Origin of the sequence: Paenibacillus piscarius (genome assembly GCF_022234545.1) — a bacterium.
GTDB classification, from domain to species: Bacteria; Bacillota; Bacilli; order Paenibacillales; family Paenibacillaceae; genus Paenibacillus_AQ; species Paenibacillus_AQ piscarius.
The window spans coordinates 115343-230685 of sequence record NZ_JAIEUI010000005.1 but is presented as its reverse complement, the minus strand read 5'-3'; the positions used below and the strand labels follow the sequence as shown (position 1 = coordinate 230685).

The window sequence follows — 115343 nt, the reverse complement described above, 5'->3', positions numbered from 1 at the left end:
TCCGACATGACACTCAGCACCTCAATGCTCAGCTGGTCCGGGGCGGATGTCAGACAGCGGACCAGCTCCAGCTCCGCCAAGTCTCCGGCCAGTCCGCGCGAGCGGGCCACAATCTCCGAGAGCGGCATATCCAGCTTATGTACAAAAGAGAAATCCGCCAGCCACCCGCCAAGATACTGATCCAGACGCTTGTAGTTGTCCCGGTAGGCTTCCCAGAGGAGGCTGAGCTGCCGGTATCCATCCAGCGGCTCATCCCAGCCGACACCGTTAATCAACTCATACGTATGCAGGAAAATATAAGACAGATCCGTCTTCGGGTATCTCCCCTGCCGCACCTCATCCCGCCAGAAAAAGTACCAGCGGCTCTGCGCCCCTGTCATATGCCCGTAGGTCGGCCAATAGCTCTTGAACGGGACGAACAAAGCCGCAGGCTCCTTATAGTCCGCAAGCTCCCGGGCCCGCAGGACGAACTGGCTCTCCGTAGTCGTTACCGGCTCAGTACTCTCCTCCATATCCCATAGCTGAAGCTGAACCGCTGACTTCTCTGCTTTCTTCTGCGCTGCGGCTGCCTTAGGCTTCGGCTGATCCGCTCCGGCTGATCCGCGCGGCGGTACCGCCATATTCTGCTCCGTGCTCTCCCAGACCAGCTCCGTGAAATGCAGCCCCTGCTTGTCCTTAGCCATGCTTCATCGCCCCACCCGTCAGTCTTCGTAATTCCCACATTATATCATATACCCCAGGCAGCAGATGCAGCCGTTCCAGTCCTAATCTCAACCCCGCCGCTGCTGTGCCGGACCGAGATTCCGTTATTCGCACCAAATCAAGCCAATACGCTGACCAAACGGACTCAGAATCGCTTAATTACACACTGACGCCTCATTTCAGATACCAACGCCGCATATAAGCGCTTCTCAGTCCGCCCACACTCCAGGAAGCTGCTTTTTGAACAAATAACGGCCTTTTAGTCCGCATAACCAATTAGCATCCTAACCGCCCCTTGCGTTACGCCCTACAAGCCAACATCCGCCCGCACGCCACCCGGGATCCATCCACAAAAAAAGACCTTGAGAGACTGGCCCCTCAAGATCCTGCATAAGAACGTCCGTTTGCGTCTCCATAAGAATATACTATATTCACGCTGCGGGCTGCAATAGCGGAGATCGCACATAACTTGTCTGTACACCCTCTACTCCAGCTCCAGCCCCTTCGTCTCCTTGCCCAGGAACAGCACCGCAAGCGCGCCGATGACAATTGTCACGAAGAATAACATGAAGATCGTGCTGATACCAACCGAACGGCCGACCAGCACACCGACAAGCGTAGGGGCGATAATTCCCCCGATCCGTCCAAAAGAAGTCGCCAGCCCCGTCCCGGTAGAACGGATGGTTGTCGGATACAGCTCAGGTGTATAAGCGTACATGCCGCCCCATGCGCCTAAGTTGAAGAAGGACAAGCAGATTCCAGCCGCCATCAGCATCCCTTCAGTAGTAGCATTCCCGAACCAGGCCGCGCTGACCGCTGTCAGCAGCAAATAGATGACCAGCACGAACTTCCGGCCGAATTTCTCGATGAAATAAGCGGCGGTGAAGTAACCGGGAAGCTGGGCGAGCGTCATGATCAGCACATACTCGAAGCTTTTGACCAGACTGAAGCCCTTAAGCACCATGACCGTCGGCAGCCACAAGAACATCCCATAATACGAGAACACCACCGTGAACCACAGCACCCACAACATAATTGTGGAACGGCGGTGCTCTGCCGACCAGACTGCCGCCACACGCTTCTTCAGAGGCACTGGAGGAGCTTTCTTGATCTCTGCGAACTTCGGCGAGTCATCAATCGCTCTGCGCAGATAGAGCGCATAGAGTGCCGGGACCGCACCGATCGCGAAGGCCACCCGCCAGCCGTAATCCGGGATCACGAAGAAGGCGATCAGCGCCGACAGAATCCAGCCCAACGCCCAGAAGCTCTCCAGCAGCACAACCGCCCGGCCTCTCTCCTTCACCGGCATACTCTCCGACACCAGCGTTGAGGCTACCGGCAGCTCTCCGCCCAGGCCGAAGCCGGCAATGAAGCGCAGCACACATAACATTATATAACCTGCAGCGAAGGCCGACAGGCCGCTGGCAATCGAGAAGATGAGCAGTGTCCACAGCAGCACGGATTTACGGCCGAAGCGGTCGGCCAGAATCCCGGCACTAGCGGCACCCACGGCCATTCCTAACGAAGTGATACTGGTCAGATAGCCGATTCTTTCCGGTCCGAGCATCCATTCCTTGGCCAGCGCCGCCACCACAAACGAGATCATTCCAACATCCATCGCATCGAACATCCAGCTGAGACCTGCACTGAAGAGCAGCTTCCTCTGCTTCTTGCTGCGCAGCAGCGACATTTGATTAAACATTCCTAAAGGCCCCTCTCCGATTCAAAAATCAAGGAATAACACCGCATTGAAATATTGCCGGGCCATCGCCTGAAAATAACAGGTCTGCACCGAGATCGCCGCGATCAGGAGCATATTCTGCACCGCATCCCGCTGCGGCCTGGTCAGATGGCTGAGCCGCTTCATCATGCGTTCCATAGCCGCTCTGATTCCGCTGTCCGCTTTCCACAGGAATTCCTTCGGATTCCCGGCCTTAGCCATAGCCTCTGCCTGAACCGGCATCGGGGTCCGGGTCTTGATCTCCTCGAATAGCTCAGCATAACCGTGATACAGCTGCGCAGGCTCGACCAGATCATCATCATCCCGCTCGGGCGCCAGGAAGAGCACCCGGAAGAGCTGGCGGATACTCTCGAAATCGAGAGCAGCCTTGAGATCGTCAATAATAAACAGCAGTGCCGCCTGATTAAAAGAGTATTTCTTGCCTTCACGCGGCGAGCCGAGATACTCCTTGAAATCCCGCTTCACCCAATTCTGCATAGCCGTCACGGATAATGTGGAATACTCAATCAGACTGCCGAGGGAGGCTATTTCACCTAACGACAGGCCTTTGACGGTGCGGCCTTTGATCAGCTTCTGCAGAATCGGGGGAATATCGGTCGACAGAAAAGCCGGCAGGCTCGTCCCCTCCCGCACCTCGTCACGGTGGAACTTCGACCAGGCTTCCTGCAGAATATGGAGCGGCTTCTGCTCTGAGTTCGGGCTTAGGGACAGTAATAGTCCGGACATCTCTATCCGGCTGAGTGTAAAAGCTTCCATAGATGGCAACCCTCCACCATTTGATATTTCACTCAAAAGTTCGTACAATAGGTTCAAATGAACTCATAATATGAGTATAACCTATTTTAGGGACGAAAGGGATGGTAAAGATTATATGGGTATAGGACTTAGTTTGACGCTCGTGGCAATTTTGATTATTTTAACGGCATTTTTTGTAGCGACGGAGTTTGCAGTAGTGAGATTGCGGGGCAGCCAGGTCAGCCAGATGGTGCTGGACGGCAAGAAGAATGCACTGGCGGTACAGCGGGTAGCCGCTAACCTGGACGGATATTTGTCCGCCTGCCAGCTCGGCATCACCATTACTGCACTTGGAATCGGGGCATTGGCCGAGCCTGCCTTTGAACAGCTGATCATTCCGCTGTTTGATCTCTTTGGCATAGAGCACAGTGTCAGCAAGCCCATTGCTTTTGGTGTAGCCTTCATCATCGCCACCTTCCTCCACGTCGTGGTCGGAGAGCTTGCACCGAAGACCGCCGCTATTAATATTCCTGAGAAAATTGGTCAAATTACCGCACCGCTGATTATTTGGTTCTACAGAATATTGTACCCTTTGATTTGGATCATGAACGGTTCCGCCAACCTGCTCGTCCGTATCTTCGGCATGAAGCCTGCCAGTGAACACGGCGATGCGCATAGCGAAGACGAGATCCGCCTGATTCTGTCCGAGAGCTATGAGAGCGGCAAAATCAACAAAGCGGAATATGGTTATGTTAACCGGATTTTCACCTTTGATGAGATGCTGGCCAAGGAGATCATGGTGCCCCGCACCGACATGGTCTGCCTGTTCACCGATCATTCGCTGCAGGAGAATATCGCTATTATCCGCAAGGAGCAGTATACGCGATTCCCTGTCGCAGACGGCAGCAAAGACAATATCGTCGGTATGATCAATACCAAGCAGCTATACCTGCAATATGACAACAACCCGGATTTCGATTTCAAAAGCCTGATCCTGCCACTGTTGACGGTATCTGAGGTTACACCGGTGAAGACCCTGCTGACCCGTATGCAGAAGGAAGGCGTGCATATCGCCCTGCTGCTTGACGAATACGGCGGCACCTCCGGCCTTATTACCATTGAGGACATCCTGGAAGAGATCGTCGGCGAGATCCGTGACGAATTCGACGAGGATGAGCGCAGAAATGTGGAGAAGCTGAGCGACACTCACTATCTGTTCGACGGCAATGTCTCTCTGCTGGAGGTCAAGGAGCTTACCGGACTTGACTTCCATGATGAAGAAGTCACCACCATCGGCGGATGGCTGTACAGCCATATGGAAGAACCGGCTGTCGGCAAAAGCCTGACTTACGAGCATGTCACCCTCACGGCGCGTGAGATGAACCGCCACCGCATCCGCCGGGTCGAGATTAAGATTGATCTTCCGGCCGCAGAAGATTCAGCAGTTCACAGCGAGTAAGGCTTTTAGATAGTCTGCAATGAATAAGGCGCTTCCCAGGAGTTAATGGGGAGCGCCTTTGTTAATCGTTTAGGATGCGAAAAACTGAATACAAAGGGTGCTGCTGCGATAAATTAAGGCCCCCTGCTCCATAGCTAGCATCATTTATAAAGAAATCATGCAAAATGTACAACAATCACTCCCTTGTAAGGGCCGGTTGACAGAGAAAATTCTAAGGATTGGCCAGAATTAAGTGGAACGCCAGCATAAAGCGCGAACCCTTCAGAACAACGCCAGCAACCTTCACCCGCTTGGGTGATTTTGTTCTTGTCCTTTTAAAGCGATATGTATTTTTTGAAAAGCTTGCTTCCCTCCCCATCATAACCCAGACGCTCGTAAAACCGGTGAGCGTCCTTACGGGTTTTATTGCTGGACAGCATCACCTTAAGTGCGCCTCTTGCTGAGGCTGCCTCTTCTGCGAATTGCAGTATAGAAGCTCCGATTCCCTTGCCGCGATGCTCGGGGGCGATAACAACACGTTCTATCACCCCAAACGGCCGGTCGCCACTAAGCGCATCCATACACAAATGCAGATGCGCCGTACCGACTACTTCCCCATCTACTTCATAGACAAACAGCAGACTGTCCGGATTATCAGCAATTTGACTGAGTCTTTGCGGGGATACATAAATATTCTTCAAATCTGGCAATAGAATCCGGTATAATGTCTCTATCCTTGCAGCGTCCTCTGGCCGGGCTTCCCTTATCATCAGTCATCCTCCAGCATATTATTAATGTCATTAATAAATATAATTAATCCTATTAACTAAATGATTAAGCGGCAGATCATCAGCACATTGCCGTCCGGGTCTTTGAAGTTGAACCAGTGATCGTTCTCAATATCGGTCAGAATCTCAGCGCCGCTGGCTTTGACATAATCATAGGCGGCATCGATATCCTCTGTGAGCAGATGGAAGGATGGCACCTTCAGCACTGCCTCAGCTGTGAAAATTTTGCTGTCCAGCACAATGCCCGGCCCCTTCATCGGCACTTCATACAGATGACCGAATAATACTTCACCGTCATTCGGCAGCCCAAGCAGGCTGCAATACCAGCTTCTGGACCTCTCAATATCACTGACCGGAATGAAGACAGCGCCAACCTGATTGCGTATCGGACTTGTCACAGCAAGTATAGCCTCCTCTATATAGATGCGTTTGTGGGATAAGTTCAGTAACCAATTCGATACCATCCGCCAATTTCCTGCCTGTTTGGTGACGGGAATATAAGATATGCTATAATCTTGTCAGATCCTATCCCATTGTCAGGAGAATGAACTTGGCTAACCTATTCTTTGGGCATCTCCGGCTGACGCCGCCCAAAATCCTATCCCTGGGCTTCATCCTGCTGATCACGGCCGGAACCTTGCTCTTGTCCTTGCCTGCCGCTTCCACCGGTGCAAGTATCTCATTCATAGATGCGCTGTTCATGGCTACCTCAGCGACCTGTGTAACCGGACTTGCCGTCATCGACACGGGAACCCAGCTCTCCACCTTCGGCCAGATTGTGCTGCTGGTGCTGTTCCAGTTCGGTGGCCTTGGCTTCGTCACCATGGCTACGCTGATCACGCTGGTGCTGAACAAGCGGATCTCGCTGAAGGAACGGCTGCTTATGCAGGAGTCGATGAACCAGAACTCCATGCAGGGGATTGTGAAGCTGATCCGGCGCGTTCTGATCTATTCCCTCGTAATCCAGCTCAGCGGGGCCCTGCTGCTTGCCTTGCGATTCCTTGCGGATATGCCTGCAGGCAAGGCTATTTATTATGGATTGTTCCATAGTATATCGATCTTCAATAATGCGGGCTTTGACCTGTTCGGCGATGTGCATGGGCCGTTCAGCGGGCTGACCCGGTATGTTGAAGACCCGGTGGTGAATATTACCTCGATGCTGCTGATTTTCCTCGGCGGAATCGGCTTCATCGTCTTAGCGGATGTAATTGATTATCCGAAGCGCAAGCGGCTCACGCTCCACTCCAAGGTCGTGCTGTCTACTTCAGCCGCATTGATCCTGATCGGGGCTGCCGTCTTCTTCTGGCTGGAGCTGAACTCCACGCTGAAGCCGCTTCATGCCGGAGGCAAGCTTATGGCCTCGTTCCTGCAGGCGATTACGCCCCGCTCCGGCGGCGTGACAACCATCGAGATTCCGCTGCTGCGGGAATCCACCCAATTCCTGATGATCCTGCTGATGTTCATCGGGGCCGCTCCCGGCTCCACCGGCGGCGGAATCAAGATTACGACCTTCGCGATTCTGGTCAGTACCGTCTATGCCAAGCTCCGGGGCAAGGAGGATATCGTCATGTTCCGCCACCGGATCTCGAAGGAGAACGTCTACCGGGCGATTACAATGACGCTATTATCCCTGATGCTGGTCCTCATATCTACCATGCTGCTGTCCGTGACGGAGCGCGCTGATTTCCTCAGCGTTCTGTTCGAGGCGGTCTCGGCCTTCGGCACCTCCGGAATCACTATGGGCCTGACCACCGAGCTGACGACGGCCGGCAAGGTCCTGGTCATTATTCTGATGTTCGTGGGCCGGACAGGCCCGCTTACCCTGGCCTATGCGCTCAAGCCTAAGAGCAGCAAGGAGCTGTACCGCTATCCTGAAGGCAACATCACCATCGGATAAGGATATCACAGCAAAAAAGCGATCCCGCACTGCCAGGCTGCCTGCCGGTACGGGGTCGCTTTTAATTTTACTACTCTTCTTCCGGAAGCTCCTGGGTGTCCAGTGCGGCGTCCAGCAGCTGATTGTACAGATCATCGTCCTGCTCCAGCAGCGCATCGACCTCCAGGAATTGCTCCTCACTTCCCGGCTCGCCGGCGAAGCTCAGGCTGTAATCCCATTCGGTGCCGCGGGTGCTGAAGAATGTGATCTCGTAAGGAGAATGGTGCTTGTCCACTGTAAAGACCGTTCGTCCCACGAAACTTTGATCCTCCGCCCGCTTTAATTCGGCTTTGATGATTTCTAGATTCATCCTCTTTCCTTCCTTTCATCGGATCATGCCCACACCATCCAGTATAACATTGATATGTAAGCAATTCCTTTACTTTAGCGCTTTAATTGACTTTTTTCATCCGGCGGTTAATAATTTAATACAATGCTGATTCAGAGCTAAAATTATGGTAATGGAGGAAATTGAAAATGACGGAAACCGAGCATCAATCCAAGCTGGGTAAATACGCTGATTTGGCAGTTCAAATCGGTGTAAATGTTCAGCCGGGTCAAATTCTGGTCGTGAACGCCCCAATCACTGCGGCTGAATTCGTGCATCTGATTACAGCCAAAGCTTATGCCATCGGCGCCAGCCAGGTCAAGGTGAACTGGAGTGACGAATTCGTGACCCGTCAGCAGTTTGAACATGCTGCACCCGAAGTATTCACCAAAGCACCCACATGGTTCGCAGGCGAGATGACTGAGCTGGCCGAGAACGGCGCAGCCTTCCTGTCGGTCATTGCCGAGAATCCCGATGCACTCAAGGGCATTGATCCGGAACGGATTGCGAACTTCCAGAAAACCCGGGGCGCTGCGCTAACCAAATACCGTGAATTGCAAATGTCCGATAAGGTGAGCTGGAGTATTGTAGCCATTCCCTCCCAGCCATGGGCGGACAAGGTATTTCCAGAGCTTCCGGCAGAAGAGCGTGTAGGCAAGCTGTGGGAAGCCATCTTCCATACCGTCCGGCTGGACCGCGAAGACCCGGTTGCAGCGTGGCAGGAGCATCTGGACACACTTGAACAGAAGGCGGATGTCCTGAACGCTAAGAAATACCACAGCCTGCATTACATAGCGCCCGGAACCGACCTGACCATTGAGCTGCCCGAAGGTCATGTATGGGCGCAGGGCGACAGCATCAATGCGCAGGGCCATTCTTTTGTCGCCAATATGCCTACAGAGGAAGTGTTCACGGCTCCGAAGAAGACCGGCGTGAACGGAACGGTAAGAAGCACGAAGCCGCTCAGCTACGGCGGGAATATTATTGACGGCTTCTCGATTACCTTTGAGCAGGGCCGCATTACCAGCGTAAGCGCGGAGCAGGGCCAGGAAGCACTCGAATATCTAATCAGCCTGGATGAAGGCGCCAAATACCTTGGGGAAGTCGCGCTTGTTCCTCATCAGTCCCCCATCTCCGAATCGGGAATCCTCTACTTCAACACCCTGTTTGATGAGAATGCCTCCAACCATCTGGCAATTGGTACAGCCTACGCCTTCTGCCTGGAAGGCGGCAAAGAGATGAATCAGGACGAGCTGACAGCCCGCGGCCTGAACAACAGTGTAACCCATGTCGATTTCATGATCGGCTCCGCAGCGATGGATATTTACGGCATCACGGCTGACGGTACACGTGAGCCTGTATTCCTGAAGGGCAACTGGGCGTTCTGACGCTCCCTGGACGAATGTTTTTCAATAGATAACGATTGGAGCTGAACCCATGCTGAATTTCTCACAAAAGCTGGAGAATTACGCGCTGCTTGCTGTCAAGATCGGCGTAAATATTCAACCCGGCCAGACCCTCGTGGTTAATGCGGACATCGTCTCGGCGGAACTGGTACGCCTGATTGTCCGCCAAGCCTATGAAGCAGGAGCCAAGCTCGTTAAGGTGAATTACTCCGATGAATTCGTCACCCGGACCCGTTATGATCTTGCGCCGTCCGAGAGCTTCCTGGAGCCGCCGAAATGGCAGGCCGATGAGCTGGAGGATCTTGCCCGGGGCGGCGCTGCCTTCCTGACGATCATCTCCGCCGATCCTGACCTTCTTAACGGCGTTGATCCGGCCAGAATTGCGAATCAGCAAAAGACAGCCGGTCAGGCCATGGCCCCTTACCGGGAGATGCTGATGGCCAACCACGTCAGCTGGAGCGGCTTGGCCTTCCCTTCCCCATCCTGGGCCGCCAAAGTGTTCTCGGACGCCGCGCCTGAGCAGCAGGTTGACTTGCTCTGGGACGCCATCTTCAAGGCTGTCCGTGCCGACCAGGAGAATCCGTTGCAAGCCTGGAGTGTCCATCTGGCCGGCCTGAAGCAGCGCTGTGAGCTGCTGAACGCCAAGAAATACCGCATGCTGCACTACACAGCTCCGGGCACCGATCTGACGATAGAACTGCCGGAAGGCCATATCTGGTGTCAAGCAGGCGCGGTCAACAGCCGCGGCATGTCGTTCCTGGCGAACATTCCGACCGAGGAAGTGTTCACTGCTCCGCTGAAGACCGGTGCGAACGGCACGGTCCGCAGCACGAAGCCGCTCAGCTACGGCGGGAACATTATTGACCGCTTCACACTGACCCTGGAGAACGGTAAAGTCACGGACTTCACCGCAGAGGTTGGCCAGGAAGCGCTCGGCTCCCTGCTGGCGATGGACGAAGGCGCTGCCTACTTCGGTGAAGTGGCACTGGTACCGTATCACTCTCCAATCTCGGAGAGCGGTATTCTCTACTACACTACACTTTATGATGAGAATGCTTCATGCCACCTTGCCCTCGGCGCTGCCTATGCCTTCACCCTGCAGGACGGCATCAACATGACGAAGGAACAGCTCGCCGAGCGCGGGATGAACCAGAGTCTCACTCACGTGGACTTCATGATGGGCTCCCCGGAGATGAATATCGACGGGATTACCGATGACGGCTCCAGAGACCCGATCTTCCGGAATGGAGACTGGGCGTAAGCTTAATATTTGTAATATGAATAAGCCTCCGCTATTTCCTCTTGAGGAATATGGCGGGGGCTTATTAGCGCTCATCTATTGTATAAAGTGCAACAAGAGGTGAAGTCAAGCGGGTCGCAGCAACACAAACAGCCTAAATGTGAACATTTCGTCAAATAATTTTCACAATATTGTTGAAATTAGTTCACAAATATGTCACAATGCAATTAAGGATAGTATTTACAAGGAGGGGATTCAGATGAAAGAATCTTTGAACTATCGTGAGACAGATTCGACTGAACCGGAACGGCTCGATGTCGAGGCTCCCAAAGACTTAAGTATCGTGGCCTCCGACGCAATCAAATACACAGCCTACATCATGCTGCTGTTCGGATTCCTGTACTTCCTGATTGCCTACCTCGGCCCTATGTTATAATGTACTGTTTTAATAGTATCCGCTTCTGCGTAAGCGCTTACGGCTGATCTGCTCCTGCGGGAAATGGATGAGCCGTTTCTGTTTGTCCTCATCCGGACACAAAAACAGCAGCCCCCCGTTAAGACTAGGCGCTGCCGTTCCCCTTTCACTTCCAGCCTAAGGCCTTGGCGGTCCAGGCAATGGCCTCAGGTGTCCAGGCTCCTTCCATTCTTGCACGCAGCCAAGCTACTGCCTCATCCCTTGAGCCTTCGAAGAACGGGATTCCCGCCCCCTGCATCCAGTGCCCCGTCGTTTCGTAGGAGGTGCTGTTCCAGCCATTCGGCTCACCTTCTGCATTCACCCTCTGCTTCACGCCGGAGATTACAGTATCCAGAGACCCTTGCAGCTCCGTTACCGCATTGTCAAAAGCCGTCTTCTTCTCCTTGGCCTTCATATCAGCCATAGAGCGAAGCTGGCGTGTCTCTATTCCCTCATTCGCCCGGATAATCTCCAGCAAGGTAAGCGCTTCTCTCGTGGCCAGGCCGCTCTTATACCGCACTTCGAGAGACTGCTGAGGCCCGGCCGCTGCCAAGTAAGCCGGAAGCCACTCGCGGGATACGAGCACGGCTTTTTTCTTGATGAACTTTCCGTAACCGGCTAAGCCTTCTCCGGGAAATCTGACCCGCCATCCCCAAGGATCCAGCTCTGTATCGGTATGCCAATTCTCCTTCAGAGTCAGACCGTTCACCGAGGGGTGCTCCGGAATCAGGCCGGCCAGCGGCACAATCCCCAGCCTGGCGACTACCTCAGCCATCTCTTCAAACGTGGTTACGCTCTCTTGCTTATTTGCTGTGGCCACTACTCTTCATCTCCTCATCGCTTAGGCTCGTCCATTTCATTAAGCTTATCATATGAGTCTGATCCCATACAGCGGATTCCGGCAATATAGGCATTAATCAGCCGGGTAAGAGTGATATTCAGGTCCAGCGGTATTCCAAATCCGCCCTGATGCTCCAGAGTGGATAAACCGTGCAGGATACTTCTTAGTCCACGGACGGCATGAAGATTGCCTTCCTCGTCCAAGCCGAACACGGATATCATCCGGATGATGAGCGACAGGATCTTTGCACTCGCTGCCTCCAGAGCAGTGTCCCCTTGTTCGGGTGCTTTTAACGTTGTCTGGTAGAGCCCTGGGTGTGCTCTGGTGAATCCAAGGTAAGCCTGACTCATGGCATGTAACGCTGCTTCTCCGCTGAGACCCTCTGTTGCCTGCGATATGATCTCATACAGCTGCTCCAGGCCATATACGGCCATTAGTGTACGCAGTCCCGCGAGCCCGTTGATGTGATTATAGAGCGACGGGGAACGGACGCCCAGCTTCGCGGCTAATGCAGCCAGCGTCACTGCCTCGATCCCTTGTTCATCCGCCAGCTCTGCCGCTGCCAGCACCAGTGTGCGGGTATCCAGACCTGCTCTAGCCATGTACCGCTCCTCCTCCGCTTAATAGCCCTTCAGCCTCGGCAGCCGCCCTCTTCATAGCCTCAACGGGGTCCAGCAGCAGATTGCCATGGCCAACTCCCAGCAACGAAGGATTAAGCTCAATCAGCTTATATGCACTGGCCAGCGCCTGCTCCAGATTCCAGGTGGCCATAGCCGGAAAAGGAAACCAGGGCACCTTCTTGCCCGACACGGCGACCGCCCGGAAGGTCTGAAAGGCGTCTCCGGCAATCACAGCTCCGCTGCGCTGATCCTGGAACGACATGGATCCCGGCGTGTGCCCAGGCGTATTGACAGCAACAAGTGAACCGATCCGGTCGCCTTCATGGAGCAGCACATCGGGCCCCGTTACGATCTTGGACGGCACACTGCCCTTGACCGGAGACTGCGGCTCCCCGGGTCTTAGCGAACGGTCACCGGCCAGCAGCGAAGCATCCCGTTCCGAAATATAGACCTTAGCCTCCGGTACATTCTTCTTCAAGCCATCCAGCGCCCCGACATGATCCATATGACCATGAGTCAGCACGATGCGGGTTAGCGGCTTCCGAAGCTTCTCCGCCTGTATCAGAATCCCTTTCATACTATAGGACATGCCTGCATCAATAAGTGTAAGCTCCTGCTCTTCTTCAATTAAATAACAATTCACCGGAAAAATACGCGGCAACCACGTTAGCTGATACAAATTGCCTTCTTGTGTCACTCTCATTGGTTCTCCTCCTCAAAACTAATCTTATTAGTTTAAATATAAACTAACCTAATTAGTTTTGCAAGAGATATTTGCTCATTAACAAAAACACCACCCGCAATGGATGGTGTTCTGCTATAAGTATGTCAGCCAAACCGGCCCATAATATATTCCTGGGTCATCTGATTCTCCGGGTTGCTGAAGACCTTCTCGGTCTTGTCGTATTCCACCAGCGAGCCCAGATAGAAATACGCCGTGTAATCCGAGATACGCGCTGCCTGCTGCATGTTGTGCGTTACGATGACGATGCGCAGCTCCTCCTTCAACTCCTTGATCAGCTCCTCCACCTTGCCGGTTGATACCGGGTCGAGGGCCGAAGCCGGCTCATCCAGCAGCAGAATCTGCGGATTGACCGAGAGTGCCCGGGCGATGCACAGCCGCTGCTGCTGTCCGCCGGACAGGGCCAGCGCCGAATCCTTCAGGCGGTCCTTGACCTCATCCCACAGGGCGGCGCGGCGCAGGCTGCTCTCCACGATCTCATCCAGCGCCTGCTTGCCTTTGATACCGTGATATTTCGGTCCGAAGGCGATATTGTCATAGATGGATTTATAGAACGGGTTCGGCTTCTGCCAGACCATGCCGATCTTCTGGCGCAGCTTGATCACATCTGTTCCGGGTGCATTGATGTCCACCCCGTCAATCCAGATGTTGCCCTTGGTAGTTGAGCCGGAGATATCATCATTCATCCGGTTAAGGGACCGCAGGAAGGTGGACTTCCCGCAGCCCGAGGGCCCGATCAGTGCGGTTACCGTATTCTGGGCGAACGGCAGGCTGATTCCCTTCACCGCCTCATAGGTTCCATAGAATATACTCAGATCCTCCGTCTGAAATGACTCACGTACAGCTGGCTCCGCAATTCCCATTATAATTCCTCCTACAGGCTCTTTTTTGAAAATTATGCTTGTTAATGCCTTAGCTCATCCGCTTGGAGGCGGTCAGCTTCTTATAGATGAATCTGCCGAAATAACGGGCAGCCAGATTGAAGATCAGTACCGTCAGTACCAGGACGGCAGAAGCGCCTGCAGCGATCTGAATGGCATCCGGGGCCAGGCCTTCGCTGTTAACCTTCCAGATATGCACCGCCAGTGTCTCGGCCGGACGGAACGGGTTCAGCGGCGATGAAGGACTCAGCGGATTCCAGTTACTGAAGTCCAGGCGCGGGCTGCTCATTCCTGCGGTGAACATCAGGGCGGCCGCTTCGCCGAAGACACGTCCGGCTGACAGAATCGTTCCGGTAATAATGGTCGGCAGCGCAACCGGGAATAGTACAGTGGTGACAATCTTCCATTTGGATAAGCCGAGGGCGAACCCTGCTTCCTTCTGCTGCTTGGGCACCGTACGGAAGGCTTGCTCAGTGATCCGCACCATCAGCGGCAGATTGAAGACGGTCAGCGCCAGCGCACCCGAGATCAGGGAGAAGCCGAGATTGAAGGTGTTAACAATCAATAAGAGGCCGAACAGACCGACGATGATCGACGGGAAGGACGAGAGCACCTCTACGACCAGCCGGATGAAGTTCGTCAGCTTGCCGGGACGGGCATATTCCGCCATGAAGATTCCTGCGCCAAGACCGAGCGGCACTGTAATAATTAAGGTCAGCACCAGCAGGAACAGCGAGTTGAACAGCTGCGGCCCTACGCCCCCGCCTGCGCGGATCTTCTGCGGCGCCGAGGTCAGGAAGTCCCAGCTGATATGATTGAAGCCGCGGATCAGAATATAACCCAAGAGGCCGATCAGGATCGCTACAATCAGTAAAGCAAAGGTCACAATAACAGTAGTGGCTATTTTGTCGACAGTTCTCGGCTTCAAATTTTATTTCTCCTTTCGAGCATTCTCACCAGCAGGACGAAGATAAAGGTCATCAGCATCAGGACCAGCGCCATACTCCACAGCGCATTGTTCTGCGGTGAACCCATCGTCGTATTCCCCATACCCAGCGTAATTACACTGGTAAGTGTAGATGCGGACTCGAACAGGGAGTGCGGCACGAACGGTGCGTTACCGATAACCATCTGTACGGCCAGAGCCTCGCCGAAGGCGCGGGCCATACCAAGTACTACCCCTGTCATAATCGCCGGGAAGGTCGTCGGTAGAATAACCCGGGAGATCGTCTGCCAGCGTGTGGCACCGAGCGCAAAAGAAGATTCTTTCAAGTTCTGCGGCAGTGAAGCAAGCGCGTCTGCAGCCACGCTGGTGATGGTCGGAAGAATCATGACCGACAGCACTAGCGCGCCTGCAGCCACCCCGATGCCCTGGCCGGGCAGCGTATCCCGCAGGAAGGGAACAATGACGCTTAAGCCTACGAATCCGTAGACAACGGACGGGATGCCTGACAGCAGCTCGATGACCGGCTGCAGCAGCTTTTTACCCCAGCCCGGGACAATCTCTGTCATGAACAGCGCCGCACAGATACTGAGCGGACTCGCGATAAGCGCAGCCAGCAGCGTAACCAGGAAAGACCCCGAGATGAACGGGAAAGCCCCGTAGGACGGCGTATCCGCCTCTGGCGACCACTTCGTGCCGAACAGGAACTCAGATATTTTCACTTCACCGTTAACGAAGTTGGCCACGCCTTTGGAGGCTACGAAATAGACCATGGAGATAATGATAATAATTAAGAGCAGCACGCAAAAGGACATATAAATACGTCCGATTAAATTTTCTATATGATGCTTTTCCAGCCGCTTGTTTGTTGGTTGTCCCCTCAAGATGCTCCCTCTTTCTAAAGTGAAAAGAGAGGCAGAAGGTATCCGCCTCTAATCACATTAAAGTTCTGATTCATCAACCCTGTGTAAATTACTTAGGAGTTACAGTTCCTGCAACATCGCGCGTAACCTGCATCTTGGAGGCCGGGATGTAGCCAAGCTCAACAACGTCGCCGGTCTGCACATCATCAGTCATGAAATAGTCCAGGAAGGCTTTTACTGTCTCATTCGGTTCGCCGTTCGTGTACATGTGCTCGTAAGCCCATACCGGATACTTACCAGCGACTACATTGTCTACAGAAGGCTCAACGCCGTCATAGTTCAAGGTTTTGACCGTATCGTCCAGGTAGGACAGCGCCAGATAACCGATGGCTCCCGGTGTTTCGCCGATCATCTTCTTAACGGTACCGGAGGAATCCTCTTGGATCGAGCCCTTCAGGTCTTCTGTCTTGGTGCCAAGTGCGAAGCTCTCGAAGGTAGCACGTGTACCCGAGCTTGCCGGACGGTTGATGATCTGGATGGCCTGGTCAGCGCCGCCGACCTCTTTCCAGTTTGTGATTTTTCCGGTGAAAATATCAACCAGCTGCTGCTTCGTCAGGCTGTCCACGCCTGCTGCCGGGTTGCTTACTGCCGCAATCGCGACAACAGCCACCTGATGATCCTTCAGCTCCGCCGCTTTCGCTGCATCCTTCAGCTTCTCTTCAGCGAATACGTCCGAGTTCCCGATGTCTACCTGCTTCTCAGAGACCTGGGTCAGCCCGGTGCCGCTGCCGCCGCCTTGAACCTGAATGTCCACGCCGCTGTTGGTTTCCATGAATTTCTCAGCGACCTGTTCAACGAGCGGCTGGAGTGCTGTGGAGCCCGACGCCAGGATCGATCCGCTTAATTTAGCACCGCTGCTGGCTTCTGTGTTTGTTGCAGCCGGTGTGTTTCCTCCGTTATTGGATGCTGCCTTGTTTCCCCCGTTGTTACCGCCGCATGCTGAAAGTGCTACTACGCCCGTAAGCGCCAAAGCCATGAGCCACGTTTTTCTGAATTGCATTGTTTGTTTTCCTCCTAAAGGTTTTGTGAGTGTGTGCCGTGTTCCATCTGCTTCGTACAAAACGCACTCGGGAAGCATTATTGCCTATCTATCAGCGTCTCTTCTGACTCTTCTTATTCTAGGACCCGTTCGTTAGATAAAAGTACAGAGTTTGTAAAACGAAAGATAAAAGTTATAATATAAAATGTATATCACCATAGATATTATCTATACACAAACAACAATCGCCAGCAAATCGCCGCGTACCCGGAGGAATCTTCATGAACCTTGTAAAGCTGCAAATCTTGGTCCTCATTGAGAAATATAAAAAAGTGACGGATGTCGCCGCTGAGATGGGCCTGAAGCAGCCCACAGTATCGTTTCATATGAAAAGCCTGGAGAGCGAGCTGGGCGCTTCCCTGTTCCAGTACCGGAGCGGCCGGGTGCTGCTGACCGATGCCGGACGCGCCCTGCACCAGTATGCGGTCCGCATGGTATCCCTGGCCGCCGAAGCGGAGCGGGCCGTCAAGCAGTTCACTTCCCTGGCTGCGGGCAATCTGGAGCTTGCCGCCAGCAGTATCCCCGGTAGTTATGTTGTGCCCAAACTGCTGTCCCGATTCATGCAGCAGCATGAAGGAATTGATACCTACTTATCCGTACTGCCGGATGAGGTGCTCCGGGAACAGCTGCGGAGCCGGGAGATTCAGCTGGCGGTGCTGCATAGCGCGGCAGGCCAAGACGATTCCTTCCAGACGCAGGTGATTTCAGCGGATGAGATGGTACTTGCCTTTGCGCCGGACCACCCGTTCGCAGGGCAGGCGGAGCTTACAGTGGAAGCGGCGGCACGGGAGCCATGGGTTCAGCATGAGGCCGCTTCCTTCCTGCGCGGGACGGCGGATCAGTGGGCGCAGCTTAATAAAGTGAGGGTATGGAACCATGCCGTCGCCGGCTCGCCCGAGGCGGTCAAGGGTATGCTGGCTGAAGGCGGGGCTGTCGGGGTCTTCTCTATGGCCGGAATTGCAGCCGAGGTAGCGGCCGGACGGCTGGCTTATGCACGGCTGCCGGGAATTCAGCCAGGGGGTGGAGCCTTTGTGCTGGCCTGGCGGAAGGACTATACGCTGTCTCCGTTGCAGGAAGCTTTTGTAAGAATGGCGGGGACGTCCGGGTGAAGTAAAAAAACGGTACCCCCAGGCGCATGAATTACTGCGCTCTTTGGAGATACCGTTTATCTGTTTAAGTCTATTCAGGTGAGACAGCGACCAGTGTGAAGGTCTTGGGGATTCCCTTATCGTATACATCTGACGACAGGTTCGGCTCCTCTACCAGCTGCTGAATGACCAGCCCGCCGCCAGCGGCAGCGGTAACGATCTCACCCAGCGTCCAGCGCCGCCAGTAGACCGTATTCGGCTTGACAGCTTCCGCAGCTGCGCCTGAATCCGGCATATACTTGGAGTAAGATACCCGCTTCTCTTCAAGCGCGGTGTCGAAGTAATCCCCGCTTACCTTGTGCTTGCGCACCTTGGCCGTCGAGCCCTTGGAGGAGATCAGTTTGGTCGTCACCGGATGGAAATCGCGCAGGACAAACGTTCCGCCTGGTGCCAGCAGGCGCCGGGCAACGGCCATGAACTGGTCAAGGTCCGTAAAGTAATGGACAATCCCCATCTCAGCAAATACCAGATCATAACGGCTCCCTTGCAGGATCTCCGGCAGTGCCAGTACATCCGACACGATATAGTTCAGCGGCACACCGGCTGCCTGAGCCAGCTCACGGGCATAACGGGCATTGGCCTCCGAGAAATCCGCTACCGTCACCTCCGCCCCAAGCAGGGCCAGCGCTACAGCCTTCATGCCGTTGGAGCCCATCAGATTGATAATCCGGCGTCCCTCCACTTCCCCGAAATAAGCATTCAGCGGGAACAGCTTCCCGGCCGGATCTTTGGCCAGCTTCCCGGCTGCTTCAGCAGGCGTACCGAACCGGCTGGTCCAGGCTGAATACGTATCTTCGTTCCACAGCTCTTCACTGGTTGGTGCTCCTTGATGGCCCGACTGGTCCGCGTCTTCCGGCAGACTGTAATCATGTTCATTCATTTCTGTCGTTCTCCCTTACTATATATATGTTTCTATCCGAGCTATGAAGCACTGGGCAGTGCTTCCTCCAGCTTCAGCGTCTTCTTGCGGCCTGAATACAGATAGACGCCAAGCCCGGCGAGCACCAGCACACCGCCTGCCCACTGCAGCCCGCTGAGGTGTTCACCCAGCAGCAGGAAGGCGAGAATACTTGCCCCCACCGGCTCGCCCAGAATATTCATGGACACAGTAGTTGCCGATACATATTGCAGCAGCCAGTTAAACAGAATGTGGCCGAAGACCGTCGGCACTACCGCCAGCAGCACGAAGATTCCCCATTCGCGGGCCGGATAAGCGAAGAACGCTGTCCCGGTGATCAGATTGTACACAGCGAAGACAAGAGCTGCGGCGACAAAAACAATCAGGCTGTACAGGTACGAAGGCATACGCACCACCAGCCGCTGACCGAGCAGCAGATGTCCGGCCACCGCGATAGTCCCGCCCACCGACAGCAGATCTCCCTTCAAATTCTCGGCCGACAGCCCGATGTCCCCCCAGCCGATGAAGACGACCCCGAAGATGGCGACCGCCATCCCGAGCATGGCAAGAAGACTGTTGCGCTCTTTAAACAGAATGTACGCACCGATCATAATGAATAACGGCTCCAATGCCATAATCATCGTCGAGCTGGCAACGGAGGTGTAATTAAGCGAGCCCATCCAGAGCAGGAAATGCAGTGCGAGCAGCGCACCTGAGGCGACCAGCAGCAGCCAGTCCTTCAGCCCGAGCTGCGCGGCAGCACCCGTGTATGGCCGGGCGAACGGCAGCATCAGCAGTGAGGTGAACAGCAGCCGGTACATGCCTTGAACCGATACAGGGGCGGCGGACCATTTAATGAAGATTGAGGAGAACGAGACCGCCACAATGCCGATGACCATCAGCAGAGGAACGGGAACAGGCGGTTTACTGGAATTCATAACAAAAATGCCCCTTTATATGTGGTAAGACTCATTATGTTAATTTAACGCAAATTGCCGAAAAAAGCAGCCTTTTTCAAAATATTCTCTGTCCACACAAGTGGAAACGGCGATACCGTCCTTTTTAAGGACGGCACCCGTTTCAGCGAGAAATATAAGGATAAGTTATCGTGTACAACATATAAATTCTTATATTTGCAAAAAGACACGGAATCCGTCTCCAGACGGTTTCCATGCCTTTGCAGGAAATTGTAAATCAGCCGGCTCTATCCATGCAGCAACGGAGAATACATCATCAGTGCGTGGTTCTCGGCTACGGCTTCGTCCCCTGCTACCTCTCCGGTATGCGTAAGCACCCTGCGGCGGATTGCATTACGGCGGATATACCCGCCCCACGGCTCCAGACTGATGCGGTGACCCTCCTCGTAGACCTCATAATGATAGAGCTGTTGTCCGTCACAGCGCCACTCACCATGCAGATGGGTCTCATCCAGAGACAGCTTCAGCTGATAGACCTGCTGCGTTTCATTCCGGAGCTGGAGATCCAGATAGTTATACGCACAGGTGGCTCCGCTGCCGAAAGGCTGGGTGCGCTGCTCATCGGGGAACACATCATAGCTGTGCCGGTGCCGTTCGGTTACGGTCAGCGGAGTGTGGAGGGTCATCCAGTAGATTAGATTGGACAATTGGCATAATCCGCCGCCGGTTCCCGTGCGGAAACCGCCATAATGCAGGACCATTCCGTCCAGATAGCCTTTCCGGCGGGTCGGCTTGCCGATCGTACGCCAATAGGAGAAGGTCTCGCCCGGACGGATCACCAGCCCGTCAAGCTTCGCTATGGCCAGCTTCAGATTCGTGATTTTGTTATATTGGAGCTGCATATCAACATTGCGCAATTTGCGCAGCAGCGGAGTGGCGTGACTGGAGGCCTCATACGGCAGTGCGGCGGACAGCTGCTCACTGGCGAGCTTTTCCCGTGACATCATCCATCTCCAGTATCTCTTCCAGGTAAAATAACGCTTGCCGGCAAACAATCTCAGTCTGGAGCGGCGAATCGGCTTCATGGCATTTATCATCTGGTTCATTGTAAGATACCTCCTGCTTCGGAATCTATTACAAATGATTATACCAGACTGTAAGAGAATTACTTCCCCCGCTTGTTATGCCAGACCAAGGCGTGAAGCTGCGGCAGCACCCGCGCCCGGTTCATCTGCGGATCAGCGATCACCTGCTGGAACAGCCACTCCAGCCGGGCCAGCAGGCGGCCCGAGATATTGCCCTCCTCCGTTACGTTATCATTCCCCGGCTGCAGGAACAGCGGAACTCCGGGATACCTGAAGTGCACCTTACGCGCATAATCATAATCCGTCAGATCGAACACAACCACCTTCAGGCTATAATTAGCCCTGCCGTCTTTGCGGACTCTATCCATAATCTCATCCAGCCTGTCCCAGTCGGTCTCCATCCCGGAGCTGGGCGGCTTAGGGCTGATTGTCAGCACATCCACCTCGCTGAACCACTCCTGCCACCAGCTGCCCTGCGTCTCAATAGCAGCCTGGATACCGCGTTCGTGGAGCAGGCGGATGAACTCTCCCATCGCCTCCCCGATCAGTGCCGGATTGCCGCCCGAGATCGTGACACAATCGAAATTCTCTCCCGCCAGCGCAAGTAAGCCTGAGAGCACCTCCTGCGGCGTAAGCATCTTCACTTTATCCTTAGCCGATCCGTCCCAGGTGAAGGCAGAATCACACCAGCTGCAGCGGTAGTCGCAGCCGTAGGTGCGGACGAACATGGTTTTGACGCCGATGACCGCCCCTTCGCCCTGGATGGTCGGTCCGAACATTTCAATAACCGGAATTCTACTCATAATCGCAGCCTCCGTACAGGCGGTAGGACGGTCCTTCCTCCGGGATGTCCGCAGCCAGCACCTCGGCCCAGGAGGTCGGGGTCTCCCATAACTTCACAGAATACACCGGCAGCGAAGCCTGTTTCAATTCATAGGCAATGTAAGCCGACAGATTCTCGGCGGTTGTGCGGAAGGACAGCAGCGCCACCTTGGAGCGGGTCGCCATCAGCGTCTCCAGCACAGGCTCATTGCCCATCGCCAGGAAGGCGTGATCCAGCCTGTCCACTACCGCTCCTTGTACAACCTGCTTGATATCGCTGAAATCAATGACGAATCCCTCATCCGACTGGCCTTCTTCCACGGACGGCACACCCTTCAGCACCACCTCAAGCTTGTAAGTGTGCCCGTGCAGATTGCTGCATTTCCCTTTATGCCCGATGAGCTGGTGGGCTGCGTCAAAGGTGAAGATTTTGCATACCGATACTTCGCCCTGCATTACAACTCCGCCTTTCGCCGCTCTGCCTCATACTGCTCCAGCCCCCGCTGACGGAGAAGACAGGCCGGGCAGGTTCCGCAGCCGCTGCCGGGGATCCCGTTGTAGCAGGTTAAGGTCCGCTCCCGGACATAGTCGAACTGGCCCAGCTCGTCGGCGAGCTTCCAGGTCTCCTTCTTGTCCAGCCACATCAGCGGAGTATGAATCACGAATTCGTAATCCATCGCCAGATTAAGTGTCACATTCAGAGACTTGACGAACACATCCCGGCAGTCCGGGTATCCGCTGAAGTCCGTCTGGCAGACTCCCGTAATGATGTTGGCATACCCGAGCTGCTTCGCCAGAATAGCCGCGAACGACAGGAACAGCAGGTTCCGCCCGTCCACGAACGTGCTGGGCAGCTCTTCGCCTTCCCCGGCGGTAATCGCAATATCCTCGCGGGTCAATGCGTTCGGAGCCAGCTGGTTCAGCAGGCCCAGATCCAGAATATGCTGCTTCACGCCGAAGTCGGCAGCAATGCTCTGGGCCACCTCAATCTCTGCTGCGTGGCGCTGGTTATAATTGAAGGTAACTGCCTGGACCTCCTCGAATTGCTGCAAGGCCCAGGCCAGGCAGGTGGTGCTGTCTTGGCCGCCGCTGAAGACGACCAGTGCTTGTCTATTCATCTCTTCATCTCCTCCTTATTGCTCTGTGAGCATGGCTTGCCGGATTAGCGGTTATCCACTTTCTCGGGATACAGGTCATGATTCATCAGCCGGTGTCCGGCCATGGCCTCATACTTGGTTCCCGGACGGCCCCAGTTGCAGTAAGGATCGATCGAGATGCCGCCGCGCGGCGTGAACTTGCCCCAGACCTCAATATAACGGGGCTCCATCAGTGCGATTAGGTCATTCATGATAATGTTGACACAATCTTCATGGAAATCCCCATGATTGCGGAAGCTGAACAGATAGAGCTTCAGCGACTTGGATTCTACCATCTTAATGTCGGGGATATACGAGATGTACATCACCCCGAAATCCGGCTGTCCGGTCACGGGGCACAGACTGGTGAACTCCGGGCAATTGAACTTGACGAAGTAATCGCGCCCGGGATGCTTGTTGTCGAACGCCTCCAGAATCTGCGGATCATAACCGAACTTGTACTGTGTACCTTGGTTGCCCAGCAGGGTAACCTCCTGCATTTCCTCTTTCAATCTGCCTTCTGACATGACAAAAAACCCCTCTCTTTTCCCCAGGCTCCTGGCCTGAATTGGAAAGAAGAACGAGATTCCCGTAAACCTGGCTCTACGAAGTTTGAGACACGCCGAACGCCAAGACAGAAGTACGGCGCTGCCGTACCTCTTAAGCTTCCTGACTATTCCCTTAAGCGGTCTTAGTTTTTTATAGAGGGAGTTTGCGAACCTCTCCTGCGCCGTGGCGCAGATTCCTTCTTTATGCACATAGATGCTGCCTTATGGTGCGTCTTGAACTATATCATGATTGCCTCAGCCTTGACAAGCCTCATAGCTGATCCAGAATCAATGAGCACATCAGCCCCATGGCAGCGATGAACCCGGTTAGCGGCCCGCTGTCTTGATAAGCCTCCGGCATCATGCTGGAAGAGACCATCGCAATAATTCCGCCCCCGGCAAAAGAAGCAATCAGCGCTTTGGTGAATCCGCCTGCGTGATCCATGAACAAATAGCCTCCTCCTGAAGCGAGGGTGGAGATCACGAGCACCCCCAGCCATAGCAGCATAATCTTGCTTTTGCCATAGCCATCCTCCTTCAGCCCGGCCGTACTCGACAGTCCCTCAGGAATATTACTGATGAAGATAGCGATCACCAGCAGCACGCTTACCCCTTGTCCGGCAATCAGACTGGCGCCGATCATAATCGATTCAGGGATGGCGTCCAGGACCGTACCGGCAAAAATAGCCAGTCCGCCGCCATTCTCCTCTTTGCGGGAGATCAGCCAGTCAAATACGGTGAACACCAGTGCCCCGGCAGTGAAGCCGATAATCGTTGGCGTCAGCCCGCCGTCAGCGGCAGAATCCTCCAGCAGTTCATAAGCAGCCGCTCCAATCAGTACCCCAGTCCCGAAGGCCATCACGAAGCCCGTCAGCTTGCCCGGAATCCGCAGAAACAGAGCCAGCAGAGCCCCAATCAGTACAGCTGACCCGGACACTGCGCCCCACAACAAAGCGTTCCACATTTCATTCACCTTCTCAGCTGATGTTGATTGGATTCCAAGAGTGTAACGATGTACAGAAGTAGTTTACACAGGAATCAGCAGCCGCAAACACCTGACAGGATGAAGCCGGGCCACAGAGACAATGGATTCAATTACTAAGAAAGGGGTAACTTAAAAATAATAATCATACCTTAACTAAAGGATGGGATCACCGATGGAAGCAAATGTTGAGAAGCTAATGGATTGGCTGAATGCGCACAAGGAAGCTACCCTTGTCATTCAGAAGCAAGAGCTGGAGGATCTGGACACGGTCCATTTCACTGTGGAAACTGTGGACTACCGCAATGCTGAGGATGTGATCGATGATTATCTGGACAGTGCCGTGATTCTGCGGGGATCGGGCAGCACCTTGAATGATGACGCTGAACTGGTGCCTCTGCCCCAGCCGGGGTATGAGATTGCCGTAGCCGGGCTGAAGCTCCAGAACATGGCTGAAGACCAGGTGGAGCTGCAGACCGACCGGGCAAAATATACGCTGTCCTTACCTGACTCTAGCGGGAATATCCTATAACTCTTCGCCGAGAATCTCGACTTCCGTCTCCAGCTCCACATCGAAATGTTGCTTCACAGCAGAACGCACATGCTGAATTAATCCGATATAATCGCTGGCGGTCGCATTGTCGGCATTAATGATGAAACCGGCGTGCTTGCGGGACACCTCTGCACCGCCGATGCGTGTGCCCTGAAGTCCGCTCTCCTGAATCAGCTGGCCGGCATACCGGCCCGGCGGCCGCTTGAATACACTTCCGCACGAAGGGTACTCCAGCGGCTGCTTCGATTCACGCAGATAGGTTAACTCATCCATCTTCGCCTTGATGGCCGCCGGTTCGCCCGGGAGCAGCGCAAATCTGGCTTCCAGCACAATATAGTGTCCGCTGGCAAAAACACTTTTGCGGTATCCCCATTCAAACTGGTCGCCCTCCAGAGTTAAGAGCTGTCCGTTACGGTCAATTACCAGCGCACTGTGCAGCACATCCTTCACTTCACCGCCGTACGCTCCGGCATTCATATAGAGCGCCCCGCCTACCGTTCCGGGAATGCCGCACGCGAATTCCAGACCTGTCAGCCCTTGCTCCAGCGCATAACCTGAGACCTCGATAATCTTCGCCCCGCACTGTGCATACAGCAATCCGTCCCGGATGCCCATTCCGGTGAGATCGGAAGTCTGCAGCACAATGCCGCGGATGCCGCCGTCGCGGATAATCACATTCGAGCCGTTGCCAAGCACCGTCAGCGGAATCTGATGCTCGCGGGCATAAGCAGAGATAGTCTGTATTTCTTCATATGTAACAGGAGCCGCCCAAATATCCGCTTCCCCGCCCATGCGGGTATAGACCAGATCTTTAAGCGCCTCATGGCGTTTCAGTGAACCTGCAGTGATTAGCGGCTGCAGCTCTTCATATATGTGATCAATGTTCATTGTTCATGCTCCTAACCTCATATGGATATGAATTGCGTGCCTCTCTGTTCCGTGCATCATTGGCTTTCGCAACCACAACTGTAACAACGAACAGGCTCCGTTGTCAATGACAATGACCGGAGCCGATTAGTTACATCCATATTATTCCACGCAGCTTCTGTTTATACCCGTACCGGCGGAACTATAGCCCTGCTGCCTTGTATGCCGCAAGCTCATAGGGCAGACACAGCGGCACCCCTGTACGGGGATCAGGTACAATATCGGCCTCAATGCCGAACACCTGACGCAGCACACCAGGTGTCATGACCTCCTGCGGCGAACCCTCACTGATAACATTGCCGGACTTAATCGCCACCATATGATGTGCATAACGGGAGGCATGGTTCAAGTCATGCACCACCATAATAACGGTCCGCCCTTCTGTATCATTCAGCTTCTGCAGCAGCTGCAGCACCTCCAGCTGATGAGCCATATCGAGGAAGGTCGTCGGTTCATCCAGGAACAGAATATCCGTCTGCTGGGCCAGCGCCATCGCAATCCAGGCCCGCTGCCGCTGTCCGCCGGAGAGACGGTCAATCGGACGGTCACGGAATTCGTTCATCCCTGTTACGCTAATGGCCTCCGCGATAATGCTGCGGTCCTCCGGAGTCAGGTTGCCGAACCCCTTCTGATGCGGATACCGGCCATAGCTGACCAGCTCGGAGACAGTTAAGCCGTCCGGTGCAGTAGGGTTCTGCGGCAGGATCGCCAGCTGGCGGGCCACCTCTTTGGTGGACAGATTATGAATGGATTTCCCGTCCAGCATGACACTTCCGCTCTGCGGCTTCATGATCCGGGCCATCGTCTTCAGAATTGTTGATTTCCCCGAGCCGTTCGCCCCGACGAGCGCCGTAATCTTCCCTGTCGGAATCGACAGATTCAGCTCCTTAACAATCATAGTCTCCGCATATCCGATGCTCAGCTGCTTTGTATTTAGACGTTCCGACATCCTATACACTCCTTAGAATTCAATTTGGAATTTAGTTTATTAATACCTGTTTCAAGCCTTCGATTTGGCCAAAAGATATAGAAAGTACGGGGCTCCGATAATCGCTACCACGATCCCTGTAGGCACCTCTGCCGGCTGCAATATCCATCGCCCGACAGTATCTGCCGTAAGCAACAGCAGCGCTCCAATCAGCGCAGCCGCAGGAAGCATGATCTGATGGCGCGGGCCCACCAGCCTGCGGGCCAGATGCGGTGCGATCAGTCCGACGAAGCCAATGCTTCCGCTGACTGATACACAGGCTCCCGCAAGTGCAACCGCCGCCGCCAGCAGCCACCGCCGTTCCCGCTCAAGCGGCAGGCCCAATCCCTTGGAGATTTCATCGCCCAGGTTCAGTACGTTGAGCACCCGTGCCTTATAGAAAGCGAACGGCAGCAGGATCAATATCCAGGGCAGCAGGGCCAGCACGAACCGCCAGTCTCCGCCCCAGATTTTGCCGGCCAGCCAGATGGCTACGAACTGATAATTCTGCGGGTCCAGTCTTAACGACAAAATGAGCTGAACCGCATAGATCCCGGCACCTACGGCAATCCCGATCAGAATCATCCGGGTCGGCGAGAGCCCGTCCTCACTCCTGTAAGCCAGGAAATAGATCAGCGTTGCGGTGAGTGAGGCCCCTGCCAGCGCCAGCAGCGGAAGCACGAAGATCGGAGCTGCTGCAGTGGCCGGCACGAAGGAGATGAAGATTAATACGGCGAATCCGGCTCCGGCATTGATCCCCAGAGTGGACGGCTCGGCGAGAGCATTACGCGACAAGCCTTGCAGAATAGACCCGGATACCGCGAAGCCCGCACCGATCAGCAGTGATATCACGATCCGCGGCAGCCGGAAATCAAACAGAATCAGCTCCTGCTGCCTGGTGCCGCTGCCGGACAGGGTATGTAGAACTTCGAGCGGCGATAACCGCATAAATCCGGTATTCATGCTGACCAGGAACAGAATGAAGATAAGCGCAGCAAGCAGAGTCAGAATACTGATATCTCTGGAACGGCGATGTTTGGCCGGGGGGAATGACAAAGTCCTGTTCATTGCAGCTCCCCCTTGCGTTTGCTGGCCAGATAGATGAAGAACGGTACGCCGAATACGGCAATCAAGGCACCGATCGGTGTCTCGTAAGGCGCATTAATCATTCTGGCACCAATATCGGCCACCAGGACCAGAATACTTCCCAGAACCGCAGAGCAGGGAATAATCCAGCGGTAGTCCACCCCAACCAGATAACGCGTGATATGCGGAACCATTAATCCGACAAAAGCGATCGGACCCACCGTGGACACCGCTGCTCCGGCGAGGATGACCACGATAACCATCCCTGCGGCCTGTACCAGACGGGTGCGCTGGCCGAGGCCTGCGGCAACGTCCCGGCCAAGGCTCAGCAGCGTAATCGAACGCGAGAGCAGCAGAGAACCGGTCAGGGCTGCCGCGACCCAAGGAAACATAATCTGCAGCTGCTTCCAGTTCGCTCCGCCGATCCCGCCGGCCATCCAGAAGGCGATATCCCGGGAGAGGCTGAACAGAATGGCGATGCCCTGGCTGACCGCCAGCAGCAAGGCGCTGACCGCTGCTCCGGCCAGCGTAAGCCGCAGCGGGGTTAATCCGCTATGGGAGAGTGATCCGATCCCGAACACCAGCAGCGAGGCCACAGCCGCTCCAATGAAGCAATACATCATGATGTACGTGAAGGATAACGAAGGCGCGAAGGCAAAGGCAAGTGCCAGGCCGACGCCCGCTCCGGCATTAAGCCCGAGCAGCCCGGAATCCGCCAGCGGATTGCGGGTCATCCCCTGCATTATCGCCCCGGCAACGGCAAAGCAAGCGCCGACCAGTGCGCCCGCAGCGGCCCGCGGAATCCGCAGCTCCCGGATCACCTGATGCTGCGGCAGCTCCGGATTGAACCGGAAGACTGCCTCCCATACGGTAGCCAGCCGGATATCCGCTGCGCCAACCGATACCGATACCATCAGGCCGAAGAGGATTGCGGCTATTCCCAGCACAAGAATCACAGCTGCGGCAACCGGCCGCGACCGGACAAGAGTGTGTCCCTCATCAGAAGGAGCTTTCAGAGCAGAATCTGTAGATGAAGCCATTAGCCGTCTCCTTATAGATGATTATGATTCTCATTATCGCAAAGATATGAATATTGTTCAACTTAAAAAAGAAGCAGACTTCTATATCCTGAGGATATAAAAGCCTGCACAGTTTTGGGCCGTTAAAGAACTTATTTCACAAAACTGCTCAGAATGTCATCGATGGTCTTGGAATTGGCTATCGGGCCGCTGTACAGCCAGCTGGAATCTTTGCTGAATTCATGAACATTCCCTGCCTTGACGGCCGGAATTCCCTTCCAGACCGCGCCCTCTGTAATCTCTGCTCCGTCTGCCTTGTCACTGTTCACCAGAATGATATGCTCTGCAGTCAGCTCGGACAATTTCTCCAGTGAAATCGGATTCCACGGTGCCCTCGACTCCGCAGGGATATCGGTCACGAGATTCGGGAGCTTCACGCCAAGATCGCCATACAATACCGCACCGCTGCTGCGGGTCTCGTCTACAATGAAGAAATTCTTGGACACCAGCCACAGAACAGCTACTGAATCATCACCGATTGCCGCAGAGACAGCAGCTTTGGCCGAAGCCGCTTTCTGATCATAATCTTCGATGGCCTTCTTAGCTTCCGGGGTCTTATTCAGCAGTTCACCGATCTTGAGCAAGGATGCTCTCCAGTCACTGCTGACTTTGTCGCCGAGGACATAGGTTGGCGCGATTTTGTTCAGCTGGTCATAGAGACCATTCTGAACCGAGCCTTCCGACTGGACGATATGGAAGTCCGGCGTGAAGCTGGTGACGGCTTCAAGCGGCAGATCATAGCTGATCGGCGGAACATCCTTAAGCTCAGCAGCGAGGTATTTCTGAGTACCGTTCTTCGTAGACCACTGGGCAACCGGAGTCACGCCGAGCGCTACCAGATAATCCTCCAGATAAGAAGCAATGACACGCTGCGGATTAGCGGGAACAGTCACCTCATGCCCCATGGCATCCGTTACCGTCTTCTCTACAGCAGGTGCGGCAGTTGCTGCAGAAGCCTCCGCAGTGGCTTCCGCTGTTGCCGCAGGGTTGGTGGCTGCTGCACCGTTACTGCCTTCGTTGCTACTATTATTTCCGCAAGCGGACAGCAGCAGTGATGTGGTCATCAGTCCGGCCACCGCCAGCTTCACACTTCTTGATCCTTGCAGGTTGAACGAAAACATTAAATACCCCTCCTGTATGTTACCCTCATGATTGGCCAAAGTCCTGTTACCTTCACCTTGTCTATACTGATGATATTGATTCTCATTCTCCTTGTCAAACAATAACGTATAACAACGTCAAAACGGCCGCCTCCGCATCAAGCAGAAACAGCCGTTTTCCTGTAAGCTTCTATATTATTTGTGCAGATGATAGGGTACGGTCGCGATGACAATGTCCTTCTGATTCATGAGATATGAGCGGATGAACAAGCTGGTCTGATTATGCAGCACCGCCTGCCACCAGTGCTTCGTTACGAATTGCGGAATGAGTACGGTAATATGGTCGGTGGCAGCGGTCTTCCACTCTACAGTATCGATGAACTTCACCAGCGGGCGGATAATGCTGCGGTACCGTGAGCGCAGAACGATCAGGCGCACGCCGGGGTTCCACTCCTCCCACTTCTGCTCCATCTTATGAATCTCCTCCTCATCGAAGCCTACATATACAGCGACCACATTATCCGTGAGCGACTTCGCGTAGCTGATCGAATGCAGCACGGCCCGGGTAACACCGGCTACCGGCACGACTACGGTACTTCCCTTAATGCAGGGCTTATCAGTAGCCGGACAGATCCGCAGCTGGTCGGCAATGTTCATATAGTGGCTATGAATCCGGTGGAACACGATGATGACAACCGGCAGGAAGATGAAGGCCATCCACACGCTGGAGAACTTGGTGATGACGAAGATCAGCGTAATCGTTAACGTAGTGAGCATCCCGACCGTATTGACGGCGAACTTGCTCTGCCAGCCTTGCGGTTTTGTCCGGTACCACTGGACCATCATCCCCAGCTGTGACAGGGTGAACGGAATGAATACTCCGACTGCATATAACGGAATCAGGCCTTCTGTATTCCCGTGAAAGGCAGCTACCAGTACTGCAGACATGACGCCGAGGAAAATGATACCATTCGAGAAGCCCAGCCGGTCGCCGCGCACCATGAACGCATGGGGCAGATATTTATCCTTGGCGAACATGAACGCCAGCAGCGGGAAGGCCGAATACGCCGTATTGGCCGCCAGGAACAGGATGACCGCTGTAATCCCCTGAATGAAGAAATATAACCCGCCGCGCCCGAACGTGGACTCAGCAATCTGCGATACTACCGTTGCCTTCTCATCCGGTACAATTCCGTACCAGTAAGCCAGCAGCGTAATACCTGTGAACATGATCCCGAGGATCAGGCCCATCAGCATCAGCGTTTTTGCTGCGTTTTTCTCTGCCGGGGCCTTGAAGTTAGGAATCGCATTGGAGACCGCCTCCACCCCGGTGAGCGCCGAACAGCCGGAGCTGAATGCCTTCAGCAGCAGGAACATACTCACGTTCGACACGGCCGAGCCGATCTCAGGAACATTGGCATGAGCGCCGCCGGCCATGTATTTGAAGACACCCGAGAGAATCAGCACGAAGATTGATGCTACGAACAGGTAGACCGGGATGGCGATGAAGGATGCCGATTCCGTAACCCCGCGCAGATTGATGATCGTTAAGAGCAGAATGACAGATACCGCTATAAGTACACTATGACCATGAAGGCTTGGAAAAGCCGAGGTAATCGCATCCGTGCCCGCTGAGGCACTTACCGCCACCGTCAGAATGTAATCGACCAGCAGCGAGCCGCCGGCCAGGAGGCCGGTATGAACCCCAAGATTGCTTTTGGCGACAATGTACGCTCCCCCGCCCTGGGAATAAGCGAAGATGGTCTGCCGGTAAGACAGAATCAGAATAGCCAGCAGGCCCAATACGGCTAATGCAATTGGCAGGGAGTACCAGATCGCGGTGAATCCGGCGGCGACCAGTACAATTAAGATTTGTTCTGTTCCGTAGGCTACCGACGAGAGCGCATCAGAAGACAGGACAGCCAGTGCTTTCACCTTGGATAACTTTTCATGATCGAGTTCGTTCGACTTCATCGGACGCCCGATCAATAGTCGTTTTACCTTGCTTACCATTGTAGTAACAGTTCCTCTCTTGGTTAAGTTGAATCGGGGTTCCGTGCGCTGTTTTCATAAGTGGATTTCATAAATGCAGGCACCAAAATAAGCATACGGAAATGATCCGCATGCCTACGGGTGCATGGTCATTATCCCACTGTTGCTTACGAGGTTAGCTGGCGGATTCGGGCTGTGGCAGCCCTACGGTTACAGGTCACAAGACCTTCCCCGATTCACCCCTTTTGGCCTCTCGCCAAAGTGTGGTTCCCCCGTTCTTCCTTCCGGAAAATTCAGCGCATATTCAACTTCTCACAAGGACTAATATTAAGCTACAATGCCCCTTCCGTAAAGCGTTGAAACAAATGAAAAAAGAATGAAAAGCATCCAAAACCACCAAATCAATGATCCGGTAAGTCTTGATCTTTCATTCTCTTTCATTATCCCTGCAAGACGTGTGTTTACAGGGTTTTTGCAACTATTTTTTGCGATAAAATTCTTATTCTGCAGGCTCCTCTTTGCGGCCTGTCCACAGAAGTATGGCCATTAGTGCAAATGCGATCAGCGCCAGCAGAGGAATCGTGATGAACCCGAACCAATTAAGATAATCCTGGTTACACGGAACGCCGATGGTGCAGGGAATCACCTTGCTGAGGGCAGGAATCTTCTGCTCGGCATAATGGTAGATCGAGATACTGCCGCCGATCAGACTGAGAGGAAGCACATACGGTATGATCCGCTTGTCCGCCCGGTAGGTCGCAATGCCCAGCAGGAACAGCTGCGGGTACATGAAGATCCGCTGGAACCAGCAGAGCTTGCACGGCTCATAATGCAGCACCTCACTGAGATACAGGCTTCCGGCTACAGCCACTATACACACAAACCAGGCAAGATAGAGACAATTCCGGCGGCAAAAGGCGGCGAAGCCACTCATGGGGTCGCTGCAGCTCCCGCTGCTTCCTGAATCTGTGCATCAATCATTTCCATGTTGAACGGCTCCTTCACCTTGACTCCATTCACGTACAAAGAAGGCGTATTCGTTACCCCGGCATCGGTCCCTACCTGAATATCCCGGTCCAGCTCCTTCTCATAGGTGCGTTCGTCAATATCCTTGCGGAGCAAATCGTAGTCTACCGGCAGCTCCAGCTGCTTGGCAAGGCTTACCAGGAAGTCAGGGGTCGCCCATTCCTTATCCTCGGCGCCCTGGTTGGCATAGATGGCATCGAAGTATTTCCAGAAGGCTTCCTGGTTCTGGTGATAGACCGACAATGCAGCGAGTGAAGCTGTTCTGGAGTCCGGTCCAATGAAGGCGAGATTCACGAAGTAAAAGGAGGCCTGATTCTGGTCCACATACTGCTGCACGATCTGCGGCTTAATCACCCCTGTAAACTGGGCACAGGCCGGACATTTGTAATCGCCGAACTCGACTATCTTCACCGGAGCGTCCTCCTTGCCAAGCCGCATCATTTCGCTGTAGTTAAACGAGACCGGGGCAGCATTGGAATCCGATTTAGCGTCCTTGGAAGCCAGCAGGTATAGTCCGACAAAGATGATGACGACGATGGCAATCGTGCTCACGATCACTATTCTTGTTTTATGCTTCTGCTGCTCCAGCTCGGCCCTGCGCTTCTCCTGTTTGCTCATTTGGGGAATCGTGGCATTATTTTTTTTCGGTTTGCTCAAAGAGAGTTCCTTTCCGTCCTCAGGACTGTCATGATTAATATTTAGTTACTTTTTAATAGTATATAATTAAAGCTCTCCTGTTGGCAAACCCGATTATCCGGCTTCTGTAGCCCCCGGCGCAGAGGTTCCGTCATCCCCCCTGGTGCTTCCGAAGAATACCTCCGGGGAGTGCTCCAGCGATTGCAGCACAATCCGGACAATGAACTGCGTACCGCCGCCTTCTGCCGGCTCTGCCCAGATCTCTCCCTGCATCAGATCCACCAGCTTCTTGCAGATCGCCAGGCCCAGCCCTGTGCCCTGGTATTTGCGTTTGTGCGAACCGTCCACCTGGGTGAAGGATTGGAAGAGCAGCTTCAGCTTATCCGGCGCAATGCCGATCCCGGTATCCCGCACCGTGAACTGGAGCGCCTGGGCACTGCCTCGGACACCATAGGACCCGGCCTTAACCGTAACTGTCCCCGAAGGGGTGAACTTTACGGCATTGCCGACCAGATTAATCAGAATCTGACGGATTCTCGCTTTGTCGCCGGCATAATGATCAGGCAGGCCCTCCTCGATCTCCAGCTCAAGGGATAACGGCTTGTCTTTGGTGCTCACCACGAACAGGTCGACACACTCCTGCAGCAGGCTCTTCAGCTGAAAAGGCTCCTTCGCCAGACTCATCCCTTCTGCCTCCAGACGGGAGATATCCAGGATGTCACTCATTACATGCAGCAGCGCATGGCTGCTAGTGCTCTGCAGCTGCAGCAGCTCCTGCTGCTCAGGATCAGTCAGTTCCTCAGCCAACAGCTGGTTGATGCCGATAATCCCGTTCAGCGGAGTACGGATTTCGTGGCTCATGGTGGCCAGGAACTCGCTTTTCATCGTAACCGCGCTCTCTGCGGCATCCCGGGCCTGGATCAGCTCCTGCTGATACTTCATCAGGGCGGTAACGTCCTCGGCAACGATGTAGACCAGCTGCTCCTCATGATGGTGCAAGGGGAAGACGGTGACGCTGCAGACCATTTGTTCATCGCCCTTCGTACGGATCCTCAGCTCCAGCTTGGACGACTGGCCCCGCGAAGCACGGAGTACTGCCTCTCGGACTGCACTCTCATCTCTGTCACTGTACAAGACACGCTTATAGTCCCCCAGCTCCTCCTTCCCATACCCTGTCATGCTGCGCAAGGAAGGATTGGCACTGATAATTTTTTTGCGGGCCGGATCGATGCACATGACCATGTCGGGGCTATACTCGAACAATGCGGTATACCGCTGCTCGTGAAAGGCAGCCGACTGAAGAATCCGCTGGCGGTCTCTATATAGAAGTCCGAGGACCACCGATACGATGAACAGGAATGATCCGCCCAGGATCATCCCAAGTACCGAGTCATTCAGCTGCGGAGCTTGCCCCCTGTACAGAAGTGATTCATCGGCCTTGAAGACCAGTCCGGCCATCGCTGCATAATGAATCCCTGCGAATGAGCCGGTGAGCGTCATGACGAGCAGCAGCTTTTTGACACTGAACATATTGTACGGACTCTCCAGCCACTTACTGTCGTAAGAAGCAGTGACAACCGGAATCAGCAGGGCGAACAGGACAGACAGAATGATGGAGAATGTACCCTGCTCATAGCTGGCAGCCATCCGCATGGACCAGATCCCGCTGAAATGCATGATTAGAATGCCGCTGCTGAACAACAGCCCTCCGAGCCCGAGATAAGTCCGGCTGCGGGTCCGGGGATTATTCAGCATTACCAGCAGCATATAAGAGGCAGCCACAGGAATGACCAGGGAGAACGCCAGCAGCAGCAGATCATAGGACACTGGAACGCCCATATGCATTGCACGCATTCCCAGGAAATGCATACTCCACAGGCCTGTGCCAAGCACTGCGGATATCAATAGAATATAACGGGACCCCCGCCGGCCGCGGAGCATCCGTTCAGTCAGGTCCAGAGCGGTGAAGCAGGTCAAGAAAGCAATGACCACAGAAAAAAGGACAAGCAGATCATTGTACGTATTCAGTGTATGCTCCAAGCGCTCCCGCCCCTTTCCCGTAGTTTGATGTAAGGTACTCATTTACACATCCTTACCCGCCGCTTATCCCGCCGAATCGCTGAAAGCTGCTTTTGGGCAGGAAGATTATGTAAAACACCCCCCCGCAAAGTGGGGCTTTAGCGTAGGTGGTGACTCAGGTACTTTGCGGGGAGCCCAAAACATATAAATTACGCTTATCTATTAAGGAAATCGGGGCGGAACGTTTCGCTCCGCATGACAAAAAAGCACAGCGCCATTATAGCGCCATGCTTACAGGATATGCAGGTTATGCTCCGGCTTCCTCCGTCAGAAACTGCACCTTCAGCAGTTTAATCCGCGAAATCCGCTTATTGTCTGTCTCCTCTACCACAAATAAATGATTGTCGAACTCCACCGTCTGGCCCTTCTGCGGAGGATTGACCTCCAGCTTGGAATACAGCCAGCCGCCAATCGTATCGTAATCATCGGTCTCCATATGAATGCCCAGCTTGTCGTTGATTTCCTCAATCAGCATCAGGCCGTCTACAGAGTACTCATCCTCCCCCAGCTGCTCGATGCCGGGGCGCTCTTCGTCGAATTCATCCTGAATCTCGCCGACAATCTCTTCCATGATGTCCTCCAGCGTGACCATTCCTGAGGTACCGCCGTATTCATCAATAAGAATGGCAATCTGGGTCTTGGCGCGCTGCATTACCTTCAGCAGGCTGCTGATCTGGATCGATTCCGGTACAGTCAGGATGGGACGGATCAGTTCGTTATACTTCGGGGCCTGGTCACGGATCATATCCTTGATGTGGATGAAGCCGAGAATATGGTCCTTGTCGCCGTCACAGACCGGATACCGGGTTCTCATGCCGCCGAAGGCAATCTCCAGATTCTCCTCCGTCGACAGATGCGTGTTCAGACAGATCATTTCGGTACGCGGAATCATAATCTCCCTGGCCATCGTATCGGCAAATTCAAAGATATTGTCGACCAGCGCCATCTCCGTGTTGTCGATCAGACCGCTCTTGTTGCTCTCCTGCATCAGAATGCGGATCTCTTCCTCGGTGTGGGCCGTGGCCAGCTCTGAAGCCGGCGTCAGACGGAAGATCCGCAGCAGGCCTAGCGCTAATCCGTTAACTACCCATATGAAGGGATACATGATGCGGTAGAACACATTCATCGGCCCGGCCGTCAGCAGAAGCACCGCCTCCGCCTTGTTCACGGCAATGGTCTTCGGTGCCAGCTCACCAAGCACAATATGCAGAACGGTGATGAACATGAAGGCAATAATCAGGGAGATGACGAATACTGATGTCTCGCCAAAGCCCAGGCTGGTAATCAGCGGCCCCACAATCGTGGCTACTGCCGGTTCTCCCAGCCAGCCCAGCGCCAGAGAGGCCAGAGTAATTCCCAGCTGGCACGCCGACAGGAAGCCGTCCAGATTATTCACAATATACCTTGCCGCCGGCGCTCTCTTACTGCCTTCCTCGATCAGGGAATCAATGCGCCCGCTGCGCACCTTCACCATCGCATACTCAACCGATACAAAGAAACCGTTAAGCAGCACAAGCAAAATAATAAGTCCTACATGTAATATACCGGGTAAAGGGTCGCTCAAATTATACTCCTATCCGCCGTAGTCTTTACGGCCGGATAGGCCCACCTCCTTCGTTTACACAAAATGTTAGACTGGATCTTACCGCCAGCTATTCCTTTCCGGATCAATTTCCCAAGTTCCTCAGCTCCTGACTGAATCACGAATTATAAATAATACTTTCATTATATAAATATATTAGGTGAAACAGCAACCATGCGTGTCCCCTCGAAAAATACAGCATATGTAAGTACGCAGGCAAAAGAAACGGCTGACCGCCTTAAACCAAGGGGTACAGCCGTTTTTGGGCTATTCTATGGATAAACGGCGGAAAATACGGGATCTGAGGCGTTTAGCCTTTGCGTCCGCCTACCGGATTTCCGATAACTCCCGGATACTGATACACCAGCGGCTCATCAAAGGTCGCGTAGTCGAAGTTCACCATTAGCAGTACAATCCGCTGTCCGGTAGCGCGGTCGCTGATAATGAGATGGTCCCGGCCGGCCGCTTCCAGCACGCCTGTATAGACTTTGGCATTCCAATCCTTATTGTTCTCGTAGGTGAAATAGAAGGTACCCACCTTGCCGAGATTAAGGCGGAAGATGTTCTCCACGTACGACTGTTCATATACCGGAGCGGCTGTAGAGACTACGGTTCCGCCGGGCATCATCGGGCTGCCGCTGGATACCTGCGGCGGCATGGCGCTCATGGAGCCCATGGTGCCCATGCCTGGCATCATACCCATTTTACCCATATTTCCGATATGTCCCATGTTGTTCATGTTCATGTTATTCATGTTGTTCATGCTGTTCATGCTGTCAGCAGGGTTACTGCCCATCATATATGCTGCGGGGCGGTACGGTTGAGTGATCATGATTCAAATTCCCTCCTAATAGTAAGTAAAGGTCGTTCTTCTAATATACTGCCGGACAATCTCCCTGCGTCGGGGTGAAGAAGCAATGCGCCTTGAAGCGGCCGGTGTTCTGCTGATTGTACCAGGTCGCCGGGCAGTCCCCTACCGGACGGAAGAACCACAGCGCATTCGAGGCCGGCCAGGTCCGTTCCCCGTTGATCGCACGTTTGGCCAGCCGGATATCGGCTTCCCGGGCCCGCTGGTAGAAGTAGCTCTTCTGCGGCGCTTCGAATCCTCCAGGACTCTGGTACACCATGTCATTCACACTGCGGATGTTGTTGAAATCCAGGCAGTTGCCCAGGATCCGGTTCACACCGACATTTCCGACCATGAGCATCCCCAGATCCCCATCCTCTTCAGCCTCTGCCCGCATCAGCCGGGCAAGCACTCTTACATCCTCCGAGTTTGCTTTGATAACGGCCACGCGTTCTCCTCCTTACGTTCATTTCATTGGCAGTCCTGGAACCTAGCCCGTTTCGCAAGCCTGCGCCCTGTTTCCTGCACGCTGTATTGTATGTGCATCCGCCCAAGTGGTGACTGTCCCCGCCCAAATTTATCCATGCTGCTTCAAACCAAATACCCCCGCTCCTAACGGAGCAGAGGTATTTGTAACTTAATCAGGATGCTTGATGCCATGATTACTCTGCCGTGGAATAATGATGCGGACGCCGCTGAAAGCCGCGGTACCGTGTCCCCTGGTAGGTCAGCAGCCCCCGGTCACCCTCTGCACTGAGGCCATATTCCTGGCCGTCCACCTTGAACTCCCTCCGCACCCCATCCTCTGCCTCATACGTCAGATAATAGGTTGTGCTGGTCCGGCTGGAGAGATTGTCTTCCTGTGACTGCTGCTGGCGCACTTCGGTCCGCTTGCTTACGATCCGGGCGGGGATGGACTGCAGGGGGGCACTGTTGTTGCGGCTCCACTGCAGCAGTCCCTTGCCAGCCGACACGGCGATGATCCCCAGGACCACGACAAGAAAGACCGGCAGCACCGTTCCTGTAAAATCAAACATCCAGGATGGATCACTTCCCATAGGTCTCTTCCCCCTTTTTCCCAAGTAATGGCTTCCCTGCCCTTAGGCAGGTGTCACTAATATATATGCCTCTTAATTGCAAGACAGTCTACATACTAAAAAGACCACTCAGATTCCGGAATGAACGGAGTCCTAAGTGGTCTTCAGTGCTGCCTGCGCGGCGTATAGGTTACGCATGTACAAGGTCTAACAATTGCTTGGTTTCATTGGCTTCTTCCGGCATCATTCCATTGTCTGCCCAGCAGGCTCTGCATTGTTCTTCGGTCTGGCACAGGTGGGCGTCCTCGCAGTTATAGCACAATTGCAGCAGGTTTCTTGTCATATAATCCGTTTCAAAAGTTGTCATTGTAATCTCTCCTATTCGGGATGAAAGTTTGTGAAAAAATGAACTTGTTTTCTATGTGTTAAATATATCACAGGATTCAAAGTTTGTCATGTGATTTTTTTCACATTTTTAAAGAAAATTTTAAATAAGATTTTTCTTTATTATTTGACCATAAGAAACATGAAAACCGCCTTCGTTAAAAAGGCGGTTTATTACGTGTCCCGTTAGTGCCGGTAGCCATAGCCGCAACGAAATAATGAGCCTAGTCCGACAGTGCCCGCATGATGTTGGATTTCGCCTCTGCCGCAATCGCTTCATTCCCCTCACCGGCCGCTTGCATTAAGATCAGCATGGGGATGTATACCGCGATCAGCCGGGCCAGCAGCTTCGTTTCTTCGTCCGCTCCTCCGTATGTTTCGAAAAATACGCTGCGGGCGTAAGGTGGTAAAAAGCTATAGGCAACGCTCAAATCGCAAGCCGGATGGCCTACGCTCAGATCGCCCCAATCAATGATGCCGGAAACGATCCCGTTCTCATTCACAAGCATATTTTTGAAATGAAGATCGCCATGCAGCAGTGCATTCACCGCCTCGACCCGGTCCTTTTGCAGACTGCTAATATACGCTTCGATCATACCGGACTCCTCCGGCGATAAGTGTTCAGCCATCTTCGATAGAAAGCCCTCCAACTTCACTTTGCGCAATGCGATGTCCGTTAAGTTCCGGTGATCTTGATGAACTCCGCACTTCAGCGCCGACTGCACCGGAAACTCATGCAATCTCCGCAAAAATGTGGCCAGCGTCTCTGCCGATAAAGCACGGCGTTCTTCCGTCAACCCGATTGGGAACTCTCCCGGCACGTGGGCGTAGCCAAGAAATGGTGCCGGGTATTCATCACTTGCTTCGCCATAAAACAACGGCTTCGGATAGGGGATAGTCAAGTAGGCCTCCAGCTCCGGCAGCAGCCTCCCTTCCATACGAATCGCGTCAACTGCAAACGTTCTTCTTGGAAACCGGAACACGTACTCGTCACCGATAAGAAAAACCGTATTGTCCCAGCCCCAGCCCAATCGCTTCACTTGCTTCGATGACAGCTCTGGGAATTGCCGGCCGATCAGCGTCCGCGCCTGCTCTTCGTTAACCTCCCACTCCGCATCCCAAACATTCGTTCCTCCCATGAATTGTAAGCCTCCCCGTTTCTTATGTATTAGCATTTATAAATAGAGACTGCCTGTATACACAGACAGCCTCCAATGGCTACATGACACGCCAGCTTACGCCGCCGCTGGTGGTCTGCAGCAGAATCGATTTGCGCTCTTCTTCCTTGGCAATCAGCAGCCAGCCGACATCGTCGGTGATGAACTGGAGCTTCACAATCTCCGGGTACTCCAGCAGCTTAGACTGCAGTACGCTGCTCGGAGGAAGTGCTGTCCAGCTCTGTCCTTGATTCACGGTCTTATACAGAACATTGCCTTCAAGCGACCAGCCCACCCGGGAGTTCAGGAAGTCGGGGGTCAAGTGCCGGTTCACACCCGATTGTGCCGGACGCCCGAACGCGGTGAACTTCCAGTTCTCCCCTCCGTTAGCGGTGAAATACCCATTGTAGATCATGCTGCCTTCCTTCTCCTTCTGGCACCCGACCGGCATCCATCCCCCGGTAGCATTCTCATTGAAGAATTCCGGTATCCCGGTCACTACCCGGTCACACCCGGCGAAGCTGTCATTGACCAGAAATTCAGGACCGGGCACCCAGCTTGCCCCGCCGTCCCGGGTCATAAAGATCTTGGGCAAGGCTCCGGTCTGCAGGGTTACAAAACCACGGTCCGCATCATTGAAGATCATCCCGGTGGTCACGCCCGCAAGCGGAATGGAGGTATTCGGAAGGTTCGGATTATACTGCTCGTTCTGCATGACCTGATTCCAGGTGGCCCCGCCATCCTTCGTTGCATACAGTGCCTTGTTCTCCTTGTTACTGCTGGCACCCCATCTGGTCATCAGCCAGCCATCGGCGGGCGAGCTGAAATAGATGGCGGACAGTTCATTGGAATCGGGGAACGCAGAGATCTGCCAGGAATGGCCGCCGTCCCTGGTTCGCAGCACCACAGTCTCGGTGGTACCGAACGAGCTTCTTATAATCCAGCCGTTGCCGGGATCCGTGAAGAAGATCTCTTTGCCGTATACCGGATTCGTCAGAAACTGCACATTGGTGGCCGGAGAGATATTCGCCCAGGTCTTCCCGTTGTCCAGCGTCATGTACATGCGCAGCTCGTTCCGGGTAACCCCCCAGGCCAGTCCCGCCGAAGAATTGAGCAGTCTGAAATCCGTAAGACGGGTCTGAATCTGATATTTCGGTGCATCCTCGTTCGTTACATTCTTGTTGTCCGGGGTGATAACTGTAATCATCTGCCCTTCCTCCGGCGTCTCTGTCGGCTGCGGAGGCCGTGTTGGCTCCGGCGGAGGGGAAGATGAACAAGCTGAGAGAACAAACAGCGCCATAAGCAGCATCAACACCGTCCGCAGTAATATGGAACCTGAAGCTTTGAATGACAATGCGCTCTCTCCTCTTCTTCAATAATTCATTAAAATTCATTATTCCTTCAAATTCAATTTACTGCGCTTGTACCCGTACAGGAAGTAGATGACCAGACCGATTGCCACCCAGATCACGAAGCCGATCCAGGTCTCCCGTCCCAGGTTGTACATCAGGTAGCCGCAGGTTGCGGCACTGAGGAGTGGAATGAGTGGAACCCAGGGAACCCGGAAGCCTCTCCTAAGATCGGTGTTCGTCCGGCGGAGCGTAATGACACCAAGTGATACGACCAGGAAGGCAAACAGCGTTCCGATACTAGTCAAGTTCGCCAACCGGTCCAGCGGGACGAAGCCGGTAAGCACAGCAATGATGCCGCCGACCATCCATGTGCTGCGCACCGGGGTATGCGTCTTGGGGCTGACCTTGGACAAGCTCTGCGGCAGAAGACCGTCACGCGAGATGGCAAACAGCAGCCGGGTCTGGCCGAACAGCAAGACCAGCAGGACGGTGGTCATCCCTGCAATAGCCCCTATCGAGATTAATCCCGCAATCATATTCTGGTTCACGAAACGCAGCGCATACGACACCGGATCACTGACATTCAGGCTCTGATACGGCACAATTCCCGTCAGCACCAGGGAGACAGCAATATACAGCACAGTACATATGGCAAGCGATGAGATAATTCCGATCGGCAGGTCACGCTGCGGGCGCTTCACTTCCTCGGCGGCAGTCGAGAGTGCATCGAATCCAATATAAGCAAAGAACACTGTCGCCGCACCGTTCATGACACCATGAAATCCAAACGGCAGAAAAGGCGTCCAGTTCTCCGGCTTCACATAGAAAATGCCCGTGAAGATGAACAGCAGCACCACAGAAATCTTGATCACTACCATCACTGTGTTGAAGCGGGCGGTCTCCTTGACTCCCCGTGTCAGCAGCCAGGAAATCAGCAGAATAATAATGACGGCAGGCAAGTTAATAAAGGTTCCCTTCTCCGCATTATACGCTCCAGACAAAGCCGCGGGCAAATGGATGCCGAAGCCTTCCAATAAACCCTGGAAATAACCGGACCAGCCGCTGCTGACCGCGGCTGCCGCAACCCCGTACTCCAGCACAAGATCCCAGCCCAGCACCCAGGCCAGCAATTCACCGAATGCTACATAGCTATAGGCGTATGCACTGCCGGATACAGGCAGTGTCGATGCAAATTCAGAATAACACAGTGCAGAGAGCACGCAGGCAAAGCCGGCAATGATGAAGGACAGAATAAGTCCGGGGCCGGCGTGCTGCGCAGCGGCCACTCCTGTCATGACAAAGATCCCGGTGCCGATAATGGCCCCGACCCCGAGCATGGTTAAGTCAAATGCGCCGAGAGTCTTGCTAAGCTTCTCCGCTCCGGCATTCTGGGGAATGGCCAGCGGTTTTTTGCGGAATAAATCCATACTTCAGTTCGCTCCTGTCAAATGGTTGAGTAGACAACATAAATACCTTAGTTAGCTTGTCCATTTTGGGGTAATGGATTAAATGCGGACAGCTTGAAAACACTATCCCTAGAGCTTATGATGGATAAGATTGGACCGCAAGTGGAATGGCTCTGCCTTCCTAAATCACCCAAATAAATTACAAATGCTGGAGGAGATTCAACCATGGCCCCATTTAAGCCCAATCGTGTCGTAGTAATCGGCACCGGCGCTGTCGGAACCACAACCGCCTACACCTTGCTGCTGCGCAAACGGATGCCCGAGCTTGTGCTGATCGATGTCAATCATCAGAAAGCGCTTGGCGAAGCACTGGATATGAACCATGGCCTGCCCTTCGTCGGGGGTGTGAAGCTATGGGCGGGAACCTATGAGGATTGCCGCGAAGCCGATATCATTATTGTCACAGCCGGTGCCTCCCAGAAGCCCGGTGAGACCCGTATCGACCTGCTCCGCAAGAACATCTCGATCTTCAAAGATATCATCCAGAAAATTACGAAATACAATCATCATGCCATCCTGCTGATTGCTACCAATCCGGTCGATATTCTGGCCTATGCCACCCTGAAGATCAGCGGCTTCGACCGCAGACGTGTCATCGGGTCCGGAACAGTACTCGACAGCGCCCGCTTCCGTTATCTGATCGGGAAGCACAAGGAAATTGATCCCCGGAGCATCCATGGACAGATCATCGGCGAGCATGGCGATTCCGAGCTGCCGGTCTGGAGTCTGGCCAACGTCGCAGGCATTGATCTCGGATTCGATGAAGAGGAACGCAAAGAGATCTTCGAGGACACAAAGAATGCCGCCTACGAGATCATCGATGCCAAAGGTTCAACCTCTTACGCCATCGCATTGGCCCTGGACCGGATTGTTGCCTCCATTCTGAATAATGAAGGCTCCGTGCTGAATGTATCCACCCTGCTGAACAACTATAATGGGGTATCCGATGTCTTCCTCGGTGCACCCTGTGTCGTTGACCGCACCGGCGTGCGCGAGGTGCTGGATCTTCCGCTCAGCCCGGAAGAGCAGAGCCTCTTCCAGCAGTCGGCTGATAAGCTCAAGAGCGAGATTGCCAAGCTGGAGCTCTAGTCTCCGGCAGGACAGACCAGCCGCCAATCTGAACGGATTGGCGGCTATTGTTGTGCTCACGAACGTCTCCCTTCAATCATACGCGAAGACGCGTTAACCCATTAAAGCAAAAAACGGTAAATCCCCCATGTGTATCCTGCATTTATCCTGCATTTTCGGTCATGATTTTGGCCCTTTCTCATGTTAGCAATTCAGAAGAACGTTGTCATCATAAAAAAGCACACTGGATACAGTTTATGTAGAGGTTATGAACAAAAGTTCATAGTTAAGCCAGGGGGCTTGCCCCTGGGAACTGGTTACTAACTGCTGCCGGTGTGATCGGCAATGCTGATCTGCAGCCTGGACATCGCCTCTTCCTTCTCCCGGCTGGTAATATGAGTGTAGACGGTAGTTGTCTGAATGGAGGAGTGACCCAGCAGCTCCTGAACGGTGCGCAGGTCCGCCCCCTTGCGCAGCAGCATGGTGGCGAAGGAATGCCGCAGCTTATGGCTGGAATAAGCGCGCTGCTGGGACGGCGGCACCTCCCGCTGGAAGCGGCTGAAGGTATCCGCAGCGATGCCCTGGATTCCGCGGATCGACAGCCGGCGGCCTTTTTGCGAGATGAACATGGCTTCTTCCTTGCTGCGCCAGGGCGTCAGCCGCTCAGCCAGCGCCTGGTCCAGATAAGGGGCAATATCCTCCGGGACCGGAACATTCCGCCATTTCCGCCCTTTGCCGAAGACCCGCAGCGTGCGTCTGTCTATAATATAATCACTCAGGTTCAGAGTATGTACCTCTCCCACCCGCAGCCCCATATAGGACATCAGCAGGAAGACCGCCAGATTGCGGCTCCGGTATTTGCCGTCTATTGCTGACAGGAAGCGCTGCAGCTCCGCCTCATCCAGATAGACCGGCTCCCGGTTCTTCTCGGTCCGCGATTTCTTAATTCCCGCTGCAGGATTATGGGCAAGCAGCTCCAGCTCTGTTAATGCCTTGAATAGGCAGCTTACCGAAGCATGCTTGCGGTTCCGGGTAGCATCGCTCACCCCGCGTTCGCGGACGGAGGTCAGGTAAGAGACCACATGCAGCTTCTTGACATTCGCCAGGTCTTTGCCGTTCAGGCTGGCCAGGAATTCCCGGGCATCCGCCAGATAGGATTTGCGGGTATACGCCGTATACCCCGCGTCTTTCATCCAGATGACAAACGCTTCCAGCTCTTCTTCATAGTTCAGCTCCAGTTCATTCATCCTCCGTATCCCCCTCAGGTTCACTTAAGTCTGCCGTTCTCCATATAGCAGCATGCTGTTCTATCGTTCTAAGGAACTCGCTAAGCGCAGGCGATTGCCACTTCTTGTTATGGTAGACGACCTGGGTCGCCACCCGCTGTGACTGATCATCCCAGTTCAGGAGGGCCAGCTTGCCTTCCGCCAGCTCCCGCCGGGCTGTAATCAGCGGCAGGAAGGAGATGCCGAGCCCCGCCATGACACACTGCTTGATGGCCTCAATGCTCCAGAACTCCAGATTGGGATCAGGAAATACACCATGGCTGTTCAGATGGCGTTCAAACAAGGTGCGGTAGGTGCAGCCGCTCTCCGTATGCAGTATCGTTACATTCTTAAGATCCAGCGGTGTTACCTCTGCCAGCACCCGCAGCGGGTGATCCAGCGGTGCCACCAGTGCCATTGCTTCATGGATCAGTGTGGTCGAGTACAGATCCTTATACTCGGTCTCCGGCTGAAGCAGAAACGCAAGATCCAGCTCCCCGGAACGTACGAATTCGGTCAGCTCCCAGCAGGCCCCCGGCTTCAGTGTGATCTGCACCTGCGGATAACGGCTGCGGAAGTCCTTGATGATGCCGGGAAGACGGAAGGCTGCCAGTGATTCCGGTGCGCCAATCCGCAGCGAGCCGGCGATCTCCGTCTCGGACCGGAGCGCCTTCTCCGCCATGGAATGGATGCTCTGAATCTCCTGGGCATACGGCAGCAGGCGGCGTCCGGCATCGGTCAGAATGATTTTTTTACCGATCCGGTCGAACAGCGGCTGGGCCAGCTCTGCTTCAAGCGCCTGGATCTGGGCTGTAATACTGGATTGGGCGTAATCGAGCCTCTGGGCGGCACGGGTGAAGCTGCCGGTCTCGACGACGACCAGAAAGGTGAACAAATGCTTAGACTCCAAGTCGGCCTCCTTCCATCCATCGGTTTAGCAGATGGATACCATAGAATAATTCCGTTTTTCCAATGGATCTATTATCTGATACTCTAGGATCAAATACAAGGAAAGCAGGAATATGGATATGACAGACAAACCCTCATTACAGCGCAATATCGGAATGACACAGGCCATAGCCTTATATATCGGAGCCGTACTTGGTTCAGGTGTGTTAATTGTCCCTGGCCTGGCGGCTGAAATGGCCGGCCCGGCCTCCCTGCTGGCCTGGGGCCTCATGTCCCTGCTGATTCTTCCGCTCGCCCTCTCGATGGGGCTGCTCTCTGCGAGATTCCCGAATGCCGGCGGGGTATCCCATTTCGTCACACTGGCCTTCGGCCCCAAGGCCGGGGCCCTGGTCGGCTGGTTCTTCCTGATGTCCGTTCCGGTCGGCGCACCTGTGGCCGCCCTTACCGGAGCCGGATACATGACCGCAGCTATGGGCTGGGCCAATCCGGCAAGAATCGCCCTCGCTTCCGGTATGCTGGTCATTGGACTGGTCACCAACTGGCTGGGCATGAAGGTTGCCGGCAAGGTGCAGATCGCAGTAGTGATTGCTATTGTTGCGGTTCTGGTCTTTTCTTTTGCTGCAGCACTGCCTAATATGGAACGTGTTAACTTTACCCCATTTGCCCCTCACGGCTGGGTGAGTGTCGGTCAGGCAGCTGCGATTCTCTTCTGGTGCTTCATCGGATGGGAAGCCGTCTCGCATCTATCTGAAGAATTCAAGGACCCGCAGCGCGCCGCAGTCAAGGGCGTGAGCATCGCCGCTGTCATTGTCGGCATTCTCTATTTCCTCTCGGCACTTGCTACGGTCGGCACCCAGAGCTACCTGCACGGCGGGGCTGATGCTTCGCTGCTCTGGATCATCAGCCGGCCACTGGGCGCATGGGGCGGCTTCATTGCCGGACTGACGGGGCTGTTCATCTGTACAGCCACAATTATTGCCTATGCCGGCGCTGCCTCGCGGGTAGCCTACGCCCTGGCCCGTCAGGGGGAAGCACCGAAATGGATGGGCCGCCTGTCCGCGCGTTACCAGACCCCTGTCGGAGCGATCAGCTTCCTGACCGTATGCTTTACTCTGGTGTTATCACTTTATGGAAGCGGCCTGGTCTCCATCACCACGCTAATCACCTTCCCCAACGCCACCTTCATCCTCACGTACATCGGCGGCTGCGCGGCCGGTATCCGCTTGCTGCGTGACAGCCGCAGGGGCGTTACGATCAGCTGGATTTCTTTTGCCGCCACGGTATGCGTATTTCCGTTCACCGGCTGGGCGATTCTGTATCCGCTGGTGATTACATTAATCTTCGCCGGGGTGTTCTATTTGAGGGTTGGGGCGAAAAGCCAGGGAATAATCGAACAGTAATTTCACTATTAACCACGAAATAGGCCGATCCGTCCATTCAGGAGGGTTCGGCCTATTAACAGTTATTTGTTTCACTGAAGCGGGATGCGGAGACGGAACTGCTGTGTATCCTTTGAATATGAGAAGGAATTAGCCACAATCTTGAGCCGGTCGGATGGCTGCACTGGCGGAAAAATCAGCTTAAAGGCTAATTGATCCCGGCTAATGCGCACCGGCTGTCCATTGGGTAAGATCGTCTGCCCCTCTTTCTCCTCCAATCTTAACGGGGTTATCTGGCTCATGACCTGACTGGCTTCATAGTACACAACGGTCTGCTTCTCCTCATAATCAACGGAAGTCACCTTCACCGTGCCTCCTTCAACGCCCTGAAGCGTTATAGGGAACGCTCCATTCAGGTGCTGACGGTCCACCGCCCGCTTCACTTCTCCATTTTCCAGGGATTCAGTAACGATCAGGGTCACATAGGCAGGCTCTGGATTGAGCGCTGTCAGCGGTGTGAAGTTGAAATAATAGTAGTCATTGGTGGCCCCTCCGCCCTGATCTGTATACAAGGTGCCTTTGTCATCTTCGAGCAGCACGTTCAGCTTCTCACGGGGATACAGATTCCGCACAATCACCTGTGTATTGACCGGGCCAAGGATCAGCTTCTCCAGCGTATATAGTGACTTCCTGTAAGTGAAATTCAGATCCTTCGGATACACTGTGGAGGTCAGCGCTTTACTCTTGCTTGCATCCAGCGGGATGGTGAGATCCCAATTTCCTTTGGTAGCTCCGATAGCATCAATGGTCATATCCAGCGTCAACTGACTAGGCAGGTCCTTATCGCCGAAAGATTGCCGTGTGGTGCCTACAAAGGTATGGTCTCCTGTAATCGTGAAATCGTGTGTGGAAATCGACTGCGGTTCATGATCCCTCAGCTGGAGGTCATAGTAGACTTCCGCGTCCTGTTCTGTAATCGGCGGTGACGATTCCGGATAAGTTACCTCGTAATTTAGCACCAGCTGAATCCCGTCATAATACACCTCTGCCATTTCAAAAGTTATACCCTGGTCTCTGGCCTCAAGCCCCACAGGGCTGCTAAGCTGCTTCTGCTCAATGACTTTGAAGTTCGCCGTGTACACATCTTTCGCATACAAATAATCGAAGAATGGAATGACTCGCAGCGCCTCTGCTATCTGGGGGGAGACGAATCCGATCCCCGTAATTGATCCGGCCGTAACAGCCAGCACAGCTGTGGCTACGATGATCCACTTTTTAAACGGTGACAACCGGCGTCGATCTCTCCTCCCTTCCGCATTCCCTTCAGTATGTAGTCTCCACAATTCATCAAAATGAACGGAAGAAGGCATACTGTGTATCATGTGTTCAGTTTCTTTCTGTAATTGTTCAATTAATCCGCCGGATTCTGCATTCAGCCTGTCCTTAGCTGTCGTCACTGGATTCCCTCCTTCATCATCAGCAGACCCGGGTCAAGCTCGCCGCACTCTCTTAGCTTATTCAGTGCTGCATGAAGCCTGGACTTGCAAGTTCCCAGCGGAATACTCAACACCTCAGCGGTCTCAGGCAATGACAATCCGGCATAATAGTGCAGCGTAATTACTTCCCGAAGCTTAGCTGACAGGTTACTGACCGCATTCCACAGCTCCAGCTGATTCTCACTATGCACAGCAAGGCTCTCTGCCGAATACTCTGCTCCCTCCTCCGGGACTCCGGCAACCAACCTCATCCAGGTGAACCTGCGCAGCTGATTGCGGGTAATATTGACGGTAATCCGGTAGAGCCATGGCCGCAGAGGCCTGGAGGGATCATACAAATGGTATTTGGCAAAAGCACGCAAAAAAGTCTCCTGGGTGATATCATCTGCCAGCGCCCGCTGCTTGGTCATCATAAGCACAATGCCATAAATGTAGGAAGAGTGGGCTTCAAACATCTCTTGGGCCTGTTGCTCTGTGATGGGGTATTGCTTCACTCGCTCTCCCCCTTATCGCTTTATTAGATATACACTTTGACCCCGGCAATCCGTTCGATTTGCGTTTCAGATAATTACAGGCAGGTTATGGATGAAGGAGGGCTTGACCTCAATCAGATCGAAGAAGGAGTGTGTGATCTATGCCTGAAAATAAAAAAATTATTCTCGAACCAGCAGCGCAGAAATTCGCTGACGATAACGCAAAGCCTCCCTTTCTGCCCGATCTGGGCCCGGAAAAAGGCCGTGAAACAGTAAATACCGTTCAGGCTGGCTATATCGACAAGCCCGAAGCAGATCTGCAGGATCTGACTATTGCGGGTGGTCCAGGCGGTGAAGTGAAGGTTCGGATTGTCCGTCCAGTCGGCACTTCCGATACTACCCTGCCGGTCATTCTATACATTCATGGTGCAGGCTGGGTCTTCGGCAACAGCCACACCCATGACCGGCTCATCCGCGAGCTGACTGTTGGAACGGGCGCTGCCGTGGTATTCCCGGAATACAGCCTGTCCCCGGAAGCTAAATACCCTACCGCTATTGAAGAAATCTACGCCGTCCTGGAATGGATCGCTGCGGAAGGCTCCACCTATGGACTTGATGCCTCCCAATTGAGTGTAGCCGGAGACAGTGTCGGCGGCAACATGACGGCTGCCATCACCCTCATGGCCAAAGAACGCGGCGGTCCGGCTATCTCCAAGCAATTGCTGTTCTATCCGGTAACTGACGCTTCCTTCGATACAGAATCATATCATCGGTTCGCAGAAGGCTATTTCCTCCAGCGCGAGGGGATGAAATGGTTCTGGGATCAATATACCACTGATCCTGACGAGCGTGCACAGATTACCGCCTCTCCGCTGCGGGCCAGCCTGGACCAGCTTAGCGGTCTGCCGGAAGCCCTGATCATTACCGGTGAAGCCGATGTGCTCAGGGATGAAGGCGAGGCCTATGCAGACAAGCTCCGAGAAGCCGGAGTCCCTGTCACAGCCGTGCGGTTCCAGGGCATCATCCACGACTTCGTGATGCTGAATGCCTTAGCAGATACTAACGCCAACAAAGGAGCATTGCTGCTGGCCACCGCTTGGCTGAAGCAATAATCTCCTGCGACATAGTAAAGAAGCCCGCAGCGGTATAGTATTCCGCTGCGGGCTTCTTTAAGTGTATAGCTGCTTGCCGATATATCCTCTATTTCCGCTGAGAGTAGAACTCCACCGCCTTGATCAGCATATCCTTCAGTGAACCGAAGGAAGTGGTCTTCGCTACATGCTCATCCAGCTGACCCGGCGGGAGCGACTTCATCTCCTCTGCGGAGCCGGCAGCGAAGCCCCCTTTTTGCAGCAGATCCTTCAAGGACTCGAACGGAGTGAACTTTTGCAGAAAAGGATTCGACAGCAACTGATCGAGCGGCAGCTTCTGCAGCAGTTGATCAAGCGGCAGCTTGTCCAGCGGTAACTTTTGCAGCAGCTCTACGGCCCGCCCATCTTTGAGGGAACCGACCACTCCTTGTATTTTATCGCCTAATCCTCCAATGTTGAATCCCATAAGGTCACCCTCCTGAATAATTGTAGTTGGTCCTTATTACCCTGAATTGTGACAAGCGAATTACATGAGTTAACATAATATTGGTTATGTCACTTCGTTTCACCCGACTGTACGCAGAAACTCCCCAATTCTCTGTGCAGCCTCCAGGAGCCGTTCTTCCTCCTCTACCAGCGCAATCCGCACATCCCCTTCCCCCTGGCTGCCAAAAGCATCTCCGGGAATCACCGCTACCCCGGTTCTCAACAGCAGATCATGAGCGAAACGGCGTGATCTTCCGGCTTCTCCTTTAACCCCGTAGGCGTCCGGCAGCCTTGCCCAAATAAACATAGTCGCTTCCGGCGAAGGCACCGTCCACCCTTCCCGACGCAGCGCTTCAACCACAAGATTCCGCCGCCGCTCATACAGCACAGCCACGCCTTGGTCTGGCCCGGAGGCCATCGCCTGCTCCAGCGCTGCAACCGCCGCTTCCTGAACCGGCTCGAACACGCCATAATCCACGTTGCTCTTCAACTCATGCAATGCTCCCACTGCCTCAGCATTCCCCGTCATGAAGCCGATGCGGCAGCCGGCCATGTTGAAGCTTTTGGAGAAGGAATGAAATTCAACGGCAGTGTCCCGTGCTCCGGGTACCTGCAAAATGCTGATCGGCCGGTAACCCTCAAAGCCCATCTCTGAATACGCCAGGTCATGCACGACCAGCACCTCCCACTTACGGGCAAGCTCCACGAGCCGCTCCATGTAAGCCAGATCCACCGTAACCGAAATCGGATTGCCCGGAAAACTGAGCAGTATAAAAGAAGCTTCGCGCCAGACCTCGTCGGGAATACTCTCCAGATCAGGACGGAACGCATTCTCCTCCAGAAGCGGCAGCGGCCAGGCTCTGACCCCTGCTAACGCCAGCGCACCTGAATAGATGGGATAGCCGGGGTCCGGCACAATCGCCAGATCGCCGGGATTGCAGACGGCCAGGGCCAGGTGAGCCAGTCCATCCTGCGAGCCCATTAATGACACGATCTCCTTCTCTGGATCAACCTCAACCCCGAACCGCCACTGCATCCAACTCGCCGCCTGATTCCGAAATGAGATGCTTCCCTCAGATGACGGATAAGCGTAGCTATCCTCCCGCAGAACTGCATCACTTAAAGCCTGACGAATCTCAGGCAGAGGCGCCCGGTCAGGGCTGCCAATGCCAAGATCGATGATGCCCAGTCCCGATTGCCGGGCCTCAGCCTTCCAGGCGGCCACCTCGGCGAAGATCGAAGATCCCAGATGCGCCAGCTTGTCTGATCTCCATTTATGCTGCTTGCTGCTATGTATCAATGGATTCCCTCCAGCATACTTTTTTCAATAGTATAGCACGGGTTCGAGACTCTTAAGAGGAGAAAGAAACGGTGAACGCAATTTATGGTTGTAAATCCCATTAATAATATATTATTCTATGAAATTCACTCTATTTGAGGCGACAACTAGTGCGAGAAATGATATAAAAATCGATCTGAAGTAAAACAGCGTATAATTTATGTTATACGCTGTTTTTTTGGCGCAGATTGCCCGTTTTTAACAAGAGTACAAAGCATGAGCCTTTACTCATAGAAACGGCCGCCTCATCCCTAAGGATGGCGCAGCCGTTATTGCTTAACTATTAGCATTCATTGATTCAGCCTCTTCGGTTATATATTCCATGTTGGACAGTCCTGTCCGTACACAGAGTCCCCAGCCGAACTGCTCTGTGTTCATCACTTCAGCACGAATGGTGTTCACTCCGGCTCTCCACTGAACGGGCACCCTGGCATAATCTGAATAGATACGCCCATCACTCACAGGAGGCTTCCAACACCAGGTTCCCTGGTAGATTTCTTCTTCATTAACCCACACACGCACTTGGTCACTGAAACCAAGTGTTATATAACTATCTGCCTCTTCCGGGATATGAAAGATACTTTTTGCCTGCACCACGTTTGTTTGCTTCGCTGTGAAGCAGCGATTGAGGTTCAGGACTCCATTCTCTTCTACAACAGCTGTTCTCCAGTCGCTCCCTGATGATGCGGAAACCATCCATTCGGTTACAACGGTATCTGCGGACAGACACTTCAGATCAGTTTCAATTTTCGGGATTGGGACCGGTTGAATTTCTTCGACCGTAAGATTGCGTATGTAACAAGGAGCAAATCCCCAGAACCCTATCTTTCCGTCAGGAACTCCGTGCTGAAGATTAGGAATCACTAGTTGAGGAGCTGTCTCTTCCCCCATATAGACCCTTGCACCTTCCGGCTGCACCTCCACGGCGAAATTCACCCATTTCCCCGTCATATTGGGTAACGGCTTCTGATACTTAGTGCCATTGTAAATTTGCCAGGTCATCGAGCCATTCATAATGGGATCGTATTGAATTTCGATTGGAGCCAAATAGACCAGCTCATAATTAGTTACATCCTTAGCACCGAATATAAGCCCTACAAAGCCAACTTCTCCCGGAATCGCAACCTCAGCTTGAAGACGATAGCAGGGAAAAGTAATGTCCTCACTAAGAAAAACGGCGGAACCGGCTTGTTCAAGATACGCCGCTTGACGGCCCTTATAACTCCCCGTGCGGACATTGGAGTCTCCCCGTTCAAACCGGTCCAAATCATTCCATAAGGTAAAAGATAAGTCTGTCATTTGGTCCTCCTCTGTTGATTAGAGTTCTGTAATTATAGGCAGAAATTCGTTTATGAAACTCACGATTCTCGCAATTTCAATTTACCAAATTTATGTAAAGGGGTATATAGATTCATTGGATTATGCGGGCCAACAACAAATTATGCCCTCCCTCGAATCGCCGCTGATTTCCAGGCATAGGATAGATTATTCCAGACGAAAGTGGGAGTACACATGTCCAAAAACAAACGCGGCAAAGCCCTCTGGCGTACACCTTCCCGGGCAAGGGGCACCTGTCCGGTCTGCGGCAGTACCCGGATTAAACTGCTCTATATCGGCAAAGATCCTGAGGGGAAGCAGCTGGCCGTCTGCAAGAAATGTGACGGTAAACAGCAGAAAGCGGTATGAGTCCGGCTTAGACGCTACCCTCCCAGCACACAAAGAAACGGCTTGCCGTCCATTTCGGACAGCAGCCGTTTCTTTTGTTAACTGCTGAAACCCGGTTTCACCCACAGCTTGGAAATGTCCAGGAATCCGAAGGACCCGGCCTCAAGCCCGAACAGACTCTGGCTAAATTGCGCCTGCTTGTTCATGTGGCAGCCATACAGCACCCAGCAGTCATCGCGCAGCTTGCTCTCCGCCAGATCCAGCAGTTTCGCGCGGTCCTCCGCCGCCAGCCGGGAGAAAGGCTCCAATGTCTCCGCTAACTCCGCCTTCTGGCTGTCCAAGAGAAGATCATGCAGATAATTGGATTCATTGTGGAAATAATTAATCATTCCCCATTGCCAGTCATCCTCCAGCACTTCTTCGCAAATGAAGAGATCCGCATGGTGAATCAGCTCTGGCAGACCATATTCGGTGACCGGATACAGCACAAGATTCAATCCGATCTTCCTGCCGCGTTCCAGCAGCCATAGCGCCTCCTCCTGCTCCTCCTTGCGGGTGCGGTAAGCCAGCTTCAGCTCTTCCCCTTGGTATCCGCCTGCTTGAAGCAGCGCCTGAGCTTCTTCCAAGGGAGGCTCGGTGAACAGATGCCCGCTGCTCCGCCAGGGAAGGAAGCTGTCCGCCGGCAGACTCCGGCTCCCTCCAAGCTCCCGGACCATGGAGAGCGGGTTATAGAGTATTCTCAGCACCTGACGGATAGCCAGTTGATGATGTATGCCGGCCCTTCTGAAGTTGAACATAATGTAGCGGCAGCCAAGTGAAGGATATTCAATGCTGTGGCCCTGAACCTCCTGAGCAGCAGTAGGCCCCCCTTGGTCGGCGCTGGCATCCGTAAGCTGGTACTGGCGCACGCTTGAGGCTAAGTGCGGCAAATACCAGATTTCGACCCGGTCCAGCAACGGACGGATTCCGTAATAGAGATCAAATGCGCCAAGCACCAGCACATCCTTGCTCAGATCGAGCACTTGATAAGGTCCTGTTCCGACCGGATGCTGTGAGAAATCGGCATCATAAGGCAGAATAGACATATAGATTGAGCTGAACAGATGAAGGAAGAATAGATTAGGCTGCTGCAGATCGAAGCGGATGCGGTAATCACTTTCCAGCTCCACATGGGCAATATCCTTGAAGTGACAAGAGGCTGGACTCCCAAGGTTAATTAGACGCTGCAAGGTCTCTTTGACATCCCGTGAGGTCATCATCCGGCCATGATGGAATCTGACCCCTTTGCGCAGATAGAACAGATAACTGGTGCGGCTCTCGTTGGCCTCCCATGTATGGGCAAGCCCCGGCTGAAATGCTCTGCTCTGCGCATCATAGGTAATCAATGTACTGCAAATATGCCCGAGCAGGTACGTCTCAAAAGCGGTGTAAACGGTAGCCGGGTCCAGCTTCTCCATCGAACGGTTACGGGAAATGCGCAGCACCTCCTGCCCGGATGCTGAGTCCGGCTCACTCCGCAGGCCCATCTGCTTGTCAAGCACCGCCAGCAGGCGTTCCTTCAGCGGCTCACTTACCGGATACTCAGCCATCAGCTCAGTCGCATGTTTCATCCGGCCTTTGCTGACCATATCCTGGAACAGCTCCTCCAGCACCTCATCCCTGCTGCGCAGCAAAGTCAGCTGTGAACAGTGGCCTCTTCCTCTGCCGGGAACCCAAGCGATCAGGGCCTGCTCTTCCAGCCTCCGCAGGATGAACTTCACATTGCGCGGAGTGCAGCACAGGATGCCGGTCAATTGCTCAATCGTTACCGGAATGGGCTGCTGGATAGGATAGGCGGGGACCAATGCTGAAGCCAAACAGAGATAATGTGTGCTGCTGGTGTCCATATATCATGCTCCTTCTTAAAGGTGAAAAGTCTTCGGAGAATCTTACACTTTTATTTCCCCCTTTGATCTATACAATTATACCTAATAACTATGCAACAAGCATTACCCTTGTTAACCAAATTCAACACCCGCTAGGAGATCTGATCACTATGAAACAACATCTGCGGCACATTCATCCTCTGGCCTGGACCATCATCATCGGGACGATGTTCGGGCGGCTCGTAACTTCTATGAGCATTCCTTTTTTATCTATTTACCTGACACAGGTGCTTGGCGCTTCCGCCACCCAGACCGGCTTCACGGTAGCGGTCAGCTCGCTGGCCGGGGTGCTGATCAGCTTCTACGGCGGTTATATCTCGGATGTGATCGGGCGCAAAATCGTCATGCTGGTGTCGGTCTTCGGCTGGGCCTGTGTATTCTTCGGCTTCTCGGCGGCGCAGCATATCTGGGTGTTCTTCCTGGTGAACACGCTGAACGGGCTGTGCCGGGCCGTGTTTGAACCGACCTCGCGGGCACTGCTCTCGGATATTACGCCTCCCGATCAGAAGCTGCTGGTCTTCAACCTGCGGTATGCTGCGGTGAATCTGGGTGTGGTATTCGGCCCGATTATCGGCCTGCAGCTTGGCTCCGCCAAGTCCACCTTCCCGTTCATGATTGCCGGAATTGTCTATATCGCCTATGGCCTTGTTTTGTTCCTGCAATTCTCGGTCCACCGCGCCAGCCTGCCGGTTCACGGGGAAGCCCGGACACCGAAGCTGCTTGAAGCGCTATCTACGACCGGCCGGGACAAAGTATTTCTGCCCGTTCTGCTGGGAACGATCTTTTGTGTACTGGGCTACGGCCACTTCAGCTCGACACTGGCGCAGTACTTAGCGATGAACACCCATTTCAGTAATGGAGGAAAAGTCTTCTCTTACATGCTGTCGCTCAATGCTGTAACAGTACTGGTTGTGCAATACCCGCTTGTCCGCATATTCAGCCGCCTCCAGCCGGTGGTTCCGCTGATTCTGGGCAATGCCTGTGTTGCTCTTAGTCTGCTATTGTTCGGCTTACCCGGTGGAGTACCGCTGCTGATGTTCAGCGTAGTGTTATTCACTGTCGGAGAGGTCCTGCTGTTCACCATGATGGATATGCTGATCGACCGGATTGCCAAGCCGGAATGGAAAGGTACGTATTTCGGCACCATCGGCTTCAATAACCTTGGCAACGTCATGGCACCTATCCTGGGCGGGCTGCTGCTGGACCAGTTCGGAGCCGGGAATGGCCCTGCTGTGTTTGTGCCGCTGGCGCTGACAACGGCGCTTGGCTTGCCGTTCCTCATTACCGCGCATAAAAGGCTCCGCATCCGCGAAGCCGCCGAAGTAAGTGCAGCGCGGCAGGTTGGCGCTTAAGATGTTTGAGTCCTCAATAAACCCCGAACCTGCTGTGAAGCGGGTTTGGGGTTTATTTACTTTCATGCAAGTAACTCCTTGATAGTTAACATAATATTTATTACGTTACTAAATAGCGATGTACTTTAATCCACCCTGTTTCTAATTGCCGGCGTAGCACGAGCCCAACCGGATGCTGTTTTTCACACACATTCAGTCCCAGGTACCTTGCCCCAGTCGATTGTATGTTGTTTTTAACACACATTTAGCCCCCTGTACTTCACACCAGTCGATTATATGCTGTTTTTCACACACAATCAGTCCATGGTACCTTACCCCAACCGATTGTATGTTGTTTTCAACACACATTTGGTCTAGCTGCCAACGTATAGCCTGCTGTTCCCGCTTTTTTGCTTACAACACACACCGTAAGTAACGATGCGGGTCGCCCGCCCATCTTGATACTGCTATAACACAACCCCATCCCGCTTCAGCTGCTCCTGCAGCTGCGGGATGTCGAGCGCCTGCGGTTTCACCCCTGTGACGGCCGCGAGCGCTGCTGCCGTTCCGGCTGCCTGGCCCGTGGCCATGCAGCTTGGCGTCAGCCGGGTCGTGGCCAGCGCTTCGTGCGAGGTCGAGATACAGCGGCCTGCGGCCAGCAGATTGGACACATTGGCGGATAGCAGACAGCCGTACGGGATATCGTACGCACCATCTCCTGCGATGAAGGAGGCAGTGACTCCCTTGCCGGATGGATCGTGAATGTCAATCGGATAGCCGCTGCGGGCAATGACATCACTGAACTTGCGGCCTTCTACAACATCCTCTTTGGTCAACAGGTAGTAGCCTTTAATCCGCCGTGATTCGCGGATGCCGATCTGCGGCGCTACCGCTGAGATTGAGGCCCGTTCGAAGCCTGGAACGTCGCGCTTCAGAAACTCGGCCATGAGCAACACCTGCTTGCGTCCCTCCTGTTCCGCCAAGGTCAGATCCTCTGCACTCGTTGCGTCCAATCCCTGGACACGGGTGCAGTTGATCAGCACCTCGTCGTCAGCCGGTCCAGCAAAGAACAATACCTGGTCACGGTTAATCGGCACCTCGGCCCGTTTCCATTGCGAGTAGAAGCCGCTTACCCCGGTGAGCGGCAGGTCTGGCAGCTCGGCAATGGGCGTTTTGCTGTAGAACTCTTCAGGATGGCTGATCATATACGCTTTGACCTTGTGTAAATCAACACCGCGCATTCTGAACTTCATCGTCATCGGCTGGGAACGGTTATCCCCCTCCCGCCCTTGCAGCGTTTCAGCCCCGGACAGCTTGGCAACGTCGGCATCTCCGCTGCAATCCACGAAGATGCGCCCCGCGACAGGCGTTCGTCCAGATTTGTTCGTCACCACCACATGTTCAATCTCGCCGCCGCTGGCTACCACCTCATCCACAAAGCTGTGCAGCAGCAGCTTCACCCCGGCTTCGCGCAGCATATCTGTGGCTACCACCTGATAGATCTCAGGATGGTAAGGCGTCAGCGTATGGACGAAGCCGACCGTATCCCGCAGGTGGCCCGGCGAACCGCCGCTGGCCTGCAGCCGGTCTACGATTTCCTGGGCGATGCCCTTGATTACCTGCTCGCCGCTATCCGTATGAAAGGTCATCCACGGATAGACCATAGCAGCGGTGGACATACCGCCCACGAACCCGTAACGTTCGATGAGCACCGTCTGGGCCCCCAGCCGTCCGGCAGCGATGGCGGCCGTGATGCCTGCGGGTCCGCCCCCCACGACAACGACATCCGCCTGAATTGCAGGATTCATATCATCTACTCCTTTTCGGTAAGTGCTATTCCTTCCCGGTGTGCTATTCCTTAAGTCCCGTCATAGCCACACCCTCGATGAACCGCTTCTGTGCCAGGAAGAAGACGATCAGCAGCGGCACGGTCGCCATGACAGTAGCGCTCATCAGATAATGCCAGGCAGTGCCCACTTCGTCTGTGAACAGCGATAATCCAAGCGGTAAGGTCATCAGCTCGCGTGTATTGATGAAAATGAGCGGATCGAAGAATTCATTCCAGATGGACACGAACGTGAAAATCGTCAGCGTTGCCATGCCGGGACGGGCAATCGGCAGCATAATCCGCCAGTAAATGCGGAACCGGCTGCAGCCGTCGATCATCGCCGCCTCCTCAAGCTCCGTAGGAACGGTAATGAAGAATTGCCGCATCACGAAGATGCCGAACACCCCGCTTGCCCCGAAGATCGGCAATAGAATCAGCGGCAGATGCGTGTCGATCCAGCCCAGGTCGCGCATGAACAGGAACATCGGGATCGCCGTCACTTCATGCGGGATCATCATGGCGCTGAGCAGCACCAGAAATACGGCATTTCTTCCTGTAAAGGGAATTTTGGCAAACGCATAACCGGCCAGCGAAGCGAAAAATACCGTTCCCGCCACGACCACAAACGAAATATAGACGCTGTTAAAATAGAAGCGGTGAAACGGAATCAGCGTAAATACATCCACATAATTCTGAAACCGGAACACCGGCGGAATCAGCTGCGGCGGGTAGGTGAAAATATCCTGCGGCTGTTTGAACGAGGTGGACAGCATCCACAGAAACGGAACGAGCATAATCAGCGATATTACCGTTAACGCGGCATACACTCCTATTGCAGACCACTTTCGGCTGGTGTTAGGCGTCGCTCTCATTGAATACCCACCTCTTTCGCAGCTGCCACTGCAGCAGAGTCAAGATCAACACGACAAAGAACAACACAAATGCCAGCGCCGAAGCGTAGCCCATCTGGAACAGCTTGAACGCTTTTTCCCAGATGTAATAGACAAGCACCTTGGTGCTGTTGCTCGGCCCGCCCTGGGTCATCACATAGATCTGGCCGAACACCTTCAGTGAGCCAATCACAGTCATCACCACGGTCAGAAATACGGTTGGCGTAATCATAGGCAGGGTCACGTTAAAAAAGGTTTTGGTCTTACCCGCCCCGTCCAGCTCAGCCGCCTCGTACAGCGAACGCGATACCTGCTGGATCGCAGCGATGAAGAGCACCATGTTCAGCCCGACATTTTTCAGTACACTCGTCACAATAACGGCCGGCATCGCCAGCCTCTCATCATATAACCAGGCGGCCCCTTTAATGTTGAACATCATCAAGACCTGGTTGATCGGCCCGGAATCGGTGGCGAACATATACTTCCAGACAATGGACCATACAATCAGCGAGGTCATCACGGGAACGAAGATCGCGGTACGGAAGATGCCAATGCCCTTCAGGCTACGGGATAACAGCAACGCCAGCAAGAGAGCCAGCACAATGTTAAAGGGCACCAGACCCAGCGTAAAATACGCTGTATTGCCAAAGACCTTCCAGAACAGCGGGTCCACCGCAATATCCTTGTAATTATCCAGACCGACGAACCGGTGCCCGCCAAGCAGCGGCCAGTCATTCAAGCTCATATAGAGCGCCTTCCCCATCGGAAATAGTAATAACAACGTGAAACCGAGCAGCATGGGCGATATAAAAAGCCATCCGGTTACCTGTGCCTCACGGGCAAGCGGACCTTTAGTTCGTCTATTGACCTTTCTGTTCATACCGGAACTCACCGCCTCTAGCTCAATCTGTCGATGGCACTGCGGAACGAGCTGACCGCCCGCCGCAGTTCATCTTCTGTCTTGCCGGTCACCACCGCACCCAGCATAATCGCCTTCACTCCGGCACGCTGCAAGGCAGGGACATCGCCGGCAACCAGCTTGCGCTGGGATGGGACCAGCACGGGAAGGCCGGAATGGTCGGCCAGATACCGGTATTTCAGCAGGTCTGCTAAGCTGAGACCCGTACCGTATTCGCTGCCGGGCACAATGGACGCTTCAAGCGCCGTGATTCCGAACCGCACCCCCGCCAGAACCTGACTGAGATCATACGTATCATTTATAGCAAAGGTCCGGTCCAATCCGTGCTCCCCCAGCATGAAGGACGGCAGATGATGGGCATAGATCGAATAGAAATCGAACCCGAGCGGAGCAAGCCGCCGGATATCTTCCTCCGCCACCCCCTCCAGACTGCCGGAGGGAACTACGCCAAAGGGACCGTCAAAGGTAGCCCGAATCTCGCTAAAAACATCCTCATACCTGTCAAGCGGACCAAAATGATTGCCGCTGGCCCGGTGGCCGACATTAAAATGAACCTTTAGAGCATCTGCACCTTCCGCAAGCGCCGCCTTCGCCAGTCCCGCATCATTAGCAGGCAGGCTGACGACCAAGGACAGGCCGTTTTGCTCCAATCTTTGTTTCAATTTCCCCATATCCATTGCTCCTCCCAGCCCGCACTCTTATTTCAAAATCGCCTCGACATCAGTCTGCATCTGCTTCATGTTATCCTTGGCGGACGCTGATTGGCCAAACAGGCGGTCAAAGCCCTGCAGCACCGCATTGTCGATATCCTGCCAGCGGATGTGGCCCGGAATGATGCGCGCCTTCGGCATTTCATCGATAACGGCTTGCACGATATGCTCGGCAGGCGGGTTGTTCGGCTGATTCAGGAACGCATCGGAATTAAGCACAGATGTACGCGGCGGCACGAAATACGTGGATGTCGCTTCAATACCCTCCTGGCTGGCGAACAATTTGAGCAGCTTTTTGGCTTCCTCAGGGTGTTTGCTGTCCTTGAACAGCGTATAGCCCGCTTGGCCCAGCATCGGAACACTGCCTGCGGAGCCGGACGGCATCGGCGCAATGCTCCATTCGAATCCAGTGATATCACGCGCCTTCGAGACATAGCTGTAATTGTCAAAAAACATCCCCAGATTGCCTGCGTCGAAGCTGATCTGTTCGCCTGCTTTGGGGTGGGATTCGTCCGTAAACATCATCCGCTCCAGCAGCTCCATCGTCTCCACGCCATACTGGTCATTCCAGGTGAATGCAGTCAGATCCTCATTGAACGGGCCGCTTCCATAGGACCAGGAGTACGAGGACAGAATGGCCCAGGTTTTCCAGTCGCGGAAGAAATTCGCGCCGTACACCCGGCTCCCGGCGTCTTTGACCGAAATCGCTTTGGCTAATTCCTCGAAGGTCTTCCAGGTCCACTCTCCTTGAGCAGCCAGCGTATTCGGGTCTGACAGACCGGCCTTGTCGAACAGCGTCTTGTTGTAGAACATGACCACCGGCGGAGTCGAGAACGGCAGGCCCAGCAGCTGATCTCCGTCCCGGAACAAATCCAGCGTGCTCGGAATGTAATCGTCCAATTTGAAGGAGGTATCGTCTTTAAAGGAGGAAACGTCGGCCAGAATACCGTTGGCCTTGAACTGCGGGATCATCCGCTCTGACACCCAGGCGATATCCGGCAGCGATTTCCCGGCGGCCAGCACCGATATTTTCTGCTGATAATCAGTGAAGGGAACGGAATCCATGGTCACCTTGATGCCCGGATTCTCTGCTTCGAATTGCTCGATCAGCTTGTTGTACACATCCATATGCCCCTGATTGCCCCACATCAGAAACTTCAACTCCACGTCTTCCTGTTTCCCGGGACTCCCTGCATTTCCGCTTGCTTCGGGCTTGGCACAGCCTGCCGTTAAGCCCAGCAGCAAGGCTGAGAGAAGCACTGCTCCTGCTTTTTTCATGAATATCCCCCTTTGATATGTTAGTTTTGATGACTCTTCTAGTATAAAGGAGACAAATCCGGCGGATAAATCACCCAGAATTCAGGAAAGGTTCGTTATATTTATATTTGCGTTAGATTAACTGACATTTCATTCTTGATGATTAAATTGATTACGGTAATCTCCTGCCGTCATCCCCGTCTGCTGCTTGAACACCAGCATGAAATGCTTCGGACTCTGATGGCCGGATAGCCGGGCGACATCATAGATTTTGAGCTGGGTATGGCTGAGCAGCCATTTGGCACGTTCCATCCGGGAATCGGTCACATAGTCGGAATAATTGCAGCCCGCTTCCCCCTTAAATAGCTGGCTCAGATATGTAGCGTTCAGATTAACATGCGATGCCACTGTCTGCAGCCGCAGATCACCGTCGATATGGAGCCTGACATATTCCTTAACATCCCGTATGATCTTGCGTGTATCTCCTCCGCCTTCAACCCGGAGCGGTTCGGTAGACTGTTCCAGGGAACCAAGACCATGACGCTTATCGAGCAGCAGCCGTGCTTTTTCCAGTACACTGACCAGCTCATGACGTTCGACCGGCTTCAGCAGATAATGAAGAACGCCGTATTCAATGGCTTTTTGGGCATATTCAAATTCGCCGTATCCGCTCACAATAATGACCAGCAGTTCGGGATACATTGACTTCACCTTCGCGGCCAGCGCCAGCCCGTCCATTTCCTTCATACGGATATCGGTGATCATCACATCCGGCAGCTCGGACTTCAAGTACAGGAGCGCCTCCCGTCCGCCCGGCATTTCCGCCGTCACCTCGAAAAAAGGCGCCGACCGGCTAATCAGCTCACGCATCCCCTGTCTGATTACGATCTCGTCCTCTACGAGCAGCACTTTATACATCTTCTTCTCCCCCTGATTCCGGTATTGTTATCGTAATGGTCACGGCCAGCCCTTGCCCCGGACTTCCGTCAACCGTGAGGCTCCCGCCTTCCCCGTACAGCAGCTTGATCCGTTGGCCGATATTGCGCAGCCCGAGACTCTCTTCGTCGCTGCGTCTGAGCGATTCCATGGAAGGATCTTGTTCAATCTCCCGGTTCAGCGCGGCCAGCTCCTCTTCCTCTAATCCATTCCCGTCATCGCGGACCGTAATCAATAGCTCATTGTCAAAACGCAGCGCAGACACCCAGATCGTCCCGCCTGCTTCACGCCCGGCAATGCCGTGCTCGATGGCATTCTCCACCAGCGGCTGAATGGTAAGCTTCGGAATACGTAAATGCAGCACTTCCTCTTCAATCTCGTTATGAACCGTCAGCTTGCCGCCATAGCGGATCTGCTGGATACGGACATAGGAGTCCACGAACGTGATCTCCTCCCCAAGCGATACGAGCCGGCCGGCCTTGTCAATCGTGTAGCGAAGCAGCTTGCCCAGGGCGGATACCATATCCGATACCTCATCATGCCTGCGCCGGACAGCCATCATATTGATTGATTCCAGCGTATTATAGATGAAATGCGGGTTAATCTGGCTCTGCAGGGCAGACAGCTCAGCCTCCTTTTCCCGGAGCCGGGTGACCAGCACCTCATGAAACAGACGGTTGATCTCATCCATCATCTTGTTGAACCCGCGCCCGAGCTGCCCGAATTCATCGCCCCCCAGCGGACTGATCCGCTTGTTGAAATCGCCCCGCTCCACCCTTGACATATTGTTCTTCAGCTCTACCAAAGGGAGGGTGATACGATACGAGACCGCATAAGCCAGCAGCAGCACCGTCACGAGGCAAAAGAGGGCCAGCCATAATGCAAAGATCATAAGCGCGCGCGACTCCTTCTGAATGACTCCGATGGGAGTCAAACCGATGACGGACAAGCCCGAATACGGGGATTTATGACTGACAAACAAATAATCCGTCCCTCCCAGCCTTTCCCGCTCCCCGCCATGCAGCGCCCTGATCCGCCCGGAGCCCATAAGCTCGCTGTAAGCCGACTGCCCGTTATCCGGCTTCTGCTCATATAGCAGCCGCTGACCACTGTCAATGATCATCAGGCTCGTGGATTGCTCAATCTTCAGCTTGGAGAAAACAGAGCCGAAGGCCTCCTGCTTAACATCGATGAGCATGTAACCGAGACGCTTCAGCGTTCTCGGTTCTTTGATCACCCGGGCTACCGAAATATAAGCAGAGGGGTCGGTACTGGCATAGTAAGAGGGATGGTGTGGGGGAAGAATGAGCCACTCCCCGTCCGATCTCTCCAGGGCACTGAACCAATCATCGCGCCTGCCGTCCCACGAGGTGTTGACTGCCAGCGGTTCCACGTTGGAGAACAGGGTTCCGCTGTTGCTCAGCAGATGAATGCCGCGGATTTCCGGCCGGTCGTAGGCCTGTGCGGAGGTATATAGCTTCATTTTCTGATAATCATCGGACAGCGCCCATCTTCCTGAGCCCATAGAACCATTGTATTTAGCCAGAATAGACAGTACCTGCTCGTCGTACAGCGGCATCAGCGACAACCGCTCCAGATCCTTCAGCAGCCGGTCCAGATTGGCATTGGCTTGTCCGGCGATATCTACCGTATATTGCTTTGTTTTCTCGTTCAGGGTGGAGGAGAAATGACGGTACGTCACCATTGCTTGCACGCTTAGCGGAAGCAGGGTCAGCATGGTGAACAGGAGCAGCAGCCTGGTGCGCATTTTACTTCTTTTCAAAAGGACGATCAGCCCCTTCAGCATCTCAAGCCCACCTTTTGTTATGTAATCTGACATCGAGTCTACTACAGTTTATCGTATAATGGTCTGCTAATGAATTCTATCCTCTTGTTTTTGGAAAAGGTATGGAACGGCACAGGAAATAAACCCCATACCTGCTTGTTAGCGGGGTTTGGGGTTTGTTGTGTCTACTCTTCGATCGTCGCATATGGTTAACATAATATTTATTATGTCTCAAATACATAATTCAATTATATATTCTGTTCCACAGCTGCACATGATGGCTCACATACTCTCTCAGCTCCGGCGGCCCCACGACTTCAGCTTGGACCAATAACGGCATAACCTTCATACAGGCCGAGCTATAATCGTACATATTCACAGTCACAAGCCGGGCAATTCCGTCCGCTTCAATGTTCATGACCTCCAGTCCCTGTAACACCTGCTCATTCTTAACGCGAGTACGAAGGATCACCGGATAGACCTCCCGCTCTCTGCTGGCATGAATGAAGGCCCGCTCCGCTTGACTCCAGTACTTCTGAAGGGAAAATTGCTCAGGAATTGTGCAGGTCTCGTCCAACACCGTTACAGCGGTAAACCGCTCACACTTGAATGTACGGACATCCCTTGCCCGCTCACAATAAGCCGCCAGATACCACTCGCCCTGCTTCACGATCAGCCCGTAAGGATGCAGCTTCCGCAGCGAGTTCTCCCCACTTCCCTTGCGGTATTCTACCATGAGCTTCCTCCCTCTCCACACCGCCGTCCGCAAGGCCTCCAGATAGGGCACCTCAGGCTGTGCGCTCCACCAAGGTTCAGCATCGAACAGGAATCGGCTTAACGCGGTGCGGATATCCTCCTGATAATGATCGGGCAAGCTTGCCTCCAGCTTCAATAGTGCATTTTGCAGCAGCAGACTGGTCCCGGTAGATCCGCCCGCAGGCATACCCCTTCCCGTCAAAAAAAGCTGCACCACCTCTTCCCCATGCAACCGCCGCAGATTCACCGTGTACCCTTCGATCAGCGCAATCCCGCCGTTTGGCCCGGGTGTAGCGACAAGCGGAATGCCCGATTCCGCCAGGACATCAATGTCCCTGTAGATCGAACGGACGGAGGTCTCCAGCGCCTCGGCCAGCTCTTTGGCCTTCATTTTGCCCCGGGATTCAACCAGTAACAGGATCGCAATCAATCGGTGCAGCCTCATCTCACGCCCCCTAACCTTTTATCCGGCAACTAATTCTTGCCACTCAGTTGTCAACAATGAAACGTTATGATGAATGTATCAAAAGTAAGGAGCTGTTGTAAATGAATATCGGCGTATTGGGAACAGGATTCGGGGCTTATCACGCTTCGCTTTTGAAGCAGATGGAGTTTGTGGACCGGATCATAGTGTTTGGGAGGAATGAAGGCAAGCTGCGGAAGCTCAAGGAGGAGCTGGGAGTAGAAATAACGATGGACGCTGAGGACATTCTGTCTAATCCATCGATCGACGTAATAGATATCTGTCTGCCGTCTGCGCTTCATACCCGTTATGCTTTGGAAGCCTTGGACCGGGGAAAAGATGTATTCTGCGAGACTCCGGCGGTGCTGGGGCTGGAAGATGGTGAAACGCTGCTTCAGGCGGAAGAGCGGACCGGGCGCAGAGTTCTCGTCAATCAATTCATCAAATTCGATTATGCCTATGAATACCTGGAGCAGGCGGTACGTGAGGAGACCTACGGGAAGCTGCTGCATCTCAGTATGCGCCGGGAGACCGCTCCGCTCTGGGGGGATCTGGGCCTCTCGGCCATCGCCCCCAAGCTGATGATTCATGAGCTGGATTTCATCGCTTGGCTGATGGATTCACCTGTACCTTCTGCGGTCTGGGGGACCTCCGGGGGCAAGGATGGACAGGCGCTGGTCCTGGCCTCCTTCCTGCAGCCCAAGTGGAGTACACAGCTCACCGTTTCTTCACTGATGCCGGGGAGTTATCCTTTTACTATCGGGTATGAAGCTTATTTCGAGCACGCGAAGCTGGAGTTCCATGAGTGCAGTGGTGCGAATGGAGTGCTTGAGGCCAGCCTTACCGCATACACTTCCGGGGGTCAAGCGGCTATCCCGCTAATTCCTAATGATCCTTATGCAAAAAGCCTACGCCACGCCCTCCTATGCCTCCGTAACGGGACGGACTCCAACCTGTCGCTGCGACAGGCGCTGAAGTCACTGAAGGTGGCCTTCCGGATTACGGATATACTGACTGCGGACACAGCTACTAGGGGCGGGAAGTAGTTGGATTTTCTACATTTGCTTATGGACGAATCGCCCCTGCTGGGATAACAGTTGGAAAAATGGCACTTCTTCAGGCGCATTCCCGGCAATTACGCAACATCGCCTCCAGTAGATGCTGTTTTTCCAATTGCTTCAGGAGTTCCACCGGAAACCGCTGAAATAAGATACATTTTTCCACGTATTTCCTTCACCTGTCACCCGCTCCTTAACTCCGCTGAGGCTGATTCATGCCTGGTACCTATTTTGCCCGGAAGGCTTGACATCGATGGTTTGTTGTGTAGGGGGTTGCCACACTTTTTCCGTGTATTCAGTTATTAGGTATAAAGAAGCTTGGAGTTGCGCGTAATGATTAGGGAGCTGATTTTTTGCTTTTTCTATTATGAATTTTTCATATATTGAAATATGGTTATAAGAGGTTGTAACAGATTCGTTGGGGCTGCTTCGTTTTTCATGCTTCGTTTTAGCGCGTTTTCTTCTTGGTCCAATTAAGTTATCGCTTTGAAGTTGACATAATATTTATTATGGTGCTTTGTTACCCTCCTGCCGACATCCTAAGCGCGAAGCGCTCCAGCTTATCCAACGCAAGCCCGCCTCCTGTTTTGTGCTCTTTGCCCTTCACCATCCGCAGAATCCACTTGTCCAGAGCAGATATCCGGTCCGGATATACCTCATCCCCCATCACTTCCCTAGCAAACGCCTTGTTGTAGATGACGTCAGGATAGGCCTGCTTCAGCTCCTGCTCCCCCTTCTCGCCGCTCATTCCTGCACAGATGAACAGTCCGAGCCGTTTCTCCACCAGCTCCTGCTTATGCTTAGCTGTGAATGCAGCCATCTCCTTACGGATTCTGCCATAGTAGATGGAACCGCCCAGAATCACGGTGTCATAGGCAGCCAGTTCCGGGACCTTGGCATAACGCAGATTTACCACCTCCGCCCCATTCAGTTTAGTTTGCAGCAGTAATGCAGCTTTTTCGGTACAGCCGTATTTGCTGGCGTACACGATCAAGATCCGATTGTTCATGGTTTCCGCCTCTATTCTATGGATAATGGGCCTGCGGGTTGTCCGGGTTCCTTAGCATTACGCAGTACAAGGATTAGACACCAGATCACGGCCACATTGAACATTGGAAACAAAATCACCTCGACAATGGAGACATGCACTCCCGCCCTCAGCATCCCAATAATCATGGAAGAGATGGAGGTCAGCAGGGTGGCTGCTTTTACCAGGACAACTGGAGCCAGAAGGTACCCGTAAGACTTCCTGCGGATGAGCATAGTACCTGTAAGGACCATAATGGGAAGCAAGACGGCTAAATCCAGTGCCTGAATGACCAGCGTGGTATAATGCTCCAGCCCCTCGGGTGGAATCCCCTGCCGCCAGGCGCCGGTAATCCGGCCCAGCCATAACATGATAATGAGGAAGGCGATCAGCAGCAGAATGAAGCCGATGCTTACTGCCGGGAGCTTGGGGTTCATCGGCACCCCGTCCCGCTCCAATGAGCGATATACGAGTATAAACGCAAATAAACTAGCCGAGAACAGCATGACATAGACCAGAAACAGTTCATTATACATAGCCAGAAAACAGTATGAAGCATACGTATACGTGAAGTATCCAAGCGCCCCGGCCAGCAGCAGCCGCCCTCTGATCGTTCCTCTGAGACTGAGGAGCAGCGATACGAGCAGCAAGGGAACTCCCGCCGCTAGGGTAACGCCATCCTGGGCAATCGCCTGAGATGCCGCGGATAGAGAATCATCCTTGTAAATTCCGCTTCCGTACAGCTCCACTTGTTCTCCCCGGATGGAGGTGTAGAATGGATGACTTTTTTCTTTGTCAGCGCTGCTGCCTGAGAACAACCCGACGGCTGAAGCAACAATGCTGAGAGCTATGACTATGAACGTTAAAATACTTACAGATCTGCTATGCCTCATCCCGCTCCTCCTGCCCACGTGCAATATGCACCATTGCGTCAATATGACGTGCAATTAGTGCCTCCTTCTGTACCTCCGGGAGATGCTTCTCCACAGTCAGTCTCATGCTCAGCCCGAAGGCTGCGCTCCAGATGACCTGGGCGGTCAGCTCAATCTCTTCATCACTGCGCGAACGCATCCCTTTGAATTGACGCAGATTGCTGCAGAGCATACGGATTGCGTTGCGCTCCTGTGAAGCTCCTTGATGTAACACTCCCGTATGGCTAAGGACAGCCGGTGAATCATTCAGCATCACATTCCGGTAGGGTGAATCTTCTGCGAAGGTCATTCGGATATACTGGTCCAGTGAACGTCTTAATTGCTCCTCCGCGGATTCTTTATCCGGGAGCGGATCTGGTCCGGTGACCAGCCCGGCCATGAACTCGGCATAGCCCTGCTGAAGAAGCTGCTCCACAATATCGTCCTTCCCCTCAAAATAGTGATAAATACTGCCCGCCGAGTAGTCCATCCTTTCGGCAATTTTGCGGATCGACAGCTGCCGGATTCCCCTCTCCTTCACTAATTCACCGGCAGTGGCCAGAATCAGATTCCGCATCGCTTCCCGCTCCTGCGCTTTTCGCTGCTCCTTACTCATGAATATAAGACACCTCCAATTCTGTGACAGCCATTTATCAAATATTGATCACTGAACACCGTATTAATTTTGAACACTGTTCAATGAAAATTATAAGCATCTGGAGCGTTTCAGGGTGTGATTATTGATACATTCCGGAAAAAGTAAAAAAGCCCGAGATCCCCGCGGGTATCCCAAGCTTAGTGTTAATCAATATTGGCGATTTTCCATTCTCCCTGCTTGTTCCTCAGCAAAGAAATCTCATACGTTCCTTCCCTGATATAGCCCTCCGAAGTCATGCGGGTGAAGCTGATATAGAAGCCTGCCCGCTTGGTTCCTTCGATGGGAATCCCCACGACAGTCAGTTCATTGAACCGGTAGCTGTTCTTCTCATCCAGCAGGAATTGCAGCGCATCTTCAAGGTTCTGATTTATCATTGTGGCTGCGAACTTCTCCTGATCACGCGCAGACCACGCTTCAATGCAAGCCATAGTCTCCCGCAGCGCCTGCTTGTTGCCCGGGCTATTGCCCACATCAGGGGCCTTAAAGAATATTCCCGACTGAATCGGCGGCGGCTTCACAAAGGATTCAACATTACTGACCATGGATAGGAAAAGCGGCAGCAATGCATCCATTTGCTGTTCCTGTATGTGAATCTCGGCCCGGTAAGCGGTATCCTTGGCTTGGAAAACAAACGCTTCTACGTGCTGGTCACCTTCTTGCTTACTCCCGGCATATTCCTTGTACTTCAGCAGGTTCGGGTCCGTGCCAGGCTCCAGTTGCCCATCACCCGCTGCCTCCTCGGCCGTTCCAAGCTTAACGAACGTAAGATAACTCTGTTTATCCGCTGTCCCCCAGGCCGTTCTCCCATCCAGTTCGAAGCGGATCATCGTCTCCGGCAGGAACACACCGAGCGGTAAGGTCTGATCTGCTGAGAAGGCCGTGGGGATATTAACTCCATCTAACACATAGTCGATCCCGCTCTCAGAATATTCTAGAACCTCAGGAATCAGTTTTACTGACTTCGCTGCCGGGGCTGTTGTTGCAGTGGGCGAGGCAGCGGCCGTTACAGCGGGTGTTGTTGAACCTGCTGCGGCCGTAGCCGCTGCGGATGGCTGAGCCGTTACCGCAGTATTCCCGGCACCCGGGGAATTCTGCTTCGCCTCATCGCTGCAGCCAGTACTTACCGCTAATGCCAGAACGATACAGCCTGCTCCCCATAAGCTTCTGTGCTTGGACACAATCATCACCTCAGTTACCAGACGCTGGCAACGGGCGAAAGTTGCGCTGATGGTCGGCTGGGAATGGCGGGTGGGGAGAATTCATTTTTTAACCCTATTCGAATTTAATGTACTGAAGTATTGGCTGGGATTGCCTTGACGGGAGTTGAACCGCTCCTGAAAATCACCGCCGGTATAGGCCCCGATCACCCGGTGCCAGAAGTCCCGCGCAGGGGTATTCGCCCGGATCTGCGACACCTTCCAGTTGCCGGGGAACATATCGAACAGCCGGTGGGCCGCCCATGTTCCGACCCCGCTGCGGCGGTACTTTTGCAGCACAAAAAACTCCGTCATATAGAATTCACCCTCCGGGTCGCGCAGCAGGCGGTCCACCAGTGCAAAGCCGGCGATGCTGCCGTCAGCCGTGAACAGATAAGCGAACTTGTTCCGTCCGCTGTTCCAGTAGGCATCCAGACCGGGATACGACGGGAATCGCCCGTCACGGTCTACCTGCAGCTCAAGGTAACGGGTGAAGTCATACAGATAGAATTGCATCAAATTGCTAATCACTTGCTTCTGCTCTTGAGGAACCAGCTCGATTCCAAGTTCCATCCAGGTTCACCTCTGCAATTTTTCGATTACTACACATCATATAACTTTGCATCATCAGGAGCAAGGTCTGCCCAAAACATGATAAAATACAAAGACAGCCCTCCACCGGCAAACTGTAAAGAAGGTGAATATCATCAGTATTCAAAAAACTACAGACCGCAAGCACCTGGATCAGCGCCTGCCGCAGATGCCGTGGTTCGTGCAGCAGTTTATAGACTATAAACGCCCGGATCTGTCTCCCTCCACTCTGCTGGAGTATATCCGCGATTATGAATCCTTTTTCGGATGGCTGCGGGGTGAAGGTCTGTCTGCCGCTTCCAGCAACGCTGAGATTACCCTGCTGGAGCTGGAGACGCTGCATATGGATAGTATCGTCGGCTACCGCCTGTATCTGACCACCCGGGCCGAGAATGCCAATACACGGGTTACGGTATCCCGGAAGCTGTCTGCGCTGCGCTCGCTGTTCCATTACTTAAGCCAGATTGCAGAGGACGAGAATTTCTACCCGCTGCTGAAGCGCAATATTATGGCCAAGGTGGAGATCAAACGGATTCACAAGCCGAAGGATACCGCCGCCAAGCTCAAAGGCAAGATCCTGGAGGACGAGGAGCTGCTGGAGTTCGTGGGCTATATCTTTGATGGATATGGGACCGATGTGGAAGCTAACAAGCAGGCTTATTATTCCTGGCAGCTCAACCGCGAACGGGATGCGTGCATCGCCAGTCTGATCCTGAACTCCGGCCTGCGTGTATCTGAAGTGGTCAATCTCAACGTCGATGATCTGGATCTGAATAACAAGCTGCTCTATGTTTTCCGCAAGGGGCATAATGATGAGACCTTCAAGACTCCTGTATACTTCCGCGAGCAATCCAAGGATGATCTCAGCCTCTATCTAGGCCTCCGCCAGAGCAGGTATAAGACACCGAAACGGGAAAAAGCGCTCTTCATCGCTCTGCCCAACGGCAGCAAAGAAGGCAAACGGATGACCAAGCGGGCGATCCAGGAGATGATCATCAAATACGCCAAGCGGTTCGGCAAGCCTTATCTGACGGTGCATAAGCTGCGGCACTCTTTTGCCACCGACTATTATCTGCAGAATGATATTTACCGCACGAAGGAACAGCTGGGTCATGCCTCTACTGAGACTACCGAAATCTATGCCCATCTTACCGATAAAACGATGTCTGAGGCGATCGAGCGGCGGCTGGAGGATGAATCCTCCTCTTAATGTGTCCGCCTAGGCATTAGACTGATCTGCTGCTGCTATATCAAAACTATAACTGAATAATCTCTTGGAGGTATTATCTTTGATCCAGCATCATGAGCTTCACTCTGATTGTATGAGCTGCTTCGGCCTCTGCTGCGCCGCGCTCCCTTTCTCCGCTTCCTCTGACTTTGCAATCGACAAAAACGCCGGCCAGCCCTGCCCCAATCTGCGGGCGGACTTCCGCTGCGGCATTCACACCGGGCTGAGGGAACGCGGCTTCCGCGGCTGCACGGTGTATGACTGCTTCGGGGCCGGCCAGAAGGTCTCCCGCCTGACCTATGGCGGGCGGGATTGGCGGCAGGCCCCGGAAACCGCCGGGCAGATGTTCGAGGTCTTCCTGGTCATGCGCCAGCTTCATGAGCTGCTGTGGTATTTGCATGAGGCTATGGCCTTCCCCGGCACGGAGAAGCTGCAAGAGCCGCTAATGCGCTTGGCGGAGCAGACGCAGGCGCTGACTGTGCTCCGCCCGGAAGAGCTCCTGCAGCTTGAGGTGCAGGTTCACCGGGCAGAGGTCAACGAGCTGCTGCTGCAAGCCAGCGAGCAGGCCCGTACTGCAGCCCGCGCACAGCTGCAGCCTGCGCCGAAGCGCCAGAAGAACTACGGCCGGGGCGCGGACCTGATTGGCGCCAAGCTGCGCGAGGCCGATCTCCGCTGCCTCAGCCTGCGTGGTGCGTATCTGATCGCGGCCGATCTCAGTGGTGCAGATCTGCGTTATGCCGATCTGATCGGCGCAGACTTCCGCGACACGAATCTGAGCGGGGCTGATCTGCGGGGCACCCTCTTCCTGACGCAAGCTCAGCTCCAGGCTGCTAAAGGCAATTCAGCCACCCTGCTGCCGGAGGGGCTTACACATCCTGAGCATTGGCTCTAGCAGCATACAGCATTTAGATAAGCCACCCGGGCTGATTTATTTCCCCGGGTGGCTTATTTGGTGCTTAGCTCCTTTCGCTTTCCGCACAAATCCCTTGTTATTTTCAGGCCATTGTTTTATATTGACATTACAGCAGGTCTAAAATAAATGAGGTGAACGGACAGAATGACTCCCCGCACGAAGGAACAAAACGAAGAAATCAGGCTCCGGCGTCTGGCCCAAATCCGGATGGCTGCTGCAGATGTATTCTTGGTTAAAGGTCCGCTGCTGGAGATCCGTGATGTGTCTGTAGAGGCTGGTCTCGGCTATGGCACGGTGTATCATTATTTCAGCAATAAAGGCGATTTGCTGCACGATCTGTTATGGGATGCGCTGGACCGGGCCGGGGAATGGCTGAAGACCCTGCCGGAGGATACGATCCGCCCCGGGCCGCCTGACCGTGCTGCTCTGGGGGTTCAGCTCTTGGAGCTCTGGGCGCAGGATCACGCTGTGTATCTGCTCTATAAACAAGCTGCCGAGGGCTTCCCCGCGCTGCCTGAAGCACGCTCTTCCCCGTTATCGGCTGCGTTTCGCCGGGAGCTGCTCACTCCGCTGGCTGAGATACTGGGCTGGAGAGTTGAGCATGGCGCAACGGCTGTAGCTGCCGCAACGGCTGCCCCAACACAAGCCCAGCTCCAGCAGACAGAATGGCTGCTGGCCGCTATGGCTGGCTGCGCTTCGCTGCCATTACACCGCGGACAGCTCGCTGAAGAAGCCCGGGAGATTGTCCGGGTCCTGAATCTGTAGAATCTATAAGGAGCGGTTAAATCCATGATTATTCTGAAATCAGCCGGAGAAATTGAAGAAATGCGGCTGGCCGGGCAGATTGTTGCCGACTGCTACCGTGAGGTGTCCAGGCTGATTCAGCCGGGAATTAGTACCATGGAGATCAATGATTTCGTGGCCAGACATATTACCAAGCTGGGCGGCAAGCAGTTTACCAAAGGCTATAACGGCTTCCCTGCCGAGACCTGCATCTCGATTAACGATGTGGTGGCCCACGGCATTCCGTCTAAGAGCAGGATCGTGAAGGACGGCGATCTGTTGAAGCTGGATATTGTGGCTGAGTACGGCGGCTGGTTCGGGGATTCATGCGTAAGCTATGCGGTCGGCCGGATCTCGCCGGACGCGCAGCGGTTGATGCAAGTGACCAAGGAGTGCCTGGATCTGGGAATAGCCAATGCCGTTCCCGGTGCCCGTCTGGGTGACGTCACCTCAGCCATCCAGCAACATGCGGAATCCTACGGGTATTCAGTGGTGCGCGATCTGCTCGGACACGGCATCGGACGGAGCCTGCATGAGGAGCCGAGCTACGAGCATGTCGGTACGGCCGGCAAAGGCGTCCGCCTCAAAGAAGGCATGGTCTTCACCATTGAGCCGATGATCAACGAGGGCACCTACCGGATCACGATTGACGATGATGAATGGACAGCAAGAACTGCCGACGGCAAGCTGTCGGCGCAATATGAGCATACGATCGCAGTCACGGCTGACGGGCCGCTGATTTTAACGGCACAATAACAAGATCCCCTCCGCTCTCATTGTTAAGAGAGTGGAGGGGATTCCTTTTTGTAACCGGGTGTTGTGCTGCTAGGGTGAGCGGGTGCGCTGCCGGGTGGTTGTTTGTGAGTGTTGCTGGAGGCGTCCCCATGCCGACCCAATGTGGTCGGTTTCCACATACATTTGCCCCACGCGCCAACATCCCTGCCCATTGTGTTCGGTTTTCAGCATACATCCGGCCCACGAACCGCTACGAGCCTCAGGGATCTGCCGAGGGCAATCCAATCTACCCTATAAGCTCCCCGGGAAGTTTAAGCACCTTAACCATATCTCCTTCATGAAAGGGCCCGCTATCCGGCGGGATGATGATTAGACAATCGCTGTCTTTGATCGTCACCGTCACAGAGGACTCGTCCACGGTGGCAGGATACGCATAAAGTCTGCCTTCCCGGATCTCCAGCCGGGCCCGGACATACCGGGTAAAGGTATTTGCCCGTGTATAGTCTGTCCCTAAGAAGGCGGTCCATTCCGGCAAATCCGGCTGGGCAGCACCTTGCATCAAGCCGATCACCGGACGGGCAAACAGCTGGAACCCGACGAAGCAAGCCCCCGGATTACCGGATAAGGCGAGCAGGATCGTCCCGCCGCGCACCGCAGCCGTTGTGACGCTGCCTGGGCGCATGGCGATTTTGTTGAACAGCATGTCCCCGCTCCGCTCACGGATCAGGTCGCCCATAATATCATAATCCCCGACGGAGACTCCCCCGGTTGTAATCACCAGATCACAGCTCTCCAGCGCCATCTGTACCTTGCTTCGGGCCAGTTCCAGATCGTCGGCGATTGCACCAAGCATGACCGGCTCTCCCCCTGCTTCGCGGATAAGCGCCTCCAGCATCGGGGAGTTGCTGTTGCGGATTCTCCCCGGTACCAGCGGCTCGTCCACTTCCAGCAGCTCCGATCCGGTGGCGAATACTGCCACCTTCGGTTTCCGGCGCACCGGAACATGTGGCACCCCCAGCGCGGCCAGTACCGCTATGTCGCCAGGACCGATGATTCGGCCTGCGGGAAGAACCGGATCACCCGTTCTCAGCTCCAGCCCGCAAGGGGTAATGTGCTGTCCCGGAGCCGCCGGTTTCCCTATCCCCACATACCGGATCCCCTCGTCAGTCCGGCTCACGGTAGCCTCCAGCATAATCACCGTGTCGGCTCCTTCCGGCAGCTGCGCGCCTGTCATGATCCGTGCCGCGGTTCCCTGTGTAACGGCTCTGGAGGCTACCGCCCCGCACGGGATCACATCTACTACTTCCAGCCACACCATGTTATTCTTATCTGCCGCTGTAAGATCTGCCGCGATTACGGCATAACCGTCCATCGCCGAACGGTCAAATGCCGGAAAAGGATGGGGAGCCTCAATCGCGTTCCCCAGAACCCGCCCGTTGCTCGCCGTCAAAGGCACTTCTTCCACGGAAAGAAGCTTCGCATAGGACTTAAGCAGTGTCTGTGCCTCCGCCACCTGAAGCACGGAGCGTTGAAACTTGCCCCCGGTATATTCCTTGTTGTCATTCTCCTGGTTCGCCACTTGCCTGACTCCTCCTTCTAAGCTACAGCAAAAGAGATGCACGGGCCTGAACCCAGGACCATGCATCCCTATCTTCCTTCAGCTTCAATTGTCGCAAACGCATGCCTTCTGCTTAAGACCCGCGAATGACCCGGACATCCGCTGCAATGACGGCTTCCCCTTCATACAGCATGAAGCGGCCATTCTGCCATTCCACCCGCAACAGCCGGGAGTCATCCGACTGGTATTGCCAGACATGCTGCTCCCCGCCGTTCATGTAAGGCGTCTGGCCGGTTACCGCTGCGTACCCTTCATATTCTTCCTCCAGGTAGAACATCCGGTCATCCAGCTCCAGCGTTGCCGGTACCTCAGAGGGACTGTCAAGCCGCCCGTCGATCGGGTGGTACAGCCTGTATTGCAGCTCCTCACGCTCTTCGACATACAGATAGGCGACCTGGCTGCCGTCACGCAGCGTCAGCACAGCGGCATTGCGGCCGCTGGTCTTGGTCCGTCCGGTCACCTCATAAGTGACCAGAGATACCTCACAGATGTCTCCGGGAGCCAGGTCTAACATACTCTTAGGCGCCGCTGGCGCTGCCGGCTTCGAGAAGAGCTTGCCGATTCTTGTCCACAGACTCAAGTGCCCCACTCCTTCTTAACCTGCTTATCCACGTATAAATGCAGCGATAATCAATGCTCCTGTGACGTGCAGCGAGCCTGCCATCAGACCGTAGCCCACCTTGCCCAGTTGGGTGCCATGGTCCAGTTCAAGCTTGCCCCATTTGGCCATTAACACTTCTACACTCTTCTCCAGCACAAACAACAGGATAAAAGAGACTACAGAGACGATCAATGCGGTCCCGAGCCGGTTCGCCGCCGCAATGGATGCGGACAGAATATAGGCCTGTGACAGCAGCTTCATGACCAGCCGGGTCGTCACGGCCATATTGCCTGCCTTCAGCTCCTCCATATCATTGTAACGGGTAAACTGCGAATCCACGAGCATCAGCACACACAGCAGCACTGCGCCGCTTACCGTCCATACGACCATAGACGCCAGGGTATTGAAATCCATTGCTCCAGCCCCCGCCTGTTCATATTTTCTTCCTCAGGATGACAAACATAAAGCGAAGGAGAAACTGTTCGTGCTGTCTCCCCTTCGCCTGTGGACAACCACCTGGAAGTCCGGCTTATGCCAATATGTTATTGTTTCTCGTATTGCTTCATCAGCGCCGCCAGCTCATCTTCAACCGCCTGATCCTTGCCCAGCTTCTCGAATTCATCATCCAATGACCGGTTGCCTGAGCTCATCTCGTTGCTGGCCTCAGCCTGCGCTTCAGCCTGAAGCATCTTGTCCTCCATCCGCTTCAGACCGGCGGAAGCGGAATCGGAGCTGAATCCGCTCATCGCTTTGTTAATTTCGGTCTGGGCCTTCGCCGCATTGTAACGGGCTACCAGCGTCTCCCGCTTGTTCTTCATCTGGTTCAGCTGCTTGCGCATCTCTTCCAGCTTGCCGCGGAGATTGTCTGCTGAAGCCTTATTCTGGTCGAAGCTGGCTTTGTATTCTACAAGCTTGGCTTCCGCAGATTTCTTCTCCTCCAGTGCGCGGCGCGCCAGATCGGCATTGCCGGCCTGTGCGGCAGCATGGGCCTGCTGGTTGCGCTTGTTCACCAGCGCCTCTTGCTCTTCATAGAGCTGTTTGAACTTCTTCTCAATCGCGATCTGGGCGGCAACGGCTTTCTCCGCATCCTCCAGATCCTCTGTCATATCCCGGATGTACTGATCGGTCATTTTGACCGGATCTTCCGCTTTATCAATAATCGCATTAATATTTGACATGGTCAGGTCGCGCAATCTTTTAAAGATAGACATGGTTCATTCCTCCAAAATAAAAGTTAGTTGCTCATTTGGTATCTTTTACGCAGAGAGAACAGAATCGTTTCAAAAAAATATCCGCGTCTTCTGCAATAAATATTGCTCCACTTTGTGATTCACAATATTCACGGCTTCCGCGATGCCTTCCCGGCTCAGGTTGTCGTAATGAATGCCCATCACCACCGTGACCGTCCGGTTCAGTGCAGCGGCAGCCTTCAACGCAATTGCTTCGCTGACCGTATGCTCCTTATGATGGGGGACGGCAGAGGTCATGACCCGGGCTGTATCCCCGTCCATATAGGCCGTGCTTGCCGCACCAATATGGCGGACTCCCCCGGTAATCAGGAGCAGCAGATCCCGGCCCACCTCAATCTCGGTCAGCTCAATGTCATCAGGATGCGGCTGATCCATGGTCATGATAGAATTCCCCCTCCCCCATATATTAACCATTATCTACACAATACCACGGATTTCATCCAGAGAGGAAATGTTCTCTTCTGCCATCAGTTGCTGCAGTTCTTCGACCAGTGTATGGCCTGCCCGCAAGTTCATGAAATTATAAGTGCCAACCTGGATGACAGTTGCTCCGGCCATAATAAATTCTATGATATCTGAGGCGGAGGTGATTCCTCCCATCCCGATAACCGGAATGGACACCCGTCTGGATACCTGATGCACCATGCGCAGGGCCACCGGCTTGATAGCGGGTCCCGACAGTCCGGCATACAGATTGTTAAATACGCTGCGGCGGCGGCGGATATCGATCTTCATGCCCGAAATCGTGTTGATCAGCGAGACGGCGTCTGCGCCCTCAGCCTCGCACATCACAGCCATCTCAGCGATATCCTCCGCATTCGGCGACAGCTTGACGGCCAGCGGCAGGGAGGTCGCCGCCCGGACGGCACGGACCACCTCCTGCGCGGCCGGTGTCTTCACACCGAAGGCGATGCCGCCCTCCTTCACATTCGGGCAGGAGATGTTCAGTTCAATCATGTCCACCGCCTGCTTGCCTGCAAGCCCGCGGGCATCCGAATCTCGCTGGATCAGCTCAGCGCCCAGCACATAATCCGCGAGCGTATTGCCGCCCAGGTTCACGATCCGCGCGGTGTCCAGCGTCTCCCAGTAAGGCAGCTCCTTGGCCAGGAAAGCCTCGACCCCCGGGTTCTCCAGTCCAACACTGTTCAGCATGCCGGACGGGGTCTCGTATACGCGAATGCCAGGGTTCCCGGCTTTGGCGTGGAGGGTCAGTCCCTTGCCGGAGATGCCGCCCAGCATGGATACATCATAGAGCCTGCCGTACTCCCGGCCGAAGCCGAAGGTGCCTGAAGCCATCACAATAGGATTCTTAAAAGTTACACCGGCAATTACAGCAGAGGTATTAATCATGGAACAGCACCTCCTCAGCCAGGAAGACCGGACCGTCTGCACAGGCTTTGCGCTGCCCGTCCTTGCAGGACACGCTGCAGACCAGGCAGGCGCCGATTCCGCAGGCCATGCGGTTCTCCAGCGACAAATACACGTCAGGACGCTTGCCCGAGGCAGCGGCGGCGATCCCTTTGAGCTGTGCAGCCTTCAGCATCGGATGCGGGCCGCACACAAAGATATGATCGTAGGCGGTGAAATCCACACTGTCCAGAATCAGCCCGCCTACGTCAACGGTCAGACCGGCAGCATAGGGACGAAAGGCTTCGGTTCGGTAAGACTCCTGGCTGAAGCCGAGATAGATATCGCAGCCTGGAAGCTCCTGGGCGCAGTAATAAAGGGGAGCAATGCCGATTCCCCCGCCTACAAGTGCAACCCGGCCTTCCACCTGCGGAAAGCCAGTGCCGAAAGGCCCCTCAAGCTCCAGAGTATCGCCCGGATTCAATCCGGCCAGAATCTCAGTGCCCTCCCCTACTACGTGATACAAGAAATCTACACCGTTATCATTCACCTGATGAATGCTAAGGGGCCTGGACAGCAGCGGATAGGCTCCCCATGCCCGCAGCATGTAGAATTGACCCATCTCACCGCCATTGCCGCCCTCAACTGCCAGATGGTATACGCCATCTGCCAGACGCTCATTACTAATCACCGTCGCCACGTTATCAAGCTCCTTCAAATTTAATCTTATTAACCATGCCTTAGAAGGAACTTAAAATCTGTGACATTGTTCACAAACACACCTTCTATTTCTTATTCCAGTTTCCGCGCATGTAAGGCTCCGGTATCTCCGCCGGATCAATTCCCCCAAGCGCCTCTGCGGCATGAAGCGCCCAGTACGGATCGCTAAGCATGGCTCTGCCTACAGCCACCAGCTCAGCCTTCGCTTCCGTAATAACCGCCTGGGCCTCCTGATAGGATTCCAGACGTCCTACTGCGATTACGGGAACCTGCAGTCCGCTGCGTATGTACTCTGCAAGCCCTACCTGATAGCCCGGTCCGGCTCCCGGACCGCCGTTCGATCCAACCGGCCCCTCGCCGCCGGATGAGACATGGAACATATCTACACCAGCCGCCTGGTAACGCCGGCAGAATTCCAGCGCATAGGCTTCATCATATCCGCCGTCCACATACTCCCGGGCGGAGACTCTCATAATCAGCGGCATTTCGGCCGGCAGCACCTCACGTACCGCCTGCACCACCTGCTCGCCAAAGAGGATAGGGTCACGTCCGTATTCGTCATCCCTTGCATTAGAGCGCGGCGAATGGAACTGATGGATCAGGTAGCCATGGGCACCATGCAGCTCTACGGTATCGAATCCGGCTTCTACCGCCCGGCGGGCTGCCTCCCTGTAGTCCGCCACAAGTCCGGCGATCTCTTCCCGGGTCAGCGCTCTGGGCGTGGCATAGGTCTCATCAAACGGGATGGCGGAAGGAGCCACCGGCGGCTTGGCATCAACAGCCTTGCGTCCGGCATGTCCGAGCTGGATGGCGATTTTGGCACCATAGGTATGAACGGCATCAGTGATCCGCTTGAACGGAGCGATCTGTCCGTCATCCCAGATGCCGGTATCCTGATTGGTAATCCGCCCATCCGGGTGCACCCCGCTCATCTCTACTATAATGAAGCCCGTACCGCCTACCGCCCGGCTGACGTAATGCACGTGATGCCAGTCAGTGGGAATACCATCCTGCTTCTCCACGGCATACTGGCACATGGGCGGCATAACCACGCGGTTCTTCAGCGTCAACGCCTTCAGTTCATAAGGGGTAAACAAATCGGTCATTCTGGTCTCCATCCTTCCCGTTGCTATGATCTGGCGGGTACTTGCCCGTAAGGTTAAGTATACAATGATTTGCCGGCAGGAGAAATCTCTGATCATCCGCCTGACCGCATACCTAGCATAAATTCACAGCGTCATGGAAATAACAACCTTATCACGTAAAATAACCGGAACTGCGGATACAGGAGGCGTACTGCAATGAAACTGATAACATTCCGCCGGAGCTTGCTCATCATCACTCTCATATCCTTGTCCCTGCCCTGCTCTCCGCCCGCCGCCGGACTTCTCTGCGCCTCTGCGGAACCGGCCGTACGGACGTTGTTGCCCGATAACACGGCTCCTGAAGAGGAACAGGCGGTTCCTGCCGGTTCTTCGGCAGCCCAGTCTGCTGCAGCCAAGGCCAAGCGCCACCCCCAGAGCAAGGGACTGACCCTCAGCCAGCTGCTGCGCAAATACCCGGATACCATCAAGACGCAGGGTCCCCGGCGCAAAATGGTTGCGCTCACCTTCGACGATGTGCCTGATCCGCGCTATACCCCGCAGCTATTGGATGTTCTGCGCAAATATAAGGTCAAAGCTACCTTTTTCGTGGTCGGCAGCCGTGCAGAGAAGCACCCGGCCCTGGTTGCGCGGATGGTCCGCGAAGGCCATGCCGTCGGCAATCACTCTTATAATCATCCCCAGTTCACCAAGCTGAGCGTGAATCAGTTCCGCACCCAAGTTGTCCGGACAGAGAATATCATTCAGCTGCTGGCCGGTTATAAGCCCCGACTGATCCGCCCGCCATACGGCGACATCAACGAGCAGCAGCTGAAATGGGCCAAAGCCCATGGCTATAAGCTGGTGAACTGGAATGTAGATTCCCTTGACTGGAAAGGGCTGTCCAAAGCCCAGGTGAAGCAGAATATCCTGTCCAGGGCAGGCAGAGGCGCAATTATTCTCCAGCATGGAGGCGGCGGACGCGGCAGCAACCTGCAGGGTACCCTGCAGGCGCTCCCGGACATCATCCGCACGATCCGCAGCAAGGGCTACAGCTTCGTGACCGTCCCGCAAATGCTTCAGGTGAGCAAGGACAAGCGAGGGGATTAAGGTTAAGTATAAAAAAAGAAACAAAATCCGGCGGACTGCCGGTTTTGTTTCTTAAAGGGCTGGTGCAATATGCGGTAATTTGGTTTATTGAATAATATACAATTGTACATACTGGTAGCCGAAATCGGCTACAAAGCTCTGGCTGCCCGGAATAAAGATATCAATCCGGTTGCCCTTAATAGCACTGCCCATATCCGTAGCTGTCGCAAGGAAAGCCTGCTTCGGAAGTCCGGGATGGGTATAGCCGGTAACAAGCACCTTCGTCCCGAGCGGAATAACACTCGGATCAACCGCAATGGTCCCCAGCTTCAGCGCATTGCCGAAATAATCGACTGCCCCCCACTTTCCATTCTCACTCGCTGCTGAGGAATAGGCAGACGCCTTCACCTGCAGCACCTTGGCATAATTGAATTCCTTGCCCCAGGCTTGAACGGTATTGGTGGCAGACTGCACGCTGAACGCCGGGACGTCCTGCGCCTCAGCGGCAACGGGAGCAGCAGCGGCATTCATCACTGCGGCCGTCTTGGCCTGGACATCGCCGGGAATTGTAAACTTCAGTCCAGGATAAATATTGTTAGCCGGAATCTGCGGATTCGCGTTCATCAGCTCTTCCACGCTAATGCCATAATGATTGGATAGCGTATAATAAGTAGTAGTATCTCCAGCGATATGTACGCTGTCAGCTTGAACGGGAGCGGCGTGAAGCATAGCGCCCAGTCCCATGGCAGCCGCCAGGGCTGTAATGGCTTTGAATTTGATGGTCATGAATAGCCTCCTTCATTAGTGGGCGCCGGGAGCACCTTCTGCTTCCCGTCTGTGGCGCCAAGATAACGCTGGACCTATCATTATTGTCTGTAAGGTCTCTGTAAATGCTGTAGTGTGTAAACTAACAGATATCAATATATCACAAGTTTGTAACCTTTGGCTACGTTTTGTTACCGTCTGGAAATATTTTATGCGGATACGGCTGTTTTTCAGTCCATAAATATTACATATTGTTAATAATTTGGGCGATCCAAGGAGCTGGCCAGACAAGTTTCTTGCGGCCGGCACGAAAATTTTACACAGTTTTAACATTTCTCCCTTAAGCAAATAGTAGAATAATAGAATACGATAACAGCTACAGACATTGAAGCATATTTGGAGGGTCCATGAACGTGAATGCAGATGAGAAAAAAAACAGTCATATCAGTCCTGCAACAGCCTATCTTAACCGTGATCTGAGCTGGATCGAGTTCAACCGCCGGGTGCTCGGCGAAGCGCAGGACCCCGAGAACCCGCTGATGGAGCGGGCCAAATTCCTGGCTATTGTCTCCAGCAACCTGGATGAGTTCATCAGCGTCCGGGTAGCAGGCATCCAGGATCAGATCCGGGCGGGCTATACCAAGAAGGATTTCACCGGCTACACCCCCTCCGGCCTGTACAAGCGGCTGATCAAACGGGTAAGCAAGATCGTTGCGGACCAGTACCGCACATTCAAGGATATTCAACGTAATCTGCACAAAGAGGGCATCGTGTTCGTGGATTATGAGGACCTGACACCGGCCCAGGAGCAATCTATTGAAGAATATTACCGTGACATTATATTTCCGGTTCTGACCCCGATGGCCGTAGACCAGAGCCGTCCCTTCCCGCTGGTGCACAGCCAATTCATCTACCTGGCGGTGGTGCTGACGCGCAAGAACACCCAGGAGGAGGAGCCTTATTTCGCCATCCTGCAGATTCCGTCCAATCTGCCGCGCTGCATTCCGCTGCCGCACCGCTCCAACAGCAAGAAGCGCCAGTTCGTCTTCATTGAAGATGTGATCCGCCATCATATTCAGACCTTATTCAGCGGCTATGACCCTGTAGCCGTTAATGAATTCCGCCTGACCCGCAATTCCGACCTGACGATTGACGAAGAAGGCGCAGAGGATCTGCTGGAGGAGATTGAGAAGGAGCTGCGCAAGCGGCGGCGCGGTGTGCCGGCCCGCCTTGAGGTGCAAAAAGGCATTCACCCTTATGCACTGGAGCAGCTTCAGGCGGAATTCGAGCTTGAGGATTTCGTATTTGAGATTGAGGGCCCGCTGGATCTCGGCTTCCTGCGCAATTTTGTCGGCAGTCTGAAGGGCTTCAGCTATCTGCATTACGAGCCGGTTGAACCGATGTATCCGGCAGAGTTCGAGGAGAATGAGGATTTCTTCGAGGTGCTGAGCGAGCGTGATGTGCTGGTCTATCATCCCTATGAATCCTTCGACGCCATGACCGACTTCATTATCCAGGCTTCTGAGGATGAACAGGTAATGGCAATTAAGATGACCCTATACCGGGTCAGCGGTAATTCTCCGCTAATCGCCGCACTCGCCCACGCCGCCGAATCGGGCAAGCAGGTTACCGTCGTCGTAGAGCTGAAGGCCCGCTTCGATGAGGAACGCAATATCGCCTGGGCGCGCAAGCTGGAGCAGTCCGGCTGCCATGTCGTCTACGGCCTTGTTGGCCTTAAGACCCATGCCAAGGTCACTCTGATTGTCCGCCAGGAAGGCGCGGAGCTGCGCCGGTATGTGCATGTGGGTACAGGGAATTACAATGACAGCACAGCCAAGGCCTACACCGACCTCAGCCTGTTCACGGCCAATCATGAGATTGGTCTGGATGCCTCGGAGCTGTTCAATCAGATGACGGGCTACTCGGCCAATCACAACTGGAACTCCTTCATTGTAGCGCCGACCAACATGAGTCTCTCGCTCCAGAAGCTGATTCTGCGCGAGGCTGAGCATGCGGCGGCAGGCAGACCCGCGCGGATTATCGCCAAGATGAACTCGCTGTCCAACCAGGAGGTCATTGACTACCTGTACAGCGCGGCCCAGGCCGGTGTATCGATCGACCTTATCGTCAGAGGCGTCTGCTGCCTTCGTCCCGGAATTGAAGGCCTCAGCGAGCGGATTACCGTCCGCAGCATTGTAGACCGGTTCCTGGAGCATTCACGCATCTATTATTTCGAGAACGGCGGGAACCCCGAGGTCTATCTGTCGAGTGCAGACTGGATGACCCGCAACCTGACCCGGCGGATTGAGCTGATGTGCCCGGTGAAGGACAGCGTGATCCGGGGGCAGATTGTCAAGATTCTGGAGCTGTCGCTGATGGATAATGTGAAATCGAGCTTCCTGCAGCCTAACGGATATTATGAACGTGCAGACGACAAAAAGGCCCCGCTAAGGAGCCAGTTCGCTGCTATGGATGTTACCCGCTGGAAGGGTAGCCGAGCTTTACCTTCACCGACCAAGCATTCCTGAACGCTTTGAGCGCATTCTCGATGTCCTCCAGACCGATCAGCACCGCTCCGCCCTGCAGCTCCAGATCAAGTGTATGATTGTGCAGACGGGCCTTCAGCCCGCTGACCACGCCGATCTCGGTGCTGTCCAGAGCAATGCTTAGCTGCACCAGTGCTCCCAGCTTATGAACCCATTCCTCGTCGGAAGCCAGCAAAATGTCCTTATGCATCTGGGACAATTTCTGCTTCCGGCTTTTGGTGCTGTACGAGGCAATGAAGGCGCTGAGAATGAGCTGCCGGTGCGTCAGCCCGCGGATGGGCGAATTCATAAGCCAGTAGAGGGTGTGCCGTTTGGACTGGTAATAGTTAATATTGGATCCGGTCCGGTGCAGCATCACAGCCACGTAGATCAGCTTCTCCTGCTCCGCCCGGTCCCCCTCCGGCCCGAACGCGCCCAGCAGGCTCAACGCCAGCTTATGAATATGCTCGAGATGGCGTTTAGACGTGCGGATGTCAAAACGGATAATCGTGTCCAGACTGTACTCCAGCGCACTGTCCCGCACCGGCTGCTCCGGTTCCAGCAGATCATGCAGCATTCCCTCGCGAAGGCCCTCCCCGCTGATCAGCGCCTGGCTGGCCCCAATATATTGGTACACCGTATGGAAAATAATCAGCCCGGATACGATGATATCCGCCCGGCTTTTGGACAGCCCGTCCAGATCCTTGCGCTTCTCATACGAAGTCGCAGGCAGAACCTCCATAAACCGCTCTATGGTCTCCCGCTCCAGCACATAGCCGTGGGAATTCGGCAGGGAATACTCCCGGTTCTTCTGGTCGAGCTTGCCCAGTGAACGGAGCGTTCCTCCAAGCCCGTAGAGCGGGAGGCCAGCGCCTGTTGAGAGCCAATCATGCTCCACCAGTCTGCCGGTCACATAGAGCTGCAGCTTGCGGATCTGCTCCGCATTCCAGTTGCCGCTCTGGCTGAACATCAGATTCGTATTGACCGCCCCGAACGGGAACGAGATGCTTCTCTGATGCCGCCGCCCGCGGAACAGGGTAATCTCCGTACTGCCGCCGCCGATATCAATAACGAAGCCGTCCTGGACATCGAACGCATTGATCACCCCAAGGAAGCCGAAGTAAGCCTCCTGATGTCCGCTGACCACTTCAATCCGGATGGATGAAGCTTCGGACAGATAGGAGATAATCTCCGCAGAATTCGCAGCGTTGCGGATAGCCGCAGTGGCCCCGGCGCGGATCTGCTCCACCCCGAATTCATCACATATCTGCTTGAACTGGCGGAGAACAGGGACTACAGTATCCATATCCTTTTGTTCGAGTCTGCCTTCTCCCGTAATCTTCTCACTCAGACGGGCAGAGTATTTGCATTCCTTGATGATTTTGTAGCCGCCGGCCTGTGTCGTGTCATAGATTACAAGCCGGATGGAGTTGGAGCCAATATCTATAATGCCGATCCGGCGCAGGTCCTCTCTCATCCCTGTACACTCCTTTTCTAGTAGACTGATTCATTTGTATACTATATCACCCATTCTGTACTCAGCCAAAATAAAATAACCCTATAATGCGGGATTATGGACCCGAAAAAGCAAAAAACAGCCGCTGAAGCAGGCTTCAGCGGCCTTCATATCGCAATTCTTACAGCACCTTGCTCAGGAAATCGCGGGTGCGGGCGTGCTTCGGATTCCCGAACACCTCCGCAGGCGAGCCCTGCTCCACAATAACCCCGCCGTCCATGAACAGAATGCGGTCGCCGACTTCACGGGCAAAGCCCATCTCGTGGGTTACAATCACCATCGTCATGCCGCCTAAGGCCAGCTGCTTCATAACCTCCAGCACCTCCCCGACCATCTCGGGATCAAGCGCTGAGGTCGGCTCATCGAACAGCATTACATGCGGCTGCATCGCCAGCGCCCGGGCTATTGCAATCCGCTGCTTCTGGCCGCCGGAGAGCTGGGCCGGATAGGCATCCCGCTTATCCTCCAAACCCACCGTGCGCAGCAGCTCCAGCGCAATTTTCTCCGCTTTCGACGACTGCTGCTTGCGCACCTTGAGCGGAGCCAGCATAATGTTCTGCAGCACAGATTTGTGCGGGAACAGGTTGAACTGCTGGAACACCATCCCCATTTTCTCACGGGTCACGTTAATATCATGCTTCTTCGCGGTAATGGATGCTCCCTCGAATTCGATCTCCCCGCCGGTGGGCTGCTCCAGAAGGTTCAGGCAGCGCAGCAGGGTGCTTTTGCCCGATCCGCTGGGACCGATAACGACTACAACCTCACCCTTGTGAATGTTCAGATCAATGCCCTTCAGAATCTCCAGCTTGCCGAAGCTCTTGCGCAGGTTCTTAACCTCGATCATCGGTATTCAGCCTCCGTTCCAATATGCCCAGCAGCTTGGATAAGGTGAAGGTCAGTACGAAATACATGACGGCTATCACCACCAGCGGGCTGAGTCCTTCATAAGTAATCGTGGTAATCGTTCTGGCCTGGAACAGCAGGTCGGCGACACCGATCATCGAGACGATGGACGACTCCTTGATAATCGTAATGAATTCATTACCGATTGCCGGGAGTACGTTCTTCAGCGCCTGCGGCAGAATGATGTAACGCATGGTCATCCCCTGCTTCATCCCGAGCGAGCGGGCTGCCTCCATCTGGCCGCGGTCCACCCCTTGAATCCCGGCCCGGAAGATCTCCGCCAGATAGGCCGAGCTGTTAATAGTAAGCGTGATTGCACCCGACTGGATGGGGGACAGCGAAATACCGAACTCCGGCAAGCCGTAGTGAATCAGGAACAGCTGCACCAGCATCGGTGTCCCGCGTAAGAATTCCACCCAGGCGGTGGCAATAAAGCGCAGGATTCTCCACTTCGACATCCGCAGCAGCGAGACTACAATCCCGAGCACGAAGCCGAAGAATACCCCCATGACGGCAAGCAGCAGGGTGTACTGCAGACCGGATAAGAAAAAATTGCGGTATTCATAAGCTAAATCAAATACACTCATTGACTACTACCCTCCTGTTCTCAAAAAAATAGAAAACAGCGGATCACCGCCATTTTCTGCAAAAAAGAAGTCTGGTCCCGCAGTTGCCTGCGGGCCTGTGTTCATTCCGCCAACCGGTTGGTTCTGTAATGCCGCGTGTTATTTGCTCTCCGCCAGCTCGCTGGCAGCCGTTACAAACTCATCGATCTTGCCTTCGCTGTTCAGACGGCCGAGTGTCTTGTTCACTTGATCCAGCAGCTCGGTGTTGCCCTTCTTCACGCCGATGACATAGCCATCATCTTCCACTTCAGGCTTGGCATCTGTAATAACCAGCCCTTTGACATTCTTCACGAAGGACTTGGCTACCGGTCCTTCCATAATTGAAGCATCGACGCGGTTGGACTGCAGCTGCAGGACGATCTCGGAGATTTTGCTGAGGGAGGTAAGCTGTGCGCCTTCAATCCCCTTGGCAATATCCTCCTGAATCGAACCGGTCTGAATGCCGATCTTGGCACCCTTCAGGGAATCCATCGTTGCGAATTTGTCTTTGTCCGCTTCACGGACCACTACGGCCTGCTCAGCCTTGTAGTAGATATCGGATAACCCGACGGCTTCTGCACGCTCTGGTGTCGGGCTTAGACCCGAGATGACCATATCGATCCGTCCGCTGGCCAGCTCATTCAGCAAAGAGTCGAACGGAAGATCCTTGACCTCCAGCTCCTGGCCGAGATCAGCAGCGATCTCCTTGGCAATCTCGATGTCAAAGCCGACAATCGTATCCTGACCATCTACCATCTTGTGGAATTCATAAGGCGGGAAATCCGCGCTTGTACCCATAATCAGCTTCTTGGCTGCGGCCGGCGCATTGGTGGCTGCGGCATCGCCGCTGGCAGCCGTGTTGTTCTTATCGTTATTGGAGCCGCATCCGGCCAGCAGTCCCGCTGCCAGCAGCAGCCCCATCGAAAGTTTACCCCATTTGTTCATTAGTCGCTTTCTCTCCTGTTCATATTATGTTCTATTTCTGTTCGTCCCTTTGACCGACTTATTATAAATCACATCGCATGAATATGCAAAGACGAATTTGTGACAAAACTTGTTAGTCCGGGACCTCTTTTTGCACAACCTATGAAAAGAGGTATATAATACTATCTACTATAGATTATCCCCATTTCCCGCCGGAACCATCCATGAATGATCTAGGGCGAATGTCCCCGCAGATTCGGATAACTAATAGGAGGTGCTGTCATGCTGCTGGAAGCGATGTACCATGTTCCCCGCGACAAATGGGCTTACGCCTACGATGCCCGTACGATTCATCTGCGCGTGCGCACCAAGCGTGATGATGTGGACTATGTTGTGGCCCTCACCGGCGACAAATATGATTGGCAAAATACCTCTTATGACATCATCATGGAAAAAGCCGCCTCCGACGATAAGTTCGACTACTGGGAAGCAGCGGTCCGGCCAAAGTACAAGCGTCTAAGCTATACCTTCCGGGTCAGCAAGGGTATGGAGACGGTGTATCTGCTGGATAACGGTATCCGCTCCGAGTGTCCGCCTCCGCCCAATCATTACTACGAATTCCCTTACATCCACGGAATAGACTTGTTCAGAGTGCCCAACTGGGCCAAAGAAGCGGTATTCTACCAGATCATGACGGAGCGGTTCGCGAATGGCGACTCCTCGCTCAACCCTGAAGGTACTGAGCCCTGGGGCGGAGTGCCGAAGCTGGATAATTTCTTCGGAGGCGATCTTCAGGGGGTGCTGGACCATCTGGAGGATCTGCAGGACCTCGGCATCAACGCCATCTACTTCACGCCCCTGTTCGTATCCCCTTCCAACCATAAATATGACATCGTGGATTACAAAAGAGTTGACCCCCATTTCGGTGATAATGAGCTGCTCAAAAAGGTCGTCGAGGAGTGCCACAGACGAGGCATCCGTGTCATGCTGGACGCCGTATTTAACCATTGCAGCGATCAATTCCCTCCGTTCCAGGATGTGCTGGAGAAGGGCGAATACTCGGTCTACCGGGACTGGTTCCATATGAATTCGTATCCGGCGGCGATTGTTGACGGGATTCCCACTTATGATACCTTCGGCTTCTATGGCAATATGCCAAAATTCAACACCGCTAATCATGAAGTCAAGTCCTATCTGCTGGAGGTGGCCGAATACTGGATCAAGGAGATCAAGGTGGACGGCTGGCGGCTGGATGTGGCCAATGAGGTGGATCACCACTTCTGGCGCGATTTCCGCAAGGTGGTTAAGGCGGCGAACCCGGATGCGTACATTGTTGGCGAAGTATGGAGCGACTCCCTGACCTGGCTGCTCGGCGACCAGTTCGACTCGGTGATGAACTACCCCTTCTCGGGAACGGTGCTGGAATTCTTCAACGGCGGGATGGACGGCATCACCTTCGGCCAGCGGATCGGCGGGCTGCTTATGCGGTATCCGCAGCAGACGAACGAGGTGGTCTTCAATCTGCTGGGCAGCCATGATACCCCGCGCCTGCTGACCGTGCTGGGGGAAGACAAGCGGAAGCTAAAGCTGGCCGTAGTCTTCCTGTTCACCTTCATGGGCACCCCCTGCATCTATTACGGGGATGAGATTGGCCTGACCGGCCATGAGGACCCCGACTGCCGCAAGTGTATGGAGTGGGATGAGGCGAAGCAGGACCGTGAGCTGTACGACTTTTACCGGATGATGATTGCGCTTCGTAAAGAGCATGGCGCCCTGCGGGAAGGCCGATTCCGTATTCTCCAGGCGGGTCAGAATGATCCCTGCATCGTGTATGAGCGTACGGACGGGCAGATTCACTTCACGGTCTGGATGAACAATTCGCCGCAGCCCCGCACCCTCAGCCACCCGATGGAGACCAGCGACTGGGTGGATGCCCAGACTGGTGAAGCGGTCGTCCCTGAACAGGGGTTGATGCATGTTGTGCTGGAGCCGTACGGGTACAGAATTTTATATCGTCATATTGTAGAGGCTGAGGTAAATCTCTGACGTTGCTTCATTTCCTGCAGCAAACAGGCATTCCACCCATCACAAGAATCGGGGAATGCCTGTTTCGCGTGCAGCTTACTCTGCTGCAGCAGCGGTAATTGTGTTGTAAATGTCGATGTACTGCTGTGCCGATACATTCCAGCTGTAGTCGCCGGAGAAGGCGTTTTTGGTTACTTTTTTCCAGTGCTCCGGCTGGTTATAGAATGATACGGCGCGGCGGAGCGTGTGCATCATATCATGGGCGTTGTAGTCCTTGAACGTGAAGCCGTTGCCCTCGCCGGTAAATTCGTTGTAGGCCTTAACGGTATCGTTCAGCCCGCCGGTCTCCCGGACTACCGGGATGCTGCCGTAACGCAGCGCCAGCAGCTGGCTGATGCCGCAGGGCTCAAATTTGGATGGCATCAGGAAGATGTCGCTGGCGGCGTAGATTTTGCGGGATAAGGCATCATTGAACAGAATCTGGGAGGACAGCTTGGTCGGATAACGCCACTGTGCTTCACGGAACCAGCGCTCATAGACCTCATCCCCGGTACCGAGCAGGACGAACTGGATGTCATCGTAGTACAGCAGCTCATCCAGTACTCGGGTCAGCAGATCCAGTCCTTTGGAATCGACCAGCCGTGTAACCATCGCTACCATCGGAATGTAAGGTGCCACCGGGAGGCCCAGCTCCTGCTGCAGCCCCAGCTTGTTCTCGGCCTTCTTGGCCAGATTGGAGCGGTATTTGGTGAAGATGGCCGGATCGCTGGACGGGTTATAGCTTTTGGTATCGATTCCGTTGACAATACCGCTCAGCGAGTCTGAGCGCGAAGCCAGCAGTCCATCCAGGCCATAGCCGTAATACGGGGTCCGGATCTCATCGGCATAGGTCGGGCTGACCGTGGTGACATGATCACTGTAGACAATCCCGCCTTTCATGTAATTAATATTGCCGTAATACTCCACACCAAGGAAATAGCTGTCGTCCAGTCCGAGCAGCTCGCCAAGCACCGAATACGGGAATACGCCCTGATACAGGAGATTATGAATCGTGAACACCGTACGCATGTCACTGTAGAACGGATTATGGCGGTAATGCGCCTGGAGCAGCAGCGGGATCACCGCCGCATGCCAGTCGTGGCAATGCACCACATCCGGCTGGAACGGAATCGCCGGCAGGCATTCCAGTACTGCCCGGTTGAAGAAGGCGAACCGTTCGCCGTCATCCATATAGCCATAAATGCCGTCACGGCCGAAGTAATATTCATTATCGATGAAATAGACGGGAATCCCGTCCATCACCATCCGTTCAATTCCGCAATACTGATTGCGCCAGCCGACCGGGACCTCTGTAACAGCAATACGCTCCATCCGTGAGGCATACTTCTCAGGAATTCCTTTGTACTTGGGCAGAATGACCCGGACGTCGACTCCGGCGGCTTTGAGCGCCTTCGGCAGTGCGCCGATGACATCAGCCAGCCCGCCTGTTTTGATGAACGGATCGCCTTCCGCTGCGGCAAACAAGACTTTCATACCGTTGTCCCCCTTCAATATTATGAATATTTATTTTACGGACTTGCGTCCTGACTTCTTAAGCACCACGAATCCAAGCGGCGGCAAAGTGACCTCCACACTATTCGTCTGGTTATGCCACGGCGTCTTCGTGCTCTTGAGCGGTCCGTTATGGATGCCCGATCCGCCATATTCGGTATTCTCGGAGCTGAACAGCTCCTCATACGTGCCCGGACGCGGCACACCGATCCGGTAACCCCGGCGCTCCACCGGCTGGAAGTTAATCAGAATGAGCAGCGTATCGACAGGACGCTTCCCTCTGCGGATATAGGTTACCACGCTCTGGCCGCTGTCATCAGCATCAATCCACTGATAGCCCTCCATGTCATGGTCCAGCTCCCACAGGGCTTTCTCGCTGAGGTACAGCTTATTGAGTGCAGCCGTATAGGCCAGCATCCGCCGGTGGCTCTCATAATCCAGCAGCAGCCAGTCGAGCTGGTCCTGATCCTTCCATTCGATGAATTGCCCGAACTCTCCGCCCATGAACAGCAGCTTCTTGCCCGGATGGGTAATCTGGTAGCCCAGAAGCGTGCGCAGGCCGGCGAATTTCTGCTCGTACGACCCCGGCATTTTGTCGAGTAAGGACTTTTTGCCGTGAACGACCTCGTCATGGGACAACGGCAGTGTATAATTCTCGGAATAGGCATAACAGATCGGGAAGGTCAGCAGATTATGATGGTAAGGGCGTGCCCCGAAATCATGTTCTATGTAGCCCAAGGTGTCATTCATCCAGCCCATGTTCCATTTGTAATTGAAGCCGAGTCCCCCTTCATGCACCGGTGCGGTTACGCCCGGCCAGGCACTGGATTCCTCAGCCATCATCAGCGCCTTCGGGTAATACTCGAAGACGGTCTGATTCAACTGCTGAATGAAGCGGATCGCCTCCAGATTCTCCAGCCCGCCGTTCTGATTGGTTCTGAACTGGTGATGCTCTTTCTCGAAATCCAGCCGCAGCATACTGGTCACCGCATCAACCCTCATGCCGTCGATATGAAACATCTCGAACCAGAACAAGGCGTTGGAGATCAGGAATGAGGAGATTTCCGGCTTGCTGAAATCGAAGGACAACGTGCCCCAGCCCGGCTTCTCGGCCAGCATCGGATCGGCGTACTCATACAGCGGCGAGCCGTCGAACATCCGGAGGCCATGGGCATCCTTGGCGAAATGCGCCGGAACCCAGTCAAGGATCACTCCAATCCCGGCCTGATGCAGCTGATCGATCAGGTACATCAGCTCCTTCGGTTCCCCGAAGCGGCTGGTGGCCGCATAATAACCTGTTCCCTGGTAGCCCCATGATAAATCATAGGGATGCTCGGCAAGCGGCATAAACTCCACATGGGTATAGTTCATTTCAGTCAGATACGGAATGAGGAGACTGCTTATTTCTCTATAGGTATAGAGCTCACCGTCTTCCTTCTGCCGCCAGGTGCCCAGATGCATCTCATAGATGTTCACCGGAGACTGATACGGCCCTTTGCTCTTGCGGCGCCAAGCCGCGTCACCCCACTGGTAACCGTTCAGATCCGCTACAACGGAGGCGGTAGCCGGACGTACCTCCGCCTGGAAGGCATAAGGGTCTGCTTTGAGGAAGCTTGTACCATCCGCCCCTATAATCCTGTATTTGTAAAAAGTTCCCGGCTGAATGCCCGGAAAAAAACGACTCCAAATTCCCGAATCGGGTATCTTATATAACGTATCAAGTTCCGTTGTTCCATCCCAGCTGTTATGATCACCAGCCAGTCCTACATATGCCGCATGAGGAGCCCACACGGTAAAGCGAACGCCCTCCTGCCCTTCCTGGACGGCAATGTGCGCGCCAAGCATCGTATAGCTGCGATAATTCGTGCCCTCATGGAACAGATAAATATCTTCAGCGGACGGGAGGTTAACTGTTTTTGCAGAATCGGCCAAATCATCACCACCTTTGGATATAGGATGCACCTATTACATTACCCGAATCCAGTGCGTTTGAAAATGATTTTCAGAACAAATTCGGCAGTTTCAAAATAAAGAAAATGATTATGTAATTTTTTCAGATATACAGCAATATAATTCCCCTATGTCGTTTCAAGCGCCCGCCTAGCGTGTATATTACAAGCATTGACAAAAAAATGGGAGGGATAACACATGAGTAAGAAAGAATGTATCGCTATGCTCCTGGCAGGAGGCGAAGGCCGCAGATTGGCCCCCCTGACTTCCAGCATGGCTAAGCCTGCAGTCCCTTTCGGCGGACAGTACAGAATTATTGATTTTCCCCTCAGCAATTGCGTGAATTCCAAGATTGATACCATCGGAGTGTTGACCCAGTATGAAGCGGAGTCCCTGCATCAGCATATCGGTGAAGGAGAGCCGTGGGGCCTGCATAGCCGCAGTGACCGGGGCGTGAAGCTGCTCCCTTCAGGAGTAGACGGAAGAGACAGTTATACAGGAACAGCCGATGCCATTTATAAGAATATTGAATATATCGACAGCCAGAATCCGGAGCATGTCCTCATTCTCTCCGGCGACCATATCTACCATATGGATTACCGCAAAATGCTCGATTACCATATCGCAAAATCAGCCAAAGCCACGATCTCCGTCATGGAGGTCCCTTGGGACGAAGCGAGCCGCTTCGGCGTGATGAACGTGGATGCTGATTTCAAAATCTCCGAATTCGCCGAGAAGCCAAAGGTGCCGCAGAGCAATCTGGCTTCCATGGGGATCTATCTGTTCGAGTGGGCGTACCTTAAAGACCATCTTCTGCGCGATGCCGCGAACCCTGAGTCTGCTCATGACTTCGGCAAGGATGTCATTCCTTCCATGCTGGATGCGAATGACGAGCTGTTCGCTTACCGCTTCGAGGGCTACTGGAGAGATGTCGGCACGGTTGACAGCCTCTGGGAAGCACATATGGATCTGCTGCAGACCGAGGACGGGTTCAAGCTCGACAACTCCCGCTGGCCGATGTACAGCCGTGCACCGCGCACGAAGCTGGCCGCCATCCGGCCCCGGATTCAGACCCCTCCCGAGGATTGCCTGATCCACGAGACCTGCGCACTTGAAGGCAGCCTGCAGCGCTCCGTTATCTTCGGCAGTGTAGAGGTAGGCAGACAGAGCCGGATCAAGCAGAGCGTGGTGATGCCGGGAGCACGGATCGGCCGCGGCGTACTGATTGAGAATGCCATTATCGGCGAAGGCGCAGTGATTAAGGACGGTGCAGTAATCAAGGGCAGTGCAGACAACATCGTCGTTGTTGGCCCGCATGAGATCGTAGCCGCCAAGCCGCTGATCCGTACCCAGCCTTCCCGCCTGCTTCAGGAGGTCTATGAGAAGACCGGCCGCCTGCGGGCAGAAGGAATGCCTTCTTAATTAGCCGGGCGGTAAAAAACAAAAGGGATACATTATCGTCTGTTTGGACGATGCTGTATCCCTTTTGTGTGTTCAGGTGGCGTGTTAAGTATTCATTGGCGTCTCCGGTGTATCATCGAGCGGAAGAATGACCGTGACCTGCGTCCCCTTGCCCAGCTCACTATCCAGCTCCAGCTTGCCGTGATGCAGCTCGACAATCTGCTGGGAGATCGCCAGCCCCAGCCCGGTGCCGCCATTCAGCGAATCGACCTGGAAGAAGCGGTCCCGCACCCGGGTAAGATGAGCCGGGCTAATCCCGATGCCGCTGTCGCGGACGATCACCGCCATCTCGGTATCCGAAAGGGGCTGCGCAGACAAGACAATGCTGGAATCCTCCGGCGAGAACTTCACCGCATTGTCCACCAGGTTAAGGAATACCTGCTTCAGCCGGTTCGCATCCCCCTTGGTGAAGAGGATCTCCTCACATTCCAGCAGCAGATGAATCCGCTTCTTCTCAGCCTTGGCCCAGATATTCAGCAGGGTCTCCTGCAGCAACACCTTGATATCCACCCGTCCCATGGACAGCTTCATCTCGTTCTGCTGCAGCTTGGAGAAGTCGAGAATCTCCTCCACCAGCCCGATCAGCCGGTCGCTTTCCTTCGAGATAATACCCACGCCGAGCTTCGTCTCCTCAGGGTCATATCCTCCCGAGACCAGCGTCTCACTCCATCCCTTGATACTGGTCAGCGGAGTTCTCAGCTCATGCGAGATCGAAGAGATGAAATCATCCTTGATCTGGTTGCTGCGGACAATCTCTTCTGCCATATAGTTCAGTGTAGAAGCGAGCTCCCCAAGTTCATATTGGTATTTCCCCTTGATGCGGGTCGAGAATTTGCCCTCGGCCATCTGTGCTGACACTGCCGTAATAATATTCAGCGGCCGCACAATCGAATTGGCCAGACCGAAGCTGAACACCAGCACGATGGATAATACCGCCACACCGATGGCGATGGAGAGCAGCGTCAGATTGATCAGATCGGCGTTGACTCCCTCCATCGATGTCACATACCGCAATACATAAGTATCGTGAGCGTCAATTTGCACCATCTTGGAGACAGCCATCACACTCTCATTGGTTCCTGCCTGCCGGCCTACCCAGCGCCCGATTCCTCCGCCCACCGCCTCGGGAACATCGCTTGTGGTAATCGTCCGGTCCGGCTGGAAGCCGGTTGAACTGGTAATAATGTCGCCCTTCAGCGTCAAGATCTCAAGCTCGGTATTCTCCAGATAAAACAGCTCAAACAACCTCTTTATTTGGCTGCCCGACCGTTCGTCCGAAAACTTCGCAAAGTTCTCAGCTACACTCATCTGCGTGGTGATCTTACTGTAGATGCTGTCATAATAATACGTGCGGATCGCCAGCAGAAAAATCGTCTCAACGAGGAGAAGCGCCACAAAGACTACGAGAATATAGTGCAGTACAATCTGTCTGCGCATCCCCTTCTTGATCATTGGGCTTGGCCCTTCCATTTATATCCGTGGCCCCATACCGTCTGCAGGTATTCCGGCTCCGACGGGTTATTCTCAATCTTCTGGCGCAGGCGCCGGATGTTCACATCGACAATCTTGGGATCGCCCATATATTCCTTGCCCCACACATGATCAAGCAGCGAATCACGGCTAAGCGGCGTATTCTCCTTCTCCAGGAAGAACTGAACCAGCGAGAATTCCGTCGGCGTCAGCTCAATCGCTTCCCCGCTGCGCTTGAATTGCTTGGAGATCAGATCCAGCGTGAACGGTCCGGAATGGAAGGATACCTTGGCCGCCTGCTCGCGGTGAACATTAACCCGGCGCAGCAGCGACTGGATACGGGCGATCAGCTCGGTTGGACTAAATGGCTTGCTGACATGGTCATCGGCTCCGACCGACAGCGCATAAACCTTGTCCTGCTCCTGAACCTTGGCGGTCAGGAAAATAATTCCCAGCCGTTCGTTAGTCTCGCGGATGCGTCTGCACACCTCAAAGCCGTCGATGCCGGGTACCATAACGTCCAGCAGGGCGATATCAATATCATGAATGGTGGTCAGCTTATGCAGCGCCTCGTTGCCGTCAGCCGCCTCCAGCACTTCAAATCCGTTGCGTTTGAGATTAATGACAATAAAACTGCGGATGGATTCTTCATCCTCCAGTATCAGTACCTTACTCATCGATTCCCTTCCTTTCAATAGAGGATTTGATTCGTCCGTCCTCTTCTGCGATCGTATTCTGTTCCAGCTCTCCCCGGTATCCGATCATCTTGTCCAGATCACGGCCGAGCAGCTTCCAGCCTGAATTCTTCACCCGGTCCCATTCCGCTGCCGAGAAGAACGAGACCTCGGCGACAGTCTCCCCGGTATCCGACATAATGAACTTGAGCGATTTATTCTGTACAGACTTGGTATCTACGGTTACCCGCTGCTGCCATTCGGGAGCAAAATTAATGGTGAATCGGTCCAGCGGATCATTGTACAGCTGGGTGCTGAAGGTTAGACCCTCTTTTCCGTCCCATTTAAAATAAGAATTGAAGTAAGGGATCGTCTCAGGGTCGAAATATTCCCAGCCTTTGGGCGGCACCAATAGGCCGATCTCGATTATGCCGTCCTGATCAATATCCTCACTGACAATTTTGCGGTCCTTGAATGTCCGGTCATTCCCCGAGATGGCGACACGCAGCTTGTTGTTCTCCATCACCACTAGGGTGGTATAGGCAGAGTGGGAGTCGACGGCAGAATCCAGTACTATCCCTTCTTTGTTTGCAGCGACTTTTCCTGAGACAATATTGTAATAACTGTTGAAATACGGGTCCAGATTATCCAGTTCATCCACAACCCTGAAGCTGTCTGTATACTGATAAGTGGTTATAGTCACGAATTCATTGCGTTTGAAATGTACAACGGTAATATCCGGTACCCCGTCTTCATTCAGGTCGTCGATAATGTATTTGGTGTACGGCTTGGTCAGAATCTCCTCCAGCTCACCGCCGGAATAGCTGTAGACCACCATTCCCTTATCTTGTTCACGGGAGTATCCCGCCACAATATTCAGCTTGCCGTCGCCGGTTACATCCTTCAGCTCAACAGAATCCAGCTTCGTACCGTCACCGTCGAAGACGAGCTTCTTCACCCAGGCATCCTCCTGCTTCTCGAGGATCATGCCGTGAATAACCACTGCCTCATTCTTCGTCTCGTAGAAGACGAGCGTCTCCATAATGCCATTCTTGTCCAGATCCTCAGTAAAAATCGAGCTGTCATCATCATTGGCCGGACGAATTAGCGTACCGTCCATCGCCTTCAAGGAGGAATTGATCGCCGCCATCAGCGAAGCCTTGTCTGCGGACAGCTGCGGCACCCTCATCTGGGAGACCGGGTCACTGATGAAGGTACAGCCCGATAAGGCCAGCAGCGACAGAACGGCAACGGCCAAACCTCCGAGTAACCGTATATTGATCTTCATGAACCTCTCCTTACCGAACGCCCTGCCCGGTTCACAGGTGCAGCCGCTCCTGCGAGGCCAGGCGGCGTCCCTTGACATCATGCTTGATTCTTCCATTCTCCAGCACCCAGAGCCGGGTGGCGAACCGTTCGGCCAGTTCAATCGGCAGCACGGTCAGAACGATCAGGCCGGTCTCCTTGCATAATCCGCGAAGCGTCTCCAGGACGTTCTCCGCGCTCTTCGGGTCGAGGCCAGTGACCGGTTCATCGGCGAGGATGACCTTCGCGCCGTGAACGAGCGCGCGGGCAATCGCCACCCGCTGGCGCTCGCCGCCGCTGAGCTGGCCGGCCTTCAGCTTCGCCTTGTCCAACAGGCCAAGAAGTTCGAGCTGGTCCATGGCGCCCATGTAATCATCGGAGCGGACCATCCCGGTAACTCTGCGCCACAGCGGTGTCTGCTCGGCTTGTCCGATCAGCACATTCTTCAGTGCGGTCCGGTTCGGATTCAGCTCCGCGTTCTGCTCCAGATAGGCCCATTCCCTGCTGATCTTACGTTTGCCGGCGAAGGGGCTCTTCATAATATCTGTGCCGTCTATCCTGAAATTCCCTTTGTCCCACTTCTCGCGCAGCGCCAGACACTTCAGCAGGGTCGACTTGCCGCTGCCGCTTGCTCCAAGCAGGGCCACAAATTCTCCCGGCTCCAATTGAAAATTGATATTCTGTAATACCGGTGCTTTATCTTCCCCGACCGCTTTGGCCAAATGTTCAACTGTAATCATAGGTCAGCCTCTCCTGTCTTCGACTATACTCTATAGTGTACTCTGAAAGCGGGATCAAATTCCATGCGAGCACTCGTTCTTATCTTACCTCAAATCGTCTTCCGTGGCGAGAATAATAACCCGGCCAGTCCGAACAGAATATACAGACCGCCCATGACGGCAAAGACGCTGCCGCCCCAGCCGAACTGCAGCAGCAGGCCGCCGATGCCCGGGCCCGCGATGCTGCCGAGGCTATAATGGAAGGAAGACACAACGTTGGCTGCAGGCAGCAGGTTGCGCGGCAGAATATCTGCGGCATAACTCAGGCCTAGCGAGAAAAACGAGCCGACCAGCCCTCCGGATATCATCAGCAGCACCAGGGTCAGCCAGAAATCGCCGCCCGCCAGCGGCAGCAGCACGAAGGCCAGGCCGCCGCCTGTCCCGGCGCTGATGAGGATGGCCTTGCGGCCGTAACGGTCGCTCCAGATACCGAGCGGCAGCTGGAGCAGCAGCCCTCCGATGCCCGCGAACGGCAGCAGTGCAGCAATCTGGTCGGCACTGAAGCCGGTGCGCAGACCGTACACCGGGAAGCTGCTGTTCAGACTAGCTTCCATATAGCCATAGAGCAGCGCAGGAATCAGCGCATACCAGGCGAGCCGGTAGCTCCGGGCGAACCGGCTCGCCTGCCCTTCGCTGTGGTCCATTGCCTCCGGCCGGGAATCCGGCAGCTTCCAGCCGACCAGGAGCAGCGCCAGCACGAACAGCAGCGCGGTGATCAGGAACGGGGCCGCCTGCCCGAACCGCAGCAGGCTGATGCCCAGCGGCCCCAGGCTGAACCCGAGGCCGTAGGACATGCCGTAGAGCGAGAGGTTCCGCCCGCGGTGCTCCGCCGGTGTCATCAGCAGCACCCAGAGCTGGGCGGCGTAGTTCACGGCGGAGTCGCCGATGCCGACCAAGAGGCGCAGCACGAACCAGATTTTGACGCCGGGAAAGAGCGGAAACAGCACCAGAGCCGCCAGTACCAGCGCGAGGCCAGCAGCCATCAGCTTCTTGAAGCCGATCGCACCCAGTACCCGTTCAGCAACCAGGGTCATGGCGAAGGAGCCCACATAGAGCGCGGCTGCATTCAGCCCGTTCAGCGAAGAGGAGATTCCCTGCTGCTCCAGCAGAATGGACAGGACCGGCAGCAGCATCCCCTGGCTCAATCCGGCAAGAATAATGACGGTAATCAGAATGAGATAATTCTTTCTGCCGCTGTCCTTCAGCGGCTTAATACTTGAATCCGGCACAAATACTTCCTCCTGTGTATATCAGCGGTGATCAGAATCCTTACGTCCATAGGCAAACACGGAACATTATAGTGGACAACCTTCTTCAAAACAAGAGATAATATATAGAAGTGACTGATTGATGGAGGTGACCGGCCTGATGAATTATGAACTCGAAATTGATGTTTCCCCTGTATATGAACTGCTGGACAGCTTCATGCTATATGTGACCAAGAAATGGACCTCCAACCTGGAGATCGGTACCGACTGGATCCGGGAGGTGGACGGCCGCTTCACGCCCCAGCAGCTGACTGCCCTCAAGCAGGCGGCTGAATGGCCTTTTGACGATTACGATGTGCTCTATGCCTGGGCCTACAGCCGGGGAGATGCGTCCAAGGTGACGCAGTTCCTGAATGAGCTGGAAGCTTCCTCGCTGGAGGAATGCCTGGCGCGGACCGAGCCTTTTTTCCATAATATATCCCCTGACGAATGCGCGCGGATCAAGAACAGCTATCCACCGCTGCTGCGGATATGGTATGAGCATTACTTCCGCCAGGTGGAGCATACCCTGCTGCCGCTGCTGATCGAAGACGCCTCGGAAAAAAAGCTGCTGGAGAGCAAAATGGACATGGTCCCGCTGATTGAATATGCCTCCGGCGGCATTGTCATCGAGGACATTCCGGAGCTTCAGACCATTGTCCTGCTGCCGACGGTCCATAACCGTCCAATCAATACCTACTGCTTCTACAAGCATATGATGCTGGTCCAATACCCGGTGGATGTCCCTTCCGAGAATGAAGAAGAGCCGCCGATGGTACTGCTCCGCTTAACTCAGGCCCTCTCGGATCCGACCCGGCTGAAGCTGCTGCGATTCGTGGCGGGTGAGCCGAAGTCCCTGTGGGATATGCAATCGGAGCTGAACCAGTCCCGGGAGATGCTGATGCACCATCTGCTCAGTCTGCGGGTCGCCGGGCTGCTGCGGGTACATCTGCGCGGTGAAGGCACCGAACGCTACAGCATCCGGCCGGACGGTGCCTCCGAGCTCCAGATGTTCCTGGAGTCCTACATCCGCATCTAACGACTAACTATAGGAGTGAGCCTCATGAAATACTTGCCGCAACAAATCATCTTTGATCTGGACGACACTCTGGTGCATTGCAACAAATACTTTGATCTTATTCTGGGACGCTATTTCGAGCTGATGAACGGCTGGTTCGGCGCTTATGGCCCCTCGATGAGTGAATTCCGCAGCAAGCAGGTCGAGATTGACGTAGAGACCGTCAGCACCAGCGGGCTGGCCAGTGATAATTTCCCGAAATCCCTCATTGCCACTTACCGCTATTTCTGCGGCAAATATAACCGTATGCCTGAAGCTCTCGAAGAGCAGCAGCTGATGAAGCTTGGAATGAGCGTGTACGATCAGGAAGTTGAAGCCTATCCCGGGATGGTCGAGACACTCGATACCCTGAAGCAGGACGGGCACTCCCTCTACCTCTATACCGGCGGTGATGATGCCATCCAGCAGCGCAAAATCGCCCAGATGAAGCTGGACGAATACTTCGATGACCGGATCTATATCCGCCAGCATAAGAATGTGGAGTCTCTGGAGCAGATCCTGAACACCTACCATTTTGACCGGAGTATTACCTGGATGATCGGCAACTCCCTGCGGACCGATGTGCTTCCCGCCCTGACGGCCGGCATCAACAGCATCTATCTGAAGCAGCAGAACGAATGGCTCTACAATCTGGTTGAGCTTCAGCGCGAAATGCAGCAGTCGGTGATGACCATCTCTGCCATTGACGAGGTTCCTCCGGTCATCCGCATGGCCGCCCTGCGCGAGCATCACGGCTGAATGCTGAGGACCACCCGCCTCCTGCCTGCCGGCAGGATGTTACAAATGGCATAGGCAGCCTGCCGCGGTATGATTATACTATTGGAGTAGATTTCCATATCGCGCAGGAGGCTCCTTCATGAACAAACCCAAGCAATCCAGGAATACCAAGGCAAGCGGACGGCTGCTCCCTATGCTGCTTGCCGTCATTGTTGTACTGCTGGCACTGATTCTGGTCTTCGTTCTGACCGGAAGCAGGTCCTCCGGCACGGCTGAGCTGGACAACCTCCCGAATTACACCGATGTGAAAGGCAAGATCGTGGTGGACGGGCTGAAATACGAGAAGCAGCCGCGTCTGGGCAGCGATGAGGCCAAGGTGAAGGTGATTGAATTCGCCGATTTCAAATGCCCGGCCTGCAAAAACTGGACTGAGTCCTATCTGGATACCTTTATTAAGGATTATGTAGACACCGGCAAAACCCAGCTCTATTTCATGAACTTCGCCTTCATTGACCGGGATTCCTATCTCGCCGCCAGTGCCGGAGAAGCCGTCTACAGACAGAGCAACGAGAAGTTCTGGGAATACCTGCACAAGCTCTATGCCAACCAGGGTGATGAGAGCAAGATCTGGGCCACCCAGAAGTTCATCCTCGGGTTCGTGAAGGACAATATTGAAGGCATTGACTACGGGCAATTCGAGCAGGATCTGAAGAACCATACGTATATGTACGATGTCAAGGAAGACTTCAAGATCGCCGGCGCTTACGGCGTGAACGGCACACCTAAGTTCATGGTGAACGGCGTGCTGCTGCCCGATTCCTCTTATGAGGGCCTGAGCGCCGCGATTGAAGCAGCCTTAAATGCTGCACCGTAATGCAGTCTTAATGCTAATGAAGCGCCCCGCCGGGAAGAACCTGGCGGGGCGCTTCTTAACGTTCTACGGTAAGCTGTCCGGTATCCCGGTTATCCAGCACCAGCTTGCCTTCATACGGTGCCCCGTCCTCCCCGGCCAGCTTCAGCTTCCCCGTCCGGCCCTTCTCAATCAGGGCCTTCACCTGGGAATCGGTAAGATTCCGGCCGTAGTTCTCCTTCCAGATCACGAAGCTGCAGCCTTCCTTGTAATGGGAACAGCCATAGCCCTTGCGGCCCATGAAGATCATGCCGCCGCAGCCCGGGCGCGGGCAGCTGCCGATGATCTTCGGCCCATCGGATGCGGCCGGTGCACTGCGCTTACGTGAAGCCGCCGGCTTATCGGCGGCAGCTTGGCGTTCGCCGGCCTTGCGCGGCGCAGTGGCGGCGGAACGCCCTTTGGGCCCGCTGCCCTTCGCAGGGGTATCCCCCTCGAAGGAGGTTTTGGCGGCCCGCGACTGGACGCGGACCTTGTCCACTATCATGGAGGCGAACCGCTTCACGTTCTCCATGAACTGGCCGTCCGCTGCAGTGCCGCGCGCGATCTCGTTCAGACGGCGCTCCCACTGCCCGGTCATCTCCGGGGAGGTCAGCAGCTCCACACCCGCCCCGCGGATCAGCTCAATCGCCGTCCGGCCCTTTTGGGTGATGGCGATTTTTTTACCCTGCATCTCCACATAGCCGACATTCTTCAGCCGCTCAATCGTCGCCGCACGCGTCGCCGGAGTCCCCAGACCGGAATCCTTCATGGCATCGCGCAGCTCCTCATCCTCAATCTGCTTGCCCGCGCTCTCCATCGCCTTCAGCAGGGTTCCTTCCGTGTAATGCTTCGGAGGCTGGGTGTCCTTCTCCTTCACGATAGCATCGCTGCAGAGCACTTCCCCCCCGGCATCAATCGAGAACGGCTCATTGACCTCCAGCTCCTCCTCCTCTTCGTCCTCCTTGCCCTTGCTTTTGGCCTTGGGCTTGTCCTTCTTCTGGTCCGCGTAGATTACCTTCCAGCCGAGGCTGAGCAGCTCCTTGACGGTTGTCTTGAACTTCTCCTCCTCCACCTCGGTGATCACCGTATGTACCTTGTACTCGGCGGCCGGATAGAACTGGGCCAGGAAGCGGCGGACAATCAGGTCGAACAGCTTGGCTTCGTCCGTGCTTAGCCCGTTCGCTTTGCGCCCGGTCGGCAGAATGGCATGGTGATCCTCCACCTTGGACGGATTGCAGATGAACTTGTTGCCTGTATGCACCAGACTGCGGTTCGCCCCTTTGACCCATTCGTCATACTGCGTCCCCTGCAGGGACGACAGCGTCTTCTGCATCTGGGGAATGTTCTGCTCTGTGACATAGTTGGAGTTGGTACGCGGATAAGAGATCACTTTATGCTTCTCGTAGAGCACCTGGGCGAGATCGAGCGTTTTTTTGGCCGAGAAGGCATATTTCCCGTTCGCTTCACGCTGCAGCAGCGTCAAATCGTACAGCTTGTTCGGATATTCCTTGGTGTCTTTGACCTCATAGCTGCCGATTCTGGCCGGCTTCCCCTTGACCTTATTCGCGAGCGCCTCCGCCTTGGCTGAGTCCGTTAACCTGTCCCCCTGCCACATCCCCTTGTAGGTCAGCTCTTTCTGGGTGAAATGGCCTTCCACCTCAAAGAACTTCAACGACGAGAACGCCTCAATCGTCTTCTGCCGGTCATAGATCAGTGCAAGAACCGGGGTCTGGACCCGGCCTACGGAGAGCAAGACATTATGCCTTGTAGTAAAAGCGCGCGACCCGTTCATCCCGATCAGCCAGTCGGCTTCACTGCGGGCTCTGGCCGCCTTGGTCAGATTCTCGTATTCCGAGCCGTCCTTCAGCTCCTGGAAGCCCTTGCGGATCGTCTCCGGCGTCAGGTCGGAGATCCATAGCCGCTTCACCGGCTGGCTCAGCTTCAGATGGCGCTGAATCAGCGAGAAAATATGCTGGCCCTCCCGCCCGGCATCGCAGGAATTGACCAGCAGATCGCTGCGCTTCGCCAGCTCGCCGATCACCTTCAGCTGATCCAGTGTACGCGCATTGGGTACCAGCTTGAACTGCTCCGGGATAATCGGCAGATCGTTAATATTCCACTTCTTGTATTTGGCATCATACGCTTCCGGCTCGGCCAGGCCGATCAGATGGCCGATAGCCCAGGTGATGATGTACTGCTCCCCTTCCAGATAGGATCGGTAATTTTTGGCCTTCGGTTCTATTGCGGCGGCGATATTCCGCCCCATGTCCGGTTTCTCCGCAATAATGAGTGTCTTCAAAAATAATCGCTCCTTACCCTTGATAACATAAAAAAGATGTCCAGTGTTCTATTATACCATTTTCCGTAACGGAAATGGACTCTTCATAGGAACCCCGGTGTCTAAGGGCGGAAGATTACCATCAGAACAATCAGCGCCAGCGTCAGCAGGCCGAACAGCTCCAGCACATCTTCCCGGGACCATTGTCTGCGGACAAAAACAATCGCCGGCTGGACCAGCGCCGCTATCATATACAGCACATCCAGCAGCAGGGCAAAGGCCAGCGCTGTGAATACCGGCGAGTCTGACTGTGCTGCCCCTGCAATAATTATAAGGATAACGACCGCTGTTACCACATACAGCAGACACCGGAAGAAGAGAATCCACGGCCCGGATTTTGCGGGTACTGGCTCTACCGGGACTTGCTGTTCCCTGGCCCGCTCTTCCAATAGGCGGCGGATCTCTTCGGGATGCTCCTTGCGTATTCTCTGCATCTGTCTGGCGTTGTCAAGCCTGCGTCTCAAGCGTCCAAACATGCCTCTCCCTCCTCTCCAAGGCGGCAATCCATGCGGTATTCCCCTATTTTACCAAAGCCTCAATTTAGGCAAAAGCAGTATCCGTTGCGGACTTCAGACCGCTTACGCGCAGCACCGCCTCACCCATATCGATTACTTCCTTGTTACCCGTTCTGCGGTCCATGTATTCAATCCTTTGCTCTGCGGCCAGCTTGCCTACCACGAGCACGACCGGTATACCGATCAGTCCGGCATCCTTGAATTTGACCCCGGCCCGCTCATCGCGGTCATCCAGCAGAGTATCGATGCCCAAGGCGGTCAGCCGTGCATACAGAGCCTCAGCCAGCTCACGCTGCACTGTATCTTTGGCCGACATCAGCAGAATATGAACCGTGTATGGAGCCAGACTCTGCGGCCACACCAGCCCCTGGTCATCGTTGTTCTGCTCAGCCACTGCGGCCAGCAAGCGGGAGATTCCGATGCCGTAGCAGCCCATTACCATAGGCCGGGTGCGGCCGCCTGCATCCAGATAATCTGCCCCCAGCTTCTCACTGTAGACCGTGCCCAGCTTGAAGACATGCCCCACCTCGATCCCCTGATGCAAATCCAGCTCCCCTTCCCCGCACTGCGGACAGCGGTCGCCGGTAACCGCATTACGGAAATCCCCCACCTGCGTCAGCGGGAAGTCCCGGCCCGGCACCACTCCGCGCAGATGGTAATCCTCTTCCCCTGCGCCTGTGACCGCTTCTGTCATGGCTGCAACAGCAGCATCCGCCAGAATCGGCACCGTCAATCCGGCAGGACCGACATAACCGCTTCCGGTTCCGGCGGCCTCCTGCACCTGCTGATCATCAGCCAGTGTAATGTCACCGCAGCCGAGGTACTTTTGCACCTTCAGCTCATTCACCTCATGATCTCCACGGACCAGTACAGCAAATGTCTTGCCGCCGCCCGTGTAGATTAATGTCTTGCTGATATCCTGCGGTCTGAGCCGGCTCTCCTGCACCAGTTGCTGAATGGTCTTCTGGGCTGGGGTATAGAATCGCTCTGGGGCAGGCCTTCCGGCAAAATCTTGTCTATGCGGTACACCCGCGCTCTGCACTTCCGCCTGCTCCAGATTCGCAGCATATCCGCACACGGAGCACACAGCTATCGTATCCTCACCTATCTCTGACAGGGCGATGAATTCATGATTCTGGCCTTTGCCGCCAATCGCTCCGGCATTCGCCTGCACCGCCCGGTACTTCAGGCCGCAGCGGTCAAAGATCCGCTCATATGCGCTGTACATCCCCTGATAAGCCAGATCCAGGCCATCCCCGTCTGTATCAAACGAATAGGCATCCTTCATCAGGAATTCTCTTCCCCGCAGAAGTCCTGAGCGCGGACGGCGTTCATCCCGGAACTTCGTCTGGATCTGATAGACGGTCACTGGCAGCCGCCGGTAAGAACCGATCTCTGCCCGCATTAGCGCTGTAACCACTTCCTCATGGGTCGGACCCAGCACGAACTCACGGTCGTGACGGTCGCGCAGCTTCATCAGCTCTTTGCCGTACACCTCATAACGTTCCGATTCTCTCCAGAGCTCTGCCGGCTGCATCGAAGGCATAAGCACCTCCTGCGCACCGGCGGACTCCATTTCCTGACGCACAATCTGCTCCATCCTGCGCAACACCCGCCGTCCGAGCGGCAAATAGCTGTATACTCCGGCGGCCACCTGCCGGATAAATCCGGCACGCAGCAGCAGCTGGTGGCTTCTTGTCTCTGCTTCGGCAGGAGCTTCGCGCAGAGTGGTAACTAATAGATTGGTTTGACGCATACAGATCAGCCTCTTTCGTCGATAAGTGTGTACAGCTTAAGATCTTTTCACTGCCAAATGAGGACGCAAAAAAGACACATCCGTCAGGGACGAATGCGCCGTGTTACCACCCTGTTTCAACCTCAAGACTATCCAAGCCTGCGGTCCTCTAATCCGGATAACGGCCGGGGCCGGCAGACTTATGCCCATCTTCAGCATATGCTGCAGCTTCCGAGGCAGGATTGGTGTCCCGCGCACACGGGGGATCTTTCAGCCGGTGAATCCCCTCTCTGCTTCCGGCGCTTACGGATACCAGGTCCTCGGTCAACGCTGTTACGTTGTAAATGTTGGTACTTAATCTATACGATATTTCGGACTGCGTCAAGCCGGCGATGAATAGATCGTGAATGCAATTAAATATTTTGCAGCAAATACCTTAAGATATGAAAAGAATGTGTCGATAATCCAGTATGAGAAGAGGTATTCAGAGAGAAACGGTTAGTTATGCTGCCAGCCGATTTCTATGTACCAGAGGGGGAACCGTTCCAATGTTCAAGTCAGTCAACCGCTTCACCAGCAAGCTCAGATCACGATCGCTGCAAAGACAGATGATGATGCTTTTCACCATTATGCTGGTGATTCCGATCCTCTTGGTCAGTTATTTCTCCTATTCCAGCGCGAAACAGGAATTGGAGCTTAGGATGCAGAAAGCCACGCATTCCAGTGTCGATCTGGTCGCCGGGACCATTCAAGAATATGTATCCGCTGCAATGCGGAATGTAGATTTGCTCAGCAACCAGATTGAGTCCTCCGAGGTCGATGTGAAGGCTCCCGCAACACGAACACTCATTGATCAGTTCATGAAGGCACATCCCGAGCTGGAGATTCTTACCGTGGGCAACGAACAAGGTGCCTGGATGAAGGCCCCGGACCCCGGCAAGCAGGATTATGATCCGCGTACGCGGGACTGGTATAAGGCGTCCATGCAGAATGCCGGCACCACTACAATCATTGATCCTTTTGTCTCGGCAACCACCGGCAATTATACATTGTTCCTCTCCCATTCGCTGAAGGACGGCAAAGGAGCAGTCACCACCAGCCTCAACCTGAAGGCAATGAGTGAAAGGCTTCATACCACCCATCCAGGGGAAACCGGATACTTCTACATTGTGGACCGTAATCATAAATTTGTCTCTCATCCCGGCAAAGCTGCAGGTGAGGATGTAGCAGACTATATCGTGAAGCTGCTGGTTAACGACAGCGGGGACCTGAATTATACCAATCCGGACACGGAGATGGATATGCAGGGATATTATACAACCGATCCGAATACCGGGTTCAAAATTGTAGGCATCCTGCCCACTCAAGAATTCTCGGATGCCTCACAGCCCATTATCTTTACAGGACTGACGGTTCTGGCCATTGCCCTGATTGTTGCGTTAACCCTGATGTACCTGATTGTCCGCTCCCTTACGAAGCCGATCCGCAGCCTGAACCGTTCTGCACAGCGGGTAAGCGAAGGCTATCTGAATGAGCAGATTGAGCTGAACCGGGTGGATGAGATCGGTCAGCTGGCACAGAATTACAACCTGATGGTAGGCTCTTTGCGCGGTATCGTCTCTGATATTTCCGACACTTCGGGGCAATTGGCAGCCGCAAGCCAGCAATTGAATGCCACAACCGAAGAGAACTCAAGAGCTACCGCCTACGTGGCTGAACTGGTGCAGGAATCCTCTGAAGGTGCGCAGACACAGACCTCGGCCATGGCAGAAACCTCACGCGCAATGGAGGAAATGTCCTCCGGTATTCAAAGGATTGCCGAAGCCGCCTCCTCCATCGTCGATTCTTCCGCGAGCACTGAAGCAGATGTGCGCAGCGGCAGCCGGAAGATGGAACAGGTCAGCCAGCAAATGGATGCCATCAGGACCTCTACTCATCACTCTTCACAGCTAATCGGGCAATTAAACGGCCTGAACGATGAAGTCTCCGCGATGAGCAGTGCAATTTCCGCCATTGCCGTGCAGACGAATCTCCTGTCGCTGAATGCCGGCATTGAAGCAGCCCGGGCCGGAGAGCAGGGCAAGGGCTTCGCTGTCGTGGCGGCAGAGGTGCGGAAGCTGGCCGATCAATCGAAGAATACCGCCGGGAATATTCAAGATACCCTGCAGCAGATGACCCGGCTGATCGACCAGACCTATGAAGCGATCCGGCATACCGTTGCAGCTGATGTTGAGCTGGGTATTCAGGTTACCGCCGAAGCCAAGCAATCCTTCATCAGCATCGAACAGTCTACCGCCAAAATCAACAGCCAGCTGCATGACATCTCGGCTATTACTGAGCAAATGTCAGCGGGAACGCAGGAGGTTGCCGCTTCCGTACACGAAATCTCCGGCATCTCCCGTTCCACCTCAGACGCCTTCCAGAGTGTAACGGCAGCTACAGAAGAACAGCTCGCGTCCATGGAAGAGATCTCTGCCTCCTCTACGGAGCTGTCCAGAATGGCGGGCGATCTGCAGCTTAAGATTGAACGGTTCAAGCTGGAAGACTAGCACCCGTGGCATGTGAGCGGTGAAGGCCATGCGCCTGCGTGCGACCACAATGTATGCTGTTTTCCCCATACATTCGGGCTATGCGGCTACATGCGAAAAAGCCGTCTCTCAGCAATGCTGAGAAACGGCTTTTTCGTGCCTATCGGATTTAAGCAAGTACGGTCGAACCCATCAGATATTTATCAACCTCACGTGCGGCTTCACGGCCTTCGTTAATCGCCCAGACGACCAGGCTCTGTCCGCGGCGCATATCACCGGCAGCGAATACTTTATCCACATTCGTATTGTACTTGCCGTAACGCGCCTTCACATTGGTGCGGCGGTCCGTCTCCAGCTTCAGCTGCTCAATCAGGTCCTGCTCCGGTCCGTCGAAGCCGATCGCGATTAGCGCGAGCTGAGCCGGAAAGACTGATTCGGTTCCCGGAACCGGCTGGTAGATCTTCCGTCCGGTCTCATCGACCATCCGGCGGATCTGTACTGTATGCACTTCCTTAAGATTGCCTGCTTCATCACCGACAAACTTCGTGGTCATAATCGAGAATTCACGCGGGTCTTCACCGAATACCGCCTTCGCTTCCTGCTGGGCGTAATCCAGCGTATAGACATTCGGGAATTGCGGCCAAGGGTTGGCAATCGGATCACGCGTAAGCGGAGCTTTGTCGTGTGTACCGAACTGGGTAATGCTGCTGCACCCGTGGCGCAGTGCGGTCGCCACACAGTCGGAGCCGGTGTCTCCCCCGCCGAGCACGACGACATCCTTGCCTGCCGCAGAGACATATTTGCCGTCTTCCAGGCCGGAATTCAGATAGCTGGAGATCGTCCCGGTCAGATAATCCATGGCGTACATGACACCATTCAGGTCGCTGCCTTCCACGTTGAAGCGCCGGGCCTTGGTCGCTCCGCCGCAGAGGACAACGGCATCGTATTCATCGACGAGCTGCTGGGCCGGTATGTCTTTGCCGATCTCTGTATTCACTACGAACTCGATGCCTTCAGCCGCCAGCAGATCCACGCGGCGCTGGACCACCCGTTTGTCCAGCTTCATCGTCGGAATGCCGTACATCAGCAGGCCGCCGATGCGGTCGCTGCGCTCAAAGACCGTTACCGTGTGCCCTGCCTTGTTGAGCTGTGCAGCCGCCGCAAGACCTGCCGGACCCGAACCAACAATGGCGACCCGCTTCCCGGTACGCTTCTCAGGCGGATTCGGAACAACCCAGCCCTCTTCAAAGCCCTTGTCCACAATCGCCAGCTCGATGGTCTTGATCGTCACAGGCTGTCCGATCAGACCGACGGTACAGGAGCCTTCGCATGGTGCCGGACAGATACTGCCGGTAAATTCCGGGAAGTTGTTGGTCTTGTGCAGCCGTTCCAGCGCTTCGCGCCACAATCCGCGGTAGACCAGATTGTTCCACTCGGGAATCAGGTTATGCACCGGACAGCCGGAGGTGCCTCCGCTCATATCCACTCCTGTGTGGCAATA

General features: G+C 54.3%; 109 protein-coding genes and 2 riboswitches (2 of these 111 running past the window's edge). Of the genes, 25 read left to right on the top strand and 84 right to left on the bottom strand.

Going from position 1 to position 115343, the window contains the following annotated elements; genetic code table 11:
* The 3 genes from K1558_RS11510 to K1558_RS11500 form a co-directional block, all read right to left on the bottom strand.
* A protein-coding gene (locus tag K1558_RS11510; RefSeq protein WP_238651714.1) for a TerB N-terminal domain-containing protein crosses the window boundary here: on the bottom strand, window positions 1–683 show its start. Its footprint begins 934 nt before the window's first position; 683 of the gene's 1617 nt are visible here — the first part of the coding sequence; its start codon is at window positions 681–683; the stop codon falls past the left edge of the window.
* Between the two features lie 503 nt (window positions 684–1186).
* Window positions 1187–2404, bottom strand: a complete 1218-nt coding sequence (locus K1558_RS11505) for an MFS transporter (RefSeq protein WP_238651713.1) — start codon at window positions 2402–2404, stop codon at window positions 1187–1189.
* A 21-nt stretch (window positions 2405–2425) separates the two neighbouring features.
* Window positions 2426–3199 carry a DUF1836 domain-containing protein gene (locus K1558_RS11500; protein ID WP_238651712.1) on the bottom strand — a complete coding sequence of 258 codons (774 nt, stop codon included), beginning with the start codon at window positions 3197–3199 and terminating at the stop codon, window positions 2426–2428.
* A gap of 115 nt (window positions 3200–3314) precedes the next feature.
* Here K1558_RS11500 and K1558_RS11495 point away from each other — a divergent pair, with 115 nt between their 5' ends.
* Window positions 3315–4637 (top strand): hemolysin family protein, encoded by a 1323-nt coding sequence (locus tag K1558_RS11495; protein ID WP_238651711.1) that lies wholly within the window; start codon window positions 3315–3317, stop codon window positions 4635–4637.
* A gap of 314 nt (window positions 4638–4951) precedes the next feature.
* On the opposite strand, the gene K1558_RS11490 is transcribed toward K1558_RS11495, so the two are convergent.
* Both K1558_RS11490 and K1558_RS11485 read right to left on the bottom strand, forming a co-directional pair.
* Window positions 4952–5386 carry a GNAT family N-acetyltransferase gene (locus K1558_RS11490; protein ID WP_238651710.1) on the bottom strand — a complete coding sequence of 145 codons (435 nt, stop codon included), beginning with the start codon at window positions 5384–5386 and terminating at the stop codon, window positions 4952–4954.
* A 56-nt stretch (window positions 5387–5442) separates the two neighbouring features.
* Window positions 5443–5802, bottom strand: a complete 360-nt coding sequence (locus K1558_RS11485) for a VOC family protein (RefSeq protein ID WP_238651709.1) — start codon at window positions 5800–5802, stop codon at window positions 5443–5445.
* Between the two features lie 152 nt (window positions 5803–5954).
* On the opposite strand from K1558_RS11485, the gene K1558_RS11480 reads away from it, so the two are divergent.
* A complete protein-coding gene (locus K1558_RS11480) occupies window positions 5955–7301 on the top strand; it encodes a TrkH family potassium uptake protein (RefSeq protein WP_238651708.1) in 1347 nt (448 codons plus the stop codon).
* A 70-nt stretch (window positions 7302–7371) separates the two neighbouring features.
* On the opposite strand, the gene K1558_RS11475 is transcribed toward K1558_RS11480, so the two are convergent.
* Window positions 7372–7650, bottom strand: a complete 279-nt coding sequence (locus K1558_RS11475) for a hypothetical protein (protein WP_238651707.1) — start codon at window positions 7648–7650, stop codon at window positions 7372–7374.
* 167 nt (window positions 7651–7817) lie between these two features.
* On the opposite strand from K1558_RS11475, the gene K1558_RS11470 reads away from it, so the two are divergent.
* The 3 genes from K1558_RS11470 (at window position 7818) to K1558_RS11460 (ending at window position 10750) form a co-directional block, all read left to right on the top strand.
* A complete protein-coding gene (locus K1558_RS11470; protein WP_238651706.1) occupies window positions 7818–9056 on the top strand; it encodes an aminopeptidase in 1239 nt (412 codons plus the stop codon).
* A 49-nt stretch (window positions 9057–9105) separates the two neighbouring features.
* Window positions 9106–10335: an aminopeptidase gene (locus K1558_RS11465; protein WP_238651705.1), complete on the top strand. Its 1230-nt coding sequence runs from the start codon at window positions 9106–9108 to the stop codon at window positions 10333–10335.
* A gap of 238 nt (window positions 10336–10573) precedes the next feature.
* The gene (locus K1558_RS11460; RefSeq protein WP_238651704.1) at window positions 10574–10750 is read left to right on the top strand and encodes a hypothetical protein; all 177 of its coding nucleotides are present in this window, start codon (window positions 10574–10576) and stop codon (window positions 10748–10750) included.
* 145 nt (window positions 10751–10895) lie between these two features.
* On the opposite strand, the gene K1558_RS11455 is transcribed toward K1558_RS11460, so the two are convergent.
* The 8 genes from K1558_RS11455 to K1558_RS11425 form a co-directional block, all read right to left on the bottom strand.
* Window positions 10896–11588 (bottom strand): AlkZ-related protein, encoded by a 693-nt coding sequence (locus tag K1558_RS11455; protein ID WP_238651703.1) that lies wholly within the window; start codon window positions 11586–11588, stop codon window positions 10896–10898.
* Window positions 11589–11602: 14 nt separating this feature from the next.
* Complete coding sequence (locus tag K1558_RS11450; RefSeq protein ID WP_420800433.1) at window positions 11603–12178, bottom strand: TetR/AcrR family transcriptional regulator; 576 nt, start codon at window positions 12176–12178, stop codon at window positions 11603–11605.
* The gene (locus K1558_RS33170) at window positions 12130–12234 is read right to left on the bottom strand and encodes a hypothetical protein (protein ID WP_420800432.1); all 105 of its coding nucleotides are present in this window, start codon (window positions 12232–12234) and stop codon (window positions 12130–12132) included. The genes K1558_RS11450 and K1558_RS33170 overlap by 49 nt, the downstream gene beginning before the upstream one ends.
* Window positions 12204–12932 carry an MBL fold metallo-hydrolase gene (locus K1558_RS11445; RefSeq protein ID WP_238651701.1) on the bottom strand — a complete coding sequence of 243 codons (729 nt, stop codon included), beginning with the start codon at window positions 12930–12932 and terminating at the stop codon, window positions 12204–12206. The genes K1558_RS33170 and K1558_RS11445 overlap by 31 nt, the downstream gene beginning before the upstream one ends.
* Before the next feature lie 125 nt (window positions 12933–13057).
* A complete protein-coding gene (gene pstB, locus K1558_RS11440) occupies window positions 13058–13834 on the bottom strand; it encodes a phosphate ABC transporter ATP-binding protein PstB (protein ID WP_238651700.1) in 777 nt (258 codons plus the stop codon).
* A gap of 49 nt (window positions 13835–13883) precedes the next feature.
* The gene (gene pstA, locus K1558_RS11435) at window positions 13884–14780 is read right to left on the bottom strand and encodes a phosphate ABC transporter permease PstA (protein ID WP_238651699.1); all 897 of its coding nucleotides are present in this window, start codon (window positions 14778–14780) and stop codon (window positions 13884–13886) included.
* Window positions 14777–15679 carry a phosphate ABC transporter permease subunit PstC gene (gene pstC / locus K1558_RS11430; protein ID WP_238651698.1) on the bottom strand — a complete coding sequence of 301 codons (903 nt, stop codon included), beginning with the start codon at window positions 15677–15679 and terminating at the stop codon, window positions 14777–14779. Before pstC ends, pstA begins: the two co-directional genes overlap by 4 nt.
* An 88-nt stretch (window positions 15680–15767) precedes the next feature.
* On the bottom strand, window positions 15768–16718 hold the full coding sequence (locus tag K1558_RS11425; protein ID WP_238651697.1) for a phosphate ABC transporter substrate-binding protein PstS family protein: 951 nt from the start codon (window positions 16716–16718) through the stop codon (window positions 15768–15770).
* Between the two features lie 260 nt (window positions 16719–16978).
* Here K1558_RS11425 and K1558_RS11420 point away from each other — a divergent pair, with 260 nt between their 5' ends.
* Entirely contained in the window at window positions 16979–17866 is an 888-nt protein-coding gene (locus tag K1558_RS11420) for a LysR family transcriptional regulator (RefSeq protein WP_238651696.1), read from the top strand.
* A 70-nt stretch (window positions 17867–17936) separates the two neighbouring features.
* On the opposite strand, the gene K1558_RS11415 is transcribed toward K1558_RS11420, so the two are convergent.
* The 8 genes from K1558_RS11415 to K1558_RS11380 all read right to left on the bottom strand — a co-directional run bounded on the left by K1558_RS11415 (window position 17937) and on the right by K1558_RS11380 (window position 24275).
* Window positions 17937–18785, bottom strand: coding sequence for a class I SAM-dependent methyltransferase (locus K1558_RS11415; protein WP_238651695.1), 849 nt, complete (start codon window positions 18783–18785; stop codon window positions 17937–17939).
* Window positions 18786–18826: 41 nt separating this feature from the next.
* Window positions 18827–19741 (bottom strand): DMT family transporter, encoded by a 915-nt coding sequence (locus K1558_RS11410; protein ID WP_238651694.1) that lies wholly within the window; start codon window positions 19739–19741, stop codon window positions 18827–18829.
* Between the two features lie 266 nt (window positions 19742–20007).
* Window positions 20008–20817 carry a VanW family protein gene (locus tag K1558_RS11405; RefSeq protein ID WP_420800431.1) on the bottom strand — a complete coding sequence of 270 codons (810 nt, stop codon included), beginning with the start codon at window positions 20815–20817 and terminating at the stop codon, window positions 20008–20010.
* A gap of 68 nt (window positions 20818–20885) precedes the next feature.
* A complete protein-coding gene (gene queE, locus K1558_RS11400; protein WP_238651692.1) occupies window positions 20886–21608 on the bottom strand; it encodes a 7-carboxy-7-deazaguanine synthase QueE in 723 nt (240 codons plus the stop codon).
* The gene (locus K1558_RS11395; protein ID WP_238651691.1) at window positions 21601–22083 is read right to left on the bottom strand and encodes a 6-pyruvoyl trahydropterin synthase family protein; all 483 of its coding nucleotides are present in this window, start codon (window positions 22081–22083) and stop codon (window positions 21601–21603) included. Before K1558_RS11395 ends, queE begins: the two co-directional genes overlap by 8 nt.
* Window positions 22083–22745 (bottom strand): 7-cyano-7-deazaguanine synthase QueC, encoded by a 663-nt coding sequence (gene queC, locus K1558_RS11390; RefSeq protein WP_238651690.1) that lies wholly within the window; start codon window positions 22743–22745, stop codon window positions 22083–22085. Before queC ends, K1558_RS11395 begins: the two co-directional genes overlap by 1 nt.
* Window positions 22746–22789: 44 nt before the next feature.
* Window positions 22790–23290: a preQ(1) synthase gene (queF, locus tag K1558_RS11385; RefSeq protein WP_238651689.1), complete on the bottom strand. Its 501-nt coding sequence runs from the start codon at window positions 23288–23290 to the stop codon at window positions 22790–22792.
* Window positions 23291–23448: 158 nt separating this feature from the next.
* A riboswitch (PreQ1 riboswitch) is annotated at window positions 23449–23492 on the bottom strand.
* Between the two features lie 90 nt (window positions 23493–23582).
* Window positions 23583–24275, bottom strand: coding sequence for a ZIP family metal transporter (locus K1558_RS11380; RefSeq protein WP_238651688.1), 693 nt, complete (start codon window positions 24273–24275; stop codon window positions 23583–23585).
* A 193-nt stretch (window positions 24276–24468) separates the two neighbouring features.
* Here K1558_RS11380 and ymzB point away from each other — a divergent pair, with 193 nt between their 5' ends.
* Window positions 24469–24825, top strand: coding sequence for a protein YmzB (gene ymzB / locus K1558_RS11375; RefSeq protein WP_238651687.1), 357 nt, complete (start codon window positions 24469–24471; stop codon window positions 24823–24825).
* On the opposite strand, the gene murB is transcribed toward ymzB, so the two are convergent.
* From murB to K1558_RS11290, 17 genes are all read right to left on the bottom strand, one after another.
* Entirely contained in the window at window positions 24820–25734 is a 915-nt protein-coding gene (murB, locus tag K1558_RS11370; RefSeq protein ID WP_238651686.1) for a UDP-N-acetylmuramate dehydrogenase, read from the bottom strand. The genes ymzB and murB overlap by 6 nt on opposite strands.
* 181 nt (window positions 25735–25915) lie before the next feature.
* Complete coding sequence (locus tag K1558_RS11365) at window positions 25916–26722, bottom strand: ABC transporter ATP-binding protein (RefSeq protein WP_238651685.1); 807 nt, start codon at window positions 26720–26722, stop codon at window positions 25916–25918.
* Window positions 26723–26773: 51 nt separating this feature from the next.
* On the bottom strand, window positions 26774–27808 hold the full coding sequence (locus tag K1558_RS11360) for a FecCD family ABC transporter permease (RefSeq protein ID WP_238651684.1): 1035 nt from the start codon (window positions 27806–27808) through the stop codon (window positions 26774–26776).
* Complete coding sequence (locus K1558_RS11355) at window positions 27805–28866, bottom strand: FecCD family ABC transporter permease (RefSeq protein WP_238651683.1); 1062 nt, start codon at window positions 28864–28866, stop codon at window positions 27805–27807. Before K1558_RS11355 ends, K1558_RS11360 begins: the two co-directional genes overlap by 4 nt.
* 131 nt (window positions 28867–28997) lie before the next feature.
* On the bottom strand, window positions 28998–30026 hold the full coding sequence (locus K1558_RS11350) for an ABC transporter substrate-binding protein (protein ID WP_238651682.1): 1029 nt from the start codon (window positions 30024–30026) through the stop codon (window positions 28998–29000).
* 174 nt (window positions 30027–30200) lie between these two features.
* Window positions 30201–32018 carry an APC family permease gene (locus K1558_RS11345; protein WP_238651681.1) on the bottom strand — a complete coding sequence of 606 codons (1818 nt, stop codon included), beginning with the start codon at window positions 32016–32018 and terminating at the stop codon, window positions 30201–30203.
* A gap of 128 nt (window positions 32019–32146) precedes the next feature.
* Window positions 32147–32306, bottom strand: a riboswitch (cyclic di-AMP (ydaO/yuaA leader).
* A 190-nt stretch (window positions 32307–32496) separates the two neighbouring features.
* On the bottom strand, window positions 32497–32931 hold the full coding sequence (locus K1558_RS11340) for a disulfide oxidoreductase (RefSeq protein ID WP_238651680.1): 435 nt from the start codon (window positions 32929–32931) through the stop codon (window positions 32497–32499).
* Window positions 32928–33680 (bottom strand): DsbA family protein, encoded by a 753-nt coding sequence (locus K1558_RS11335; protein WP_238651679.1) that lies wholly within the window; start codon window positions 33678–33680, stop codon window positions 32928–32930. Before K1558_RS11335 ends, K1558_RS11340 begins: the two co-directional genes overlap by 4 nt.
* A 93-nt stretch (window positions 33681–33773) precedes the next feature.
* Window positions 33774–35699 (bottom strand): sensor histidine kinase, encoded by a 1926-nt coding sequence (locus tag K1558_RS11330; RefSeq protein WP_238651678.1) that lies wholly within the window; start codon window positions 35697–35699, stop codon window positions 33774–33776.
* 286 nt (window positions 35700–35985) lie between these two features.
* A complete protein-coding gene (locus K1558_RS11325) occupies window positions 35986–37302 on the bottom strand; it encodes a hemolysin family protein (RefSeq protein ID WP_238651677.1) in 1317 nt (438 codons plus the stop codon).
* Between the two features lie 328 nt (window positions 37303–37630).
* Window positions 37631–38032: a spore coat protein GerQ gene (gene gerQ / locus K1558_RS11320; RefSeq protein WP_238651832.1), complete on the bottom strand. Its 402-nt coding sequence runs from the start codon at window positions 38030–38032 to the stop codon at window positions 37631–37633.
* Between the two features lie 160 nt (window positions 38033–38192).
* The gene (locus K1558_RS11315; RefSeq protein WP_238651676.1) at window positions 38193–38615 is read right to left on the bottom strand and encodes a cell wall hydrolase; all 423 of its coding nucleotides are present in this window, start codon (window positions 38613–38615) and stop codon (window positions 38193–38195) included.
* 214 nt (window positions 38616–38829) lie between these two features.
* Entirely contained in the window at window positions 38830–39225 is a 396-nt protein-coding gene (locus K1558_RS11310) for a DUF2500 domain-containing protein (protein ID WP_238651675.1), read from the bottom strand.
* A gap of 169 nt (window positions 39226–39394) precedes the next feature.
* Window positions 39395–39571: a hypothetical protein gene (locus tag K1558_RS11305; RefSeq protein ID WP_238651674.1), complete on the bottom strand. Its 177-nt coding sequence runs from the start codon at window positions 39569–39571 to the stop codon at window positions 39395–39397.
* Between the two features lie 241 nt (window positions 39572–39812).
* Window positions 39813–40727 carry a phosphotransferase gene (locus K1558_RS11300; protein WP_238651673.1) on the bottom strand — a complete coding sequence of 305 codons (915 nt, stop codon included), beginning with the start codon at window positions 40725–40727 and terminating at the stop codon, window positions 39813–39815.
* A gap of 79 nt (window positions 40728–40806) precedes the next feature.
* A complete protein-coding gene (locus K1558_RS11295) occupies window positions 40807–41952 on the bottom strand; it encodes a WD40/YVTN/BNR-like repeat-containing protein (protein WP_238651672.1) in 1146 nt (381 codons plus the stop codon).
* 186 nt (window positions 41953–42138) lie between these two features.
* Window positions 42139–43524 carry a branched-chain amino acid transporter BcaP gene (locus K1558_RS11290; protein WP_238651671.1) on the bottom strand — a complete coding sequence of 462 codons (1386 nt, stop codon included), beginning with the start codon at window positions 43522–43524 and terminating at the stop codon, window positions 42139–42141.
* Window positions 43525–43728: 204 nt separating this feature from the next.
* Between K1558_RS11290 and K1558_RS11285 the strand changes: the two genes are divergently transcribed.
* Window positions 43729–44652 carry an L-lactate dehydrogenase gene (locus tag K1558_RS11285; protein ID WP_238651670.1) on the top strand — a complete coding sequence of 308 codons (924 nt, stop codon included), beginning with the start codon at window positions 43729–43731 and terminating at the stop codon, window positions 44650–44652.
* A gap of 299 nt (window positions 44653–44951) precedes the next feature.
* Here K1558_RS11285 and K1558_RS11280 read toward each other — a convergent pair whose 3' ends face one another.
* Window positions 44952–45878, bottom strand: coding sequence for a tyrosine-type recombinase/integrase (locus tag K1558_RS11280; protein WP_238651669.1), 927 nt, complete (start codon window positions 45876–45878; stop codon window positions 44952–44954).
* Window positions 45871–46806 (bottom strand): LysR family transcriptional regulator, encoded by a 936-nt coding sequence (locus tag K1558_RS11275; protein ID WP_238651668.1) that lies wholly within the window; start codon window positions 46804–46806, stop codon window positions 45871–45873. The genes K1558_RS11280 and K1558_RS11275 overlap by 8 nt, the downstream gene beginning before the upstream one ends.
* Before the next feature lie 118 nt (window positions 46807–46924).
* Here K1558_RS11275 and K1558_RS11270 point away from each other — a divergent pair, with 118 nt between their 5' ends.
* Window positions 46925–48205, top strand: a complete 1281-nt coding sequence (locus tag K1558_RS11270) for an APC family permease (protein WP_238651667.1) — start codon at window positions 46925–46927, stop codon at window positions 48203–48205.
* 71 nt (window positions 48206–48276) lie between these two features.
* On the opposite strand, the gene K1558_RS11265 is transcribed toward K1558_RS11270, so the two are convergent.
* Window positions 48277–49473 carry a DUF4179 domain-containing protein gene (locus tag K1558_RS11265; RefSeq protein WP_238651666.1) on the bottom strand — a complete coding sequence of 399 codons (1197 nt, stop codon included), beginning with the start codon at window positions 49471–49473 and terminating at the stop codon, window positions 48277–48279.
* Between the two features lie 164 nt (window positions 49474–49637).
* The gene (locus tag K1558_RS11260) at window positions 49638–50174 is read right to left on the bottom strand and encodes an RNA polymerase sigma factor (RefSeq protein WP_238651665.1); all 537 of its coding nucleotides are present in this window, start codon (window positions 50172–50174) and stop codon (window positions 49638–49640) included.
* 140 nt (window positions 50175–50314) lie between these two features.
* Between K1558_RS11260 and K1558_RS11255 the strand changes: the two genes are divergently transcribed.
* A complete protein-coding gene (locus tag K1558_RS11255) occupies window positions 50315–51265 on the top strand; it encodes an alpha/beta hydrolase (protein ID WP_238651664.1) in 951 nt (316 codons plus the stop codon).
* 88 nt (window positions 51266–51353) lie between these two features.
* On the opposite strand, the gene K1558_RS11250 is transcribed toward K1558_RS11255, so the two are convergent.
* The 3 genes from K1558_RS11250 to K1558_RS11240 form a co-directional block, all read right to left on the bottom strand.
* Window positions 51354–51710, bottom strand: coding sequence for a hypothetical protein (locus K1558_RS11250; protein WP_238651663.1), 357 nt, complete (start codon window positions 51708–51710; stop codon window positions 51354–51356).
* A gap of 99 nt (window positions 51711–51809) precedes the next feature.
* The gene (locus K1558_RS11245) at window positions 51810–53030 is read right to left on the bottom strand and encodes an aminotransferase class I/II-fold pyridoxal phosphate-dependent enzyme (protein WP_238651662.1); all 1221 of its coding nucleotides are present in this window, start codon (window positions 53028–53030) and stop codon (window positions 51810–51812) included.
* A 315-nt stretch (window positions 53031–53345) separates the two neighbouring features.
* Window positions 53346–54368, bottom strand: a complete 1023-nt coding sequence (locus K1558_RS11240) for a hypothetical protein (protein WP_238651661.1) — start codon at window positions 54366–54368, stop codon at window positions 53346–53348.
* A gap of 213 nt (window positions 54369–54581) precedes the next feature.
* Here K1558_RS11240 and K1558_RS11235 point away from each other — a divergent pair, with 213 nt between their 5' ends.
* Window positions 54582–54755: a hypothetical protein gene (locus K1558_RS11235; RefSeq protein WP_238651660.1), complete on the top strand. Its 174-nt coding sequence runs from the start codon at window positions 54582–54584 to the stop codon at window positions 54753–54755.
* A gap of 77 nt (window positions 54756–54832) precedes the next feature.
* Here K1558_RS11235 and K1558_RS11230 read toward each other — a convergent pair whose 3' ends face one another.
* The gene (locus K1558_RS11230) at window positions 54833–56620 is read right to left on the bottom strand and encodes an ABC transporter substrate-binding protein (RefSeq protein WP_238651659.1); all 1788 of its coding nucleotides are present in this window, start codon (window positions 56618–56620) and stop codon (window positions 54833–54835) included.
* Window positions 56621–56769: 149 nt separating this feature from the next.
* Here K1558_RS11230 and K1558_RS11225 point away from each other — a divergent pair, with 149 nt between their 5' ends.
* A complete protein-coding gene (locus K1558_RS11225; protein ID WP_238651658.1) occupies window positions 56770–58011 on the top strand; it encodes an MDR family MFS transporter in 1242 nt (413 codons plus the stop codon).
* 446 nt (window positions 58012–58457) lie between these two features.
* On the opposite strand, the gene K1558_RS11220 is transcribed toward K1558_RS11225, so the two are convergent.
* The 8 genes from K1558_RS11220 to K1558_RS11185 all read right to left on the bottom strand — a co-directional run bounded on the left by K1558_RS11220 (window position 58458) and on the right by K1558_RS11185 (window position 67517).
* Window positions 58458–59798, bottom strand: coding sequence for an FAD-dependent oxidoreductase (locus K1558_RS11220; protein ID WP_238651657.1), 1341 nt, complete (start codon window positions 59796–59798; stop codon window positions 58458–58460).
* Between the two features lie 43 nt (window positions 59799–59841).
* On the bottom strand, window positions 59842–60690 hold the full coding sequence (locus K1558_RS11215; RefSeq protein WP_238651656.1) for a carbohydrate ABC transporter permease: 849 nt from the start codon (window positions 60688–60690) through the stop codon (window positions 59842–59844).
* Window positions 60674–61453 carry a carbohydrate ABC transporter permease gene (locus K1558_RS11210; protein WP_238651654.1) on the bottom strand — a complete coding sequence of 260 codons (780 nt, stop codon included), beginning with the start codon at window positions 61451–61453 and terminating at the stop codon, window positions 60674–60676. The genes K1558_RS11215 and K1558_RS11210 overlap by 17 nt, the downstream gene beginning before the upstream one ends.
* A 152-nt stretch (window positions 61454–61605) precedes the next feature.
* Window positions 61606–62298, bottom strand: a complete 693-nt coding sequence (locus tag K1558_RS11205) for a hypothetical protein (protein WP_238651653.1) — start codon at window positions 62296–62298, stop codon at window positions 61606–61608.
* Between the two features lie 27 nt (window positions 62299–62325).
* Window positions 62326–63615 carry an ABC transporter substrate-binding protein gene (locus K1558_RS11200; RefSeq protein ID WP_238651652.1) on the bottom strand — a complete coding sequence of 430 codons (1290 nt, stop codon included), beginning with the start codon at window positions 63613–63615 and terminating at the stop codon, window positions 62326–62328.
* 129 nt (window positions 63616–63744) lie between these two features.
* Entirely contained in the window at window positions 63745–64512 is a 768-nt protein-coding gene (locus K1558_RS11195; protein WP_238651651.1) for a response regulator transcription factor, read from the bottom strand.
* Window positions 64505–66337, bottom strand: coding sequence for a cache domain-containing sensor histidine kinase (locus K1558_RS11190; protein WP_238651650.1), 1833 nt, complete (start codon window positions 66335–66337; stop codon window positions 64505–64507). Before K1558_RS11190 ends, K1558_RS11195 begins: the two co-directional genes overlap by 8 nt.
* A gap of 223 nt (window positions 66338–66560) precedes the next feature.
* A complete protein-coding gene (locus tag K1558_RS11185) occupies window positions 66561–67517 on the bottom strand; it encodes a helix-turn-helix transcriptional regulator (protein WP_238651649.1) in 957 nt (318 codons plus the stop codon).
* A 101-nt stretch (window positions 67518–67618) separates the two neighbouring features.
* Between K1558_RS11185 and K1558_RS11180 the strand changes: the two genes are divergently transcribed.
* Window positions 67619–68581: a Gfo/Idh/MocA family protein gene (locus K1558_RS11180; protein ID WP_238651648.1), complete on the top strand. Its 963-nt coding sequence runs from the start codon at window positions 67619–67621 to the stop codon at window positions 68579–68581.
* A gap of 532 nt (window positions 68582–69113) precedes the next feature.
* Here the strand turns inward: K1558_RS11180 and K1558_RS11175 are convergent.
* The 5 genes from K1558_RS11175 to K1558_RS11155 form a co-directional block, all read right to left on the bottom strand.
* Window positions 69114–69602 carry a flavodoxin domain-containing protein gene (locus tag K1558_RS11175; protein WP_238651647.1) on the bottom strand — a complete coding sequence of 163 codons (489 nt, stop codon included), beginning with the start codon at window positions 69600–69602 and terminating at the stop codon, window positions 69114–69116.
* Between the two features lie 11 nt (window positions 69603–69613).
* Window positions 69614–70513, bottom strand: a complete 900-nt coding sequence (locus K1558_RS11170; protein WP_238651646.1) for a hypothetical protein — start codon at window positions 70511–70513, stop codon at window positions 69614–69616.
* Window positions 70503–71147 carry a TetR/AcrR family transcriptional regulator gene (locus tag K1558_RS11165; protein WP_238651645.1) on the bottom strand — a complete coding sequence of 215 codons (645 nt, stop codon included), beginning with the start codon at window positions 71145–71147 and terminating at the stop codon, window positions 70503–70505. The genes K1558_RS11170 and K1558_RS11165 overlap by 11 nt, the downstream gene beginning before the upstream one ends.
* 185 nt (window positions 71148–71332) lie before the next feature.
* Complete coding sequence (locus K1558_RS11160) at window positions 71333–72367, bottom strand: hypothetical protein (RefSeq protein WP_238651644.1); 1035 nt, start codon at window positions 72365–72367, stop codon at window positions 71333–71335.
* 81 nt (window positions 72368–72448) lie between these two features.
* Window positions 72449–72958: a GNAT family N-acetyltransferase gene (locus K1558_RS11155; RefSeq protein ID WP_238651643.1), complete on the bottom strand. Its 510-nt coding sequence runs from the start codon at window positions 72956–72958 to the stop codon at window positions 72449–72451.
* Between the two features lie 133 nt (window positions 72959–73091).
* Between K1558_RS11155 and xerS the strand changes: the two genes are divergently transcribed.
* The 4 genes from xerS to map all read left to right on the top strand — a co-directional run bounded on the left by xerS (window position 73092) and on the right by map (window position 76656).
* Window positions 73092–74186 carry a tyrosine recombinase XerS gene (xerS, locus tag K1558_RS11150; protein ID WP_238651831.1) on the top strand — a complete coding sequence of 365 codons (1095 nt, stop codon included), beginning with the start codon at window positions 73092–73094 and terminating at the stop codon, window positions 74184–74186.
* 112 nt (window positions 74187–74298) lie between these two features.
* Window positions 74299–75096 carry a pentapeptide repeat-containing protein gene (locus K1558_RS11145; RefSeq protein WP_238651830.1) on the top strand — a complete coding sequence of 266 codons (798 nt, stop codon included), beginning with the start codon at window positions 74299–74301 and terminating at the stop codon, window positions 75094–75096.
* 165 nt (window positions 75097–75261) lie between these two features.
* Window positions 75262–75882, top strand: a complete 621-nt coding sequence (locus K1558_RS11140) for a TetR/AcrR family transcriptional regulator (protein WP_238651642.1) — start codon at window positions 75262–75264, stop codon at window positions 75880–75882.
* Window positions 75883–75906: 24 nt separating this feature from the next.
* Window positions 75907–76656: a type I methionyl aminopeptidase gene (gene map / locus K1558_RS11135; RefSeq protein ID WP_238651641.1), complete on the top strand. Its 750-nt coding sequence runs from the start codon at window positions 75907–75909 to the stop codon at window positions 76654–76656.
* Between the two features lie 265 nt (window positions 76657–76921).
* On the opposite strand, the gene K1558_RS11130 is transcribed toward map, so the two are convergent.
* The 8 genes from K1558_RS11130 to K1558_RS11095 form a co-directional block, all read right to left on the bottom strand.
* Complete coding sequence (locus K1558_RS11130) at window positions 76922–78214, bottom strand: molybdopterin molybdotransferase MoeA (RefSeq protein ID WP_238651640.1); 1293 nt, start codon at window positions 78212–78214, stop codon at window positions 76922–76924.
* Between the two features lie 112 nt (window positions 78215–78326).
* Window positions 78327–78833, bottom strand: a complete 507-nt coding sequence (locus K1558_RS11125) for a DUF4178 domain-containing protein (RefSeq protein ID WP_238651639.1) — start codon at window positions 78831–78833, stop codon at window positions 78327–78329.
* A gap of 24 nt (window positions 78834–78857) precedes the next feature.
* The gene (locus tag K1558_RS11120) at window positions 78858–79268 is read right to left on the bottom strand and encodes a DUF350 domain-containing protein (RefSeq protein ID WP_238651638.1); all 411 of its coding nucleotides are present in this window, start codon (window positions 79266–79268) and stop codon (window positions 78858–78860) included.
* Window positions 79269–79396: 128 nt separating this feature from the next.
* Entirely contained in the window at window positions 79397–80065 is a 669-nt protein-coding gene (locus tag K1558_RS11115) for a PspA/IM30 family protein (protein WP_238651637.1), read from the bottom strand.
* A gap of 69 nt (window positions 80066–80134) precedes the next feature.
* Window positions 80135–80485 (bottom strand): prenylated flavin chaperone LpdD, encoded by a 351-nt coding sequence (lpdD, locus tag K1558_RS11110; RefSeq protein ID WP_238651636.1) that lies wholly within the window; start codon window positions 80483–80485, stop codon window positions 80135–80137.
* A gap of 36 nt (window positions 80486–80521) precedes the next feature.
* On the bottom strand, window positions 80522–81454 hold the full coding sequence (locus tag K1558_RS11105; protein ID WP_238651635.1) for a dihydroorotate dehydrogenase: 933 nt from the start codon (window positions 81452–81454) through the stop codon (window positions 80522–80524).
* Complete coding sequence (locus tag K1558_RS11100; protein WP_238651634.1) at window positions 81447–82151, bottom strand: dihydroorotate dehydrogenase electron transfer subunit; 705 nt, start codon at window positions 82149–82151, stop codon at window positions 81447–81449. The genes K1558_RS11105 and K1558_RS11100 overlap by 8 nt, the downstream gene beginning before the upstream one ends.
* A gap of 85 nt (window positions 82152–82236) precedes the next feature.
* Window positions 82237–83277, bottom strand: coding sequence for an NADH:flavin oxidoreductase/NADH oxidase (locus K1558_RS11095; protein ID WP_238651633.1), 1041 nt, complete (start codon window positions 83275–83277; stop codon window positions 82237–82239).
* Window positions 83278–83472: 195 nt separating this feature from the next.
* Between K1558_RS11095 and K1558_RS11090 the strand changes: the two genes are divergently transcribed.
* Window positions 83473–84363: a polysaccharide deacetylase family protein gene (locus K1558_RS11090; RefSeq protein ID WP_238651632.1), complete on the top strand. Its 891-nt coding sequence runs from the start codon at window positions 83473–83475 to the stop codon at window positions 84361–84363.
* Window positions 84364–84447: 84 nt separating this feature from the next.
* Here K1558_RS11090 and K1558_RS11085 read toward each other — a convergent pair whose 3' ends face one another.
* Window positions 84448–85128: a 3D domain-containing protein gene (locus K1558_RS11085; protein ID WP_238651631.1), complete on the bottom strand. Its 681-nt coding sequence runs from the start codon at window positions 85126–85128 to the stop codon at window positions 84448–84450.
* 386 nt (window positions 85129–85514) lie between these two features.
* On the opposite strand from K1558_RS11085, the gene ppk1 reads away from it, so the two are divergent.
* Entirely contained in the window at window positions 85515–87635 is a 2121-nt protein-coding gene (ppk1, locus tag K1558_RS11080; RefSeq protein WP_238651630.1) for a polyphosphate kinase 1, read from the top strand.
* On the opposite strand, the gene K1558_RS11075 is transcribed toward ppk1, so the two are convergent.
* The 4 genes from K1558_RS11075 to K1558_RS11060 form a co-directional block, all read right to left on the bottom strand.
* Complete coding sequence (locus tag K1558_RS11075; protein WP_238651629.1) at window positions 87583–89109, bottom strand: Ppx/GppA phosphatase family protein; 1527 nt, start codon at window positions 89107–89109, stop codon at window positions 87583–87585. The genes ppk1 and K1558_RS11075 overlap by 53 nt on opposite strands.
* A 160-nt stretch (window positions 89110–89269) precedes the next feature.
* Window positions 89270–89992, bottom strand: coding sequence for an amino acid ABC transporter ATP-binding protein (locus K1558_RS11070; RefSeq protein WP_238651628.1), 723 nt, complete (start codon window positions 89990–89992; stop codon window positions 89270–89272).
* Complete coding sequence (locus K1558_RS11065) at window positions 89979–90638, bottom strand: amino acid ABC transporter permease (protein ID WP_238651627.1); 660 nt, start codon at window positions 90636–90638, stop codon at window positions 89979–89981. Before K1558_RS11065 ends, K1558_RS11070 begins: the two co-directional genes overlap by 14 nt.
* 138 nt (window positions 90639–90776) lie before the next feature.
* Window positions 90777–91601, bottom strand: a complete 825-nt coding sequence (locus tag K1558_RS11060; RefSeq protein WP_238651626.1) for a transporter substrate-binding domain-containing protein — start codon at window positions 91599–91601, stop codon at window positions 90777–90779.
* A gap of 261 nt (window positions 91602–91862) precedes the next feature.
* On the opposite strand from K1558_RS11060, the gene K1558_RS11055 reads away from it, so the two are divergent.
* Window positions 91863–93626, top strand: a complete 1764-nt coding sequence (locus K1558_RS11055; RefSeq protein ID WP_238651625.1) for an alpha-glycosidase — start codon at window positions 91863–91865, stop codon at window positions 93624–93626.
* A 75-nt stretch (window positions 93627–93701) separates the two neighbouring features.
* Here the strand turns inward: K1558_RS11055 and glgA are convergent, their stop codons facing one another.
* On the bottom strand, window positions 93702–95138 hold the full coding sequence (glgA, locus tag K1558_RS11050) for a glycogen synthase GlgA (protein ID WP_238651624.1): 1437 nt from the start codon (window positions 95136–95138) through the stop codon (window positions 93702–93704).
* Between the two features lie 30 nt (window positions 95139–95168).
* On the bottom strand, window positions 95169–97088 hold the full coding sequence (gene glgB, locus K1558_RS11045; protein WP_274528522.1) for a 1,4-alpha-glucan branching protein GlgB: 1920 nt from the start codon (window positions 97086–97088) through the stop codon (window positions 95169–95171).
* 216 nt (window positions 97089–97304) lie between these two features.
* On the opposite strand from glgB, the gene K1558_RS11040 reads away from it, so the two are divergent.
* Complete coding sequence (locus K1558_RS11040; RefSeq protein ID WP_238651623.1) at window positions 97305–98528, top strand: glucose-1-phosphate adenylyltransferase; 1224 nt, start codon at window positions 97305–97307, stop codon at window positions 98526–98528.
* Between the two features lie 84 nt (window positions 98529–98612).
* On the opposite strand, the gene K1558_RS11035 is transcribed toward K1558_RS11040, so the two are convergent.
* The 5 genes from K1558_RS11035 to K1558_RS11015 form a co-directional block, all read right to left on the bottom strand.
* Entirely contained in the window at window positions 98613–100019 is a 1407-nt protein-coding gene (locus K1558_RS11035) for a sensor histidine kinase (RefSeq protein ID WP_238651622.1), read from the bottom strand.
* Entirely contained in the window at window positions 100016–100714 is a 699-nt protein-coding gene (locus K1558_RS11030) for a response regulator transcription factor (RefSeq protein WP_238651621.1), read from the bottom strand. The genes K1558_RS11035 and K1558_RS11030 overlap by 4 nt, the downstream gene beginning before the upstream one ends.
* Complete coding sequence (locus K1558_RS11025) at window positions 100707–101999, bottom strand: hypothetical protein (RefSeq protein ID WP_238651620.1); 1293 nt, start codon at window positions 101997–101999, stop codon at window positions 100707–100709. The genes K1558_RS11030 and K1558_RS11025 overlap by 8 nt, the downstream gene beginning before the upstream one ends.
* Window positions 102000–102030: 31 nt before the next feature.
* On the bottom strand, window positions 102031–102756 hold the full coding sequence (locus K1558_RS11020; RefSeq protein WP_238651619.1) for a phosphonate ABC transporter ATP-binding protein: 726 nt from the start codon (window positions 102754–102756) through the stop codon (window positions 102031–102033).
* An 89-nt stretch (window positions 102757–102845) separates the two neighbouring features.
* Entirely contained in the window at window positions 102846–104000 is a 1155-nt protein-coding gene (locus tag K1558_RS11015; protein ID WP_274528533.1) for an MFS transporter, read from the bottom strand.
* Between the two features lie 163 nt (window positions 104001–104163).
* Between K1558_RS11015 and K1558_RS11010 the strand changes: the two genes are divergently transcribed.
* From K1558_RS11010 to K1558_RS11000, 3 genes are all read left to right on the top strand, one after another.
* Window positions 104164–105081 carry an ArsR/SmtB family transcription factor gene (locus K1558_RS11010; RefSeq protein WP_238651618.1) on the top strand — a complete coding sequence of 306 codons (918 nt, stop codon included), beginning with the start codon at window positions 104164–104166 and terminating at the stop codon, window positions 105079–105081.
* Window positions 105082–105105: 24 nt separating this feature from the next.
* Window positions 105106–105858: an HAD family hydrolase gene (locus K1558_RS11005; protein ID WP_238651617.1), complete on the top strand. Its 753-nt coding sequence runs from the start codon at window positions 105106–105108 to the stop codon at window positions 105856–105858.
* Window positions 105859–105976: 118 nt separating this feature from the next.
* Window positions 105977–106711: a DsbA family protein gene (locus tag K1558_RS11000; RefSeq protein WP_238651616.1), complete on the top strand. Its 735-nt coding sequence runs from the start codon at window positions 105977–105979 to the stop codon at window positions 106709–106711.
* A gap of 55 nt (window positions 106712–106766) precedes the next feature.
* Here K1558_RS11000 and K1558_RS10995 read toward each other — a convergent pair whose 3' ends face one another.
* From K1558_RS10995 to K1558_RS10985, 3 genes are all read right to left on the bottom strand, one after another.
* On the bottom strand, window positions 106767–109025 hold the full coding sequence (locus K1558_RS10995) for a type IA DNA topoisomerase (protein ID WP_238651615.1): 2259 nt from the start codon (window positions 109023–109025) through the stop codon (window positions 106767–106769).
* Window positions 109026–109126: 101 nt separating this feature from the next.
* Window positions 109127–109540 (bottom strand): hypothetical protein, encoded by a 414-nt coding sequence (locus K1558_RS10990; protein WP_238651614.1) that lies wholly within the window; start codon window positions 109538–109540, stop codon window positions 109127–109129.
* A gap of 64 nt (window positions 109541–109604) precedes the next feature.
* Window positions 109605–111335, bottom strand: a complete 1731-nt coding sequence (locus tag K1558_RS10985) for a proline--tRNA ligase (protein WP_238651613.1) — start codon at window positions 111333–111335, stop codon at window positions 109605–109607.
* A gap of 527 nt (window positions 111336–111862) precedes the next feature.
* On the opposite strand from K1558_RS10985, the gene K1558_RS10980 reads away from it, so the two are divergent.
* Window positions 111863–113863, top strand: coding sequence for a methyl-accepting chemotaxis protein (locus K1558_RS10980; RefSeq protein WP_238651612.1), 2001 nt, complete (start codon window positions 111863–111865; stop codon window positions 113861–113863).
* 148 nt (window positions 113864–114011) lie between these two features.
* On the opposite strand, the gene K1558_RS10975 is transcribed toward K1558_RS10980, so the two are convergent.
* A protein-coding gene (locus tag K1558_RS10975; protein ID WP_238651611.1) for a glutamate synthase subunit beta crosses the window boundary here: on the bottom strand, window positions 114012–115343 show its 3' portion. 156 nt of this gene lie beyond the right edge of the window; the window shows 1332 of its 1488 coding nt (coding positions 157–1488); its start codon lies beyond the right edge, outside the window; the stop codon is at window positions 114012–114014.

What these genes read in the sequence shown, in the direction of transcription:
- K1558_RS11505 (WP_238651713.1), bottom strand. Translation starts at nt 2,404, where the DNA reads ATGTTTAATCAAATGTCGCTGCTGCGCAGCAAGAAGCAGAGGAAGCTG.
- K1558_RS11500 (WP_238651712.1), bottom strand. Translation starts at nt 3,199, where the DNA reads ATGGAAGCTTTTACACTCAGCCGGATAGAGATGTCCGGACTATTACTG.
- K1558_RS11495 (WP_238651711.1), top strand. Translation starts at nt 3,315, where the DNA reads ATGGGTATAGGACTTAGTTTGACGCTCGTGGCAATTTTGATTATTTTA.
- K1558_RS11490 (WP_238651710.1), bottom strand. Translation starts at nt 5,386, where the DNA reads ATGATAAGGGAAGCCCGGCCAGAGGACGCTGCAAGGATAGAGACATTA.
- K1558_RS11475 (WP_238651707.1), bottom strand. Translation starts at nt 7,650, where the DNA reads ATGAATCTAGAAATCATCAAAGCCGAATTAAAGCGGGCGGAGGATCAA.
- K1558_RS11470 (WP_238651706.1), top strand. Translation starts at nt 7,818, where the DNA reads ATGACGGAAACCGAGCATCAATCCAAGCTGGGTAAATACGCTGATTTG.
- K1558_RS11465 (WP_238651705.1), top strand. Translation starts at nt 9,106, where the DNA reads ATGCTGAATTTCTCACAAAAGCTGGAGAATTACGCGCTGCTTGCTGTC.
- K1558_RS11460 (WP_238651704.1), top strand. Translation starts at nt 10,574, where the DNA reads ATGAAAGAATCTTTGAACTATCGTGAGACAGATTCGACTGAACCGGAA.
- K1558_RS11445 (WP_238651701.1), bottom strand. Translation starts at nt 12,932, where the DNA reads ATGAGAGTGACACAAGAAGGCAATTTGTATCAGCTAACGTGGTTGCCG.
- pstB (WP_238651700.1), bottom strand. Translation starts at nt 13,834, where the DNA reads ATGGGAATTGCGGAGCCAGCTGTACGTGAGTCATTTCAGACGGAGGAT.
- K1558_RS11425 (WP_238651697.1), bottom strand. Translation starts at nt 16,718, where the DNA reads ATGCAATTCAGAAAAACGTGGCTCATGGCTTTGGCGCTTACGGGCGTA.
- K1558_RS11420 (WP_238651696.1), top strand. Translation starts at nt 16,979, where the DNA reads ATGAACCTTGTAAAGCTGCAAATCTTGGTCCTCATTGAGAAATATAAA.
- K1558_RS11415 (WP_238651695.1), bottom strand. Translation starts at nt 18,785, where the DNA reads ATGAATGAACATGATTACAGTCTGCCGGAAGACGCGGACCAGTCGGGC.
- K1558_RS11410 (WP_238651694.1), bottom strand. Translation starts at nt 19,741, where the DNA reads ATGAATTCCAGTAAACCGCCTGTTCCCGTTCCTCTGCTGATGGTCATC.
- K1558_RS11405 (WP_420800431.1), bottom strand. Translation starts at nt 20,817, where the DNA reads ATGATAAATGCCATGAAGCCGATTCGCCGCTCCAGACTGAGATTGTTT.
- queE (WP_238651692.1), bottom strand. Translation starts at nt 21,608, where the DNA reads ATGAGTAGAATTCCGGTTATTGAAATGTTCGGACCGACCATCCAGGGC.
- K1558_RS11395 (WP_238651691.1), bottom strand. Translation starts at nt 22,083, where the DNA reads ATGCAGGGCGAAGTATCGGTATGCAAAATCTTCACCTTTGACGCAGCC.
- queC (WP_238651690.1), bottom strand. Translation starts at nt 22,745, where the DNA reads ATGAATAGACAAGCACTGGTCGTCTTCAGCGGCGGCCAAGACAGCACC.
- queF (WP_238651689.1), bottom strand. Translation starts at nt 23,290, where the DNA reads ATGTCAGAAGGCAGATTGAAAGAGGAAATGCAGGAGGTTACCCTGCTG.
- K1558_RS11380 (WP_238651688.1), bottom strand. Translation starts at nt 24,275, where the DNA reads ATGTGGAACGCTTTGTTGTGGGGCGCAGTGTCCGGGTCAGCTGTACTG.
- ymzB (WP_238651687.1), top strand. Translation starts at nt 24,469, where the DNA reads ATGGAAGCAAATGTTGAGAAGCTAATGGATTGGCTGAATGCGCACAAG.
- murB (WP_238651686.1), bottom strand. Translation starts at nt 25,734, where the DNA reads ATGAACATTGATCACATATATGAAGAGCTGCAGCCGCTAATCACTGCA.
- K1558_RS11365 (WP_238651685.1), bottom strand. Translation starts at nt 26,722, where the DNA reads ATGTCGGAACGTCTAAATACAAAGCAGCTGAGCATCGGATATGCGGAG.
- K1558_RS11360 (WP_238651684.1), bottom strand. Translation starts at nt 27,808, where the DNA reads ATGAACAGGACTTTGTCATTCCCCCCGGCCAAACATCGCCGTTCCAGA.
- K1558_RS11355 (WP_238651683.1), bottom strand. Translation starts at nt 28,866, where the DNA reads ATGGCTTCATCTACAGATTCTGCTCTGAAAGCTCCTTCTGATGAGGGA.
- K1558_RS11350 (WP_238651682.1), bottom strand. Translation starts at nt 30,026, where the DNA reads ATGTTTTCGTTCAACCTGCAAGGATCAAGAAGTGTGAAGCTGGCGGTG.
- K1558_RS11345 (WP_238651681.1), bottom strand. Translation starts at nt 32,018, where the DNA reads ATGGTAAGCAAGGTAAAACGACTATTGATCGGGCGTCCGATGAAGTCG.
- K1558_RS11340 (WP_238651680.1), bottom strand. Translation starts at nt 32,931, where the DNA reads ATGAGTGGCTTCGCCGCCTTTTGCCGCCGGAATTGTCTCTATCTTGCC.
- gerQ (WP_238651832.1), bottom strand. Translation starts at nt 38,032, where the DNA reads ATGGGTAAAATGGGTATGATGCCAGGCATGGGCACCATGGGCTCCATG.
- K1558_RS11310 (WP_238651675.1), bottom strand. Translation starts at nt 39,225, where the DNA reads ATGGGAAGTGATCCATCCTGGATGTTTGATTTTACAGGAACGGTGCTG.
- K1558_RS11305 (WP_238651674.1), bottom strand. Translation starts at nt 39,571, where the DNA reads ATGACAACTTTTGAAACGGATTATATGACAAGAAACCTGCTGCAATTG.
- K1558_RS11300 (WP_238651673.1), bottom strand. Translation starts at nt 40,727, where the DNA reads ATGGGAGGAACGAATGTTTGGGATGCGGAGTGGGAGGTTAACGAAGAG.
- K1558_RS11295 (WP_238651672.1), bottom strand. Translation starts at nt 41,952, where the DNA reads ATGATTACAGTTATCACCCCGGACAACAAGAATGTAACGAACGAGGAT.
- K1558_RS11290 (WP_238651671.1), bottom strand. Translation starts at nt 43,524, where the DNA reads ATGGATTTATTCCGCAAAAAACCGCTGGCCATTCCCCAGAATGCCGGA.
- K1558_RS11285 (WP_238651670.1), top strand. Translation starts at nt 43,729, where the DNA reads ATGGCCCCATTTAAGCCCAATCGTGTCGTAGTAATCGGCACCGGCGCT.
- K1558_RS11280 (WP_238651669.1), bottom strand. Translation starts at nt 45,878, where the DNA reads ATGAATGAACTGGAGCTGAACTATGAAGAAGAGCTGGAAGCGTTTGTC.
- K1558_RS11270 (WP_238651667.1), top strand. Translation starts at nt 46,925, where the DNA reads ATGACAGACAAACCCTCATTACAGCGCAATATCGGAATGACACAGGCC.
- K1558_RS11255 (WP_238651664.1), top strand. Translation starts at nt 50,315, where the DNA reads ATGCCTGAAAATAAAAAAATTATTCTCGAACCAGCAGCGCAGAAATTC.
- K1558_RS11250 (WP_238651663.1), bottom strand. Translation starts at nt 51,710, where the DNA reads ATGGGATTCAACATTGGAGGATTAGGCGATAAAATACAAGGAGTGGTC.
- K1558_RS11240 (WP_238651661.1), bottom strand. Translation starts at nt 54,368, where the DNA reads ATGACAGACTTATCTTTTACCTTATGGAATGATTTGGACCGGTTTGAA.
- K1558_RS11235 (WP_238651660.1), top strand. Translation starts at nt 54,582, where the DNA reads ATGTCCAAAAACAAACGCGGCAAAGCCCTCTGGCGTACACCTTCCCGG.
- K1558_RS11230 (WP_238651659.1), bottom strand. Translation starts at nt 56,620, where the DNA reads ATGGACACCAGCAGCACACATTATCTCTGTTTGGCTTCAGCATTGGTC.
- K1558_RS11225 (WP_238651658.1), top strand. Translation starts at nt 56,770, where the DNA reads ATGAAACAACATCTGCGGCACATTCATCCTCTGGCCTGGACCATCATC.
- K1558_RS11220 (WP_238651657.1), bottom strand. Translation starts at nt 59,798, where the DNA reads ATGAATCCTGCAATTCAGGCGGATGTCGTTGTCGTGGGGGGCGGACCC.
- K1558_RS11215 (WP_238651656.1), bottom strand. Translation starts at nt 60,690, where the DNA reads ATGAGAGCGACGCCTAACACCAGCCGAAAGTGGTCTGCAATAGGAGTG.
- K1558_RS11210 (WP_238651654.1), bottom strand. Translation starts at nt 61,453, where the DNA reads ATGAGCTTGAATGACTGGCCGCTGCTTGGCGGGCACCGGTTCGTCGGT.
- K1558_RS11205 (WP_238651653.1), bottom strand. Translation starts at nt 62,298, where the DNA reads ATGGGGAAATTGAAACAAAGATTGGAGCAAAACGGCCTGTCCTTGGTC.
- K1558_RS11200 (WP_238651652.1), bottom strand. Translation starts at nt 63,615, where the DNA reads ATGAAAAAAGCAGGAGCAGTGCTTCTCTCAGCCTTGCTGCTGGGCTTA.
- K1558_RS11195 (WP_238651651.1), bottom strand. Translation starts at nt 64,512, where the DNA reads ATGTATAAAGTGCTGCTCGTAGAGGACGAGATCGTAATCAGACAGGGG.
- K1558_RS11190 (WP_238651650.1), bottom strand. Translation starts at nt 66,337, where the DNA reads ATGCTGAAGGGGCTGATCGTCCTTTTGAAAAGAAGTAAAATGCGCACC.
- K1558_RS11185 (WP_238651649.1), bottom strand. Translation starts at nt 67,517, where the DNA reads ATGAGGCTGCACCGATTGATTGCGATCCTGTTACTGGTTGAATCCCGG.
- K1558_RS11180 (WP_238651648.1), top strand. Translation starts at nt 67,619, where the DNA reads ATGAATATCGGCGTATTGGGAACAGGATTCGGGGCTTATCACGCTTCG.
- K1558_RS11175 (WP_238651647.1), bottom strand. Translation starts at nt 69,602, where the DNA reads ATGAACAATCGGATCTTGATCGTGTACGCCAGCAAATACGGCTGTACC.
- K1558_RS11170 (WP_238651646.1), bottom strand. Translation starts at nt 70,513, where the DNA reads ATGAGGCATAGCAGATCTGTAAGTATTTTAACGTTCATAGTCATAGCT.
- K1558_RS11165 (WP_238651645.1), bottom strand. Translation starts at nt 71,147, where the DNA reads ATGAGTAAGGAGCAGCGAAAAGCGCAGGAGCGGGAAGCGATGCGGAAT.
- K1558_RS11155 (WP_238651643.1), bottom strand. Translation starts at nt 72,958, where the DNA reads ATGGAACTTGGAATCGAGCTGGTTCCTCAAGAGCAGAAGCAAGTGATT.
- K1558_RS11145 (WP_238651830.1), top strand. Translation starts at nt 74,299, where the DNA reads ATGAGCTGCTTCGGCCTCTGCTGCGCCGCGCTCCCTTTCTCCGCTTCC.
- K1558_RS11140 (WP_238651642.1), top strand. Translation starts at nt 75,262, where the DNA reads ATGACTCCCCGCACGAAGGAACAAAACGAAGAAATCAGGCTCCGGCGT.
- map (WP_238651641.1), top strand. Translation starts at nt 75,907, where the DNA reads ATGATTATTCTGAAATCAGCCGGAGAAATTGAAGAAATGCGGCTGGCC.
- K1558_RS11120 (WP_238651638.1), bottom strand. Translation starts at nt 79,268, where the DNA reads ATGGATTTCAATACCCTGGCGTCTATGGTCGTATGGACGGTAAGCGGC.
- K1558_RS11115 (WP_238651637.1), bottom strand. Translation starts at nt 80,065, where the DNA reads ATGTCTATCTTTAAAAGATTGCGCGACCTGACCATGTCAAATATTAAT.
- lpdD (WP_238651636.1), bottom strand. Translation starts at nt 80,485, where the DNA reads ATGACCATGGATCAGCCGCATCCTGATGACATTGAGCTGACCGAGATT.
- K1558_RS11105 (WP_238651635.1), bottom strand. Translation starts at nt 81,454, where the DNA reads ATGATTAATACCTCTGCTGTAATTGCCGGTGTAACTTTTAAGAATCCT.
- K1558_RS11095 (WP_238651633.1), bottom strand. Translation starts at nt 83,277, where the DNA reads ATGACCGATTTGTTTACCCCTTATGAACTGAAGGCGTTGACGCTGAAG.
- K1558_RS11090 (WP_238651632.1), top strand. Translation starts at nt 83,473, where the DNA reads ATGAAACTGATAACATTCCGCCGGAGCTTGCTCATCATCACTCTCATA.
- K1558_RS11085 (WP_238651631.1), bottom strand. Translation starts at nt 85,128, where the DNA reads ATGACCATCAAATTCAAAGCCATTACAGCCCTGGCGGCTGCCATGGGA.
- ppk1 (WP_238651630.1), top strand. Translation starts at nt 85,515, where the DNA reads ATGAACGTGAATGCAGATGAGAAAAAAAACAGTCATATCAGTCCTGCA.
- K1558_RS11075 (WP_238651629.1), bottom strand. Translation starts at nt 89,109, where the DNA reads ATGAGAGAGGACCTGCGCCGGATCGGCATTATAGATATTGGCTCCAAC.
- K1558_RS11070 (WP_238651628.1), bottom strand. Translation starts at nt 89,992, where the DNA reads ATGATCGAGGTTAAGAACCTGCGCAAGAGCTTCGGCAAGCTGGAGATT.
- K1558_RS11065 (WP_238651627.1), bottom strand. Translation starts at nt 90,638, where the DNA reads ATGAGTGTATTTGATTTAGCTTATGAATACCGCAATTTTTTCTTATCC.
- K1558_RS11060 (WP_238651626.1), bottom strand. Translation starts at nt 91,601, where the DNA reads ATGAACAAATGGGGTAAACTTTCGATGGGGCTGCTGCTGGCAGCGGGA.
- K1558_RS11055 (WP_238651625.1), top strand. Translation starts at nt 91,863, where the DNA reads ATGCTGCTGGAAGCGATGTACCATGTTCCCCGCGACAAATGGGCTTAC.
- glgA (WP_238651624.1), bottom strand. Translation starts at nt 95,138, where the DNA reads ATGAAAGTCTTGTTTGCCGCAGCGGAAGGCGATCCGTTCATCAAAACA.
- K1558_RS11040 (WP_238651623.1), top strand. Translation starts at nt 97,305, where the DNA reads ATGAGTAAGAAAGAATGTATCGCTATGCTCCTGGCAGGAGGCGAAGGC.
- K1558_RS11035 (WP_238651622.1), bottom strand. Translation starts at nt 100,019, where the DNA reads ATGATCAAGAAGGGGATGCGCAGACAGATTGTACTGCACTATATTCTC.
- K1558_RS11030 (WP_238651621.1), bottom strand. Translation starts at nt 100,714, where the DNA reads ATGAGTAAGGTACTGATACTGGAGGATGAAGAATCCATCCGCAGTTTT.
- K1558_RS11025 (WP_238651620.1), bottom strand. Translation starts at nt 101,999, where the DNA reads ATGAAGATCAATATACGGTTACTCGGAGGTTTGGCCGTTGCCGTTCTG.
- K1558_RS11020 (WP_238651619.1), bottom strand. Translation starts at nt 102,756, where the DNA reads ATGATTACAGTTGAACATTTGGCCAAAGCGGTCGGGGAAGATAAAGCA.
- K1558_RS11010 (WP_238651618.1), top strand. Translation starts at nt 104,164, where the DNA reads ATGAATTATGAACTCGAAATTGATGTTTCCCCTGTATATGAACTGCTG.
- K1558_RS11005 (WP_238651617.1), top strand. Translation starts at nt 105,106, where the DNA reads ATGAAATACTTGCCGCAACAAATCATCTTTGATCTGGACGACACTCTG.
- K1558_RS11000 (WP_238651616.1), top strand. Translation starts at nt 105,977, where the DNA reads ATGAACAAACCCAAGCAATCCAGGAATACCAAGGCAAGCGGACGGCTG.
- K1558_RS10990 (WP_238651614.1), bottom strand. Translation starts at nt 109,540, where the DNA reads ATGTTTGGACGCTTGAGACGCAGGCTTGACAACGCCAGACAGATGCAG.
- K1558_RS10985 (WP_238651613.1), bottom strand. Translation starts at nt 111,335, where the DNA reads ATGCGTCAAACCAATCTATTAGTTACCACTCTGCGCGAAGCTCCTGCC.
- K1558_RS10980 (WP_238651612.1), top strand. Translation starts at nt 111,863, where the DNA reads ATGTTCAAGTCAGTCAACCGCTTCACCAGCAAGCTCAGATCACGATCG.